This window comes from Rhabdaerophilum calidifontis (assembly GCF_008641065.1).
Lineage (GTDB): Bacteria > Pseudomonadota > Alphaproteobacteria > Rhizobiales > Beijerinckiaceae > Rhabdaerophilum > Rhabdaerophilum calidifontis.
This window is the reverse complement of the sequence record NZ_VTRS01000007.1, coordinates 1-111,324: the sequence shown is the minus strand read 5'-3', so window position 1 is coordinate 111,324 and position 111,324 is coordinate 1. Positions and strand designations below refer to the sequence as shown.

The 111,324-nt window shown below is 69.3% G+C and carries 105 protein-coding genes (1 of these 105 only partly in view); 27 read left to right on the top strand and 78 right to left on the bottom strand.

The window, feature by feature from the left end:
• The 3 genes from FWJ24_RS12050 to FWJ24_RS12040 form a co-directional block, all read right to left on the bottom strand.
• On the bottom strand, positions 1-1,285 hold the 5' portion of the coding sequence (locus FWJ24_RS12050) for a DNA-packaging protein (RefSeq protein ID WP_150288090.1). The gene continues 95 nt to the left of window position 1, outside the view; only the first 1,285 of its 1,380 coding nucleotides appear in the window; it begins with the start codon at positions 1,283-1,285; the stop codon falls past the left edge of the window.
• Positions 1,185-1,616, bottom strand: coding sequence for a hypothetical protein (locus FWJ24_RS12045; protein ID WP_150288089.1), 432 nt, complete (start codon positions 1,614-1,616; stop codon positions 1,185-1,187). Before FWJ24_RS12045 ends, FWJ24_RS12050 begins: the two co-directional genes overlap by 101 nt.
• 261 nt (positions 1,617-1,877) lie before the next feature.
• A complete protein-coding gene (locus FWJ24_RS12040) occupies positions 1,878-2,363 on the bottom strand; it encodes a YcgN family cysteine cluster protein (RefSeq protein WP_150288088.1) in 486 nt (161 codons plus the stop codon).
• 115 nt (positions 2,364-2,478) lie between these two features.
• On the opposite strand from FWJ24_RS12040, the gene FWJ24_RS12035 reads away from it, so the two are divergent.
• The 3 genes from FWJ24_RS12035 to FWJ24_RS12025 are packed head-to-tail and all read left to right on the top strand — an operon-like array spanning position 2,479 to position 5,830.
• The gene (locus tag FWJ24_RS12035; RefSeq protein WP_150288087.1) at positions 2,479-4,692 is read left to right on the top strand and encodes a transglycosylase domain-containing protein; all 2,214 of its coding nucleotides are present in this window, start codon (positions 2,479-2,481) and stop codon (positions 4,690-4,692) included.
• Positions 4,693-4,703: 11 nt separating this feature from the next.
• Positions 4,704-5,285 carry a DUF1214 domain-containing protein gene (locus FWJ24_RS12030; protein WP_150288086.1) on the top strand — a complete coding sequence of 194 codons (582 nt, stop codon included), beginning with the start codon at positions 4,704-4,706 and terminating at the stop codon, positions 5,283-5,285.
• Positions 5,282-5,830, top strand: coding sequence for a DUF1254 domain-containing protein (locus tag FWJ24_RS12025; RefSeq protein ID WP_150288085.1), 549 nt, complete (start codon positions 5,282-5,284; stop codon positions 5,828-5,830). Before FWJ24_RS12030 ends, FWJ24_RS12025 begins: the two co-directional genes overlap by 4 nt.
• A gap of 27 nt (positions 5,831-5,857) precedes the next feature.
• On the opposite strand, the gene FWJ24_RS12020 is transcribed toward FWJ24_RS12025, so the two are convergent.
• The 5 genes from FWJ24_RS12020 to FWJ24_RS12000 form a co-directional block, all read right to left on the bottom strand.
• Positions 5,858-6,727 carry a hypothetical protein gene (locus FWJ24_RS12020; RefSeq protein ID WP_150288084.1) on the bottom strand — a complete coding sequence of 290 codons (870 nt, stop codon included), beginning with the start codon at positions 6,725-6,727 and terminating at the stop codon, positions 5,858-5,860.
• 71 nt (positions 6,728-6,798) lie between these two features.
• Entirely contained in the window at positions 6,799-7,047 is a 249-nt protein-coding gene (locus tag FWJ24_RS12015; RefSeq protein ID WP_206110838.1) for a hypothetical protein, read from the bottom strand.
• Between the two features lie 62 nt (positions 7,048-7,109).
• Positions 7,110-7,457 (bottom strand): DUF1491 family protein, encoded by a 348-nt coding sequence (locus FWJ24_RS12010; RefSeq protein ID WP_150288082.1) that lies wholly within the window; start codon positions 7,455-7,457, stop codon positions 7,110-7,112.
• Positions 7,457-8,257 carry a peptidoglycan-binding domain-containing protein gene (locus tag FWJ24_RS14830; RefSeq protein WP_150288081.1) on the bottom strand — a complete coding sequence of 267 codons (801 nt, stop codon included), beginning with the start codon at positions 8,255-8,257 and terminating at the stop codon, positions 7,457-7,459. Before FWJ24_RS14830 ends, FWJ24_RS12010 begins: the two co-directional genes overlap by 1 nt.
• Before the next feature lie 16 nt (positions 8,258-8,273).
• A complete protein-coding gene (locus FWJ24_RS12000) occupies positions 8,274-9,875 on the bottom strand; it encodes a hypothetical protein (protein ID WP_150288080.1) in 1,602 nt (533 codons plus the stop codon).
• Between the two features lie 307 nt (positions 9,876-10,182).
• On the opposite strand from FWJ24_RS12000, the gene FWJ24_RS11995 reads away from it, so the two are divergent.
• Together FWJ24_RS11995 and FWJ24_RS11990 are read left to right on the top strand one after the other, a co-directional pair.
• On the top strand, positions 10,183-10,473 hold the full coding sequence (locus FWJ24_RS11995) for a hypothetical protein (RefSeq protein ID WP_150288079.1): 291 nt from the start codon (positions 10,183-10,185) through the stop codon (positions 10,471-10,473).
• A 99-nt stretch (positions 10,474-10,572) separates the two neighbouring features.
• Positions 10,573-10,995: a SufE family protein gene (locus FWJ24_RS11990; protein ID WP_150288078.1), complete on the top strand. Its 423-nt coding sequence runs from the start codon at positions 10,573-10,575 to the stop codon at positions 10,993-10,995.
• Positions 10,996-11,024: 29 nt separating this feature from the next.
• Here FWJ24_RS11990 and FWJ24_RS11985 read toward each other — a convergent pair whose 3' ends face one another.
• From FWJ24_RS11985 to FWJ24_RS11975, 3 genes are all read right to left on the bottom strand, one after another.
• Positions 11,025-11,885, bottom strand: a complete 861-nt coding sequence (locus FWJ24_RS11985; RefSeq protein ID WP_150288077.1) for a DUF6456 domain-containing protein — start codon at positions 11,883-11,885, stop codon at positions 11,025-11,027.
• Complete coding sequence (locus FWJ24_RS11980; RefSeq protein ID WP_166443689.1) at positions 11,882-12,238, bottom strand: helix-turn-helix domain-containing protein; 357 nt, start codon at positions 12,236-12,238, stop codon at positions 11,882-11,884. The genes FWJ24_RS11985 and FWJ24_RS11980 overlap by 4 nt, the downstream gene beginning before the upstream one ends.
• 380 nt (positions 12,239-12,618) lie before the next feature.
• Positions 12,619-13,035, bottom strand: a complete 417-nt coding sequence (locus FWJ24_RS11975) for a Ros/MucR family transcriptional regulator (RefSeq protein WP_150288075.1) — start codon at positions 13,033-13,035, stop codon at positions 12,619-12,621.
• 348 nt (positions 13,036-13,383) lie between these two features.
• Between FWJ24_RS11975 and msrB the strand changes: the two genes are divergently transcribed.
• Together msrB and FWJ24_RS11965 are read left to right on the top strand one after the other, a co-directional pair.
• Complete coding sequence (gene msrB / locus FWJ24_RS11970; RefSeq protein WP_150288074.1) at positions 13,384-13,788, top strand: peptide-methionine (R)-S-oxide reductase MsrB; 405 nt, start codon at positions 13,384-13,386, stop codon at positions 13,786-13,788.
• Positions 13,789-13,819: 31 nt separating this feature from the next.
• Positions 13,820-15,952: a S9 family peptidase gene (locus FWJ24_RS11965; RefSeq protein ID WP_150288073.1), complete on the top strand. Its 2,133-nt coding sequence runs from the start codon at positions 13,820-13,822 to the stop codon at positions 15,950-15,952.
• A 3-nt stretch (positions 15,953-15,955) separates the two neighbouring features.
• Here the strand turns inward: FWJ24_RS11965 and FWJ24_RS11960 are convergent, their stop codons facing one another.
• Positions 15,956-17,011 (bottom strand): hypothetical protein, encoded by a 1,056-nt coding sequence (locus FWJ24_RS11960; protein WP_150288072.1) that lies wholly within the window; start codon positions 17,009-17,011, stop codon positions 15,956-15,958.
• A 231-nt stretch (positions 17,012-17,242) separates the two neighbouring features.
• Between FWJ24_RS11960 and FWJ24_RS11955 the strand changes: the two genes are divergently transcribed.
• Complete coding sequence (locus FWJ24_RS11955) at positions 17,243-17,842, top strand: superoxide dismutase (RefSeq protein WP_150288071.1); 600 nt, start codon at positions 17,243-17,245, stop codon at positions 17,840-17,842.
• A gap of 120 nt (positions 17,843-17,962) precedes the next feature.
• Positions 17,963-18,409: a hypothetical protein gene (locus tag FWJ24_RS11950; protein ID WP_150288070.1), complete on the top strand. Its 447-nt coding sequence runs from the start codon at positions 17,963-17,965 to the stop codon at positions 18,407-18,409.
• 5 nt (positions 18,410-18,414) lie between these two features.
• On the opposite strand, the gene FWJ24_RS11945 is transcribed toward FWJ24_RS11950, so the two are convergent.
• The 3 genes from FWJ24_RS11945 to FWJ24_RS11935 form a co-directional block, all read right to left on the bottom strand.
• Positions 18,415-18,636, bottom strand: a complete 222-nt coding sequence (locus FWJ24_RS11945) for a hypothetical protein (protein ID WP_150288069.1) — start codon at positions 18,634-18,636, stop codon at positions 18,415-18,417.
• Positions 18,637-18,737: 101 nt separating this feature from the next.
• Entirely contained in the window at positions 18,738-19,094 is a 357-nt protein-coding gene (locus FWJ24_RS11940; protein WP_150288068.1) for a DMT family protein, read from the bottom strand.
• A gap of 37 nt (positions 19,095-19,131) precedes the next feature.
• Positions 19,132-20,001 carry a ChbG/HpnK family deacetylase gene (locus FWJ24_RS11935; RefSeq protein WP_150288067.1) on the bottom strand — a complete coding sequence of 290 codons (870 nt, stop codon included), beginning with the start codon at positions 19,999-20,001 and terminating at the stop codon, positions 19,132-19,134.
• A gap of 80 nt (positions 20,002-20,081) precedes the next feature.
• Here FWJ24_RS11935 and FWJ24_RS11930 point away from each other — a divergent pair, with 80 nt between their 5' ends.
• The gene (locus FWJ24_RS11930) at positions 20,082-21,110 is read left to right on the top strand and encodes a glycosyltransferase family 2 protein (protein ID WP_150288066.1); all 1,029 of its coding nucleotides are present in this window, start codon (positions 20,082-20,084) and stop codon (positions 21,108-21,110) included.
• 21 nt (positions 21,111-21,131) lie between these two features.
• A complete protein-coding gene (murJ, locus tag FWJ24_RS11925; RefSeq protein ID WP_150288065.1) occupies positions 21,132-22,652 on the top strand; it encodes a murein biosynthesis integral membrane protein MurJ in 1,521 nt (506 codons plus the stop codon).
• A 9-nt stretch (positions 22,653-22,661) separates the two neighbouring features.
• Here the strand turns inward: murJ and FWJ24_RS11920 are convergent, their stop codons facing one another.
• Complete coding sequence (locus tag FWJ24_RS11920) at positions 22,662-22,991, bottom strand: hypothetical protein (RefSeq protein ID WP_206110837.1); 330 nt, start codon at positions 22,989-22,991, stop codon at positions 22,662-22,664.
• A gap of 129 nt (positions 22,992-23,120) precedes the next feature.
• Between FWJ24_RS11920 and copM the strand changes: the two genes are divergently transcribed.
• Positions 23,121-23,480, top strand: coding sequence for a CopM family metallochaperone (gene copM, locus FWJ24_RS11915; protein WP_150288063.1), 360 nt, complete (start codon positions 23,121-23,123; stop codon positions 23,478-23,480).
• Between the two features lie 204 nt (positions 23,481-23,684).
• Here the strand turns inward: copM and FWJ24_RS11910 are convergent, their stop codons facing one another.
• Entirely contained in the window at positions 23,685-24,539 is an 855-nt protein-coding gene (locus FWJ24_RS11910; protein WP_150288062.1) for a branched-chain amino acid aminotransferase, read from the bottom strand.
• A gap of 134 nt (positions 24,540-24,673) precedes the next feature.
• Between FWJ24_RS11910 and FWJ24_RS11905 the strand changes: the two genes are divergently transcribed.
• Together FWJ24_RS11905 and FWJ24_RS14825 are read left to right on the top strand one after the other, a co-directional pair.
• A complete protein-coding gene (locus FWJ24_RS11905; protein WP_150288061.1) occupies positions 24,674-25,342 on the top strand; it encodes a haloacid dehalogenase type II in 669 nt (222 codons plus the stop codon).
• On the top strand, positions 25,339-25,566 hold the full coding sequence (locus FWJ24_RS14825; protein ID WP_150288060.1) for a GDCCVxC domain-containing (seleno)protein: 228 nt from the start codon (positions 25,339-25,341) through the stop codon (positions 25,564-25,566). Before FWJ24_RS11905 ends, FWJ24_RS14825 begins: the two co-directional genes overlap by 4 nt.
• Positions 25,567-25,583: 17 nt before the next feature.
• Here FWJ24_RS14825 and FWJ24_RS11895 read toward each other — a convergent pair whose 3' ends face one another.
• From FWJ24_RS11895 to FWJ24_RS11885, 3 genes are read right to left on the bottom strand one after another with little or no spacing between them, the layout of a single operon-like run.
• Positions 25,584-26,963: a M20/M25/M40 family metallo-hydrolase gene (locus FWJ24_RS11895; protein ID WP_425468934.1), complete on the bottom strand. Its 1,380-nt coding sequence runs from the start codon at positions 26,961-26,963 to the stop codon at positions 25,584-25,586.
• Between the two features lie 27 nt (positions 26,964-26,990).
• A complete protein-coding gene (locus FWJ24_RS11890; RefSeq protein WP_150288135.1) occupies positions 26,991-27,605 on the bottom strand; it encodes a LysE/ArgO family amino acid transporter in 615 nt (204 codons plus the stop codon).
• The gene (locus FWJ24_RS11885) at positions 27,605-29,134 is read right to left on the bottom strand and encodes a helicase HerA-like domain-containing protein (protein WP_150288058.1); all 1,530 of its coding nucleotides are present in this window, start codon (positions 29,132-29,134) and stop codon (positions 27,605-27,607) included. Before FWJ24_RS11885 ends, FWJ24_RS11890 begins: the two co-directional genes overlap by 1 nt.
• Positions 29,135-29,466: 332 nt before the next feature.
• Between FWJ24_RS11885 and FWJ24_RS11880 the strand changes: the two genes are divergently transcribed.
• Positions 29,467-29,853 (top strand): DUF2267 domain-containing protein, encoded by a 387-nt coding sequence (locus FWJ24_RS11880; RefSeq protein WP_150288057.1) that lies wholly within the window; start codon positions 29,467-29,469, stop codon positions 29,851-29,853.
• Positions 29,854-29,861: 8 nt separating this feature from the next.
• On the opposite strand, the gene FWJ24_RS11875 is transcribed toward FWJ24_RS11880, so the two are convergent.
• On the bottom strand, positions 29,862-30,896 hold the full coding sequence (locus tag FWJ24_RS11875) for an alpha/beta hydrolase (RefSeq protein ID WP_166443688.1): 1,035 nt from the start codon (positions 30,894-30,896) through the stop codon (positions 29,862-29,864).
• Between FWJ24_RS11875 and FWJ24_RS11870 the strand changes: the two genes are divergently transcribed.
• The gene (locus tag FWJ24_RS11870) at positions 30,888-31,706 is read left to right on the top strand and encodes a pyroglutamyl-peptidase I family protein (RefSeq protein ID WP_342788614.1); all 819 of its coding nucleotides are present in this window, start codon (positions 30,888-30,890) and stop codon (positions 31,704-31,706) included. The genes FWJ24_RS11875 and FWJ24_RS11870 overlap by 9 nt on opposite strands.
• Here the strand turns inward: FWJ24_RS11870 and FWJ24_RS11865 are convergent.
• Complete coding sequence (locus FWJ24_RS11865; RefSeq protein WP_150288054.1) at positions 31,645-32,652, bottom strand: asparaginase; 1,008 nt, start codon at positions 32,650-32,652, stop codon at positions 31,645-31,647. The two genes, FWJ24_RS11870 and FWJ24_RS11865, sit on opposite strands and share 62 nt — an antisense overlap.
• A gap of 85 nt (positions 32,653-32,737) precedes the next feature.
• Here FWJ24_RS11865 and FWJ24_RS11860 point away from each other — a divergent pair, with 85 nt between their 5' ends.
• Positions 32,738-33,685: a sugar kinase gene (locus FWJ24_RS11860; protein ID WP_150288053.1), complete on the top strand. Its 948-nt coding sequence runs from the start codon at positions 32,738-32,740 to the stop codon at positions 33,683-33,685.
• A gap of 10 nt (positions 33,686-33,695) precedes the next feature.
• On the opposite strand, the gene efp is transcribed toward FWJ24_RS11860, so the two are convergent.
• Positions 33,696-34,265 carry an elongation factor P gene (gene efp, locus FWJ24_RS11855; protein WP_150288052.1) on the bottom strand — a complete coding sequence of 190 codons (570 nt, stop codon included), beginning with the start codon at positions 34,263-34,265 and terminating at the stop codon, positions 33,696-33,698.
• A gap of 122 nt (positions 34,266-34,387) precedes the next feature.
• Here efp and epmA point away from each other — a divergent pair, with 122 nt between their 5' ends.
• On the top strand, positions 34,388-35,443 hold the full coding sequence (gene epmA, locus FWJ24_RS11850; protein WP_150288051.1) for an EF-P lysine aminoacylase EpmA: 1,056 nt from the start codon (positions 34,388-34,390) through the stop codon (positions 35,441-35,443).
• Positions 35,444-35,473: 30 nt separating this feature from the next.
• Positions 35,474-36,553 carry a lysine-2,3-aminomutase-like protein gene (locus FWJ24_RS11845; protein ID WP_150288050.1) on the top strand — a complete coding sequence of 360 codons (1,080 nt, stop codon included), beginning with the start codon at positions 35,474-35,476 and terminating at the stop codon, positions 36,551-36,553.
• A 14-nt stretch (positions 36,554-36,567) separates the two neighbouring features.
• Here FWJ24_RS11845 and FWJ24_RS11840 read toward each other — a convergent pair whose 3' ends face one another.
• Complete coding sequence (locus FWJ24_RS11840; RefSeq protein ID WP_281291973.1) at positions 36,568-37,530, bottom strand: GDP-L-fucose synthase family protein; 963 nt, start codon at positions 37,528-37,530, stop codon at positions 36,568-36,570.
• The gene (gene gmd / locus FWJ24_RS11835) at positions 37,523-38,590 is read right to left on the bottom strand and encodes a GDP-mannose 4,6-dehydratase (protein WP_150288049.1); all 1,068 of its coding nucleotides are present in this window, start codon (positions 38,588-38,590) and stop codon (positions 37,523-37,525) included. Before gmd ends, FWJ24_RS11840 begins: the two co-directional genes overlap by 8 nt.
• A 131-nt stretch (positions 38,591-38,721) precedes the next feature.
• Here gmd and FWJ24_RS11830 point away from each other — a divergent pair, with 131 nt between their 5' ends.
• Positions 38,722-39,744, top strand: coding sequence for an NAD-dependent epimerase/dehydratase family protein (locus tag FWJ24_RS11830; protein WP_150288048.1), 1,023 nt, complete (start codon positions 38,722-38,724; stop codon positions 39,742-39,744).
• Here FWJ24_RS11830 and FWJ24_RS11825 read toward each other — a convergent pair.
• The 3 genes from FWJ24_RS11825 to FWJ24_RS11815 are packed head-to-tail and all read right to left on the bottom strand — an operon-like array spanning position 39,729 to position 42,939.
• Positions 39,729-40,955: an O-antigen ligase family protein gene (locus FWJ24_RS11825; protein ID WP_206110836.1), complete on the bottom strand. Its 1,227-nt coding sequence runs from the start codon at positions 40,953-40,955 to the stop codon at positions 39,729-39,731. The genes FWJ24_RS11830 and FWJ24_RS11825 overlap by 16 nt on opposite strands.
• 2 nt (positions 40,956-40,957) lie before the next feature.
• Positions 40,958-41,911, bottom strand: coding sequence for an NAD-dependent epimerase/dehydratase family protein (locus FWJ24_RS11820; RefSeq protein ID WP_246155669.1), 954 nt, complete (start codon positions 41,909-41,911; stop codon positions 40,958-40,960).
• Entirely contained in the window at positions 41,908-42,939 is a 1,032-nt protein-coding gene (locus FWJ24_RS11815; protein ID WP_150288046.1) for an MraY family glycosyltransferase, read from the bottom strand. The genes FWJ24_RS11820 and FWJ24_RS11815 overlap by 4 nt, the downstream gene beginning before the upstream one ends.
• A 171-nt stretch (positions 42,940-43,110) precedes the next feature.
• Between FWJ24_RS11815 and FWJ24_RS11810 the strand changes: the two genes are divergently transcribed.
• Positions 43,111-45,063: a polysaccharide biosynthesis protein gene (locus FWJ24_RS11810; protein WP_166443686.1), complete on the top strand. Its 1,953-nt coding sequence runs from the start codon at positions 43,111-43,113 to the stop codon at positions 45,061-45,063.
• 18 nt (positions 45,064-45,081) lie between these two features.
• Here FWJ24_RS11810 and FWJ24_RS11805 read toward each other — a convergent pair whose 3' ends face one another.
• Genes FWJ24_RS11805 through wecB form a run of 40 tightly spaced genes read right to left on the bottom strand, consistent with a single transcriptional unit; the run spans position 45,082 to position 90,900 of the window.
• Positions 45,082-46,230 carry a glycosyltransferase family 4 protein gene (locus tag FWJ24_RS11805; protein WP_206110835.1) on the bottom strand — a complete coding sequence of 383 codons (1,149 nt, stop codon included), beginning with the start codon at positions 46,228-46,230 and terminating at the stop codon, positions 45,082-45,084.
• Positions 46,218-47,624: a glycosyltransferase family 4 protein gene (locus FWJ24_RS11800; RefSeq protein WP_150288044.1), complete on the bottom strand. Its 1,407-nt coding sequence runs from the start codon at positions 47,622-47,624 to the stop codon at positions 46,218-46,220. Before FWJ24_RS11800 ends, FWJ24_RS11805 begins: the two co-directional genes overlap by 13 nt.
• Positions 47,621-48,868, bottom strand: a complete 1,248-nt coding sequence (locus FWJ24_RS11795) for a glycosyltransferase (protein WP_150288043.1) — start codon at positions 48,866-48,868, stop codon at positions 47,621-47,623. Before FWJ24_RS11795 ends, FWJ24_RS11800 begins: the two co-directional genes overlap by 4 nt.
• Complete coding sequence (asnB, locus tag FWJ24_RS11790; RefSeq protein WP_166443685.1) at positions 48,865-50,655, bottom strand: asparagine synthase (glutamine-hydrolyzing); 1,791 nt, start codon at positions 50,653-50,655, stop codon at positions 48,865-48,867. Before asnB (FWJ24_RS11790) ends, FWJ24_RS11795 begins: the two co-directional genes overlap by 4 nt.
• 5 nt (positions 50,656-50,660) lie before the next feature.
• Positions 50,661-51,626: a class I SAM-dependent methyltransferase gene (locus FWJ24_RS11785; protein WP_166443684.1), complete on the bottom strand. Its 966-nt coding sequence runs from the start codon at positions 51,624-51,626 to the stop codon at positions 50,661-50,663.
• Entirely contained in the window at positions 51,623-52,354 is a 732-nt protein-coding gene (locus FWJ24_RS11780; RefSeq protein ID WP_150288040.1) for a class I SAM-dependent methyltransferase, read from the bottom strand. Before FWJ24_RS11780 ends, FWJ24_RS11785 begins: the two co-directional genes overlap by 4 nt.
• On the bottom strand, positions 52,351-54,033 hold the full coding sequence (locus tag FWJ24_RS11775) for a hypothetical protein (protein WP_150288039.1): 1,683 nt from the start codon (positions 54,031-54,033) through the stop codon (positions 52,351-52,353). Before FWJ24_RS11775 ends, FWJ24_RS11780 begins: the two co-directional genes overlap by 4 nt.
• Positions 54,033-54,728: an acylneuraminate cytidylyltransferase family protein gene (locus tag FWJ24_RS11770; RefSeq protein ID WP_166443683.1), complete on the bottom strand. Its 696-nt coding sequence runs from the start codon at positions 54,726-54,728 to the stop codon at positions 54,033-54,035. The genes FWJ24_RS11775 and FWJ24_RS11770 overlap by 1 nt, the downstream gene beginning before the upstream one ends.
• 4 nt (positions 54,729-54,732) lie before the next feature.
• On the bottom strand, positions 54,733-55,899 hold the full coding sequence (gene neuC, locus FWJ24_RS11765; protein WP_150288037.1) for a UDP-N-acetylglucosamine 2-epimerase: 1,167 nt from the start codon (positions 55,897-55,899) through the stop codon (positions 54,733-54,735).
• Positions 55,900-55,923: 24 nt separating this feature from the next.
• Positions 55,924-56,784, bottom strand: coding sequence for a methyltransferase domain-containing protein (locus FWJ24_RS11760; protein ID WP_150288036.1), 861 nt, complete (start codon positions 56,782-56,784; stop codon positions 55,924-55,926).
• 1 nt (position 56,785) lies between these two features.
• Positions 56,786-57,784, bottom strand: coding sequence for an N-acetylneuraminate synthase family protein (locus FWJ24_RS11755; protein WP_150288035.1), 999 nt, complete (start codon positions 57,782-57,784; stop codon positions 56,786-56,788).
• Position 57,785: 1 nt separating this feature from the next.
• On the bottom strand, positions 57,786-59,660 hold the full coding sequence (locus FWJ24_RS11750) for an asparagine synthetase B family protein (RefSeq protein ID WP_150288034.1): 1,875 nt from the start codon (positions 59,658-59,660) through the stop codon (positions 57,786-57,788).
• Positions 59,657-60,361, bottom strand: a complete 705-nt coding sequence (locus tag FWJ24_RS11745; RefSeq protein ID WP_150288033.1) for a class I SAM-dependent methyltransferase — start codon at positions 60,359-60,361, stop codon at positions 59,657-59,659. The genes FWJ24_RS11750 and FWJ24_RS11745 overlap by 4 nt, the downstream gene beginning before the upstream one ends.
• Positions 60,358-61,272, bottom strand: a complete 915-nt coding sequence (locus FWJ24_RS11740; RefSeq protein ID WP_150288032.1) for a class I SAM-dependent methyltransferase — start codon at positions 61,270-61,272, stop codon at positions 60,358-60,360. The genes FWJ24_RS11745 and FWJ24_RS11740 overlap by 4 nt, the downstream gene beginning before the upstream one ends.
• A complete protein-coding gene (locus FWJ24_RS11735) occupies positions 61,265-61,660 on the bottom strand; it encodes a hypothetical protein (RefSeq protein ID WP_150288031.1) in 396 nt (131 codons plus the stop codon). Before FWJ24_RS11735 ends, FWJ24_RS11740 begins: the two co-directional genes overlap by 8 nt.
• 11 nt (positions 61,661-61,671) lie before the next feature.
• The gene (locus FWJ24_RS11730) at positions 61,672-62,832 is read right to left on the bottom strand and encodes a DegT/DnrJ/EryC1/StrS family aminotransferase (RefSeq protein ID WP_150288030.1); all 1,161 of its coding nucleotides are present in this window, start codon (positions 62,830-62,832) and stop codon (positions 61,672-61,674) included.
• Between the two features lie 31 nt (positions 62,833-62,863).
• On the bottom strand, positions 62,864-63,874 hold the full coding sequence (locus FWJ24_RS11725) for a class I SAM-dependent methyltransferase (protein ID WP_150288029.1): 1,011 nt from the start codon (positions 63,872-63,874) through the stop codon (positions 62,864-62,866).
• Entirely contained in the window at positions 63,871-65,721 is a 1,851-nt protein-coding gene (locus FWJ24_RS11720) for an ABC transporter ATP-binding protein (RefSeq protein ID WP_150288028.1), read from the bottom strand. The genes FWJ24_RS11725 and FWJ24_RS11720 overlap by 4 nt, the downstream gene beginning before the upstream one ends.
• A 2-nt stretch (positions 65,722-65,723) precedes the next feature.
• Positions 65,724-67,805, bottom strand: a complete 2,082-nt coding sequence (locus tag FWJ24_RS11715; protein ID WP_150288027.1) for an N-acetyl sugar amidotransferase — start codon at positions 67,803-67,805, stop codon at positions 65,724-65,726.
• A gap of 7 nt (positions 67,806-67,812) precedes the next feature.
• Positions 67,813-68,616: a class I SAM-dependent methyltransferase gene (locus FWJ24_RS11710; protein ID WP_166443682.1), complete on the bottom strand. Its 804-nt coding sequence runs from the start codon at positions 68,614-68,616 to the stop codon at positions 67,813-67,815.
• 25 nt (positions 68,617-68,641) lie between these two features.
• Positions 68,642-69,265 carry an imidazole glycerol phosphate synthase subunit HisH gene (gene hisH / locus FWJ24_RS11705; protein WP_150288025.1) on the bottom strand — a complete coding sequence of 208 codons (624 nt, stop codon included), beginning with the start codon at positions 69,263-69,265 and terminating at the stop codon, positions 68,642-68,644.
• Entirely contained in the window at positions 69,262-70,605 is a 1,344-nt protein-coding gene (locus tag FWJ24_RS11700) for a DUF4910 domain-containing protein (RefSeq protein WP_150288024.1), read from the bottom strand. Before FWJ24_RS11700 ends, hisH begins: the two co-directional genes overlap by 4 nt.
• 3 nt (positions 70,606-70,608) lie before the next feature.
• Positions 70,609-72,039, bottom strand: a complete 1,431-nt coding sequence (locus FWJ24_RS11695) for a hypothetical protein (protein ID WP_150288023.1) — start codon at positions 72,037-72,039, stop codon at positions 70,609-70,611.
• A complete protein-coding gene (gene cysN / locus FWJ24_RS11690; RefSeq protein ID WP_150288022.1) occupies positions 72,036-73,904 on the bottom strand; it encodes a sulfate adenylyltransferase subunit CysN in 1,869 nt (622 codons plus the stop codon). The genes FWJ24_RS11695 and cysN overlap by 4 nt, the downstream gene beginning before the upstream one ends.
• Positions 73,904-74,836, bottom strand: coding sequence for a sulfate adenylyltransferase subunit CysD (gene cysD / locus FWJ24_RS11685; RefSeq protein ID WP_150288021.1), 933 nt, complete (start codon positions 74,834-74,836; stop codon positions 73,904-73,906). Before cysD ends, cysN begins: the two co-directional genes overlap by 1 nt.
• Before the next feature lie 7 nt (positions 74,837-74,843).
• Positions 74,844-75,584 (bottom strand): class I SAM-dependent methyltransferase, encoded by a 741-nt coding sequence (locus FWJ24_RS11680; RefSeq protein WP_166443681.1) that lies wholly within the window; start codon positions 75,582-75,584, stop codon positions 74,844-74,846.
• Positions 75,584-76,759, bottom strand: a complete 1,176-nt coding sequence (locus tag FWJ24_RS11675; RefSeq protein WP_166443680.1) for a sulfotransferase family protein — start codon at positions 76,757-76,759, stop codon at positions 75,584-75,586. Before FWJ24_RS11675 ends, FWJ24_RS11680 begins: the two co-directional genes overlap by 1 nt.
• 5 nt (positions 76,760-76,764) lie before the next feature.
• Positions 76,765-77,892 carry a class I SAM-dependent methyltransferase gene (locus FWJ24_RS11670; protein ID WP_150288018.1) on the bottom strand — a complete coding sequence of 376 codons (1,128 nt, stop codon included), beginning with the start codon at positions 77,890-77,892 and terminating at the stop codon, positions 76,765-76,767.
• Entirely contained in the window at positions 77,889-78,737 is an 849-nt protein-coding gene (locus tag FWJ24_RS11665; protein ID WP_150288017.1) for a class I SAM-dependent methyltransferase, read from the bottom strand. The genes FWJ24_RS11670 and FWJ24_RS11665 overlap by 4 nt, the downstream gene beginning before the upstream one ends.
• Positions 78,734-79,858, bottom strand: coding sequence for an N-acetyl sugar amidotransferase (locus FWJ24_RS11660; protein ID WP_150288016.1), 1,125 nt, complete (start codon positions 79,856-79,858; stop codon positions 78,734-78,736). The genes FWJ24_RS11665 and FWJ24_RS11660 overlap by 4 nt, the downstream gene beginning before the upstream one ends.
• The gene (asnB, locus tag FWJ24_RS11655; RefSeq protein ID WP_150288015.1) at positions 79,855-81,696 is read right to left on the bottom strand and encodes an asparagine synthase (glutamine-hydrolyzing); all 1,842 of its coding nucleotides are present in this window, start codon (positions 81,694-81,696) and stop codon (positions 79,855-79,857) included. Before asnB (FWJ24_RS11655) ends, FWJ24_RS11660 begins: the two co-directional genes overlap by 4 nt.
• Positions 81,697-81,699: 3 nt before the next feature.
• Complete coding sequence (locus tag FWJ24_RS11650; RefSeq protein ID WP_150288014.1) at positions 81,700-82,704, bottom strand: N-acetylneuraminate synthase family protein; 1,005 nt, start codon at positions 82,702-82,704, stop codon at positions 81,700-81,702.
• 19 nt (positions 82,705-82,723) lie between these two features.
• A complete protein-coding gene (locus FWJ24_RS11645; RefSeq protein ID WP_150288013.1) occupies positions 82,724-83,434 on the bottom strand; it encodes a GNAT family N-acetyltransferase in 711 nt (236 codons plus the stop codon).
• 20 nt (positions 83,435-83,454) lie between these two features.
• The gene (locus FWJ24_RS11640) at positions 83,455-84,489 is read right to left on the bottom strand and encodes an NAD-dependent epimerase/dehydratase family protein (protein WP_246155666.1); all 1,035 of its coding nucleotides are present in this window, start codon (positions 84,487-84,489) and stop codon (positions 83,455-83,457) included.
• 18 nt (positions 84,490-84,507) lie between these two features.
• The gene (locus FWJ24_RS11635) at positions 84,508-85,524 is read right to left on the bottom strand and encodes a Gfo/Idh/MocA family protein (protein ID WP_150288011.1); all 1,017 of its coding nucleotides are present in this window, start codon (positions 85,522-85,524) and stop codon (positions 84,508-84,510) included.
• Complete coding sequence (locus tag FWJ24_RS11630) at positions 85,521-86,225, bottom strand: cytidylyltransferase domain-containing protein (RefSeq protein WP_166443679.1); 705 nt, start codon at positions 86,223-86,225, stop codon at positions 85,521-85,523. Before FWJ24_RS11630 ends, FWJ24_RS11635 begins: the two co-directional genes overlap by 4 nt.
• A 7-nt stretch (positions 86,226-86,232) precedes the next feature.
• Positions 86,233-87,258 carry a Gfo/Idh/MocA family protein gene (locus FWJ24_RS11625; RefSeq protein ID WP_166443678.1) on the bottom strand — a complete coding sequence of 342 codons (1,026 nt, stop codon included), beginning with the start codon at positions 87,256-87,258 and terminating at the stop codon, positions 86,233-86,235.
• Positions 87,259-87,260: 2 nt separating this feature from the next.
• Positions 87,261-88,526: a class I SAM-dependent methyltransferase gene (locus tag FWJ24_RS11620; RefSeq protein WP_150288008.1), complete on the bottom strand. Its 1,266-nt coding sequence runs from the start codon at positions 88,524-88,526 to the stop codon at positions 87,261-87,263.
• Between the two features lie 40 nt (positions 88,527-88,566).
• Positions 88,567-89,787 carry a glycosyltransferase gene (locus tag FWJ24_RS11615; protein WP_150288007.1) on the bottom strand — a complete coding sequence of 407 codons (1,221 nt, stop codon included), beginning with the start codon at positions 89,785-89,787 and terminating at the stop codon, positions 88,567-88,569.
• A gap of 18 nt (positions 89,788-89,805) precedes the next feature.
• On the bottom strand, positions 89,806-90,900 hold the full coding sequence (wecB, locus tag FWJ24_RS11610) for a non-hydrolyzing UDP-N-acetylglucosamine 2-epimerase (protein WP_150288006.1): 1,095 nt from the start codon (positions 90,898-90,900) through the stop codon (positions 89,806-89,808).
• A gap of 290 nt (positions 90,901-91,190) precedes the next feature.
• Between wecB and FWJ24_RS11605 the strand changes: the two genes are divergently transcribed.
• The 5 genes from FWJ24_RS11605 to FWJ24_RS11585 are packed head-to-tail and all read left to right on the top strand — an operon-like array spanning position 91,191 to position 98,072.
• Positions 91,191-93,329, top strand: coding sequence for a bi-domain-containing oxidoreductase (locus FWJ24_RS11605; protein WP_150288005.1), 2,139 nt, complete (start codon positions 91,191-91,193; stop codon positions 93,327-93,329).
• Positions 93,330-93,331: 2 nt separating this feature from the next.
• The gene (locus tag FWJ24_RS11600; RefSeq protein ID WP_246155671.1) at positions 93,332-94,021 is read left to right on the top strand and encodes a class I SAM-dependent methyltransferase; all 690 of its coding nucleotides are present in this window, start codon (positions 93,332-93,334) and stop codon (positions 94,019-94,021) included.
• A gap of 11 nt (positions 94,022-94,032) precedes the next feature.
• Positions 94,033-94,878 carry a class I SAM-dependent methyltransferase gene (locus FWJ24_RS11595; protein ID WP_166443677.1) on the top strand — a complete coding sequence of 282 codons (846 nt, stop codon included), beginning with the start codon at positions 94,033-94,035 and terminating at the stop codon, positions 94,876-94,878.
• Positions 94,856-96,952 (top strand): heparinase II/III family protein, encoded by a 2,097-nt coding sequence (locus FWJ24_RS11590; RefSeq protein WP_166443676.1) that lies wholly within the window; start codon positions 94,856-94,858, stop codon positions 96,950-96,952. The genes FWJ24_RS11595 and FWJ24_RS11590 overlap by 23 nt, the downstream gene beginning before the upstream one ends.
• Positions 96,918-98,072: a glycosyltransferase family 4 protein gene (locus FWJ24_RS11585; RefSeq protein WP_166443675.1), complete on the top strand. Its 1,155-nt coding sequence runs from the start codon at positions 96,918-96,920 to the stop codon at positions 98,070-98,072. The genes FWJ24_RS11590 and FWJ24_RS11585 overlap by 35 nt, the downstream gene beginning before the upstream one ends.
• Here FWJ24_RS11585 and FWJ24_RS11580 read toward each other — a convergent pair.
• From FWJ24_RS11580 to FWJ24_RS11570, 3 genes are read right to left on the bottom strand one after another with little or no spacing between them, the layout of a single operon-like run.
• On the bottom strand, positions 98,060-99,238 hold the full coding sequence (locus tag FWJ24_RS11580; RefSeq protein WP_150288000.1) for a glycosyltransferase: 1,179 nt from the start codon (positions 99,236-99,238) through the stop codon (positions 98,060-98,062). The two genes, FWJ24_RS11585 and FWJ24_RS11580, sit on opposite strands and share 13 nt — an antisense overlap.
• The gene (asnB, locus tag FWJ24_RS11575) at positions 99,235-101,169 is read right to left on the bottom strand and encodes an asparagine synthase (glutamine-hydrolyzing) (RefSeq protein ID WP_150287999.1); all 1,935 of its coding nucleotides are present in this window, start codon (positions 101,167-101,169) and stop codon (positions 99,235-99,237) included. Before asnB (FWJ24_RS11575) ends, FWJ24_RS11580 begins: the two co-directional genes overlap by 4 nt.
• Before the next feature lie 50 nt (positions 101,170-101,219).
• Positions 101,220-102,512 (bottom strand): nucleotide sugar dehydrogenase, encoded by a 1,293-nt coding sequence (locus tag FWJ24_RS11570; RefSeq protein WP_150287998.1) that lies wholly within the window; start codon positions 102,510-102,512, stop codon positions 101,220-101,222.
• Between the two features lie 159 nt (positions 102,513-102,671).
• On the opposite strand from FWJ24_RS11570, the gene nusG reads away from it, so the two are divergent.
• Positions 102,672-103,211 (top strand): transcription termination/antitermination protein NusG, encoded by a 540-nt coding sequence (nusG, locus tag FWJ24_RS11565; protein WP_166443674.1) that lies wholly within the window; start codon positions 102,672-102,674, stop codon positions 103,209-103,211.
• Between the two features lie 2 nt (positions 103,212-103,213).
• Here nusG and modC read toward each other — a convergent pair whose 3' ends face one another.
• The 7 genes from modC to cydD all read right to left on the bottom strand — a co-directional run.
• Positions 103,214-104,317, bottom strand: coding sequence for a molybdenum ABC transporter ATP-binding protein (gene modC / locus FWJ24_RS11560; RefSeq protein WP_150287996.1), 1,104 nt, complete (start codon positions 104,315-104,317; stop codon positions 103,214-103,216).
• The gene (gene modB, locus FWJ24_RS11555) at positions 104,314-105,015 is read right to left on the bottom strand and encodes a molybdate ABC transporter permease subunit (RefSeq protein ID WP_150287995.1); all 702 of its coding nucleotides are present in this window, start codon (positions 105,013-105,015) and stop codon (positions 104,314-104,316) included. The genes modC and modB overlap by 4 nt, the downstream gene beginning before the upstream one ends.
• A gap of 10 nt (positions 105,016-105,025) precedes the next feature.
• On the bottom strand, positions 105,026-105,808 hold the full coding sequence (modA, locus tag FWJ24_RS11550) for a molybdate ABC transporter substrate-binding protein (protein WP_150287994.1): 783 nt from the start codon (positions 105,806-105,808) through the stop codon (positions 105,026-105,028).
• Between the two features lie 84 nt (positions 105,809-105,892).
• Entirely contained in the window at positions 105,893-107,191 is a 1,299-nt protein-coding gene (locus FWJ24_RS11545; protein ID WP_150287993.1) for a DEAD/DEAH box helicase, read from the bottom strand.
• A 267-nt stretch (positions 107,192-107,458) separates the two neighbouring features.
• Positions 107,459-108,163, bottom strand: a complete 705-nt coding sequence (locus tag FWJ24_RS11540; protein WP_246155665.1) for a Crp/Fnr family transcriptional regulator — start codon at positions 108,161-108,163, stop codon at positions 107,459-107,461.
• Positions 108,141-109,889, bottom strand: a complete 1,749-nt coding sequence (gene cydC, locus FWJ24_RS14815; RefSeq protein WP_150287991.1) for a thiol reductant ABC exporter subunit CydC — start codon at positions 109,887-109,889, stop codon at positions 108,141-108,143. Before cydC ends, FWJ24_RS11540 begins: the two co-directional genes overlap by 23 nt.
• On the bottom strand, positions 109,886-111,324 hold a 1,439-nt coding region (gene cydD / locus FWJ24_RS11530; RefSeq protein ID WP_150287990.1), incomplete at its 5' end, for a thiol reductant ABC exporter subunit CydD. The genes cydC and cydD, both read right to left, overlap by 4 nt.

Below are 111,324 nucleotides of genomic sequence, written 5' to 3'. Positions count from 1 at the left end.
ACCGTCCCTCCGCCAGCCCGTCGGGGCCGAAGGCGACCATCTCGTCCTCGAGCGCCGGGAAGCATCCGGCATGGCGCACCCGGCCCTGGGCGTAGAGCGCCGCCACCGGCTCGGCGCGGACATGCTTGCCGCGCCGCGCGCGCACCGGCGTCACCGGCACGGCGGCATCCACCGCGCCGAGCACGCTCGCGACCATCGCCCCGCCCTGGTTGATCTCGGCGACGAGCGCATCGGCCTCGTGGCGGCGATAGGCCTCGATGGCGCGCGCGGCCCAGCGTTCCGGCGGCGCCGATTCGAGCGAGGCGTCCTCGACGACATAGACGAGCCCCGCCGCGTCCCGTCCCGCGACGATGATGCCGCAGCGTCCGCCGCGCCGCCCGCCCGCCGGCGGATCGACCGCGACGACGATCCGCGCCAGCGCCGGCGGCGATGCGCAGCGGCCGGCCTCGATCGCCTCGCGCCGGAACAGCGCGTCCGGCCGCTCCTCGATGAACAGGCCGTCGAGTTCCTGGCGCCCGAGCGCCGTTCCGGCATAGCGGCCGACGATCTCAGCCAGGAAATTCGGCGCGAGATTGGCGGCATTGGCCCGGGTCGGCGCATGGCTCAGGGCCGTGCGGGGGTCGGCCGCGAGGCGCTTGAGCAAGGGTGTCGGCCGCGGCGTGGTGGTGATCACCTGCCGCGGTCGCGCGCCGAGCCGCAGCCCGAATTGCAGCATGTCGAAGGCCTCCGCAGCATGCGGCCATTTCGCGAGTTCGTCGCACCAGGCGGCCTCGAATTGCGGGCCGCGCAACGATTCCGGATCCTCCGCCGAAAACCCCTGCGCCACCGCGCCGTTGGGCCATTCGAGTCGCCGCCGCGAGGCATGCCAGACCGGCCGCTCGGCCGGCGGGTGGATGGCGCGGAGGCCGGAGACGCCCTCGACCATCACCTCGCGCAGATCCTGCATCGTCTCGCCGATGATCGCGATCCGGCCGACGGGGCGCGCCGCGAAGGGCGGGCGTCCGAGCGCCAGCCCCCGGACCCATTCGGCGCCGGTGCGGGTTTTTCCGGCGCCGCGGCCGCCGAGCACCAGCCAGGTGCTCCAGTCGCCGCCGCCCCGCGCCGTTTCCGGCGGCAATTGGTCAGGCCGCGCGAACAGCAGCCAGTCCGTCAGGAACCAGACGAGGTCGCCGCCGCGGAGCCCTTCAAGCAGGTGCCTCCCCTGGCCGCTCTCGACGCAGCTGATCAAGGCGTCGCGCAAGCTCGGCGCGGAAATCTTCGAGGTTTCGGGCCTCGCCTGCGTCATCCGTGCTGTCTCCGGCCTCGCCGCGGGCGGGCATTCGCGAATCGGCGATCAGGCGGCTGCGTCGCGGCGCCGGCGCAGCGGCCTCCGCCGCCTCGACCTCGAGCGCGACGAGGTCGCGGACCGTCCGCGCGAGGATCGCCAGCGTCTTGGCATCGCGCTCGAGATGGGCGGGATCGGTCTCCGCCGCCTGAAGCCGCGTCTCGATCTCGGCCACCTGCCGCTCGGCCGTCCGCCACAGCCGCGCCACGAGGCGGCGGCGGCCCGCCGGGCGCGCCCGGCGGATGGGGGGCGGTGCCGCGTGCCCGGCCTCTTCGGGTCTCATGCTGGTCATGGTCTCGTTGTCCCTGCCCGGCAGACGCCCCGGCTGCGGGGCGCCGCAAAGGAAAGGGCCCGCGTCGCCGCGAGCCCTGACGATATGGATGAGCCCGGTGCAAACCGGGACGGACGCCCCCTCGGACGTCGCGAGAATGATCATGAGGAAGGTTCCGGCGGCGGAGAGCGCCATCCGCCCGCAATTCGGGAGCGTGTCCGAACCCTAGCGTCAGGCCGTGACGCTGTCAACGATATAATTCCTATACTAGGAATATTTACCTTAATCGCGGGGATTTCTCCGCCGCCGCGGCCAGCGCCCGGGCCATTGCCGGATGCGCGCCACGAGTTCGGGCAGGGTAAAGGCATCCTCCAGCCCGGAAACGCGCCCCCGGACGCTCGCGCCGGCTTCCTCGACGCTCTCCGCCCGACCGCTGACAAGCGGATGCCAGGCCGGAAGATCCCGCCCCTCGGCCAGCAGCCGATAGGCGCAGCTCGGCGGCATCCAGCCGAGCGCGCCGGCATTCTCGGGCGTGAGGCGCACGCAATCGGGCACCAATGCGTCGCGGTTCTCGTAATCGCGGCAGCGGCAGGTGCCGGCATCGAACAACCGGCAGGCGACATCCGTGAAATAGAACTGCCCGCTGTCCTCGTCCTCCATCTTGATGAGGCAGCAGCGGCCGCAGCCATCGCACAGGCTCTCCCATTCCGCCGCATTCATGGCCGCGAGGGGCTTGGTTTTCCAGAAGGGCGGGGCATCGGCCGGCATCCATCTGCCATTCACCGGCCTATCACCGAGGTCAAGCCCCCGATGCCGCGCCAACACTGGCCAGAGCGGAGGCGGTGAAGTAGAAACATCCTTTGCGTCGCAGGCGGTTGATAGCATGGCCGAGTTCCGGAAGATCAGTCTTGCCGAGAAGATCGCCCGCCGGGCGCGCGATCTCGACGCCTGGCTCGAACATTCGCTGCACGCGCTCGGCGAGCGCATCAAGGAGGGGCTGTGGCGGATACGCCATGCCTCCGACGCGCTCGAACCCTCCCCCGCCGGCCGCGCGCTCGTGGCCTTCGCCTGCGAGGCGCTGACCTATGCCGCAATCGGCGGCGTGCTGATGACGGCTTTGGCCAAGCCCGCCTTCCGCGCCGTGGACGAGGACAATTGGCTGAAGCGGCAGGATCTCGCCGTCACCTTTCTCGATCAGAACGGCGAGTTGATCGGGCGGCGCGGCATCCTGCATTCGGAATCGGTACCGCTCGAACAATTGCCGGAGCATCTCGTCAAGGCGGCGCTCGCAACCGAGGATCGCCGCTTCCATGACCATTTCGGCATCGATATCGGCGGCCTCTCCCGGGCGCTGATGGCCAATGCTCGCGCCAACGGCGTGGTGCAGGGCGGCTCGACCATCACCCAGCAGCTCGCGAAGAACCTGTTCCTCTCCAACGAGCGCTCGCTCGAACGCAAGATCAAGGAGGCGTTCCTCGCCTTCTGGCTCGAAGCGCGGCTCACCAAGCCCGAAATCCTCAAGCTCTATCTCGACCGCGCCTATCTCGGGAACGGAGTGTTCGGGGTGCAATCGGCCGCGGAGCATTATTTCGGCAAGGATGTCCGCGACATCACGCTCGCGGAGGCGGCGATGATCGCCGGGCTGTTCAAGGCGCCGTCGAAATATTCCCCGACCATCAACCTCCCCGCCGCCCGCGCCCGCGCGGCCGACGTGCTCTCGAACATGGTCGAGGCCGGGTTCCTCACCCAGGGCCAGATCGCGACCGCCTTGCGCAACCCCGCGACGCCGGTCGAGCGCCAGAACGAGAACATCGCCGATTACGCGCTCGATTTCGCCTTCGAGGAGGTGCGCCAGCTCGCCCTGGCCGGGCGGCTCGGCCATGAGCGCATCCTCACGGTGCGCACACCGATTGATCGCGGCCTCCAGCGGCATGCCGAGCGCGCCGCCGAGGCGATCCTGCGCCAGCACGGCGCGACTTACGGCGTGCGCCAATACGCGATCGTCACGCTCGATCTCGATGGCGGCCTCAAGGCCATGGTCGGCGGGCGGGATTACGGCCAGAGCCAGTTCAACCGCGCGACCATCGCGATGCGCCCGCCGGGCTCCTCGTTCAAGCCCTATATCTACGCCGCGGCGCTGGCGCAGGGGCTGATCCGCCCCGATACCGTGGTGACGGACCGCCCGACCTGCGTCTATGCCGGTTTCACCTGGTGCCCGGCGAATTACGGCCGCTCCTTCGCGGGCTCGGTGCCGGCGACGGTGGCGCTTGCGAAATCGATCAACACCATTCCCGTGCAGCTGACCGGACTGCTCGGCCAGAACGGCCGCGATGCGACCAGCGACAAGGCCCATGCCCGCGGCCGCAAGAAGGTCATCGCCCTGACCCGCGCGCTCGGCTTCACGACCAATCTGCGCGACGTGGTGCCGCTGCCGATCGGCGCCTCGGAACTGACGGTGGTGGACATGGCCAACGGGTTCAACGCCTTCGCCAATGGCGGCAGGCGGGCGAAAGCCTATGCGGCGCGGGAGATCCTCAGCGCCGCCGGGGCCGTGCTCTACCGCGTGGAGGATGAGCCGGACCGCCATCCCCAGGTGATGCCGGAGCAGGCGGCGCGAGACCTCAACTTCATGCTCTCCAAGGTGCCGACCGAGGGAACCGGCCGCCGCGCGGCGCTGCCGGGCGTGCCGCATGCCGGCAAGACCGGCACGACGGACGAATACCGTAACGCCTGGTATGTCGGCTATTCGGGCAATTTCACCACCGCAATCTGGTTCGGAAACGACGATTATTCCCCCACCAACAACATGACCGGCGGCTCGCTGCCAGCGATGACCTTCCAGCAGGTGATGGCCTTCGCCCATCTCGATGTCGAACTGAAGCCGCTGATCGGCCTGCCGGAGACCGACAGGCCGGTGCGCGACCCCAAGCTCGCCGAGATCGCCGGCGCCGTCGAGGCGACGACGATCCAGGCCCGCCGCGCCTATCGCCTCACCAATCGCGGCCGGGCGATCCTCAAGGAGATCGAGCTTCTCGCGGAAGAGCCGGCGGAGGGCCCGCTTTCCGCCGCGCCGACAGAGCCCGCGCGACGCTCCTGAACGTTCCGGCCATGCGCGCGCTTCTCGTCCTGCTGACCATCATCGCCGGGTTCGCCGCCGGCATCGCGCTGACGATCAGCGCGATCGGCCCCGGCGCGGCGCTGATCACCCGCCATGTCGGGCCTTGGGAATTCTCTCCGCGGGTCGGCTCGGCCGAGATCGATCCCTATGCCCGCGCGCGTCTGTTCTCGGAAGGCGAGCTGCCGCTGGCCTCCGGCGAGGGCTATGCGCTGCGTGCCAGCCGCGATGCCGGCGGGCAGCCGCTCGATACCGCCTGCCATTACCGGCTCTCCTCGCCCGTTCCGCCCGCGCGATTCTGGACGGTGACGCTCACCGATTCCGCCGGTCGCCTCGTCGCCAATCTCGCCGAGCGGCACGGCTTCACCTCGGCCGAGATCATCCGCGACCAGGACGGGCGGTTCGCGATCGAGATCGGGCCGGATCCGCTGCCGGGCAACTGGCTGCCCTCCTCCCGCGCGCAGCGGCGCTTCACCATCGTTTTCCGCTTCTACGAGACCCCGCTCAGCGCCAGTGCGACCGAACTCGATCCGCGCATGCTGCCGCGCCTCGAACGGATCGGGTGCGCGCCATGACGATCCTCCTCCACGCCGCGCTGTTCATGATCGTCGCCGGAATCACGCATATCGCGGCGATCTTCGCCCTCCCGCATTTCGCGCGCTCGGACATCTTCTCGCGCCTCGACGAGGAGGCGCCGGTCAACGCGATGGCGCTGGTCGATCGCCGGGCGCTCATGTCCTGGCCCTATGCCGATCCGGCCATGGCGATCGCGGTCTGCCGCTACGATCTCGCCGAGGGGCCGGTGCGCATCCGCGTGCCGCTGTCCGAGACCTTCCTGTCGATCACCTTCGCGCTGCCGCGCCGCGGCATTTTCGCCAGCGTTTCGGACCGCGCGGCAACCGGCGGGGCGCTCGATGTCGTGCTCGCGACCGAGGCCCAGCTCGACCGCATCACCCGCCTCGACGAGGAGGATCAGGCGGTGGAGGAAATCCGCATCGTCGCGCCGCGCCCTGCCGGGCTCGCGATCCTCAAGGTGATCGTCGACCGTCCCAGCGCGCGGGAGCGCGCGGAGGCCGTGCTCCGCCGCGCGCAATGCGGCAGCGAGGCGCTGCCGGGCTGAACCGGCAGGCGATGGTTCAGGGCAGGGTCAATATTTCCGCACGAGCGGGCGCGGCGTGATCACCGGCGGCATCTCGGCCTCCGGCAGGCATTGCGGCGGAATCACCGCATCCTTGCGGAAGCCGGCGATGTCGCGCTCGAACGCCATCAGCGTCCGCTCGGCCGGAATCGCCTCGCGCTCCGGGCCCTCGACGATCAGATGCTCGAGCGAATAGCGGTATTGCTCGGCCTTGTCGAAGAAGGCCCAGTTGACCCGCGCGATGATGATCGCGTTCTCGCATACGCGCGCGATCGCCTCGGCGCGGTGCTCCTCGGTCAGATAGCGGACATGGCCGAGGCTCTGGAGACGGATATGGTCCGCCTGCCGCACCTGGCTCGCGACCAGCTTGAAATAGGGGATCAGCGCGTGATCCGCCGCGATCGAATCGCGCACCCGGTTGTAGCGCGAGGTCAGCGATCTGAAATTGCCGCCGGGGCTGGTGATCGCACGCAGATTGGGCGAATCGCCGAGGCCGCGCCCGCCGCCGAATTGCGGCCCGCCCATGATTGTGCGGTGATAGAGCGTCACGTCCTGGGAGCGCGGCGGCAGGATGCGGTGGAAGGCGAGGTTGTGCTCCATCCATGTGCCGCGCGGCGCGTCGTTCTCGGGCATCAGGAAGTTCCAGGCGCGGTTGCGCAGCACCTTCTCGTCCTCGGTCAGCGCGTAGCTGGAGGAGGGTTCGCCCCGCGCCTTGGCGGCGAGCATGCCGGTGAAGGGCAGCAGCACGTCGTTGGTGAAACCGGGCTGCGGGCGACCGAAATCACCGGTCGTCGAGATGCAGCCGCCGAGCAGCAGCGCCGTGGCGAGACCGCAGGCAGCGCGGAGGGACGGGTTCGACGGGAGAGGATGGCGCGCCATCGCGAGGGCCTCCGAGACGCCGGATGCGGAAACGGAACGGAATCGGGAACGCGGATACGCGGAACGCGAGGCTACGCACGCTTGCGCCGCCGGCCCCGCGGCGCATCGCGGGTCGTGGGCGCGAGAATCGGGTCGTCATGGCGCTCGTAGCGAACACCAAGGAAAAGGAGGATCGTCGCGGTGCGCCCGCCCACCGCGCCTTGGGGCGCGGCGTTTTTCTGTCTGGCCTCCAGATGAGGCCGCAAGCGGATGATTTCGCCCATGGCCAGTTCCTTCGATGCCGCGACGGCAACGCCTGCCGGGCGTTCCGAATCGGGCATCTAGCGTCAAACTCGGCGGAAATCGTTAACGGAGGCCTAACGGGCGTCCCGAAACGGAGCCGTCATTCCGGCGAAAGATCGAGGAAATGCCGCCCGCCCCGATCCTCGATCTCGATGATCCAGCAATCGGGGTCGAAATCGATCTCGCGCACGAGACGCGCTTCGATCTCGGCGCGCGGGAGCACCTCGTCCTTGTGAAGGCGGGAGAAGGCGCGCCCCGGCGCCTGCGCGCCGTAACTGCTTTGCGGCGCGGGGCCGTAGAGCGTCCCCGTGCCGTCGAGGCGGTCGACCACGACAAGAATCGCGCCGGCCTCCGCGCCGCCGCGGCGGCGCAGCGCGGCAAAAACCCCCTCGGCGGCGCAGCGCCGCAGATGGGCGGAGACGAAGAAATCGCTCGTCAGCCGCGCCATCAGCGCGCGATCGCGATGCCGGTCGCCGCCGCCAGCGCCTGAAGCACCGGTCCCTTCGGCTCGCCCTTCGGCGGCAGCTTGCGGTCGGTCTCGAATTTCGCGATCGCCGCCCGCGTCGAGGGGCCAAGCTGGCCGTCCTCGGTCAGCGGCCCGTAGCCGGCCTTGTTCAGCGCGCGCTGGACATCGAGAACGGTGCGGTTCGGCTTCTCGGGCTCCACCGATTTGCGCAGCAGGTCGAGCAGTTCGTCCTTCATCGTCGCCCGGCTGCCGCTCAGTTCGCGCAGCAATTCCTCGCTCGCCCGGCCGTCCACCGGCAGGCGCTGGCCGAACTGGAAATCGCGGATCGCCTGCACGGTCATCGGCCCGGTCCGGCCGTCGGCCTCGCCCTTGTAGAGCCCGCGCCGCGCGAGTTCGCGCTGGATCTCAGCCACCAGCGCGTCGCCGCCCTCGCCGGCGGATTTCGGCTTCTCGCCCTGCCCGCGATCGGCGGGCTTCTCGATCCGCTCGGCACGGCCGCTGCCCAGCGGCACCGGCGTGAAGGCCGCCTGCCGGATGGTGGAACCGCCATCCGGCCGCAGCGGCGGCAGCGGCGCGCCGTCGGCGCCGCGCGCCAGCGTGCGGAAGAGCGGCGCGGGATGCCGGTCGTTCTGGAGCACCACCGCATTGACCGCGACGATGCCGGCAAACAGCACGAGCCCGGCCAGGATGGCGCGCTGGCGCGTGAGCACGCGGCCAAGCCGCGGCCGGCGCGGATGCGGCGCACCGGCGGGGCGCGGCTTCATCGGGGCTTCGCGTTCCACCATGTTCTCCTCCCCCTCACGACGCGAGCCGGACCGCCGGCGCATCCGCCCGGCATTCCGCCGCATAGGCGCCGCGAAGGCGCAGCCGCCGCGCATCCGCTTCGCCGTCCTCGAAGACCAGCGCACCGCCGGCCGCCGCCGCCGCCTCGATCTCGGCCTGGAGCCCGTCCGGCGCGGCCGGGTCTGCGCCTTCGTCGCGGTAGCAGGTCAGGACCAGATCCTCTCCCTCGCGTGCGAAGACGATCTCGGCGCGTGCAGCCCCGGCAGCGTGGCGCATCAGCGCCTCGACCGCGAGCCGCGCGGTGGCGGGTTCGAGCGCGGCCGGCGGCAGCGCCTCGGCGGAGCCCAGGCGGATCTGACCGATCTCGACCGCCCGGCGCAGATGCAGCGCGCGGATCGCGTCGCCGACGAGCCGGCCGGGTGTGATCGTCTCCCGCGCCGCGCGCGGATGGCGTGCCAGATCGAGCAGACGGCCGAGCAGGACGGCGTTGCGATGCGCCTCCGCGATGGCGCGATGCGCTTCGGCCGCGAAATCGCGATAGGTCGCGATGTCCCGCGGCGCGAGCTGCGGATCGGCGATCATGTCGAGAAATCCGAGGCCGGCATTGAAGGGGGCGACGCAATCATGCAGTGCCCGCCGGAGCGGCACCGGGTCGAGCGTCGCCACCGGGCCCGGCGCGGCATCGGCCGCCGGCGCCTCCCCATCGCGCTCGATCACCACGATCGCGCGCCCGGCAAGACCGGGCAGCGGCTCGACGCCGAGCCGCCGGACAGAGAAGCGCGGCGGCGCGGGGTAACCAGCCCCGGCCGGCGCCTCCAGCATGCGCAGCGCCAGATCGCGGCTCGCGACGCCGCCGTGCACCGCGCGCGACAGCGCCTCGAGCAGCATCGGGCGATCGGCGATCAGGGTGGCGGCGACAAGCGATTCCGCCTCCGCGGCTCCGCGCGATGCCGCTTCCGCCGCGTCCCTCTCCGCCGCGGACAGGACGGGGTCGATCATGCCGACGATATCCGTCACCACCACGCGGCGGCCGCTCCCCCGCGCCTGCGCGGCGAGCAGGGCCCGCAGGCGCAGGATCTCGGCGCCGAGCGCCGTGGGGTCCGCACGGCCAAGGTGCCGGCGCAGGAGCGCCTCGACCGGCACCGGCAGCAGCGCCGCGAACAGGACCGGCAGGGCGGCGGGAACAAGGATCGCGGCCGTCAGCGCCACGGCCAACGCGGCAAGGCCGAGCAGCAGGGCGCGCGGGCCGGGGCGTGCCTCGGCCGAGATCGCCGCATCGCTCAGCGCGACAAGCCCGATCGCGGCGGTCACCGGCCAGGGCGCCGCGGCGGCGGCGATCAGCGGCGCGAAACCGGCGGCGGCAAGCATCGCCGGGGCGCCGCGCGGCCCGAAACGCACATGCAGCACCAGCCCGAGCAGATTCCAGACGAGAAGCCCGGCCGCCGGCGCGGCCAGAGCGGCGCTTTCGGCGGCATGCGTGAAGAAAGGCTGAAGGAGCGCCGCAGCGGCCGCGAGCACACCGGCGCCGCGCGCGACAAGGCGCGCGCGGCACACGGCCTCCTCCGCCTCGTCGGCGCCCGGATGCGCCCGCCGATCCTGCCTCGGATCAATCGCCATGGATACGCGGCTTCCCGTTCTGTCTCGCCCCAACCCCGCACGAGACCCTGCGGTGCGGGTCCTTAAACGGAGCCTAAGAGCCGCCGCCCGCCAGCCCGCCGGGCGGCGGTTCCGGCGCGATCAAGCGCGGTTTTAAAACCTATGGTGAACAACCCCTCTCCATACCCTTCGAGCGGATCGCGATCCCGCCGCGATTCCAGGGCGTCCCCCGCCTCTGCCGGGCGATTGAATAAAATGCGGTGCAATCGCTTCAGCCCGCCGCAAGCCCCGCCATGCTAGGCCGAGACCGGGACGGAAAGGGACGGACATGCTCTGGCGCATCTCGGCGGCGATCGTCGCCCTCACGCTCGTTCACGGCGCGGATCGCACGCGGCAGGACGGCGTCGAACTTGCCGGCACCCTGCGCGAGCGCGCGCCGGAGGCCGTGATCCGGCTCTGCGCGGACCAGGCAGCGCGCTGCATCGAGACCATCGGGCAGGCGGCCGGCCTCGCCCGCGTCGCGGCGACGCCGAAGACGGCCGAGCCGGAACCGCTCCTCGCCCTGCCGGCCGGCGCTTATCCGCTGCCGCCGCGGCGGCCGGCCCATCCCCGCGCCTGAACGCCGCGCCGATCTCGGGGCGAGCCCCTTGACGCCCGCCGCGCGCCGCCCCAAGCCCCCCGAATGCCGGCGCGATATGCCGGCCCGAGGAGCCTTCCCATGCCGGCCAACGCCGCCCTGCAAGCCATCCGCGACGATCTCGCCTTTCTCGACGATTGGGAGGATCGCTACGCCTATCTCATCGATCTCGGCCGCCGGCTTGCGCCGCTTCCGGCCGATGCCTATACCGAGGCGAACCGGGTCCAGGGCTGCGCGAGCCAGGTCTGGCTGCTGATGCGGCCGGGGCCGGACGGCAGCACGCTGCGGATCGCGGGCGACAGCGACGCGATGATCGTCAAGGGTCTCGTCGCCCTGGTGCTGGCGATGTTCGACGATCGGCCGTTCGACGAGATCATCGCCCTGGACGCGCAGGCGGTGTTCGCCGAAATCGGCCTCAAGGACCATCTCACCGCCCAACGCTCGAACGGCCTCGCCTCCATGGTCGCGCGGATCAAGGCCGAGGCGGCGGCGCGGGCCGGCTGAACGGGGACGCGCCGCAGCTCCCTCCGACCTCACCCTGCCCGGAGCCTGGGCCGGGAATCGGGGGTTCCCCAGGCGCAGATCGGCGCAGTTTGCGGGCCCTGGGCGGCATTTCTGAGCCCGTAATGCCGGGCGAGTTGCCGCAGGGCGAAGGCCAGCACCACCTTGCCCGAACGCGCCGGCACGTCATGCTCGCGCTCCAGGGTCTCGATCCCTTTCGCGAAGCCGCAGACATCGATCAGGATGCCGCGCAGATCGGCATCAACCGCCGCCAACGCCGCCGAGACCCGCTGGCGCGCCGCCATTGCCGCCTCGGAGAGCGAAAGCCCCCGCCCCGGCGCCACGCCGTCGACCACAAGCCGCGACCAATCGGAGGTGACCCGCGGCATCATCTGCGCCGCGGCGAGATCGCGGCGCAGGCGTTCACCGGCCTCGATTTCGGCCGCGCCGAGGAAGCGCGTCGCGAGCCGGCCATGCCGGATCAGGCTCAGCGCATCCTCCCGGACATTGATCCGGACGGTCTCTCCCGCGCCGTTCTCGGCGATGACCCGTGTCTCGATCCGCCGGTGCTGCGCGCCGAAACCGTCATCCTCCGCGGCAGCGCGCCGGAGCCGCGCCCGCCCCTCCTCGGTGATGAGGAAGCGCGCCCGCCCCTGCCGCGTCTCGCAGCGCACGGCGCCGCAATGCAGGAGATCGGCGAGCGCGCCGGCCGGGATCCCGGTCGCCGTAGCGACGGCGCCGGGCCCGCGCACCAGCACCACCCGATCCTCCCGGCGCTCGGCATGGAGTCCGGGTTCCGCGAGCCGGGCCAGAAGCCGGGCCGCGTGGCGCGCGTAATCGGCAGCGACGGCACCGGGACCGGCGCCCGGAATGGGGCCCTGCGCGCCGCTCATCGATCGCCCTCCGCGGCGAAGGCCGCGAACCAGTACCGGATCGCCGGTTCCAGCAGGTCGATCGACCGGTCGATCGCATGATCGTCGCGCTGATCCTCGATCCGCGAACAGGCATGGCGGGCGGTGGTCCGGTCGCGGCCGAAAATACCGCCGGCGCGGGTCAGCGTCGCGCCGAAGATCACATGCGCAAAATAGATCGCCGCCTGCCGCGCGAACGCGATCTCGGCGCGGCTGCGCGTGGGCCGGCGCAGATCGGCCGGCGGAACGGCCCGCCAGGCGGCCGCGGCGGCCTCGCTCAGCCTTTCGCCGAGCGCCCGCCGCGCCGCAATCCCCGCGCGGCAGGGCCGCGGCAAGGCCGGACGCCCGCGCCGCCGCGTCGTTCCGGCCGCCTCAGACAAGGATGGGACAAGACAAGGGAGATCCGCTCCCGGATCGCTGCAAGACGCCATGATCAGCTCCAGCCACCTCAACTCCCCGCCGCAACGCTAGGGTTGCATCGTGTTGAAGTTCAAGGAGAAAGATCAGGTCGTAAGTTTTTATTCCTATTTTATCCTCGTTCTAGGGTTCACAATGAATTTTGCGCCAATCGGGTACATCGCAATCCGCGCATAGCCGCAGACCCGCCGCGCCTATTCCGGCGAGCGACCGAAGCCGGCAGCACGCCGTGCCGCCCATGAAAAAGGGCGCCCGAGGCGCCCTTCCGACCGGCCGGAGCCGGCGATCCCGGCCGCTCTCAGCGCCCGCGGCGGCGCTGCTGGCCGAGGCCCATTTCCTTGGCGAGGCGCGAGCGCGCGGCCGCGTAATTCGGCGCGACCATCGGATAATCCGGCGGCAGCGCCCATTTCTCGCGATATTGCTCGGGCGACATGTTGTACTGTGTGCGCAGATGCCGCTTCAGCGACTTGAATTTCTTCCCGTCCTCCAGGCAGATGATGAAATCGTTGTGCACGGATTTCTTCACCGGAACGGCCGGCTTCAGCGGCTCGGCGACGATTTCGGCCGGAGCCGTGCCGACACGCGTCAGCGCCAGATAGACGTCGTTGATGAGACCAGACAATTCTCCGGTCGGAACCGAATTGTTGCTGACATAGGCCGAAACGATTTCGGCCGTCAGTTCAATCAATTCGCTGTTCTCGACTGCGCCTGACATTGTGCTCTTCCTTCTCTTTCAGCGCGCGTGGTTTCACCGCCCCCCGGCGATATGCGCGAAACGCACCCAAACAAAAACCTGGCGAAACCGCTTCAGGACTGGCGGCGACAGCACCCAGCACCCGAAAAACGAGAATCAGACCTTGCACTGTGTTTGGTTATCTCTGCGCACAGTTTCAAGGCCTTCAATGAAAAACTGCGATGATCCACATCAAATAACATCGCTCTGACGCAATCTTGATCCTGCAAGGACAAGAACGGCCGCAAAGTTGGCTCTCGTGCTCTTGTTCGCGGCGCCGGGACGCGCATTTCTTGCCGGCAAGCGCTTCTACAGGAGAGAGAGAAGACCATGAAACCCAAGATCATCCGCTCCGAGGCGGAATGGCGGGCGATGCTGAGCCCGGAGCAGTTCCGCATCCTGCGCGAACAGGGTACGGAGCGCGCCTTCACCGGCCCGCATCTCGACGAGAAGCGGCTCGGCACCTTCTCCTGCGCCGCCTGCCACGCGCCGCTCTTCCGCTCGGACACCAAGTTCGAATCCGGCTGCGGCTGGCCGAGCTTCTTCGCCACCGTGACGCCGGATGCGGTCATCGAGCTCGACGACCGATCGCACGGGATGCGACGGGTGGAGATCCGCTGCGCAACCTGCGACGGGCATCTCGGCCATGTCTTCCCGGACGGGCCGCCTCCCACCGGGCTGCGCTATTGCATGAACGGCCATGCCCTGACCTTCACCGCCGACGCCGAGGCTTGACGGCGTCCGCGCCTTGCCGCATCGCCGCCGCATGCGCCCGGAACATCCCGCCTTCCCCCATCTCGACCGCAAGCCGCCGCTGGCGATGCGGAAGCCGAAACGCCGCCGCGTCCACGGCGTCCTGATCGAGGATCCCTATGCCTGGCTGCGCGCGCGCAACTGGCAACGGGTGATCGAGGCGCCGGAGACGCTGCCGGCGGAGATCGGCCGCTATCTCTGCGCCGAGAATCGCTACGCCGCCGCGGCCTTCCGGCCGCTCGCCGCGCTGCGCAAGACGCTGGTCGCCGAGATGCGCGGGCGCATGCGCGAGGATGATGCCGAGCCGCCGATGAAGGACGGCGCCTTCCTCTATTACGAGCGGTTCCGCAAGCGGCAGCAATATCCGCTCTATTGCCGCCGCCCGGTGGCGGGGGGACGGGAGGAGATCCTGATCGACGGGCCGCGCGAGGCCAGAGGGCATGCGTATTTCGATCTCGGCGGCTGCGAAATCTCGCCCGACCATTGCCTTCTTGCCTGGGCGGCAGACACGACCGGGGCGGAGAGCTATGTCATCCGCGTGCGCGACCTCTCGACCGGCAAGGACCGGGACAGGCTGGTCCGCACCAGCGGCGAGGTGATCTGGGGCCGCTCAGGCCGGTTCTTCTATTATGTCGCGCTCGATGCCTCGCAGCGTCCGTTCCGGGTGCTGCGCCATGTGCTCGGCACCCGGCAGAAGGAGGATGTAGAGATCTATCGCGAGGCCGATACCGGCTGGTTCGTGAGCCTCGACATCACCCAGGACGAGCGTTTCGGCTTCATCTCGGTGCATGATCACGAGACGAGCGAGATCCTGCTCCTCGATCTCGACGACCCGGTCGAGCGCGCCGAGCCGGTCTTCCCGCGCGTGCAGGGGGTGGAATACGAACTCGATCACCATGAGGGCCGCTTCATCATCCGCACCAACCAGGGAGGCGCGGCCGATTATCGGATCGTGGCGCTGCCGGTCGGGGAGACGGATCTCGGCAGGTCCGAAATCCTCGTGCCGGAATGCCCCGGCCGCGCGATCCTCTCGCTCTTCGTCCTGAAGGATTGGCTGATCTGGTCCGATCTCGGCGAGGATGGCCCGCGCGTCCATGCCCGGAACTGGCGAAGCGGCGCCGAGCAGCATTTCGCGCCGCGCGCGGCCGTGGGCGAGATCGGGGCCAGCGTCGGGCTGGAATTCGCGTCCGACACGCTCCGCCTCGCCTTCACCGCGCCGAACGAGCCGGAAACCATCCTCGACCGCGATCTCAAGACCGGCGCCGAGATTCTGGTAAAGCGCCAGGAGGTGCCCTCGGGGCATGACCCGGCGGCCTATCTCGTCGAGCGCGTCTTCGCGCCGGCCGCCGATGGCGAGCGGGTGCCGGTAACGCTGCTGCGGCGCGCCGACACGCCGGTCGACGGCACGGCGCCCTGCCTGCTCTATGGCTACGGCGCCTATGGCCACGCGATGGATGCCGGATTCGAAACCGACCGGCTGAGCCTTGTCGACCGCGGCTTCATCCATGCCGTTGCGCATATCCGCGGCGGCATGGAGAAGGGGTTCCGCTGGTACCGCGAGGGCAAGCGCGAAAAGAAGATCAACAGCTTCACCGATTTCATCGCCGCGGCCGATTTCCTCGTGGCGCAAGGCTACGCGGCGCCGAGACGGATCGTGGCGCATGGCGTCTCGGCCGGCGGCATGCTGATGGGGGCGGTTGCGAACATGGCCGGCGAGAAATTCGCCGGGATCGTCGCGGAAGTGCCCTTCGTCGACAGCCTCAACACGATCCTCGACCCGACCCTGCCGCTCACGCCGCCGGAATGGGTGGAATGGGGCAACCCGATCGAAGATGCCGCGGCGTTCGCGGCGATGCGGGCCTATTCGCCCTATGACAACATCGCCGCGCGCCCCTATCCGCCCATGCTGCTCATCGGGGGATTGACCGATCCCCGCGTCACCTATTGGGAACCCGCGAAATTCGTCGCACGGCTGCGTGCGACCATGACCGGGGGCGGCCCGGTCTTCCTCGTGACCAATATGGGCGCCGGGCATGACGGCGCCTCCGGCCGGTTCGAACAGCTCGACGACGTGGCGCTGGTCTATGCCTTCGCGCTAGCCGTCACCGGCCTTGCGGGAACCGGGGGCGCGCCGCCGGCGGCGTGAGCCTCATCCGAGCTGCTGGTCGAGATGGCGGCGCAGCGCCTCGAGCGAGCGGAAGCGCCGCTCGCCGTCGGGACCGACCGCCGTTACCGAGCCGTCCGAGTACATCGTGAAGCGGGTTCCGGCGGAATCGTAGGAGCCGACGATATCGAGCGTTTCGATCGGCGCCAGCGGCGGCTCCTCCGCCTCGGCGATGGCGGCAAGATCGGCATCCGCGATCAACCCCGGAACCGGCGGCGTTTCGGGAGATGCGCCGGCCTCCGGCGCTTCCGGCGAGGCGTCGGCCGCAGAATCTGCAGGATTGGCGGCGTCCAGAGCCGCGACGGGTTCCGTCGCGGGCAGCTCCACGGCGGAAGGTGTGTCGGCGGGGGTTTCCGCGGCGCGCGGCGGCACCGGGATTTCCAGTGCCATGCCTATCCGGCCAGCATCCAAATCCGGGGCGGGCGGCGGCGCGAGATCGCCAAAAAGATCGCGCTGCGGCGCCGGCGGGGCGGGACGGAATTCCGGGCTCCGGGCATCGGGAATGCGGGCCTCGGGAATACGGGCTTCGGGGGGCGGGAATTCGGGGGTCGGGAATGCGGGGAGGCTCGGCTCCGGAATGCGCGGCTCGGCAAAGGCGGGTTCCGGCATCATGGGGTCCGGCATCATGGGGTCCGGCATGGCGGATACAGGCGGCATCGGCGTGGCACCCGCGACAGGCTCGCCCGCGGATTCCGCTACGGATCCACGCGTCTGGTCCGCCGCCAGCGCCGCTCCGGCGACCAGCGCTCCTCCTCCCGCCGCGGCGATCACCGCCTCCGCGCCGGCGAGCCCGGGCGCGCGGGCGGGCGATTCCGCTTCGACGCGGAGCGGCTGCGGCGCGGTGATCCGTTCGAGCGCGCGGCTCAGGGCGCGGGTCGCGAGCCCGATTGCGAGCGTGACGACCCCGGAAGCGAGGAAGATGGCGCCGACCTGGGCATAGCTGAAACCAAGGTCGGTCGGCACAAGGCTCGTGCCGATGAGGAGGGACGCAATGCCTGCGGCAATCATGCCGAAGGCGAGAAGATGGATCACCAAAACCATGCCTGTCTAACTCCGGCCCTGGACAACCAGACATTCCGCGCCGTTAAGGTAAAGATACGCTTAGCGGCGGCAAACATCACGCGCGATTCGCGGTTATGCCTAACGCTGCGGTTGCGGGCCCGCGCGGCCGTGCCGCCCGGCGATTGCCATGCCGCCTTGCAGGACCTAATTAAGCGCGGGCGGGCCTCTGGGCCCCGCCCCTCACCCCACCCGAGCCACGGATCGATCGCGATGTCCTTCACCCTGCCGGACCTGCCTTACGCCCATGACGCGCTCCAGCCCTACATGTCGAAGGAAACGCTGGAATATCATCACGATAAGCATCACCTCGCTTACGTGAACAACGGCAACAACCTGCTCAAGGGTTCGGAATTCGAGGGTAAGAGCCTCGAGGAGATCGTGACGGGTTCGTTCGGCAAGAATGCCGGGCTCTTCAACAATGCCGGCCAGCATTTCAACCACATCCATTTCTGGCGCTGGATGAAGCCCAATGGCGGCGGCGCGATCCCCGGCCGGCTTGAGAAGAAGATCATCGAGGATCTCGGCTCGGTCGAGAAGATGAAGGAAGATTTCATCCAGGCCGGCGTGACGCAGTTCGGCTCGGGCTGGAACTGGCTCGCCGTAAAGGACGGCCGCATCACCGTCATGAAGACCCCGAACGGCGAGAGCCCGCTTGTCCATGGCGCGGCGCCGATCCTCGGCTGCGACGTGTGGGAGCATTCCTATTACATCGATTACCGCAACCGCCGGCCCGATTACCTCAAGGCTTTCGTCGACCATCTCGTGAACTGGGATTACGTGGCGGAACTGGCCGAGAAGGCCGGTATCTGAGGCGAAACGTCGTCGCGCGCGCAGGGGAAGCAATCCGGATGTTTCCGCAAGGTTCCGGATTGCCGCGGCGGCAGCGCTGATGCCGCCGCGCGGATGACAGCACATGCAACCGGAGGGGCCATGCCGTCACGCCGAACGATCACCGCCCCGAAACCCGCGACACGCGCGCGCCGCATCATGCCCGCGACGGCCATCGTGCTGGGGCTGGCCGCCAGCCCCGCCCTCGCCCAGCAGGAGACGTTCGTCATGCCCTCCGGCAATGTCGAATGCACCTATACCGGGCCGGCCGGAGCGTCGGTCTACCGGCCGCAGGGCGGCATCGCCGAACTGGTCTGCGATCGGGCGGCGCCGAGCTACCTCCGGGTTGTGCTGCGCGCACGCGGCGCGGTGCAGGTGATGCGAAATGTCGGCGACCCGTCGTGCTGCGGAGCGGGGCCGGTGCTGCGGTATGGCACGGTGTGGCGCCAGCCGCCCTTCACCTGCGAGAGCACCGAGGCCGGAATCCTGTGCCGGCGCGATGACGGCGCCGGCTTCCAGCTCTCGCGGCGCGGCGTGGCGCTCAACTAGCCGGCTCAATCCTGGCCGTGCGCGTCCTCGTTGATGGTGAGCGTGCGCATCTGCGAGAAATCCACCGCCACCGGCGCCTTGGCCTTGGCGAGCTGGCCCTGATAGGTGCGGATCACGTGCTCGAGCCGGCGATAGACCTCCTCATAGGCGGGGTCGTCCTTCTGGAGGCCGAGCGGCTTCAGGCAGAATTCGATGATCTCTTTCGGCCGGTCCATCGTCTGGCTCATGCGGGTTCCCCTTTTCGGATGCACTCCGCTTTTCCTTAGCAGCGCGAGCACCGCCCCGCCAATGATCTTGGTCAGGCCCGGCGGGTTCGACCTTCGGCGGATCAGCCCCGCCCCTGGAAGACGAACCAGGCGCCGGCGCAGATCAGCGTGAAGCCGATCGCGTGGTTCGGCGTCAGCTTCTCGCCGAGATAGAAGACCGAGAACCCGGCGAAGACGAGGAGCGTGATCACCTCCTGGATGGTCTTCAGCTCCGCCGCCGAATAGACCTGATGTCCCATGCGGTTCGCCGGCACGGCGAGGCAATATTCGATGAAGGCGATGCCCCAGCTCGCCAGGATCACGACCGGCAGCGCCGTGCCCTTGAATTTCAGGTGCCCATACCAGGCGATGGTCATGAAGACGTTCGAGGCGGCGAGCAGCAGCACGGGATAGAGATGGGCGGGGGTGAGGCTGGTCATCGGGGGTCCGGGGTTGGGGCCGGGCGGCCGGGCGGCGTCAGAGTTCGGAAAACCGCGCCGGCTTCATGCCGGCCTCGGCGCAGATCCCGGCGAAGCGCTCCGAGAGAAAGAAGGCGATCTCGTTCGGGCGGCTGCCGGTCGCGGGGTCGAGGGCGCGGAGTTCGTCATCGACCTCGCCGGGATGGCACATCACCAGATGCCGCGCGCCGGGCGCGACCAGGTAGGTGCGGAACTGCTCGGCGTAATCCGCGGCGGGGTCGAAGGCGGAAAATCCGGCGAAGCCGGCATTGAGCCGGAAGCCGGCTTCGCGCATGGCGCGCGCGAAGGGACGCGTCAGCGCCGCGACCAGCGCCGCCTTGCGCGCCTCGACCCGGCGCGCGCGGATCGCGGCAAGCCGGTCTCCGGCATCGCGAAGCCAGGGCTTCGCGCCGGGATAGCGGCGCAGCAGCACCGATCGCAGCACCCGGCGGATGCCGGGCATGGCGTGGACATGCTGATGGCCGTCGATGAAATCGGGCGCCGCGCCCGTCGCCTGCTCGAAGGCGTCGAGCTGGGCCTCGATCTCGGCCGCGAGCGCCGGCAGCGGCAAGCGCCCGGCCAGCCCGCGCGCGATCAGCGGCGCAAGGCGCGGCAGTGCGCCGCCCGGCGCCAGCGCCGAGGCGCCCGTCAGCGCCTGCCCGGCGGTGAGGTTGAGATGCAGGCCGAGATCGAGCCGGCCTGCAAGGCCGCGCAGGGCCCGCGCCGCCTCCGGCCAGGCGGGCCGGTTCGTCATCGCGCCGGTGGCATTGATGCGCCCGGCTTCCGCAAGGCGCAGGATGCCGCGCGTCACCGCCGGCGTCATCGCGAAATCATCGGCCACCAGCGCGAAGCCGCGTGTTTGCGCTCCGATCTCCGGCTCCGCATTCATTTCGCTTGCATTCATCGGCATGGGTGCAAAGAACGGTTCCGCGGCGCCCGGAACGCGCGCCGCCGCCCGAGTGTCATACGATGCAGCATCCCGACCTGTCGATTGTCGTGCCGGCCTTCAATGAAGGCGAGAATATCGAGGCCCTGGTGGCGCGGCTGGTCCCCGTCCTGGAGGGGCTCGTCGAGCGGTTCGAGATCCTGTTCATCGATGACGGCTCGCAGGACGATACCTTCGCCCGCATCAGCCGCGCCGCGCGGGCGGATCCGCGCATCCGCGGCCTCGCCTTCAGCCGCAATTTCGGCAAGGAGATCGCCATCGCCGCCGGGCTCGACCATGCCCATGGCCGGGCCGTGATCCTGATCGACGCCGATCTCCAGCATCCGCCGGAAATGATCGCCGTCTTCGTCGAGAAATGGCGCGAGGGCTACGACATGGTCTTCGGCCAGCGCATCGACCGTTCGGCGGATGGTCCCGTACGGCGCTGGTTCACTGAACTCTTCTACCGGCTCTTCGCGCGGTTCGGGGAGACGCCGCTGCCGCCGGGCGCCGGCGATTTCCGGCTGATGGACCGCAAGGTCGTCGATGCGATGCGCCGGCTCGGCGAGCGCGCGCGCTTCTCGAAGGGGCTCTATGCCTGGGTCGGGTTCCGGTCGATCGGCGTGCCCTTCGAGGTCGGCGAGCGGCTGCACGGCCAATCGAAATGGAATTACCGCAAGCTGACCCGCTTCGCCTTCGACGGGCTTTCCTCCTTCTCGACGCTGCCGCTGAAGCTCGCGACCTATCTCGGCCTCGTCATCTCGCTGATCGCCTTCGCCTATGCGCTGCTGATCGTCGCACGCACGCTGCTGCTGGGGGTCGATGTTCCGGGCTTCCCCTCGCTCATCGTGTCGGTCATGCTGTTCTCGGGGATCCAGCTCGTCTTCCTCGGCGTGATCGGCGAATATGTCGGGAGGATCTTCGCCGAGGTGAAGCGGCGGCCGCTCTACATCGTCGCCGAGGAGGTGGGGTCGCGGCATGCGGGCGAGGCGGTTGTGCGGGAGGCGGAAGCGATCGAGCGGCGCGAGCGCGCCGGCGAGCAGCGCCGCGGCCGCAACATGCCGGCCGGCTGAGCCCGCCGGCGCCGCCTCGCGATGATCCGCGCCTTCCTCTCCGTCGGGTTCTGGACGCTGCTGTCGCGCATCACCGGCTTCCTGCGCGACATCCTGCTCGCCGGCAGCCTCGGCGCCGGGCAGATGATGGATGCCTTCACGGTCGCCTTCCGGTTGCCCAATCATTTCCGGGCCATTTTCGGCGAGGGCGCGTTCGAGAACGCCTTCGTGCCCGCCCTGACCCGAATCCGCGCGCAGATCGGCGCGGAGGCGGCGACGCTGTTCCAGGGGCGGATCCTGGCGCTGGTGCTCGGCTCGCAGGGGCTGCTGCTCGTGCTGGTACTCATCTTCACGCCCGTGGCGGTGCGGCTCCTGGCGCCGGGTTTCGCGGCGCGGCCGGATCTGTTCGGGCTTGCGACCGAACTCACGCGCATCACCTTCCCCTATCTCGCGCTGGTCACGCTGATGGTGCTGTGGAAGGGCGTGCTCAACGCCGAGAAGCGCTTCGTCGCCGGCGCGGCGGCGCCGATCCTGCTCAATGCGGCGATGATCGGCGCACTGCTCGCCGGGGGGCTGTTTCCCAGCCTCGCGCATGCGGCAGCCTGGGGCGTGCTGGCGGCCGGCATCCTGGAGGCGGGCCTGCTCGCCTTCGCCGCCGCGCGGGCCGGGCTCATCGCGCCGCCGCGCCTGCCGCGGCCGGACCCGGAACTCGCGCGGTTCTTCCGCGCCTTCGTCCCGGCGGTGATCGGGGCCGCCGGGGTGCAGATCGCGATGTTCATGGACACGATCATCGTGACCTTCCTGCCCCCGGGCGGCGCCTCGGCGCTCTATTACGCCGACCGGCTCTACCAGCTCCCGATCGGGGTGATCGGGATTGCCGCCGGCACGGTGATCGTGCCGGAGATGAGCCGGCTCTTGGCCGAGAACCGGCCGGAGGCAGCGTATGCGGCGCAGAACCGCGCGCTGGTGCTCGGCTGGCTCGCGGCGGCGCCGTTCCTCGTCGGCTTCCTCGTGCTGCCGCATCTCATCGTCCAGGCCTTTTTCGAGCGCGGCGCCTTCGATGCCGCCGCCACGCAGGCGACGGCGGGCGTGCTTGCCGCCTACGCGCTCGGCCTGCCGGCAGCGATCGCGATCCGCTCGGCAGTCGCGAGCTTCACCGCGCGGGGCGATACCGCGACGCCGCTCCTAGCCTCGCTGAGCGGGCTCGCGCTCAATCTGGCGCTGAAGCTGCTGCTCTGGCGCGAGCATGGCGCGGCCGGCCTGGCGCTCGCCACCTCGCTCGGCGCGCTCGTCAATCTCGCGATCCTCGCCGGGCTCGCGATCCGGCAGGGCAAGGCCGCGCCGGATGCACTGCTGGGCCGGGCGCTTGCCGTGATCCTCGTCGCCGGAAGCGCGCTGGCGGCGGCCTTCGCCGCGCTCGCCGCTCCGCTGGCCGGCCTGCCCCCGATCGCGCGACTCGCGGCGCTCGGACTGGGCGGCGGCCTGCTCTATGGGGGGATCGTCGTGCTGGGCTTCCGCCTCGCGCGCATTCCCCTCACGCTGCGCAGGCCCACCGCCGGGTGAGGCTCCCGGTCAGCGCAGCGTCACGCTGACACAGGTCGCGCGGGAAGGGGTGACGGGGAAGCGGCGCGCCTGGCCGGCAAGCCAGATCTCGCAGGCCTCGGCGGTGCGGAAGCAGCCCTGGAACGATTTCCAATCGACGATGCCGTCGCGGATATGCCGCCCGCCGAGATAATTGCCGGCGATGGCGGTGAGTTTCGGACCCGGCCCGCGCGCGCCCTTGCAGGCGGCTCCGACCTGCGGCGGTGTCCAGGCCGAAGCCCCGGATGCGGCGAGAAGGCCGAGCGAGAACGCGGCGCCGGCGAGCAGACGGTTGACCATGGCGATCCTTCCCCCAATCATCGCGGTGTCCGGAACACCGCGCCGCGCGAGGCATACAGGATTCCTGCGCCATCCCCAACCATGTCCTGATTGCAGCGGTCCGTTCCGGCATGATCAGGATGACCAGACGAGGCAGGAGACCCCAGACCGATGTTCCGCCGTTTCTTCCTTGCCGGGCTTGCGGCGCTCACCGCAGGCGCCGCCTTCGCCCAGCAGCACGGTTCCCACGGAGCGCATGCCGCCAGCCCCGCCGGATCGGCGGCAACGGCCGGGTTCCGCGCCGCAAACGAGAAGATGCATCGCGACATGGATATCGCCTTCTCGGGCGATGCCGATGTCGATTTCTTCCGCGGCATGATCCCGCATCACCAGGGCGCGATCGACATGGCGCGGGTCGTGCTCGCGCATGGGAAGGATCCCGAGGTGCGCAGGCTCGCCGAGGCGGTCATCGCCGCGCAGGAGAAGGAGATCGCCTTCATGCGCGAATGGCTCCGCAGGAAGGGCAAATAGGCGCACGAAAAGGGAAAGGCCGCGACGGGGGGAGCGCGGCCTTTCCGGCAAAGGGTCTCGAACCTTTGGCGGCACAGAGAATTCCTTGGGGGCAGGCCCCCGGGGGGCGAAGTCCCATCACCGCAGGGTGACGCTAATGCTCCCCGATTAAGGAGGGGTAAGGGCGAAAATTCGGCCTTTCCTCATTCTGGCACAACCGGCCGCTCAGCGGCTGTGCGCGAAATCCCAATAGGCGGCGCGGGCGCGGGCATAGAGCGGGCCGGGCTGGAGATCACGGTCGTCGATCCGGGTCACCGGCATCACCTTCGAGTAATTGCCGGAGGAGAAGATCTCGTCCGCGCCGGCGAAATCGGCATAGGTCAGGCTCGTCTCGACCACGCTTACCCCCGCCGCGCGCAGCAGCGCGATCACCCGCTGGCGGGTGATGCCGTTGAGGAAGGCGCCGTTCGGCGCCGGGGTGAAGACCACGCCGTCCTTCGCCATGAAGATGTTGGCGGTCGTCGTTTCGGCGATATTGCCGAGGAGATCGCGCAGCAGCGCGTTGTCGAAGCCGCGCGCGCGGGCCTCACGCAGGGCGCGGGCGTTGTTGGGATAGAGGCAGCCGGCCTTGGCATCGGTCGGCATGCATTCGATCGAGGGCCGGCGATAGGGCGAAAGCGTGATCGAGGACGGGCCCGGCGCCGGCATCGGCGCCGCGAACAGGCAGAGCAGGAAGCGGCTGTCATCCGGATCGGGGAGAATGGCCGAGCCCTTCTCGCCCTCACCCCAGACCATGGGCTTGACATAGAGTGCGGTGCCGGGCGCGAATTTCCGCGCGCCCTCCAGCGTCAGCTCGACAATGCGCGCCGCCTCGACCGGACAGCGCAGGCCGATCGTTTCCGCCGAACGCACGAGCCGCGCGGCATGCGCGTCGAGATCGGGGGCGACGCCCTCGAAGATGCGCGCGCCGTCGAACACGCTCGAGGCGAGCCAGAATCCGTGGCTGCGCGGCCCGAGAATCGGCGGGTTGCCCTCGTGCCAGGCGCCGTCGAAAAAGGTCCAGGTCTCGGACCACGCCATCTGCTTGCCTCCCGATCATGCGGATGACCGCATTCGACCGGGTGTCGCGGCGGCGGTCAACACGCCGTGAGGCCCCTCGCAGAAAATTTTTCTGTCCGGTAGTGTCGCCGGAAACGAAAATTCAGGGGGCGGGCATGCCGCGCATTTTCATGTTCGATGCCTATGGCACGCTGTTCGACGTGCATGCCGCCGTGGCCCGGGCCGGCGCATCGCTCGGCGCGCGCGCCGAGGCGCTCTCGGCGCTGTGGCGCGCGAAGCAGCTCGAATACAGCTGGACCATGACGCTGATGGGCCGCGCCGGCGAGGTCGATTTCTGGACGCTGACCGGGCGCGCGCTGGATTTCGCGCTGGCGCGTTTTGCGATCGACGATCCCGCCCTGCGCGGCGCCCTGCTCGACGCCTATCCGGATGTCGCGCCGGCCCTGGCCGCGCTCAAGGCCGCGGGGCACCGCACCGCGATCTTCACGAACGGGACACGGCGCATGGTCGAGGCGGCCATCGCCGCGAGCGGCATCGGCGCCATGCTCGACCACGTCATCACGGTCGAGCCGACGGGGCGGTTCAAGCCGGATCCCGCCGTCTACGCCCATGCGCGCGCCGAAGCGGGCGCCCCGCCGCCGCGAAAGATCGTCTTCGTCTCCTCGAACCGCTGGGACGTGGCGGCGGCGGCCCATGCCGGGTTCACGCCAATCTGGGTGAACCGGAGCGGCCAGCCGGGGGAATATCCGGAGCTCGAGCCGGCGGCCGTGATGCGCGATCTTTCATCCCTCGGCAAACTGCACGAACAAGGAGGCATTTCATGATCAGTATAGACAATCTCTCAGAGATCACCTGCCCTGCCTGCGGGCATGTCAAGACCGAGAGCATGCCCGATGATGCATGCCAATATTTCTATGAATGCGAGTCGTGCCATGCCCTGCTGCGTCCGAAGCCGGGCGATTGCTGTGTCTTCTGCTCCTATGGATCAGTCCCCTGCCCCCCTGTCCGGAAGGAGCGCGGAACCGGTTCCGGTTCGTGCTGCGGGTGAAGCAGACCCCTCCCAGCCTATGTCCCCAGCGCGTCGATGATCCGCGCCCAGCTCCGCTGGCCCTTGTGGAAATTGGCGAGGTCGTATTTCTCGTTCGGGGAATGGATGCGGTCGTCGTCGAGCCCCCAGCCGATCAGCAGGGCGTCGAGGTCGAGCACGCGCTTGAAATCGCCGACGATCGGGATCGAGCCGCCATGGCCGAGCACCACGGGCTCGACTCCCCATTCCTCCTTGAGCGCCGCCACCGCCTTGCGCAGTTCCGGGCTGTCCTCCCGCACCTGCACCGCGCGGCTGCCCTTGTAGCCGATGAACTCGACCGAGCAATCCGGCGGGATCTGCGCGGCAACGAAGGCGCGGAAATTCTGCTGGATCGCCTGCGGGTCCTGGTCATGGACGAGGCGGAAGGAAACCTTGGCCCGCGCCTCGCCCGGGATGACGGTCTTGGTGCCCTCGCCGGTATAGCCGCCCCAGATGCCGTTGCAATCGCAGGTCGGGCGGGCCTGGATCTTCTCGATCAGCGTCCGGTCCTTTTCGCCCGCGGCGAATTTGAGCCCCACGGTGCCGAGGAAATCCGCCTCGGTAAGGCCGAGCGCCTCCCATTGCGCGAGCCGGTTGGCGCCGGTCTCGTGCACGCCTTCGTAAAAATGCGGCACCGCGACCCGGCCGCCGGCATCATGCAGGCTCGCGATGATGCGCGCGAGGATATGGATCGGGTTCTGCGCCGTGCCGCCGAAATGGCCGGAATGGAGGTCGCGATCGGCGGCGCGGACGATGATCTCCTCGTAGAGCAGGCCGCGCAGGCTCGACGTGATCTGCGGCCGGCCACGATCCCACATGCCGGTGTCGCAGACAAGCGCCAGATCCGCCTGCAATTCGGCGCGGTTCGCCTCGACGAAAGCCGGCAGGTTGATCGAGCCGTTCTCCTCCTCGCCCTCGACGAGCACTGTCAGCGAGATCGGCAGGTCGCCGGTCTCGGCGATGGTGGCGCGGCAGGCTTCGAGGAAGGTCATGATCTGGCCCTTGTCGTCCGCCGCCCCGCGCGCGACGATCGCCTTGCGGCCGGGCTCGATCTCGACGATCCGCGGCTCGAAGGGCGGGTTGGTCCAGAGTTCGAGCGGATCGACCGGCTGCACGTCGTAATGGCCGTAGAACAGCACATGCGGCCGGCCGGGCCGACGCCGATGCCCGACCACGACCGGGTGCCCCGGCGTCGGCCGCGCCGCGGCCTCGAACCCCATGGAGCGCAGATCATCGACGAGATGCGCCGCCGCGCGGCGGACATCCCCGGCATAGGCGCGGTCGGTCGAGATCGAGGGAATGGCGAGCCAGTCGAACAGCCGGCGGGCGTTGGTGTCGAGATCGCGATCGAGACGGGCGAGAACGGCGGCGAGAGACATCGGGATTGTCCGGATCTGGAGGGAGGGTCAGCGCGAGACTAGCCAGAGCGCGAGCTTCCCCGCAATCGCGAACATGACCAGCGTGATCAGCGCATCGAGCACGCGCCAGGCGGCGGGCCTTGCGAAAAGCGGCGTCAGCGCCCGCGCGCCGTAGCCGAGGCCGAAGAACCACAGGAAGGAGGCCGCCATGGCCCCGGCGGCATAGGCCGCACGCGCCGGGCCGGAATAGGGCGCGGCGAGGCTGCCGACCAGGATCACCGTATCGAGCCAGACATGCGGGTTGAGGAAGGTCAGCGTCAGGCAGGTGGCGAGCGCCGCGCGGAGCCCGGCCGGGCCGCCCGCCTCCGCCGCCATCCCCGCCGGCGCGAGCGCCCGGCGCAGGGCGCAGAAGCCATACCAGACGAGAAAGCCGATCCCGAACAGCGTCACCGCCGTCAGCAGCGCCGGGAAGGCCTCGATCAGCGCGCCGAGCCCGGCGACACCGAGCAGGATCAGCAGCGCGTCAGAGAGCGCGCAGACGAGGCAGATCGCGAAGACATGCGCGCGCAGGATGCCCTGCCGGAGCACGAAGGCGTTCTGCGCGCCGATGGCGACGATCAGCCCGAAGCCGATGCCGAACCCGGAGAGAAAGGCGGAGAGGATCACCGCCTCCCGCCGAGCAGGCTCCCGAGCACGCCGCGCACGATCGCGGTGCCGATCTGCCGGCCGACCGAGGTTGCGACCGAGCGCGCGGCCGAGGTGACGATCTTCTCGGTCATGCTCTGCGGCTGGCGCCCCCCGGCGCGCCGGCCCGGCGCAGGTGCCGCGCCGCCGCCCAGGATGCCGCCGAGCACCGAGCCGAGCAGGCCACCGCCCCCGGAGGCGGCCTTGGCCGCCTCCTCCGCGCGTTGCGCCAGCAATTCGAAGGCGGATTCGCGGTCGATCGTTTCGGTATATTTGGTCCGGAACGGGCTCTCGCGCAGCAGCGCCTGACGCTCCGCCGCCGTCAGCGGCCCGACCCGCCCACCCGGCGGCGCGATCAGCGTGCGCTCGACCATCGAGGGGGCGCCCTTGCCCTCCAGCACCGAGACCAGCGCCTCGCCGACGCCAAGCTGGGTAATGACCTCCGCGGTCTTCAGATTCGGATTGGGGCGGAAGGTCTCGGCCGCGGCGCGCACCGCCTTCTGCTCGCGCGGGGTGAAGGCGCGCAGCGCGTGCTGGACGCGGTTGCCAAGCTGGGCGCCGACCTTGTCCGGAACGTCGAGCGGGTTCTGCGTCACGAAATAGACGCCGACGCCCTTCGAGCGGATGAGGCGCACCACCTGCTCGATGCTCTCCAGCAGCGCCGGCGGCGCGTTCTCGAACAGGAGATGCGCCTCATCGAAGAAGAAGACCAGCTTGGGCTTCTCGGGATCGCCCACTTCCGGCAATGTCTCGAACAGTTCCGAGAGCAGCCAGAGCAGGAAGGTCGCGTAGAGCCGCGGCGATTGCATCAGCTTCTCGGCCGCGAGCACGTTGACATGGCCGCGCCCATCCTCGTCCAGGCGCATGAAATCGTGGATGTCGAGCGCCGGCTCGCCGAAGAAGCGCGCCCCGCCCTGGTTCTCCAGCGTCAGCAATTGCCGCTGGATCGCCCCCACCGAAGCGGGCGAGACATTGCCGTAGGCGGCCTGCAATTCGGCCTGGAGATCCTTGTTGGTGCCGAGTTCCTGCAGCAGCGCCCGCAGGTCCTTGAGGTCGAGCAGCAGCAGCCCCTGCTCGTCGGCGTAGCGAAAGAGGATGTTGAGCACCCCCTCCTGCACCTCGTTGAGTTCGAGCAGGCGGGAGAGCAGCAGCGGGCCCATCTCCGCCACCGTGGCGCGGACCGGGTGCCCCTGCTCGCCGAACAGGTCCCAGAACACGACCGGATATTGCCCGGCGCGATATTCGACGCCGATCTCCTTCGCGCGGTTGACGAAGGGCGGCAGCGCATTGCCCATGGCGCCGATCCCCGCAAGATCGCCCTTGATGTCGGCGGTGAAGACCGGCACCCCGGCATCCGAGAACCCCTCCGCCAGCTTCTGGAGCGTCACGGTCTTGCCGGTGCCGGTGGCGCCGGTCACGAGCCCGTGGCGATTGGCGAGCCGGAGAATCAGCCGTTCGAATTTCGTCGCGCTCTTGCCGATCAGGATCGTGCCGTCTTCCGCCGCCATCATGCCCTCCAAGCCCTGGACAGGGCTTGCTATAGCTGGTTTTCGCGGGGCGCAAAACGGCTGCGGCCCGCCGATTTCATCTTCCGGAAAGGTTTCGGCAGGCGCCCGGTCAGGTGCGGCGGACGAGGATGGCCGCGTTCCGAAACCGACAGGAGACGCCGATGCCCCGCCTCGCGATCGCCCTCTTCACCGCGCTCGCCGTGTTCGCGATCGTCACGGCCGCGCGGGCTGCGGCCATGTGATCGTTGACATGTGAACCAAACCGTCTTGCCAGTGCCACGGGCATCGCGTAGCGGTTCGGGCGCGCATTCGGCGCCGAACCGGAGGGGAACATGCAGGATCTGATCAATCGCGTCGTGACCAATGTCGGGCTCGACGCCGCGCTCGCCGAGAAGGCCATCGGGATGATCCTGGCTTTCCTCAAGAAGGAAGGGCCGGAGGCCGAGATCGGCCAGCTCATGGCGGCGATGCCGGGCGCCGAGGCGCTCGCGGCAGCGCATGCGCCCGGCGAGGGCGGCGGCCTGATGGGCGGGCTGATGAGCATGATGGGCGGCGGCGGCGTGATGGCGCTCGGCCAGCAGCTCATGGGCGCCGGGATCGGCATGGGCCAGATCCAGGGGCTTTCGAAGGAAGTCTTCGCCTATGGTCAGGAAAAGGCCGGCGAGGACGTGATGGGCGCGATCGTGGGCGCCATCCCCGGCCTCGGCCAGTTCGTCTGACGGCCGCGTCAGGCGCGCTCGACCGCGCGGCGAATCGCCGCGCGGACATCGGCATTGGCGACGAAGGCATCGTGCCGGACGAGGCCGGAGGCGAAGTCGGTGGCGTCGATCACCCGGATGCCGAGCGATTCCAGTTCGGCGCGCGGCAGGGCGCCCGCGCGGGCGGCGCCCGCCAGCCGGCGCGAGAGATCGAGCGCGCGGTCATTGGTCGCGCTGATCACGGTCAGCCGGCCGCGCCACGGGCCGATCTGGTCGAGCCCGGCCCGGAAGACGTCAGCATCGATATCCGGCGCCGCGAAGACGAGCGCGCCCAGCCGGTCGAGGCCCTTCTCGCCGTGGCGGTCGCGGTAGACGCGCAGGGCCTCCAGCGTCAGATGCGTGCCCATGGAATGCGCGACGACATGCAGGCGCGCCCCGAACGGATCCTGGAGCAGTGCCGCGAGCAGGGCGACGAGCGGATCGCGCGCGAGCAGCGCCGATTCGCGGTCATACCCGTAATCGAGCAGCCCGCCCCGCGACGGCCAGGCGAAGAGCGCCGTGTTGCCGGCGAAGCCGATGCCGTTCGAGAGCTGCGCGGCATCGCGGCTCGCGGCCTCGAAGCTCTGGTTGTAGCCATGGACGAACAGCAGCGTGTCGCGCCCGCGCAGGGCTTCCGCCGCCGCCTGCGGCCCGGCCCCCTCGACCGGCTCGACGCGCGTCACCGCGAACTCGCCGCCGACAAGGGCGTTGATCTGGCCGAAGACCGAGCCGTCCGGCGCCTCGAGACGGGCGCGGAGATAGCGCGCCTCGCGGGCCCGCGTTGAATCGAGGAACGGCGCCGTCCGGCCGTTGCCGGCGAGACGGCGGGTGGTGATCACGTGCAGGGTCGGGTCCGCCGCCAGCGGCACGGCGCCGGCATGGGTATTGCCGGCATGGGCGTTGAAGCTCCGCGTCGAGCCGATGCAACCGCCGAGCGGCAGCAGGCCAAGCGTGGCGAAAAAGGCGCGGCGCGAGAGGCGGAAACGGCTTGCGGTGGCCGGAAAAGCGGCGTCAGAATGCGGCATGTTGCGGTCGTTTGGCCCCTGCTGGCTTGTTCCCTGCCGGATTGGACGAAATGCGGAACGGAAACAAGCCTGATGCCGCGCGCCCGGACCGGACCCCTTCCGCTCCCTGACCTCCAAACCGGGCGAAAAGATGAAGCCGGCGATTTCGCGCTCATCACCGGGTTCGGCCCCTTCCCGCGCGTGCCATGCAACCCAAGCGCCGAGATCGCGCGGATCGTCGCGCAGGATCGGCGCTGGCGCCGGCTCGGCTGGCGGATCGAGGCCGGGATCTTCCCAACACGATACGGCATTGTGGCCGAGACGATCGCCCGGCTCGCGGCGCAGACGCCGCCGCGTTTCGTGGTCATGCTCGGTGTCGCGGCGCGCGCGCGGCGGCTCCGGGTCGAGATGGTCGCGCAGAACCGCGTCTCGGCCATCCACCGCGATGCGGGCATGGCGCGCCCCGGCGCGGCTGTCATCGCGCCGGCGGCCGGAGCGATCCGGCGCGGGCGCCATGCCGGGCCGGTGCTGGTGCGGGCGCTGCGGAAGGCCGGGGTTCCGGCCGAACCGAGCTTCAGCGCCGGGCGCTATGTCTGCAATTTCGCCTATTGGCACATGCTCGGCGCGTTTCCGGCCCCCACCGAGATCGTGTTCGTGCATGTGCCGATGCCGCAGGCGCCGTGGCGGCGGCGCGATCCCCGCCCCGACCGGGCGCGGATGGCGCACGCGCTGACATGGCTCGTCGCGGCGATGATCGCCCGCGCGCGCCTCAGCCAGCGAGCGCCGGCGCCGGGCGGAGCCGGCCGAATTCCACCCCGTTCCAGTTGGTGAGCGGCTTGTCGGCGAGCGCGGCGATCGCGGCCGCCTCCTGCGCCGCGAGCGGCAGGAACCGCGCGATCAGCGCCGCCATGACGATTTCGGCGGCGCGGCTGGCGCCGTCCTCGATCTTGAGCGCGATGCCGAGCCCCGCTTCGGGCAGAGCCGCGCAATAGACGCCTTCCGCCCCGGTCTTGACGAAGGCGCGGGCGCCGAGCGCCGTCATCGCCAGCGTGTCGAACCGACCGCTGCCGGCGACATGGAAGGGCGACGCCGCCACCGCCGCCCGGATGCGTGCCGCGGCCCGCGCCCGATCCGGCGCGAGCCCCGCACCGGTTCCGAAGCGGGCGAAGGCATGCGCGAGGTTGCGCAGCGGCACCGCATAGGTCGGGATCGAGCAGCCATCGATGCCCCGCGCGGTCCGGGCGAGATCGAAGCCGGTCATCTCGCCGAGCGCGGCGGTGACGCGGCGCATCGCCGGGTGATCCGGGCCGATATAGCCCCGGGGATCGTGCCCCTCGTGCAGCGCCAGGCAGATGAAGCCGGCATGCTTGCCGGAGCAATTGTTGTGCAGCGCGCTCGGCTGCCGCCCGGAGGCCGCGAGGGCGCGTGCCGCCGCATCGCCCATGGGCCAATGCGCCCCGCATTCGAGGCACTGCGAATCGCGCCCGGCCGCGGCCAGCATCGCGGCGGCCGTTTCCGCGTGCTCCGGCTCGCCGGAATGGCTCGCGCAGGCGAGCGCGATCCCGGCATCGGTCAGCCCGAAGCGCTCGGCTGCGCCGCTCTCGATGAGCGGCAGCGCCTGGAGCGCCTTCACCGCCGAACGCGGGAAGACCGGGCGGTCGATATCGCCGAGCGCCAGAAGCGGCCGGCCGGCCGCGTCGAGCACCGCCACGGCGCCGCGATGCGCGGATTCGACGATGCCGCCGCGCGTGACCTCAACCAGAACCGGAGCGTCCATCCCGCTCGTATCCTCTTCCATACCACTTCCGCGCTGCGCGCTTTCGCCCTAGAAGGCTGAGCCCTTCCTATACGGAACCATTGCCATGACCAAGGCCGACGCCGCCGCGCCCGCATCCGCCGCCGAAATCCTCGCCATGGGCGAGGCGATGATCGAGTTCAACCAGGTGAAGGGCGGCGACGGGCGCGATTACCTTCAGGGTTTTGGCGGGGATACCTCGAATTTCATCATCGCGGCGGCGCGCCAGGGCGCACGCACGGGCTATGTCTCGGCGCTCGGGGCGGATGCCAACGGCCAGATGTTCCGCAGGCTGTGGGAGGCGGAGGGAGTCGATCATTCGCTGGTCATCGAGAACCGCACCGCGCCGACGGGCATGTATTTCGTGACCCACGGGCCGGACGGGCACGCCTTCAGCTTCGCCCGCGCCGGTTCCGCCGCGAGCCTCTACGGCCCGGCCGATGTGCCGGCTGATGCGATCCGGGCCGCGAAGGCCCTGCATCTTTCCGGCATCTCACTCGCGATCTCGAACAGCGCCTGCGACGCGGCCTATGCCGCGATCCATGCCGCGCGCGAAGGCGGCACGCTGGTTTCCTTCGACACCAACCTGCGCCTCAAGCTCTGGTCGAAGGACCGGGCGCGCGCGATCATGACCGACATCATCGGCCTTTCGGACATCCTCCTGCCGAGCTACGACGACATCGTCGCCATCACCGAGCTGACGGACCCCGACGCGCTCGTCGATTGGTGCCTCGCGAAGGGGGCGAAGGTCGTCGCGCTCAAGCTCGGTTCGGAGGGCGCGCTGGTGGCGGATGCGAAGGCCCGCCACCGCATTCCGCCCCATCCCTGCCGGCCGGTCGATGCCACCGGCGCGGGCGATTGCTTCGGCGGTTCCTTCGTCGCCCGGCTCGTTGCGGGCGATTCGATCGCGGCGGCGGGGTGCTATGCCGGCGTCGCCGCCGCGCTCTCGACTGAAGGCTATGGCGCCGTTGCGCCGATCCCGCGCGCGGAGGCGGTGCGGCAGGCGATGGGGTGAGCGGCCCGCCTCAATCCTTGGCGCGCTCCACGTAGCTGCCGTCTTCGGTGTTGATGACCACCCGGGTGCCGGCGGTGACATGCGGCGGGATGGCGGTGCGCACGCCGTTCGAGAGGATCGCCGGCTTGTAGGAAGACGACGCGGTCTGCCCCTTGGTGACCGGCTCGGTCTCGACGATCTCGAGGATCACGCGCTGCGGCAGGGTGATCGTCACCGGCACGCCGTTATAGACGCCGATCTGGCAGACCATGTTCTCCTGGAGATAGGGCACCCCGTCGCCGATCACCTCCTTGGGCACCATGATCTGCTCGAAATTCTCCTGGTCCATGAAGGTGAAGCCGTCATCGTCGCCGTAGAGATAGGTGTAGTCCTTCTCCTCGACATAGGCCTTCTCGACCTGTTCGGTCGTGCGGTAGCGGACGGTCGTCTTCACGCCGTCGGAGAGTCGGCGGGCGTCGATCTGGGTCGTCGGCGTGCCCTTGCCGGGAAAGAAGCTCTCCGCCGAGATCACGGAATAGAGCTTGTCGTCGAGTTCGATGACATTGCCCTTGCGGATGGAGGAGGCGATGACCTTGACCATATTGTCCCCGATGCCTAGCGCTTGATGCGCCCGATTGGTTGAATTCGAGGCGCACCCCTTAACCGCTCGGCGCGCAAACGCCAAGCGGGGACGTGGGCCCCGCCATTTTCGACGAGGACCGCTTGGCCGATTCGCCCTCCCCCGCGCCACCGTTCTGGGCCGGGCCGCACCATGCCGCGCGACGGCCGGGGCTGGTGATCCGCGCGCGGCTCAAGGCGGCGCTGCGCGGCTGGTTCGAGGCACGCGGCTTCCTCGAGGTCGAGACCGGCATCGTCCAGGTCTCGCCCGGCAACGAGACGCATCTGCATGCCTTCGCGACCGAATGGACCGATGCCGCCGGGGCGCGGGGCCGCGCCTTCCTCCATACCTCGCCGGAATTCGCGATGAAGAAGCTCCTCGCCGCGGGGGAAGCGCGCATCCACCAGTTTGCGCCCTGCTTCCGCGCGCGGGAGGCTTCGCGCCTGCACGCGCCGGAATTCACGATGCTCGAATGGTATCGCGCCGGCACGGATTACACCGCGCTGATGGCGGACAGCGCGGCGCTCCTCCGGGTCGCGGCCGAGATCGGCGGGCGGGCCCGCTTCAGCCATCGCGGGCGGGAATGCGACCCGCAGGCCGGGCCGGAGCGGCTCAGCCTCGTCGAGGCGTTCCGGCGCCATGCGGGGCTCGATCTCGAAGCCTGCCTCGACGACCGGGCGGCCTTCGCCGGCGCCGCCGGCGGGATCGGCATCCGCGTCGCGGCGGATGATACGTGGTCGGACATCTTCTCGCGCATCCTCGCCGAGCGGATCGAGCCGCATCTCGGCATCGGGCGACCGACGATCCTCGACCGCTATCCGCTCTGCGAGGCGGCGCTCGCGCGGCCCTGCGCCGATGATCCGCGCTTCGCCGAACGTTTCGAACTCTATGTCTGCGGCGTCGAACTCGCCAATGCCTTCGGCGAACTGACCGACCCCATCGAGCAGCGCCGCCGCTTCGAGGCGGACATGGCCGAGAAGGCGCGAATCTACGGCGAGCGCTACCCGATCGACGAGGATTTTCTGGCCGCGCTCGCGCATCTGCCCGCCTGTTCCGGCATCGCGCTCGGCTTCGACCGGCTCGCGATGCTCGCCGCCGGCGCCTCGAGCGTGCATGACGTGATCTTCACGCCCTGGCCGTTCGGAGAGGCGGCGGTTTGAAGCCGACGCCGTTTCGGGCTATGGCGCGGCATGGCCAAGACCGACCCCGAACACGCGCCGCTCGCCCTGCCGCTGCCGCCGCGCGCACTGACCCGCCTTGCCGATCTTGCGGCGGCGGGGCTCGTTGCGCCGGGCGAGGCGGCGGCGCTGGAGGCGGTCGCGGCGCGCTACGCGGTTTCGGTCACGCCGGCGATGGCGGCGCTGATCGAAGGGCGCGAGGATCCGATCGGCCGGCAATTCCTGCCCGCGCTGGCCGAACTCGATGCGCGCCCCGAGGAGCGCGCCGATCCGATCGGCGATCACGCCCATTCGCCGGTGAAGGGGCTCGTCCACCGCTATCCGGACCGGGCGCTCCTCAAGGTCACGCATACCTGCCCGGTCTATTGCCGCTTCTGCTTCCGCCGCGAGATGGTGGGGCCGGAGGGCGACGGCAACCTGACCGAAGCGGAGCTTGATCGCGCCTTCGCCCATATCGCGGCGCATCCGGAGATCGTCGAACTGGTGGTGACGGGGGGCGATCCGCTGGTGCTCTCGCCGCGCCGGATCGCCGCGCTCGGCGCGCGGGCGGCAGCACTTGCGCAGCTCAGGATGATCCGCTGGCATTCCCGCGTGCCCGTCGTCGCGCCGGAGCGGATCACGCCGGCGCTCGTCGCGGCGCTGAAGGTGCCGGGCCGGGCCATCTATGTCTCGGTTCACGCCAACCATGCCCGCGAATTCACCGCCGAGGCCCGTGCCGCCGTCGCCCGGCTCGCCGATGCCGGCATCGCGCTGCTCGGCCAGACGGTGTTGCTGCGCGGGGTGAACGCCGATGCGGAAACGCTGGCGGCGCTCTTCACCGAGATGGCGGCGAACCGCATCCGGCCCGTCTATCTCCACCATCCCGATCTTGCGCCGGGCACCGGCCATTTCCGGCCGAGCCTCGCCGAGGGCCGGGCGATTCACGCCGCCCTGCGCGGCCGGCTCTCCGGCCATGCGATCCCGGCCTATATGCTCGATCTGCCGGGCGGGTTCGGCAAGGTTCCGGTCTCGGAAGACCATGTCCGCGCGGATGCCGAGGGGCAGGTCGAAATCCGCGATCCGGCCGGGCGCTGGCACGCCTATCGCGGCTAAGCATGGCGGGCGGGTCAGCGGTTCCGCCCGCCGCCCTTCAGGAAATCGGCATAGGCCTTCGCAAGTCCTGCCTCCAGCGTGGTGGTGGCCTTCCAGCCGAGATCGCGCATGCGGCTCACGTCGAGCAGCTTGCGCGGGGTGCCGTCCGGCCGGGCATGATCGAATTCCAGCTCGCCCTCGTATTCGGTGATGGTGCGAATGAGCCGCGCCAGATCGGCGATCGTGACATCGGTGCCGGTGCCGAGATTGAGATGGCTCTCGCCGGTGTAATGCTCGAGCGCGTGCAGCACGCCCTCGGCGCAATCGTCGACATAGAGGAATTCGCGGCGCGGCGTGCCGGTGCCCCAGATGGTGACGCTCGGCGCGCCGCTGAGCTTCGCCTCGTGGAAGCGCCGGATCAGCCCCGCGACGACATGGCTGTGCTCGGGGTGGTAATTGTCGCCCGGCCCGTAGAGATTCGAGGGCATGAGCGCGATCATGTCGGCATCGTATTGCCGGCGATACGCCTGCACCAGCTTGATTCCGGTGATCTTGGCGATCGCATACCATTCGTTGGTGGGTTCGAGCGCGCCGGTCAGCAATTCATCTTCGGTGATCGGCTGCTTGGCGAATTTGGGATAGATGCAGGACGAGCCGAGAAAGGCGAGCTTGAGCACCCCGTTGCGCTGCGCCGCCTCGATGACATTCGCGGCGATCATCAGGTTCTTGTAGAGGAAATCGCGGGGGAAATCGTTGTTGGCCTTGATGCCGCCGACATGGGCGGCCGCCAGGATGACGACCTGCGGCCGCCGACGCCGGAAGAAGGCCTCGGTGGCGTCCTGCCGTTCGAGATCGACTTCCGCGCGCGTCGCCACCAGCGGGCGGATGCCGCGATCGGCCAGCGCCCGGCAGATCGCCGCGCCGACCATGCCGCGATGGCCGGCGACATAGACCGAGCGGTTCGTCAGGTCGAAGAGCTTGCGCAGCGGTTCAGCCATGGCGCTCCGTCCGGTCCCGTTCCTGCCGCACGGCGACGAGATCGGCGGCGACCATTTCCTCGACAAGGGTGGCGAAGGGCGTCCGGTGGGTCCAGCCGAGCTTCTCGCGCGCCTTGCTCGGATCGCCGATCAGCAGGTCGACCTCGGTCGGGCGGAAGTAGCGCGGATCGACGGCGACGAGTTCGCGCCCCGTCGCGGCGTCGATTCCCCGCTCCTCGACGCCGGTGCCGCGCCATTCGACCGTGATGCCGATGGCGGCGAAGGCCCGCTCGACGAATTCGCGCACGGAATGGGTCTCGCCGGTTGCGAGCACGTAATCGTCGCCCTCCGGCTGCTGGACCATGCGCCACATGCCCTCGACATAATCCCGCGCATGGCCCCAGTCGCGCTTGGCGTCGAGATTGCCGAGATAGAGCATGTCCTGCAACCCGAGCCGGATCGCGGCCGCCGCACGGGTGATCTTGCGGGTGACGAAGGTCTCGCCGCGGATCGGGCTCTCATGGTTGAAGAGGATGCCGTTCGAGGCGTGGATGCCGTAGGCCTCGCGGTAATTGACCGTGATCCAATAGGCATAGAGCTTCGCGGCGGCATAGGGCGAGCGCGGGTAGAAGGGGGTGGTTTCGCGCTGCGGCACCTCCTGCACCTTGCCGTAGAGTTCCGATGTCGAGGCCTGGTAGAAGCGCGTCTTGCGCTCGAGCCCGAGGATGCGGATCGCCTCCAGCAGCCGCAGCGTGCCGAGCGCATCGGCATTGCCGGTATATTCCGCGGTCTCGAAGCTCACCTGGACATGCGATTGCGCCGCGAGATTGTAGATCTCGTCCGGCTGCGTCTCCTGGACGATGCGGATGAGATTGGTCGCGTCGGTCATGTCGCCGTAATGGAGCCGGAAGCGCACGTCCTTCTCGTGCGGATCCTGGTAGAGATGGTCGATCCGGCCGGTATTGAACGAGGAGGAACGGCGCTTGACGCCGTGGACGCGGTAGCCCTTGGCCAGCAGCAATTCGGCGAGATAGGCGCCGTCCTGGCCGGTGACGCCGGTGATGAGAGCGGTCTTGGTCATGCGGATCCTTCCGCCGGCAGCGCGGCCGGCGGCACCGCCTTAAAGAGTGCCGCCGAAAAAGGCCAGCCCGCCGCGGCCCGGCGGCGGAAAGCAGTAGCCGCGCGGCGACAAATCGGCTAGCCGCTAGCGCCATGAGCCTGCCCGTTCCGACCCGCGTCCTTGTCACCGGCACCGCCGGCTTCATCGGATTCCATCTCGCGCGACGCCTCATCGATGCCGGCCATGTCGTCTGCGGCATCGACGGCATGACCGCCTATTACGATGTCGGGCTGAAGCGCCGCCGCCACGGGCTGCTGCGGGCCTCGAACCGGTTCTCGGCGCACGAGATCATGCTTGAGGACGAGGCCGCGACCCAGGCGGTGTTCCGGGATTTCCGGCCCGAGATCGTGGTCCATCTGGCGGCGCAGGCCGGCGTGCGCTATTCGCTCGAAAATCCGCGCGCCTATCTCGACGCCAATCTCGTCGGCACGTTCAACCTGATGGAGGCTGTGCGCGAGGCCGCGCCGCGCCATTTCCTGATGGCCTCGACCAGTTCCGTCTATGGCGGCAATCTCGACCAGCCCTTCCGCGAGACCGCGCGGACCGCGCATCCCCTGACGCTCTATGCCGCAACCAAGGGCGCGGCGGAGCTGATGACGCATGCCTACGCGCATCTTCACGGCCTGCCGACGACGATGTTCCGCTTCTTCACCGTCTACGGCCCCTGGGGACGGCCGGACATGGCGCTGTTCAAGTTCGTGCGCGCGATGCTCGCCGGCGAGCCGATCGAGGTCTATGCCGGCGGCGCGATGCAGCGCGATTTCACCTATATCGACGATCTGGTCGATGGCATTGTCGGGCTGATGGCGCAGGCGCCGCGGCTCGGGGAGCCGGTGGCGCCGGAGATCGATTCGCTGTCTCCCGTCGCCCCGCACCGCATCGTCAATATCGGCGGCGGAAGCCCGGTCGGGCTCGACGATTTCATCGCGACGATCGAAGAGGCGCTCGGCATTCCGGCAAAGAAGCTCATGCTGCCGCTCCAGCCCGGCGACGTGCCCTCGACCGTCGCCGATACCCGGCTGCTCGTCGCGCTCACCGGTGCCCGGCCCGCGACCCCCGTCTCGGAAGGTGTCGGCGCCTTCGTCCGCTGGTATCGCGATTACGCCGGGCGCTGAGCGGCGCCCGCGCGGAACAGCAGGACGACGATGCCGAGCAGGCACCACCACCATTCCTGCCAGGCCCCGTGGCTGACGGCGCTGACGACATAGGCGCCGGCGAAGATCGCGGTCGCGGCCGGCAGCACCGCGTCCGGCAGCCGCCCGATCCGGCGCAGCACCGCGCCGAGCAGCAGCGCCAGCGCCAGCCCGCCGAAAAGCCCGAATTCGAACCAGACCTGGAGCACGATATTATGCGGATGCCCCCAGGCGAGAAGCGCGCGGCGGGCGGGATCGAGCATCGCCGCGGCCGGCGTCCCGGCAACCCAGGAACTCGCGTCGAAGCCCTGCCCCACCAAGGGGTGCTGCCAGAACAGCACGCCGAATTCCCGCCAGATCTCGCCGCGGATGGTGAGCGAACCATAGCCGACCGCCTCCTGCACGGCATGCGGGATCACGGCGAGGATGTTCGGCGCGATCAGCGGCATGAGGAGCGTGCCGGCGAGCGCCGCCCCCGCGACGAGCCGGAAGACCGGCCGTGGAAACCGCAGCCCGAGCCCGAGTACCGCCAGCACGACAAGCAGCGCGAGCTTCGCGGATTCGCTCTGCGAGTGGAAAATGCCGATGGCGGCGGCCAGGATCGCGAGCATGCGCAAGGCCAAGCGCGGCCGGAGGGCTGGAAGGGCCGGAAGCGCCAGAACCGGCAGGAGCAGCGCGAGCATGACCGCCGTCCGGTTCATCCGGAACAGGTCCGGCGAGATCCCCGCCGCGCGCTTCAGCGCCCCGGCGCTGCGGATCTCGACCGTGATCAGCAGCGTCGCAAGGAGGATCGTCCCGGCAAGGGCCGCGCCGAACCAGCGGCTGCCGTTCCGGATTTCGATCGGAACGCGGGCGGCGAGGAGCAGCAGCACGAGGCTGCCGGAAAAGGTGAGCAGCATCGCCAGCCGATCCGGGCCGCCGCCCATCCGATCCGTCAGCAGCCGCACGCAGATGAGGCCGAGGAACGCCACGGCTGCCGCGTCGAGCCCGCGCGTCGATGGCGGAGCAAGGCCGCCGGCGAGGCGTGCCGGGCCCGGCCGGGTGACCAGGCCCGCCACGAGCAGGGCCGTAATGAGCGTCAGCGCCAGCGGCGCGATGCCGCGCGAAACCAGCATCGCGAGCGGCGTCGCAAGGCAGAGCAGCATTGCCGCCGTGCCTGCGCCCTCCGCCCCGCGGATTGAAACACTACGCACCCTCACCGCCCCTCGCCCGCCTGCCCAGCGGCAAGACGGGCAAGCCCCGTCCGCGCATCGAAGACCGGTTTCCAGCCCAGCGCCCGCAGCGCCGCGGCATCCACCCGCTGCGCCCCCAGCAGCCGGTCGATCCTTTGCTTTTGCCCCATCATATACGCCGCGATCCGCAGAAGCGGAACCGGGAGGGGGACAAGCCCCGGCGAGCGGCCGAGCCCGGCGCGGAGCGCCGCGATCATCTCGCCGATCGTGAGCGGCTCCTCCTCGGCGACCACGAAGGGGCGTCCGACCGCGTCCGGCGCCTCGAGCGCGAGGGTGATGGCGGCGATGAGCGATTCCACGGAAACCAGCGAGCGCCGCGCCGTCACCGCCCCCAGCGGCAGCGGCACCGGCAGCCGGGCGAGGCGCAGGAGATCCGCGAGATTGCCGCGCGCGCCGGCGCCGTAGACCAGAACCGGGCGCAGCGCGACCCAATCGAGCCCGCTCGCCGCCAGCGCGGCTTCCGCCGCCAGTTTCGAGCGGCCATAGGCATCGCTCGGTCGCGCCGGGTCCGCCTCGGTCAGGATTCCCTCGGCGGCGATCCCCGCCTGCGCGCGGATCGAGGACAGAAACACGAACCGGGTGATGCCCGCCTGCCGCGCCGCCTCGGCATAGGCGGCAGTCAGTTCGGCATTGTCGCGCAGATAGGGCGTCTCGTCGGTCTCGCCGGTATGGGCGCGGCCGGCGAGATGGACGATGGCGCGACAGCCCGCGAGCGCCTCGGCGAGCCGGGCGGGGTCGCGCGTGTCGCCGATGAGGCGCGCCTCCGGGAACCGATCGCGCCACGCGGGATCGCGCAGGAGCGGCCGCACCGCCCGCCCCTCCGCCCGCCACAGGCGCAGCAGATGGCCGCCGACGAACCCGGTCGCGCCGGTGACCGCGACCGGACCGCCCTTGTCCGCATCCATGCTCCGGCTCATGCGCTGCTTCTGACCGGCAAGCCCCGCTCGCGGGGCCGTATGAAATGCCGGAGCAGCAGGGCGACGAGCAGCGCCGCCGCCAGCAGCGCCGCCATGTCGATAGCGGGCGAATCCGTCAGGATCGTCAGCGTCGCGAGCCCGGCGAGGCCGATATTGAGCACAAGGAGCCGCAGCGACACGCCGCGCGCGGTGAAGCCGTTATCCGTCGCCCGCTGGTAGAAATGGCTGCGATGCGCCTGCCAAACCGCCTCGCGGTTCAGCAGACGGCGCAGCAGGGTCAGTGTCGCATCCGCGACCGAATAGGCTGGAAGGATGAGCGCCGCGGCCGGGTGCCCGGCTTCCGCGACGCGGTAGAGCAGGTAGAAGACCAGCAGCCCGACCGGGAGCGAGCCGACATCGCCGAGGAAGACCCGTGCCACCGGGCGGTTGAACGGCGCGAAACCGAGCAGGGCGCCGGCCAGCGCGGCAGCGAGCACCGCATCGGCCGGAGCGAGCCCGGCAACGGGCGCAAGCAGCGCCAGGGCGGCGGCCAGCGGCACCACGGCGGCGACGGTGAGCCAGTCGAGCCCGTCCATGAAATTGGTCAGGTTGACCATCCAGGCGCCGGCCAGGATCGCGAACAGCCAGAGGCCGGGCGCCAGCGCCGGCGCTTGAACGGCGAAGACTTGCGCGGCCCCCGCACCCCACAGCACCAGGACGACCGCCCCAGCATGAACCCCGAGCCGCAGCAGCGCCGGCAGCGGCCGGATATCGTCCGCGGCGCCGATTCCGGCGAGGAGCAGAAGCGCGAGCCAGAAGCTCGGCGGCTGCGCCACGAAGCCGGGCCCGAACAGCCCGGCCGCGGCGGCAAGGCACACGGCGAGGATCGCCGCGACGACCGCGATCCCGCCCCCCTGCGGCGTCGGCTCGCGATGGCTCGAACGGGCATTGGGGCGCGCCAGCGCATAACGGCGAAGCAGCGGCATCAGCAGCGGCAGCAACGCGCAACACAAAAGCAGCGCCGCCGCGCCGCTCAGAAATACAACCATGGGCCTGCCTCCCCGGCACCGCCTCGCCCGAGCGGTGCGCCCTTACTAGGACGCGAAGGGGGCGCTGACAATTCCCGGCGCCGCGTCAGCTTGTTTCAAGGGCATTGCGGTGTTAGGACTTTCCCAAGTCGCGCAATGCTCTGAGACGTGACAATATTCGAGGATATCATGATGTTGCGGGCGATTTCGTGGAAGCGGCTGCTCGCGGGCATCCACGATATCCTGATCGCCGGTCTCTCGTTGCTGATCGCCCTCGTTGCGCGCTACGGCCTCGAGGATGTGCCGTGGGATGAACGCCTGGTCCTTTGGCTCGGCGTGTTCATGGTCATCGCCGGCATCACCTTCCGCATCTACGGGCTCGGGCGCGGAATCTGGCGCTTCTCGTCGGTGACCGATCTTCGGGCGATCGTGCTCGCCTCGACGACGACGATCCTCGCCTTCCTGGTCACGATGTTCATCCTGCAGCGGCTCGAAAGCATGCCGCGCACGACGCTCGTCATCACCTGGTTCGTGATGATCGTGATGATCGGTGCGCCGCGCCTCGCCTACCGGTTCCTGAAGGATGGCGGCTTGGCCAATTTCCGGCCGCGCGATTTCACCCCCGACGGGGTCGAGTATCTCGTCATCGTCGGCAATGCGACCGAGGCCGACCGCCTGATCCGCACCTACAATCTCGAGGCGTCGCGGCGCTACCGGGTCTGCGGCATCATCGATTACGCCGACGGGCGGCAGGGCCGGCAGATCCGGGGCATTCCGTTCATCGGCCAGATCCGCGACCTCGAGGAGATCGTCGCGGGCCTGGGGCGGCGCGGCACGACGATCTCCTCGCTGCTGATCGCGGCCTCGGGCTCCGGGCGCAGCGAACTGAGCCAGATCGCGACCATCGCCGCGCGGCTGCGGCTGCGGCTGTTGCGGGTGGGGGCGCCGAAGCTCGACGGCATGGAACCGAGTCTCGAGGATGTGACGCTCGAGGATCTGCTTGGCCGGCCTGCCGTCTCGCTCGATATCGAGAATATCCGCGAATTGATCGAGGGCTCGGTCGTGCTCGTCACCGGCGCCGGCGGCAGCATCGGCTCGGAATTGTGCCGGCAGGTGGCGGCCTATGGGCCGGCGCGGCTCGTGCTGCTCGATCATTCGGAATACGCGCTCTACGAGGTCGACCAGATGCTCCGGCGCGAGGCGCCGGCGGTGTTCCACCGGCCTGTCATCTGCAATGTCCGGGACAGGGCACCTCTCGCCGCCGTGTTCGCCGAGGAGAAGCCGCGCCTCGTCTTCCACGCCGCGGCGCTGAAACATGTCCCGCTGGTCGAGCAGAATGTGTGCGAGGGCGTGCTGACCAACCTGTTCGGCAGCCGCAACGTCGCCGATTGCGCGGTCGAGCATGGCAGCGAGGCGCTGGTGATGATCTCGACCGACAAGGCGATCCGCCCGTCGAGCGTGATGGGCGCAACCAAGCGCGCAGCCGAGATCTATTGCCAGGCGCTGGATGTCAGCGGGGTCGCGACACGGTTCGTCACCGTGCGCTTCGGCAACGTGCTCGGCTCGACCGGCTCGGTGGTGCCGCTGTTCAAGCGGCAGATCCTCGCCGGCGGCCCGGTCACGGTGACGCATCCGGAAATGAAGCGCTATTTCATGACGATCCGCGAGGCGAGCGAGCTGGTGCTCCAGGCCGCGGCCTTCGGCACGCGCCCCAGCGCGCCGCGCGGCAAGATCATGGTGCTCGACATGGGGGAGCCGGTGCGGATCGTCGATCTCGCGCGGACGATGATCGCACTGGCCGGCCTCCGCCCTGGCGACGATATCGCCATCGAATTCACCGGCCCGCGGCCGGGCGAGAAGCTGTTCGAGGAATTGTTCGACAGTGAGGAAGGCGCGGTGAAGAGCGAGGCGGACGGCGTGTTCATCGCCAATGCGCGGCTCAATTCCCTCGCCGAACTCCGCCCGAAGCTCCAGCTGCTCGAACAGGCGCTGCAGAGCCGTAATGCACCGGAAGCGCGGCGGCTGCTGATGGCGCTCGTCTCGGGCGCCGAGATCGGGGGAGGAACCCGGTTCGCCCCCGACGATTCCAAGCACGCCAGCGGCAACGTGGTGAAGTTCAACCCGCCGGGCGGCGCATCGGCCTAAGCCGGCGCGGCCCGGCGGTCACGTCCCGTCGGGCGCGCCGAGGCTGCGGCGATAGAGCGCCAGGGTTTGGGCGGCGATCAGGCCCTGATCGAACCGTGTCTCCGCCAGATGCCGGGCCTTGCGGCCGAATGTGTGGCGCAGCGCCTGGTCCGCCGCGAGCGTGGCGATCGCCGCCGCGAGCGCGGCGGGATCGCGCGGCGGCACGAGGAGACCGGTTTCGGATGCGATGCAGATCTCGCGGCAGCCGGGAACATCGGTGGCGATGATCGGCCGCCCGCAGGCCGCGGCCTCCAGCAGCGATTTCGGCAATCCCTCGCGGTAGGAGGGCAGGACAGCGATATGCGCCCTGGCATATTCGGCGGCGATATCCGTCCGGTGCCCCGCGATCTCGACGATCCCCTCCCGCTGCCAGGCATCGAGCTGCGCCGGCTCGATCCGCGCCGGGTTGCTGTCGGTGCCGCCGACGAGCCGCACCAGGACCGGCGCGCCGCGCTGCCGCAGCAGCCGCGCCGCCTCCACCAGTTCGCCGATCCCCTTGTCCCAGAGCATGCGCGAGACGCATACCGCGACAACCGGCCCCTCGCCGGGCTCGGGTTGCGGCGTGAACGCCGCCGTGTCGATCCCCGAGCCGGGGATCAGCACGATCCTGCCCGGATCGAGACCCGCCGCAACGAGCGCGGCGCGATCATCCGGGTTCTGGACGATGGTGCGGGCGGATGTCGCCCGGTCGAGCAGCCGCAGCGCCAGGGCAAAGGGCGCGCGCAGGAGCCGGGCCCGCGCGCCGCCTCCGGTGAAGAGGAAGCCGAGGCCGGCCATCGCATTGATCACGGCGTGCCGGCCGGTCAGCCATGCGGCGAGCGTTCCGTAGAGGACCGGCTTGACCGCGACCTGATGGACGATGTCCGGCCGGATGCGCCGATAGGCCGAGACGATGGCCGCGAGGGTGCCCGCGTCGCGGAACGGGTTGAGCCCGGAGCGGTCGAACGGCACCGGCACGGTCTCGAACCCCTCGCCGAGGATGCGGTCGCGATGCCGGTCGAAATTCGACGCCACGACGACGCGCGCGCCGGCATCGCGCGCTGCCCGCGCGACCGGCAGCCGATGGGACCAGAAATACCAGTCCTCGGTGACGAGATAGAGGATCGTCCTGCCTTTCAGGGGGAGCACGGGCCGCCTCCTCCAGCGATCGCGGTCAGACGGGCACGGAACCGCGCGCGCACCATGCCGGCATCGTGATGGGCGCGTGCCACAACCCGGGCGCGCGCCATCACCCGTTCGCGCCCCTCCCGGTCGGTCAGGGCCAGGCGGATCGCCGCGGCGAGCGGTTCGTCGCCCGGTCGGGTCTCGGTGAAGGCCCAGCCCTCCGCCATGGCATAGGCGATCTGCGCGACCTCGGCCGGGCCGACGGCCAGGATGGGGGCGCCGGTCGTGAGATAGGCCGGCACCTTCGTCGGCATCGAATAGCGGATGAAGGCGATGCTTCCGGCATCGAAATTCACCGGCAGCAGCAGCAGGTCGGCTGCGGCGATGCGCGCGAAGAACGCATCGTCGTCGCGGATCGTGTCGATGAGCCGGATGGCGGGGTGGATCGCCAGCCGCGCGCGATGGCGCTCGGCATGGCCGGACGGGGTGCTGATCGTCAGGGTGGCGGGAAAGCCGGATTCGTCGAGCATCGCGACGGCCCGCGCCGCCGAGGCCAGCGTTTCGAGCTGCGCCTCGGGGAAGATGGAGCCGACATAGAGGATATCCGCCGGGGATCCGGCCGCCGCCGCGCGCCGCGCACGGGGGAGCCAGCGCGCCGTGTCGATCGTGTTCTGGAAGGCCTCGAACGGGCGGCCGTAGCGTTCCGAGAACGCCACCGTCATCGCGGGGGAAATGCTGAAATGCCCCGATGCGACCTGCATGGCGTGCCGGACCCGGCGTTCCATGGCATGGCGCAGGAAGGGGGCGAGCAGACCATGGCGATGCCGCGAGGACATCCAGTCATCCATCACATGCACGATCATCGGCAGCGCGAAGCGGCGCCGGATGGCTTCGGTCAGCGCCATCATGCCGTTCGATCCGAGGATGGTGTAGAGCACGTCCGGCTTGAACGCCTCGATCCAGGCCGCGAGCCGGGGGGTCAGCACCGCGCGCTCGGGAAACCCGTCCCCGAGCGCAGCGATCGCGGCGTTGCGGAGCCAGCGGCCGGCGCGGCCGCCTCCCTCCGCGCCTCCCTCCGCGCCTCCTCCTGCGCCGCCGCCGGCAGCGGCGTTCACGCCGACGGTCGGCCCCGAGGGGCCGCCATCGCCCCCCGCGCCGCGTCCGAGCAGCCGGCGGATCGCCGGCAGCGGCGGCGCATAATCCAGTTCGTCGCGGCCGAGAACGAAATAGCGGCGACAGACATCGCCGGTCGTCGGTTCGGGATCGTTGTGCACGGTCGCGATCCGGTCCTCCGGCCAGCCGCGGAACAGCGCCGAGAACGTGATCCCCCCGCCGGTGACGGCATTGAATGCGTGCGGCGTCACGAAGAGCACGCGCGGCAGCGCGCCGGGGACGGTGTCCGGGGAACCTGCAATCATGGCGCGCTCCGGCTCCCCAATTCGGCATAAAGCCGCGCGAAACGGTCGATCTCGATCGCATGGGCGAATTCCCGCTCGGCGAGCGCCCGCGCGCCATGGGCGAGCCGCGACCGGAGCGCGGCATCCCTGACGAGGCCTGTGAGTGCCGCGCCGAAGGCGTCCCGATCCCCCGCCGGCACGCAGAAGCCGCTCTCGCCGTCGCGAACCGCGTCGCGCATCCCGCCGATATCGAACGCGATCATCGGCCGGCCGCTGGCCAGCGCCTCCAGGGCGGTGTTCGGCAGATTCTCGACGCCGGAGGGCAGCGCGACGAGATCACAGGCCGCGTAGAGATCGGCAAGGCGCGCCTCCCCGGTGACATAGCCCAGCGGATAGGTGGCGAGCGGCGTCTGCCCGCGCCATTTCTCGCTGTCGCGCCCCGCCACGATCAGGCAGAAGCGTTCGGGCTCCGGCAGGGCGCGCAGGATCGCCAGCAGCATATCCGTGCCCTTCCGCGGATTGTCGAAGGCGATATGGGCGTTGAACAGGATCGCGGGCCGGTCATCCGCGATCCCCAGCCGCGCGCGCGCCGCAATGCGATCCTGCGGCCGGAAGCGCAGCGTGTCGATCCCGTTCGGGATGCGGAGAACCGGAAACCCGGCAAGGGCCGGCGCCGCACGGGCCTGGCTTTCGGTCCAGCTCGACGGCGCGACGATCGTCATCCGCGCGATCCGCCGGTAGAGCCGGCGCTTCCGGGATGCGAGAAAGCGGGTGAAATCGAGCCCGATGGCCGGATAGGTCGCAAGATCCGGGCATTGGCCGCAGCCGATGCGCCAGCGCTCGCAGGAGCCGGGATAGGCGCAATGCCCGGTGACCGGCCAGAGATCGGAAAGCCGCCAGACGATGGGCGCGCGGCGCGCCAGCGCGGGCAGCGCCGCGAGATCGAAATACCCGCCATGAAGATTGTAGAGCTGGATGACATCGATATCGGCAAGCCAGGGATGCCCCGGCAGCCCGAACGAGGAGGGAATCGCGCAATATTGCAGCCCGATGCGCCCGGTGATCCGGCTCGCGAGATTGTCGAGGCGGCGGAGCCAGCGCGCCTCCGCGATCTCCGCCACCTCCGCGCTCGCCGAGGATTTCCAGCCGACCAGCATGCGCGAGCGCAGGCCCCGCGCCAGGAGCCCGGAATGGATGCGCCAGGCGGAGCGTGCGGAGCCGCCCTCGATATCGCTCGTGGAGATATGGACGACGGAGAGGGTCACCGGCTGTCGATCCAGAGCTGATACATCAGGAGCGGCCAGAGCTGGGCGGTGCGGTTCTCGCCGGCGAAATGGGCGGCGGTGATGGCGGCGACCGCCTCCGGGCGGAAGATCCGCTGCCGGCGCAGCGCCGGCTCGGCCAGCCTCTCCTCGACAAGGCCGCGGAGCTGGCCGCGGAGCCAGTTCGCGAGCGGGAGGACGAAACCGCGCTTGGGAGCATTCAGCAAGGCCGCGGGCAGCAGGGGCGCCACGGCCTCCCGGAGCAGACCCTTGAGATCGCCGGGGGCGGTGCGCACCGTTTCCGGGATGGTGCGGACCAGGTCCACGAATTCGTTGTCGAGGAACGGCGTGCGGGCCTCGAGGCCATGCGCCATCGAGAACCGGTCCGTCATCATCAGGAACTCGTCGGCGAGCTGGGTCTCGATATCGGTGATCGCCCAGGCATCCCGGAGCCCCTGCCCCGCCCGCACCGCGGCCTCGAACCGTTCGAAGAGCAGCGTCTCCGTCGCGGCCGCGACCGGGGGCGGATCGACCAGCAGCGCCGCCTTCGCCGCCGCGTCGGCGTAATAATAGCGCCCGACCAGCCGCTCGGCGAACAGCTCCCGGCTCACCGCGCCAGCGGGGCGGCGGCCGAACCGGCCGAACCAGCGGCGCTCCAGCCCCAGCCATTTGCCGTAATTGCCGAACATCTCGTCGCCGCCAACCCCGGTCAGGCCGACCTTCACGCGCCGCGCCATCGCCTCGAACACGAACCAGGAGGGCAGACCGCCGGCATAGGGCTCGTCGAGCGCCGCGACCATGGCCGGCAGGCGCTCGATCAGCGCCTCGGGCCTGAGCACGATTTCCTCATGGGGAATGTTCCAGCGCGCCGCGACCTCGCGCGCCAGCGGCAATTCGTTCCAGGGCGCCTCGTCCGGGCCGTCGAAGCCCAGCGACACGGCACTGACGGGGATGCCCTCGAGCGCGGCGAAGGCGGCCACAGCCGAACTGTCGAGCCCGCCGGAGAGGCTCACCGCGACCGGGACATCCGCCCATGCCCAGCGCCGCACGGCGCCCCGGAGCGTCTCGCGGATCGCCTCGCGCCATTCGGCCCGCGATCGCCGGTGATCCGGCGCGTAGGAGAGCCGCCAGAACCGCGTTAGCCGCGTCGCGCCCGAGCGCAGATCGCGCTCCAGCACGGTGCCCGGCGGCACGCGGCGAATGCTGCGGAACGCCGTGGTTTCGCCCGGCACGTAATGCAGGGTAAGGAAATGCGCCGCAGCCGCCGGGTCCGGCGCGGCATCGAGCGCGTTCAGCGCCAGGAGGGACTTGATCTCGGATGCGAACGCGAAGCCGCCGGCGCATTCGGCGTAATGCAGCGGCTTGATGCCGAAGCGGTCGCGCCCGAGCGCCAGCGTGCCGGCCTCCCGGTCGAGGAAGGCGAAGGCGAACATGCCGTTGAGGCGGGAGACGGCCTGCGGCCCGTCGGCGACCAGCAGGCGGAACAGGGTCTCGGTGTCGGAATGATCGGAAGCGAACCGGATGCCGCGCGCCTCGAGTTCCCGGCGCAGCTCCGGCGCATTGAAGATCTCGCCGTTGAAGACGAGCGCGTAGCGCCCGTCCGCGCTGACCAGCGGCTGCCGACCGCCGGCGATGTCGATGATGGCGAGACGGCGCATCGCCATCGCGAAGCCGAGTTCCGGCACCGCGTGGCTTCCCGCCCCGTCCGGCCCGCGATGCGCCTGGGCGGCGTTCATGCGCGCGACCTGCTCGTCCGCTTCGTCTCCCTGAAAGCCGACGATGCCGCACATGATCGCTAAAGGGGTTTGATCGCGTTGATCACAACGCCGTTGCCACCCGGACGGATCTCGGCATCCACGAGCCCTGCTTCGCGCGCCCATCGGCGCACATCGTCGATATGCGCCGGCAGATCATAGGCGGGGGCAAGGGCGTCGAACGTATCCATGATCGCCCATTCGCGCTTCTGCTCGGGCGATAGCGCGCGATTGCTGTAGTTCCAGCACGGGATGACCGAACCGAGATAATTGCCGGCATAGGGAATGGACTTGATCGCCGTATCGATCGGCAACCATTTGGGAATGAACCAGCGCAGGAAGGCGAGCAGCCTGTCGGGCGCGATGCGGGTGGTCCACCACCGCCAGAGATATTTCGATTTCCACGGCCGGATGAGGCCATCCTTGCGGTAGATATCGGCCGAGAGGCGCCCGCCAGGCCGAACCATGCGCAAGAGGGCGTGGAAGGCGCGCTCCGGGTCCGGCGTATGCTGGAGAACGCCGTGGCAGAAGACGAAATCGAAACTGCCGGGCTGGAACGGCATCGCCAGGATATCCGCCTGCACGAAGGCGATCTCGCCCTTCTCCTCATTGTTCTGGCGGCTCACATCGACCGCGCTCGAATAATCGAGCGCCACGAGCCGGGCGCCGAGGCGCGCCAGGATGGCGGTGAACCGGCCGGCGCCGCATCCCGCCTCCAGCACGCGCTGCCCGTTCAGCATCTCTGCGGTCCAGCCGGTTTCGGCGAAACGGAGCATCGAGAGGTTGGAGCCGTTGACCTCGTCAAGCTGGTTGGTTCGGAATGCGCCCCATTGGAGCGCGAAGGAGCGATTGTAACTGTCTTCCTCGCGGAAACGGGTGACCCCGTCCTGCACGGGCACGCGCGTGCCATCGGCCGCGATCAGTTCCTCTGCCGAGACGCGCCAGGCCGGTCCCAGCACCTCCGCGAGAAGCGCCTGCGCCTGGGGGTTCAGGGAGCCCCCGCTCACGACGCTGCGCTCCGCTGCGCGACGGCCACGAGATGCGGCTTGCCGGCCGGACCATGCAGCATGCGCCTCGTGAAAGCCCGCAATGCCATGCCCGGCGAAGAGACCCTGGGACGCGACATGTCGGTCTCGATCATCGCTTCGGGCACGAAGCCGGCCTGCTGGAGGCTGCGCTCCAGGCTCTCGGCGGACCAGGAGCGCACATGCTGCCAGCGGTGGAACAGCTTGCCGCTCTCCGGGCACAGGATCATGTTGCGTCTGCGATCCTCGTTGTTCGGCGTCGAGAAGATCGCGATGCCGCCCGGCGCGAGGCGCGCCCGCACATCGGCGAACAGGGCCGCGAGCGCATCGTCATAGAGATGCTCGATCACCTCGATCACCAGCACGACATCGAAGGTCTCGCCACGCTCGGCAAGGGCGCGGATCGTCGAGGCGCCCCGAAAGCGCTCGAGATGGCCGAGCCGGCGGTTGACCTCGGCAACGCTGACCTCGGAGGTATCGGCGGCATGCACTTCCGCCGCATGCCGGCACAGATGCGGAATGAGATAGCCCACGCCGCAGCCGTAATCGAGGATGCGCCGCCGCCCTGCGAACCAGGGCGCCAGGGTGCGGGCGATCTCCGCGCCGAACTGATAGGTGAAATAGACTTCCGGCGTGCCGGCCTGCCAATCCCAGAACCGCGCGATCATCTCGGGCGTCCAGACCAGTTCGGGATATTGCTCGGCCTTCATCCGGTGGGCTCCTCGGCGCGTGGGAACACCCCGAGGTCTTGATCGGCAATCGCGAGAAGATCAAGCGGCGTCCGGGATTCGATCCAATCCGCAAGGCGTTCGAGGTCCGGGCCGGGGCGCCAGGCCTCGCCCTGGGATGCGGCCTGCAGACGGGTATTCTGCCGCAATTCCGGAAGCCCGAAGGTTCCGGCGTCGAAATCGAGCAGGAACGAGGTCATGGGCTGCGGGCGCAGGTTGAGCGCCGCGTTGTAATGCTGCCGGGCGAGGCGGATCGTTGCCGGATCGAGCCGCGGCACGTCGTGCAGGCGGCCGAGCAGGTCGGCGAACTCGGCCCGTGTCGGCGGATCGAGCGTGAAGCCGAGGCCGGAATAGCGCCCGGTTCCGGCCGTGACGACGGGAACGCCGAAGCATGGGAGCTCCATGCCCACCGTTCCGCGCACCGTCAGCCCGTAATCGGTGATCGCGTAGAGCGAGGCGGTGTTGACGGGCGTATCCGCCGGCATCAGCCGGACATGGTCCGGCAAGGCGCCGAAGGCACGGGCGAGCGCGGCCGCCTCGAGCTGCTCCATCGCGGCGCCGTCCATTTTCGAGCGCCACACATTGACCGGATGCACCTTGACGATCCAGGTCAGTGCCGGATTGGCGATCGCGTGCCGGACCGTCTCGACGAGCCATTCCTGATAATCGGCGAAGAGGCTCTCGCCATAGAAGAAGGTGGCGTCGTAGAGGATATGGGCGAAGATCACCGCCACCGGCTTTCCCGGCGGCAGGTCCAGGGCGGCGCGGGTCTCCGCCGGCGAGAGCGCGACCTTGCCCTCCTGCAGCTTCTGGCGGTTATACCAGCCGCCGCCAGTATAGTTGCGCCGGATCCGCGCCAGCACCGCCGCGTCATCGGCCTCCGACCAGGGCCGGGCCTTGATCGCCGCCCAGGTCGCCGGCGCGAGCGCCATGGGATGCATGCCGCGATTGTCGAGCCGGTAGCGCGTATACATCAGGCTCTCGGAACTCGGCGCCCCGAACCATTGCACCGCCTCGCAGCCGGCCAGAAGGCAGGCATCGAACACCTCCCCCGCCGGCGTATAGCCACGCTCGTTGAACAGCGCCCGGTCCGGCCGCAGCGCGCCGACCAGCCGGCGCATGGTGGCGGCCGCGCGAAGCGAGGCGGCGATCTCGCCCAGCACCTCCTCACGCAGCGCCGGATCGGCGAGGTCGATCTGCCCGGCCCGCCGGCGGCGAAACACCGCTGAAAGCGCGTTGCGGCCGGTCCGGAACCCTTCGAGCTCCAGTGCCGCGACCTCGGCGATGCTGCCCAGCGGCGCCAGCAGCCGCGCCGCCTCGGCGCGATGGGGAGCGGGATCCTCCGCCGCCAGGAGAGCGTCGAAATAGCGGAATTCCACGTCGCGGCAGGCCGCGCGATAGATGCGCTCGATCACCGGCTCCCGTTGCCGCAGCAGCACCACGCTGCGGAAGCCGTGTCGCGCCTCGAGCGTGCCGGCAATCAGGGCCTCGACCTTGGCCGTCGCCGTCATCATGAACAGATCGGAGATCAGCAGCGTCCGGCGCGCCCCGGCCGGGGGCCTCGCGGCGCGCCAGGCGCCGAGCGCGCGGCGGAAGCGCAGCGCGTCCATTTCGAGCAAGGCCCGTGTCCGCAGCCGGCGGGGCAGAGACCCCAGCGCCATCACGGGTGACGCTCCCTCAGGCACCGCTCGGCCGCCTCCAGATCCTGCTCCTCGTCGATGTCGAGGCTGTCCTCGACAGGCATCGGGAAGGGGAGCAGATTGCCGCCGAACACGTAATCGGCGAGCCGCGCCGTGCGGGTGATGTAGATTGCGGCGCCGTTGCGGGCCAGCGCCGGCGGCTTCTCCTGCCGCCGCGTCGGCGTCGCCGGCTGATCGAGATAGGGCCGCAGATATCCGTCCGGGCCGAGGCGCATGACCGAAAGCGGGTGGAAGATATGCGGCACATCGATGCAGCTCACGAGGCTGTCGGCGCGGGGATCGGCCGCAAAGGCCGCGCAGGCCGCGCGCAACTGCTCGGGGCGGCGCAGCGGCGATGTCGGCTGCAGCGTCACCACCGCATCGGGATGATAGCCTGCGGCGGCGCAATCCGCGACATGATGCCAGAGGACATCGCGCGTCGGCGTCGCATCCTCCGCCAGGGCGGCGGGGCGCTCGAAAATCTCGGCGCCCCAGGCGCGCGCGATCGCCGCGATCTCGGCATCCTCCGTCGAGACGGCGATCCGGTCGAGCGCGCCGGAAAGCCGCGCGGCCTCGATCGTCCAGGCGATGAGCGGGCGGCCGGCGACCATCCGGATGTTCTTGCGCGGAACCCCCTTGGAGCCGCCCCGGGCCGGGATGATGGCGAGGAACCGCATCGCGTCAATAGGTGATGGTCTTCTGGACCCGGACCGGCCCGATCGTCGCGAGGATCTCGGCGATGCGCGCGCCGGCATGGCCATCGCCGTAGATATCCTCCATCGGGTAGCGGCCATGGGCCATCTGCGCGGCGATCGCATCACCGATGGCCCCGGCATTGTGATCGACATCCAGGACGTTGCGCCCGCGTTCGCGGCTGTCCTGACGGCTGCCGACATTGACGACCGGCGTGCCGATATAGGCGCCCTCGCGGATGCCGCTCGACGAATTGCCGACGAGACAGGCCGTCCGCGCCATCAGCCGCACATAGGTGGCGATCGGCAGGTTCTTGAAGAAGTGCAGCCCCTCGGCGAGCCCCTTCTCGCGCCATTTGCGCATGCCGCGGGCGATGTCCTCGGAGCCGGCATCCGCGTTGGGCCACAGCACGATCGCCTGCAATCCGTTGCGCCGCACCGCTTCGAGCGTCGCGGTGATCTGCGCCTCGCCCTCGCCGTATTCCGTCGTGACGGGGTGCTGGCTCACGATCGCGAAGGGGCGGGAGAGGTCGAGCCTGGCGCCGACGCCCGTCGCGAAGAGCTGATCGGCGGCGTCGAGCGTCGCGGTGCCGTCATCCGCGCCGAGGATTTCGGCCACCAGATCGATGCGCGGGCAGCCGACGCGGAAGATCATCTCCGGCCGCTCGCCGAGCCGCTCGATCCGCTGTGCGGCATCCCGGCTCGCCGGGAAATGGATATGGGCGAATTTCGTCACCGCGTGGCGGATGCTCTCGTCGATCGTCCCGGTGACCTCCCCGCCCATGGTATGCGCGACGGGAATGTTCATGTAGGCGGCCGCGAGCGTGGTCGCCATGGTCTCGAAGCGGTCCCCGACCGTGATGACGATATCGGGCTTCAGCCGCTCGAAGGCGGAGGGAAGCTCGATCAGCCCGACACCGGTCGATTTCGCCATCGTGGCCGGAGTCTCGCCTTCCAGCAGGATGTGCAGCCGCTCGTCGATCTCGAACCCGTCGCGTTCGATGAGGTTCACGACGCTGCCGTAGCGGTCGAGCAGCGCCGACGCCATGCAGACGAGCTGTAGGCGCAGGCCCGGATGCGCCCGGATCGCGCCGAGCGCGGATTTGATCGAGCTGTAATTGGCCCGCGAGCCGATGACGCAACAGATCTTTTTCATGCCCGTTCCATTCCCCCGCCGCGTTCAGCGCATGGCGTGACGATCGACCAGGGGGCGCAGCGCCGCGAAGGCGAAGACGGTGATTTTCCCCGATGGCTCGACCACCCGGCCGATCTCCAGCGGCTCAAGCCCCGCGCGGGTCAGCGCCAGCGCAAGGCCGGTAGGGCTATAGAGATGAACATGCAGCGCGCCAAGGATGTTGTCATCCGGCGGCCGGTTGCCGATCGTCGCGACATCCGGAACCTCGACATAGGCGAGCCCGCGCGCCGGATCGAGCACCCGCGCGACGGCCCGGAGCAGCTCCACAGGCTGCGCGACATGTTCGAGCACCTTGTTGAGCGTCACGAGATTCGCATCCCGGTGGCGATCCTCGCCCGAGAACAGCCCCTGCTCGACCGCAAAGCCGCCGAGCCCGCGCAGATGCGCCGCGGCGGTCGGATCCGGCTCGATCGCAACGGCCGACAGCGCGAAATCGGCCCGCGCCGAAAGCCGCGCCAGGAAGACCCAGAGCCCGGCGCCGATATCGACGGCCTTGACCGGCTCGACGGGCAGAACCCAGCGGCGCAGCGCCGCCAGAACACGCTCGACCCGCCCGGCATTGTCCGAGCGCTCCGGCGGGAGCGCCATCACCTTCGCGTATTTGCCTGCGAGATCGCCGCCCGCGAAGTCGATGTCGTAATAGGCGGCGCCGACGGCCTTGATGGCCTTGGCATGGGCGGGGTCGTGGATATTCGTCGCCGTGCCGCAATGCGGACAGCCCCGCCAGACCCGCCGGTAGCCGGCTTCCGCGATCCCCACGGCCCGCTCGAACCGATCGGGAATCGCGTGGACCAGCAGCGCATCGCCCAGCGCATGCCCGCAGAGCATGCAGGTTTGCGGGGCCATGTCAGTTCCATCCCTCGATCTCGGCGGCCGCGAGCTTGTGATCGGCCGGCAGGTCGCGCAGCACGCGCCGGCCGAGAAGATCGCGATACCGGGCCGCCGGGATCCCGTCGCCCGGCTTCTTGAAGGCGAGATCCTCGCGCCGGATCGTCGTTCCCGCGGCCAGGGCCCGCGCGGTGACGACGGATTTCTCGAAAATCCGCTTCATGTCGCGATACGGGGCCAGATCGTCCTTCTCGACCGGGTTGTCGAGCATGGTCCAGACGGCGCGGAGATCGCGGCAGAGCGCCGCGAATTCCGCCGGCTCCATGGAATTGGCGGCGTCGGAGCCATACATTTTCCGTGAGAAGGTCAGGTGCTTCTCGATCACGCCGGCGCCGAGCGCGGCGGCGGCGAGCGCGGCCGCCGGCCCCAGCGTGTGATCCGAGAAGCCAACCGGCACGCCGTAGCGCGCGCGCATCTCCGCCAGCACGTTGAGCCCGACCCGCTCCGGCGGGCAGGGATAGGCGGAGGTGCATTGCATGACGCAGAGCGGCCCGCCACCCCGGAGGATCGCCACGGCCGCGTCGATCTCCGCCCAGTTCGACATGCCGGTCGAGAGAAGGACCGGCTTGCCGGTCTCGGCGAGTCGCTCCAGCAGCGGCAGGTTGCTCGTCTCGCCGGACGGCACCTTGTAGAGATCGACGCCGATCTCCTCGAGGAGATCGACCGCCTCGAGCGAGAACGGCGAGGACAGGAAGCCGATGCCGGCCGCCGCGCAGGCCCGCTGCAGATCGCGCCATTGCGGCCGCGAGAACCCGGTGCGCTCGAAATATTCGAAGCGCGGCTCGCCCTTGAAATAGGGCGGCATCGGCGCGTCGCGCAACGTCTCGGCGGCCGGGATATGCGTCTGGAACTTGACGATATCGGCCCCGCATTCGGCGGCGAGCTCGATCAGCTTGCAGGCATTCCCGAACGAGCCGTCATGAACGGAGCCGATCTCGGCGATGATCATCGTCCGCATGTCAGGACGTCCCCAAGGGTTCGCGCCAGCCTTCCGCCTTCAGCCAGGCCTGCCAGCGCATCATGTTGAAATAGGGCCAGAGGAACATCATGTGGTTCTCCTCCGCCGCGCCCGATGTCACGATCCGCTCATGCGCATCGATGATCGCGAGCACCCCGCCCCGGTCGTAAAGTCCCAGGTCGTCGAACAGCGCCGAATGCGTCAGGTCGCGGAGCATCGCGGCGCCGGGGCCGGTGAACCAGAGATGAGCCGGGGCGTTCCAGCCCGTCTTCTTGACGCGGGTGCGCGTCGCCTCCGGCAGCAGGCCGCGCGTCGCCTCGCGCAAGAGCCGCTTCGTCACGCCGTCGCGGATCTTCATCGTGCCGGGTACGCGGTACATGAAGCGCACGAGGCGCGGATCGAGGAAGGGCAGGACCGGCGGCAGGCCGAACGCGGCGCCGTGGCGATCCTCGGCGCGAATGCAGCACGGCAGGGTCTCGCGGGTGAGGTCCTGCCATGTCCGCGTCTTGAGATAGGAGCGGTACGGCGCCTCCATGGGCGGCGCATAATCCCGGAATTCCGCGAAATCGGGTGAGAGCACATGCTTGTAACGGTCGAGCCGGGCCCTGTCCGCGAGGCAATGGCCGGGGCGCGCGGGATCCGTCAGACGATTCATGAGTTCGCGCGCGATCGCCGGCGATTTCCGGAAGATCGGATGGTCGTGGTGATGCGCCCAGGCGGAGATCTCGCGTTCGAGCGCGGCCTCTTCGCCGGCGGCGCGCAGATCGGCGAAATGCATCGGGAAATATTCGTATTCGCCGGCATTGAGCTCGTCGCCGCCAAGGCCCCCGAACAGCGCCGCGAACCCTTCGCCCGCAGCCTGCCGCGCCAGGCGGAGATGCGACAGCCAGGTCGCGGTGGCGACGGGCTCGTCATGGAGGCCGATCATCCGGTCGACATCGGCCGTCAGGTCGATCGCGTTCGGCAGCACGACCTGCCGCCATTCGCCGACATGGCGCGCCAGCATGTCGGCGATCTCCCGGCGCTCGTCATAGGTTTCGTCGACATAGAGCGTGCTGAACGCGATCTGCGGCCGGCCCTCGATCTCGACTGCCGAGGCGAGAACGGAGGAACTGTCCATGCCGCCCGAGAGCGTGAAGGCCCGGTTCGGAAAGCGCGCGAGACGGATGCCGACCGCATCGAGCAGCAGGGCGCGCAATTCCTCCGCGAGCCGCGGCTCGTCGCCGACCAGTTCGGGCGCATCCTCGGCATCGAACCAGCGCGTCATCCGCGCGGCACCGTCGCGGCCCAGCCGGACGACCATCCCGGCGGGAACCTGCGCGATGGCGGCGTAGGGCGAGCGCGCAGGCTCGGCATCGATGAGCCGGTAATGCATCGCACCGAAACGCGCGAGAAAGGCGCGGTCGGGCGTCGCGGGGATACCGGGCAGCCGCAGGAGCCCGCGCGGCTGCGAGGAGGCCGCCCAGCCCCCGCCGGGCAGCGCCGCGTAGAAGAGCGGGCGCATGCCGAACGGATCGCGCGCAAGCGTGATCCCGGTGCCGTCCGACGGGATCCAGGCGAAGGCGAAATCGCCGTTGACCCGTGCGAGCGCGGCCTCGACGCCGAGCCTGGCGATCAAAGCCGCGAGGATGGCCGCGTCGTCGCCCGTCGGCGGCTCCGGCAGGGATGCGAGATGGCCGGAACCGTAGAGCAGCCCGTCGAGCACCAGCAACCCCGCCGGATGCGCGGCGATCCCGCCTGGCCCCGAATGCGCAAGCCCGGCAGCCGCGCCGGTCGCAAGGAGGGTCTCCGGCGCGCCGCGATAGGCCGCGAGCATGTCCCCGATTGCGGCGGGAAGCGGAAGGCCTGGGGCGGCGAGAACGGCGATGCGGCTCATGATGCGGTATTTCCGGTCGCGGGAGTCTCGCGCCTGGCGACGAGGAATTCCCAGTGATGATCATAGCCGATGACCGGTTCCGCCGCACCGCCGGTGCGGATATCGGTCACGAAGCGGGAGATGAACCCGCGCTCGGCCAGAAAGGCGGCGATCTCGGTGCGGGCATAGCGGTTCACATGCACCTTCAGCTCCACCCCCGGATCGAGGAACCGGTCGGTCACCAGCGCATAGGCCGCGTCATCCCCGAAGGATTCGCGCAGGATGATCCCGCGCCGCGCGATGGCGGCGATGCGGTCGAGCGCGCGGTGCCAGTTGTCGATGTTCGAGAGCACGTTCATGCACAGGACGAGATCGGCCGCGCCGGTCGCGCTCTCGATCTCGCCGAGCAGCAGCCGCTCCGGCGGCAGGCCATAGCGGGGCAGTTCCTCGCGGCCGATCGCGATGAACGGCGCCGTCCTGTCGATGCCCCAATAGTCCAGAGCAAGGCCGCGCCGGCGCAAGGAATGGAAGAACCAGCCCGAGCCGCAGCCGACATCGAGCAGGCTCGCCCCGTTTCCCGCCATGCCGGCGACAAGATCGGCCGCCTGCGCGGCGCAGGTCATCTCCTCGGCCTCGTCCCGCGCACGGGCGCGATAGAGCGCCCGCATATGCTGTGAATGCGACCAGATGTTGAAGTGATCCGGATCGCCCGCGCGGATCATCCCTGCCGGCGCCCGACCAGATGGAAGGAGGAGGCCATCACCATGCCGCGCCAGTCGCGCGGGTTCTCCATGGCAAGGCTGGCCCGGCGGAAGAGATCCGGCACGACCCGCTCGAACATCGGCGGCAGGGCATGGAAATGCGTGTAGAGGATCTCGACATCGGTCCAGCCGGCGCGGCGCGCCGCCTCGGCCAGTTCGAAGGGCACATGCGCCCGGCTCAGCACCTGATCGTAACCCGGCTCTCCGGCCTTGCCGGTCCGCACGGGCGGGAGATCCATCCGGAACCGCGCCGCGAGCGCCTCCCGGAGCCCGTCGAGCGCGGCCCGCTCCGCATCGGACGCGGCGGCGGCCAGGGCCGGCCAATCGACAAGCCGTTCGGCAAAGAGTTCGAAGCTCGGGCGGTTGAGCGTGAAGAGCCCGAACAGCGCGTTGCGCGCCTCCGCGATCAGCAACCCGCCCGGCGTCACCGCCCCGGCAAGGCGGTGCAGGACCTGCTCGTCCTCCTCGGCAGGAATATGGGGAAGCACGCCGATCAGGATGGCCGAATCGAAGGCGATGTCCCGGCCCGGCGGCCGGAAGGCCCCGTCATCCAGCACCGAACCGACCCAGATCTCGGCATCCCCGCGCCCGATCTCGGTCGCCAGCGCCCGCGCGCGCGCCACCATTTCCGGCGTGAGGTCGAAGCCGTGCCAGGCGATCGGCGCATGCGCCATATGGCGGAGAAAACTCGCCGGGCCGCAGCCGGCATCGAGCAGGCAGCGCGCGCCGCCCTCAAGCAGCGTCCGCAGCACGAGATCGGCATGCACGGGCGGGTAGGCCGCGGCGGGCCCGTAATAATTGTCGTAATAATCGTCCGCCCAGGTCGCGTAGCAGGCGGCGATTGCACGCTCGACATGCGCCTTGTCAGCCATCGCGCGCCTCCTCCCGGCCCGGAACCGCCGGCATCGCGGCGAGGGTATCGAAATCGTCGAGCCAGAGCACGACCTCCTGCCGCTCGGCGGCGTTGTAGGCGTGCCATTCCGCCTCGCGCCCCGCTTCAACGAGCACCACGAAGCATTGCCGGGTATCGATGTTGCGCGTCAAAGCCGCGCGCAGGCCATGCCGGCGCAGACGGCCGCCCAGCGAGGGCGTCGCGTAATATCCCCAGCTCTTGCGCGTCACGTCGTATTCGCCGGCCTGTCCGTGCCGGAACGTCACCATCTCATCCGGTTCGAGCGCGATATCGGCGACATGCGACAGCATCAGGCCGGCAATGCCGACCCCGAAGCGGCGCGGGGGCGATTTCTCGTCGATCCGCATCGAGCCTCCTCCTAGGTGCCGGCGATCGCCGAACGCACCGCCGCAATTGCGGCATCGCCGATCCGCTCGGCATCGGCGGCGCTGACATGCGCGGCGACCGGCAGCGAGATCGTCTGCGCGGCGAGCCATTCCGCGACCGGGAACTGCCCGGGGCGATAGCCGTATTTCTCGCGGTAATACGTGAAGAGCGGCACCGCGCCGGGATAATGGATCGAGGTGCCGATGCCCATGGACTTCAGGGCATCCTGCACCGCGTCGCGGCTGATCGCACCGCTTCGCGGCAGCACGAGATTGATGCAATAATGCGAGGACACCGCCTTGCCATGCCGATCCGGGAAGATGGTCGCACCGGGGATCGTCGCGAGCCGCTCCGCGATCAGCGCATGGTTGCGGGCGCGCGCCGCAAGGCTGGCATCGAGCTTGGCGAGCTGGGCGAGCCCCACCGCGGCCTCGACCTCGCTCATGCGATAATTGAAGCCGAGGGCATCGACATCATAGAGCCCCGGCCGGGCGCGCTCGCCAAGCTGGCGGTTGTAGCCGAAGGCCCGGCGCTTGCGCAGCGTGGCCGCGAGATCGGGATCGTCGGTCGTCACCATGCCGCCCTCGATCGAGGTCATGTGCTTGACCGGATAGAACGAGAAACTGCCGCAGGTGCCGAGCCCGCCCGCCTTGCGCCCGCCGAAGGTCGCATCGAGCGCCAGCGCGCAATCCTCGATCACGAGGGCACCGGCCTTCTCCGCGATCGGCAGGATGCGGTCCATGTCGCAGGGCAGGCCGAGATAATGCACCGGCAGGATCGCCGCCAGCGGCCCCTCGGCCGCCGCTTGGGCCAAGGCATCCGGATCCATGTTGCCGGTTTCCGGGTCGACATCGACGAAAACCGGCGTCGCGCCCTGCAATTCCACGACATGGGCGGTCGCCACATGGGTCATCGCCGGCACCGCGACGCGGCGGCCGGGGCCGACCCCGTGGACGAACAGGGCAAGGTGCAGGCCCGCGGTGCAGCTCGACACCGCCACGGCCTCCGCGACCCCCAGCCGCGCCGCGAAGGCCCGCTCGAAATCGTGCGTCACCGGCCCGTGAACCAGGATACCGGAGCGAAGAACCGCAACCGCGGCCTCGATCTCGGCCTCGTCGATCTGCGGGCGACCGAAGGGAATGGGCGTATCCATGCTGGAACTTCCGTCTTGTCGCCGCCGCCGCTCAGAGACGGCGCGCGACCGTCCACATATGAGAGGAAAGGCCGTGGGCCGCGAGGAACTGCTGGAAGGGCCAGCCGAGGCGCTCCCATTCGGTGATCAGAACCCGCTCGAGGAACGGATCCAGCCGGACCCTGCCGGCCAGCGCGGCCTCGCGCACGAATTCCGCGTCCAGCCGGCCCGGCGTCGTGCTCTCGACCACCTCGTAGCCCTCATCGGCCAGGAGCCGGGCCAGCGCGGACGGGTTGAAAAGGTTCACATGCTCCGCATCGACCGCCAGCGATTCCGCGCCAAGCGTCGCGATGTCGAACCCCTCGCCATTGGGACAGGAGAGCACCAGCAGCCCGCCCTTGCGCAAGCGCGGGCCGATGCCGCGGATGAACCGCCGCGGCTCGAAAAGATGCTCGATCACCTCGAAGGCGACGACGACATCGGCCTCGGGCAGCGCTTCGGTCGAGACATCCTCGACGCGCGCCTCCACAACCTCGACGCCGCGCTGGCGGCAGGCCTCGGCCAGTTCCGGCGTCGGCTCGATGGCGACCACCCGCCGGAACGCGCCGGATTCCGTGGCCACCGCCGCGAAGGTGCCGAAGCCGGGGCCGATCTCGACCAGGGTGCCGCGCGGCACGCCGAACCGATCGCAATACCCGACAATCCGCCCCAGCCAGGGCCGGTGGATCTTCTCGCGGCGCGCGGCCTCGGAGGCGGGGAATACATGCTTCGCCCAGACGGCGTAATTCTCCGAATTGCGGTAATAATCCGCCAGGACGGCCTCGGAGGGGCGCGGCGACATGTAGAGCGTGCGGCATGTGCCGCACCGGAGATAGGAGAACCCGAATTTCTCGAAGGCCGGCGTGCCGGCGCGATCGCCACAGGCGGGGCAGGACACGGCCACGAATTCCGCCGCGCGGGCATGCATCCGCGCGATGTCCCGCGCGAAGGCCGCCTCCTGCATGGCCAGAAGATCGGTCGGGCAAAGCTCGGTCTCGCTGAGCCGTTCGCCGATATCGGTCATCGTCCTTCCTTCGTTCCGGCGGCGTCATCCGGCCTGCCGCCGCGGCCCTCCCCGCGGTCGTAGCCATCCAGCGCCATGATGTCCACCATGCGTGCGAATTCGGGGCTCGTCCGGTAGACCTGCGCGAAGCTGCCCTCGGCCATCACGCGGCCGGCCGCCATGAAGACGATCCGGTCGAAATGCTGGATGCTGCTCAGCCGATGCGCGATCATGATGACCGCCCTGCTCCCGCGCAGGCTGCGGATGGTCTCGATCACGGTCTCCTCGGTCAGGGCGTCGAGCGCGGAGGTCGGCTCGTCGAGGACGATCACCGGCGCGTCGCGCAGCAAGGCCCGCGCGATCCCTATCCGCTGGCGCTCGCCGCCCGAAAGCCCGCTGCCCTCCTCGTCGATCCGGCTGTCGAGCCCCTCGGGCAATCGGTCGAGGAGCGCGGAGAGCCCCGCCGCACGGGCCGCGTGCAGGATCGCCGCGTCGGAGACGGAGGGCAGGCCGAGCGCGATGTTGTCGCGCAGCGTGCCATGGACGACGAAGCTCTCCTGCGGCACATAGGCGAACAGCCCGGCGGGCATGGCGTGCATCGGCACGCCGTCGAGCAGGATACGCCCGCCGGTCGGCGCGAGCAGGCCGAGCAGCAGGTCGACGAGCGTCGTCTTCCCCGCCCCCGACCCCCCCGCGATCGCCACGAGTTCGCCGGGGCGGATGGAGAGATCGATCCCGGCGAGCACGCCGGGCCGGCCCTCCGCCCGGGCATAGCTGAAGAAGACGCGGTCGAGGTCGAGCCGCTCGAACGCCAGGCGCTGCGCCGCCGGCGCCGCCTTGGGGCCGGTATCGACGAGACCGGCGACATCCTCGCACAGGGCCGCGAGCGGCGCCTCCGTCATCCGCATATACTGGAGATGATTGAGGATCGTCGTGGCATGCGGGATGAGCCGGATCGCCGCGGCGGCGAAGAGCGCCATGCTCGGGATCAGTTCGCCGGGCCCCATCCCGGCATTGAGTGCGATCACGATCCCGCCCAGCACCGCCGTGACGACCAGCGCTTCTAGGGTCAGCCGCGGCACCTGCTGGGCCAGGCTGCGGCGGACCTGCAGCGCCATCGCCGCCTCGGTCGCACGGTCGACCGCACGCGCGAAGACATCACCGATGCCGAGAACCTTGAGCGTCTTGATGCCGCGCAGCGGATCGCGCACCGCGCGGTAGAGCGCCGCCTGGATCTCGACATTGTCGGCCCCCCAGCGCAGCAGCACCGGCCGCATGACCTTGAGGAACAGCCATGCGCTCGCCAGAACCAGCATAATGGCGGCAAGGGTTCCGAGCGGCTGGACATAGAGCAGAGTGCCCAGGACGACGGCCATCAGCACGAGGCTCGCGAAGATATCCAGCGCTGCGACGATCAGATGCTGCGAAACCTGGCCGATATTGTTGGCGATGTTGGTGACGAGGCGCGCCTGCCCCTTCGCCATGTGCCATTCCAGCGGCTGCGCGAGATAGGCGCGGAAGAGCCGGTTCGTCATCTGGATCTGCAACCGCCGGCGGAAGGCGAGGCCGAGCCAGCTGATGGCGAGCAGCATCGCCGCGCGGATCAGGAACGCCGTCGCTGTGGCGATCGCAAGCCCGGAGAGAAAAGCGTTCCGCTCCGGTGCCCCGAACGCCGCATGGAGCGCGCGGACGATTCCCGGCGCCGTGTCGTCGAGTGGCGACATCGCGACATGGAAGAAGGCGAACAGCCCCGCGAGCCCGCCCGCCTCGAGCACGGAGGCCGCGATCGCAGCAACGATATAGGCCGCGATCCAAGGCCGGGAATCGCGGTTGACGAGACCGAAGGCGCGGCGAACACTCGCAAGCACGTTCAGCCTTCCAGCCTGTCGCGCTTCCAGCGACCGTTCTCGAAGGACCACACGCGGGGATCGCGGAACGTGTCGGCGATGCGGTCGAATTCCGCCTCGCTCATGCCGACATAATCCAGCCAGCGCGCGAGGTCGGAGGGCTTGATCGGATCGTAATGGTTCACCAGTTCGATCGCGCGGGCACGGGTCATCAGGCCGGCGCGGATATCCTTCGAGGCGTGGTCGGTGGCGCGCCCATAGCCGAACTTGATGTATTTGAGATAATCATGCACGCCGTTCTCGTGCATGTCGTCGAGGTTCGACATGGTCCGGTAGGTCCTGTCGAACGGCGTGGTGCTGACCTCGAAGCCGTATTTCTCGACGACCATCCGGCCATGGTCATTCGCTTCCCAATAAATGTAATTGCCCAGGAAGATGCCGCGCAGGTCGAGGTCGAACAACGCCTGATCCGAGGGATATTTCCACGGGATCATATCGCCGCTCGTGAGCCCCTCGCGGCCGACGAAATACGTCCATTCATACCCGCGCGCGAAATGCTCGAGCCGGTCGCGGAACGTCACTTCCGGGAAATCGTCCATCGAGAACTGGCCGCAAAGGTCGAGATAGCCGTGCTCGCCGTAGAAGACCAGCGGAATGCCCCGCTCGGCCGCAACCCGCATCGGCACCGTCATGATGCCGACATGCGCGTGCCAGTTCATGTCGCCCATGATCACGAAGGCGAGGCGGTTGAGCTTTCGCAGTGTCGCCACCGAGGGCCGGACCACGACGTGATCGACGTCGAAGGCCTCGCGCATGCGCACCATGTTGCGCCAGCCGACATCGGTCCAGTTGTTGCCGTCATATGTGACGAGCAGCGGGTTGAGCCCGAATTCGTGCTTGAGGACGTGCGTCTGGAAATAGCTGTCCTTGCCGCCGGAAACCGCGATCACGCAATCATGGCGCGCGCCGTCCCGGCTGCGGTGGCGCTCGACCAGTTCGCGCAGGATCTCGCGGCGGCGGTCCCATTCAGAACGCGGGATCGCCGCCTTGACCTTCGCCATCTGGCAGCCGGTGCAGACGCCCGCATCGTCGAATTCCATCGGCGCGGCCGAGATCGTCGGGTAGACGCAGGCCGAGCACCAGCGCACCGCCGCATGGCCGCGACCGCCCGGCGGCCGCGCGGCCGCGAAATCCCCGGTTTCCGCCCGGCGGAGCCTTTCGGCGATGCGGGCATCCTCGCGGGCGGTGTCGTAGCGGGGCTCCCGGCACAGGAAGCGCGAGCCGAGCCCGACCGGGCGCATCGGCAGGCCGGCATCGAGGCAGGCCTGCTTGCCGTGGGAATAGCTCAGCTCGAAGAAATGGAAGATGTTCGCCGCCGCCGCCGCCGAGGCGCCGGCCTCGATCGCGGCCGGGAAATGCGCGTAGCGCCCGACCCCGCCGCAGGCGACGACGGGGATGGCGACCGCCTGCGTCACATGCCGGATCAGCGCGGTATCGTAACCCATGCCGGAGCCGTCGCGGTCGATGGAATTGAGGAAGATCTCGCCGGCGCCGCGCTCCTGCATCTGCCGCGCCCAATCGGCCGGATCGAGCCGGGTGGGCCGGCGGGCGCCGTCGACGAACACCTCCCATCGCCCCGCCTCGCGGGCGCGCGCGTCGATCGAGACCACGATGCATTGCTCGCCGAAACGCCGCGCCGCCTCCTCCACAAGCCCGGGCGTTTCGAAGGCGGCGGTGTTCAGGGTCACCTTGTCCGCGCCCGCGGCGAGCCGCGCCTCGATGTCGCGGAGCGACCGGATCCGCCCGCCGAAGGTCAGCGGCATGAAACAGACCTCGGCAATCGCCCGCAGCACATCAAGCGCGGAATTGCCGGCATAGCTCTGCTGGAGATCGTCGCGGCGCAGATCGTGCCCCTCCTCGCCGCGGCTGATATCCAGCACGACGAGTTCATCGACATTCCAGTCCGAGAAGCGCTGCACGCTGCTCATCGGGTTGCCGATGACCTGGTGCACCTTGAACAGCTGGCTGCGGACGATGACGCCGTGCTTCAGCAGAAGCACGGGCACCAGCCGGGGGCGAGTGGTCGGCGGAGCAGCGATCGTCATCGGGCGATCACCCCTTCACGAAGCGTGCGCCGAAAACGCTGCACATGAACATCAGTTTCCAGCGGACATCCTCGGCCCAGCCGATCGTATCCTCCATCTCCCTCGCCGCAAGATCATCCGGGTTGAACCCCGGCATCAGCAGCGGCGGCCGGGGATGCAGGATGGCGAATTCCTGCCGCTCCTCGAACAGCGAGAAGCGCTTCAGCCTGGCGCCATAGGCCAGAGGATTCTCTCGCGTCGGGAAGGAGGCCCGGTCCGGCTTGTCCGGATGGGTCAGCAATGCGGAAACCTCGCCGTTGTCCACGAAATCGGAGAAATTATTCCGATAGAATTCAACGGTTTTCTTGTTCAACGTAAACATGTCGAACAATTCGTTCGAATGGGTAACAACAAGATGGCCGCCGGGCTTGAGAATTCTGCTCGTCTCCGCATAGAATCTCTCGCCTTCCTCCGCCCCCATATAGGCGAGGACATTTAGCGCCAGAACCAGATCCTGGCTCGCCGTGGCGATCGGCGCCAGAGCGGTTTCGGTTCCCTGGAGAACCTGCCAACCGCCTCCGAAGCGCGACAGACGCTCCTGCGTGGCGTGCACCATGCTTCGATCGATATCGATTGCAATCACGCTGCCGCCGAGATCGAGGATGCGTTCCGACATGATTCCGTCGCCGCAGCCGAAATCGACCGCAGCCCCGTCAAGCCGCGCCCCGGCGAGCAGCGCCTCCACCATGCGCAGCCGGTTCCGGTGATAGGGGGTCGCCATCGTGTCGCGATAGGCGCCGGCCCGCTGCTCCCAATATTCCTTGCTGCGCATGTCAGGCTCCCCGCATCCTTCGACCTCAGAGGTTCCGGCAGTAATCCGCGAAGGCCGCCAGCATCGCGAGACCCGCATCCTGGCTCTTCTCGGGATGGAACTGCGCGCCGAACACCCTGCCGCGCTCGATCGCGACCGTGATCCGCCCATTGCCATAGGCCATCTCGGCGGCGACGTCCTCGTCCCGGTGGCAGACGACGTGGTAGCTATGCGCGAAATAGACGCTGGCGCCGGGCGGAATGCCCTTGAACAATCGCGCCTCGGGCCTGGGCCGGATATCGCACCAGCCGATATTCGGCACCCTTTCCCCCGGCCGCTGCGGTTGCAGGCGGATCGCCCGCCCGGAAACCAGACCGAGCCCGGCATGGGCGCCGAATTCGTCGCTCCCCTCGGCCAGGAGCTGCATGCCGAGGCAGATGCCGAGAACGGGGACGCCGCGCGCCGCCGCCCGGCGGATCGGATCGACGAGGCCGTTCTGCTCCAGGCTCGCCATGCCGTCGCCGAAGGCCCCGACACCCGGCAGCAGAAGCGCCCGCGCGCGCGCCACCATCTCGGGCTGCCGCGTCGTCTCGGCGGGCGCCTCGATGCGCCTCAAGGCCGAGAGCACCGAGCCGATATTGGCGATGCCGCTGTCGATGATCGTGATCATGGCGCCATCCGCTCCGGTTTGCGACGGGGGATCTCGGCCCTTTCGAGCGCAACCAGTCCCTTCTCCTGAAACCGGCCGAGATAGCGCCGCAGCCGGTCGAAGGGCAGGCCGTGCCGCTCGGCGATGTCGAGCACGCTCATGCTGCCGTCGAAATAGCGCAGCAGGCAATCCAGCAGATGGCCCCAGAGTTCGGCATCCGCTGCGAGATCCTTGGTCACGGTCGGGTCCGGCCGCTCCATGTAGAGATCGTAGGCGGGGTTCGACAGGCAGATCAGGCCGTCGAACCGGCGGCGGATCGTCACGTTGTCCTCGAGCGATTCAACGATCTTCACCAGCACGTTCAGCATTTCTTCCAGCTGTTGCGGCTGCATCAGGTCCGGGCCGTCGAGGCTCGAATGATATTCGCGAAACGGCGCGAACTGGTCCTCGCACCGCGTGATCTCGACGAAGGGAACCTCGTATCCGGGCGCCTCCCAGACCGTCTCGTCGTTGCCCGCGCCCTTGCGCCAGGGCACGAGATGATGCGCGCGCGCATGGTGGCGCAGCGCATTGGAGACGGCCTGATCCAGCATCTGCCCGCCGAGGAAGGTGGCGGTCGCCTTGATCGGTGCGCCGGTGCCCGGCATCTCCTCGAACAATCCGGCCACGAGCGTCTCGATCTCGTCCGGCGGCAGATCCGCGAGATAGAACACCGTGCCGAGATGTTCGGGCGCGATGACGAGACGGTAGCTGTAGAACGTCTCGCGTTGCATGAGCCGCTGCATGAGCCGGATCAAGACCGCGACGCCGGCGAAGCCGTCATTGGCCATGTGCGGATGGCAATTGTGCGCGTTGAAGACGATCGTCTTCCGGCTGGCGCCCCGCTTGTGGGCGATGCCCACCAGCATCTCGCCATCCTCGTATTCCGTTTCGAGCTCGACGCGGTAGCGCCCCGGTCCGAGCGTGCCATAAAGGGAATAGGGCAGGACGAGGCGCCAATCCGCATCCCAGGGGCGGTATTGCCACATGCAATGGAACATGAAGGCATCCGGCAGGTCCGGGTTCGTCACCAGCCGGGGCCGCAGCTCCTCCCAATCGAGTTCACCGCTGAAGGAACGGGAATAATAGCCGACCGCCAGCGCGTTTCCGGTTCCGTCGAAGATCTCCACGCCGTCCCGATAGAGCTTGGCCCTGCGCACGCGCCAATTCTTCGGAACAGTCCAGCCATTATGCGTGAGCCCCGACGGGTAGCGCCGGATCTCGAGCGGCAATTCCGCGGCGATGCGCCGGAACAGCCCCTCATTGTCGTCTGCGACGACGGCCGTGCGGAAACTGCAGAGATCGCGGATGAGCGTGCGCATGGTTCAGGCTGTTTGGGATAGCGGCGGGCGCGAGGCAAGCGCGATGATGTCGTCGACGATGCGGGGCGCAGCCGGCGAGACCGGAAGCGTCTCCGGGATGCCGGAGTCCACCGGGCGCAGCAACTCCGCCGCGACGCAGCGCTCGAGATCCTCGAAACTCGTCACGGCGGTGAGGCGCGGCTGATCGTAGAGCGACCAGCGCCATGGATCGGCGCGGATGCCGAACCAGTCATACATCACCAGCGGCTTGTTCCAGAGCACCGCATAGGCATTGGTGGAGCAGCCGAAGGACAGTACCAGGCGGCAGCCGGGATAGAGCCGCTCGATCCCCATCCCGCGGCTGATCGTGATCTGCGGCGCGCGCTCCAGCAGCGGCGCGTAATCCTCCGCCGCGCAGAGGGGATGGAGGGACACGAGCGTGCGCAGCGGCTGCCGGACGAGGAAGGCCGCGATGCGCTCGATGCGCGCGAAATGGGTTTCCCGGTCGCAGTAATGATGCTCCCAGGACGGCTCGACATTGTAGAGGATATAGGGCTCGTCCGGCCGCAGGCCGAAGCGGGCCGCCATTTCGGCGCGGAGCGAACTATCGGCCGCCTCGGCGATCACGGGGTCGAGCCGCGGCGGGCCGAAGACCCGGATCAGCCCGGCCTCGGTGCCGCTCGCCACGAGAAGCTGCCGGGATTTGTCCGACGGCGCGTAGATCCGGTCGAAATCGCCGGAAGGATTTTCCCAGACATCGCGCCGGGCGAGGCCGGCGATGAAGCCGCCCGCGATCTTCTCCCCCGGCCAGCACAGGATGCGCTCGGCGCCCTCCCCCACGGTCCAATCCGGCCGCAGGCGGGCGAGGATACGGGAGAGCAGATGCGCATCGGCCCGGTGGCTGCCATCGACCATCCCGAGATGGTAATTGGACAGACGGGCCCGGCGGCCGATGATCCCGGCGACCAGCGGCGATGTCAGCACGCAGGCGCGCGGCACGCCCTGCCGCCGCGCCTCGACATTCATCGCGTTGTCGAACTCGCAGCAGCTGTGGAAATTGTTCGCGACCACCACGTCCGGCCGGATATCCCCGAGAAGCCGGCGGGCATGCGCGCGCTGGCGGAAGCCGCCGCACGCATAGAGCAGCGCGTTGACGAAGGGGCGAAGCGGTGCGGGCACGCGCGGCCTGCGCCCGGGCCTACGGACCGTGCCGGCCGCCGCGCCGGCATCCTGCGCCGGGTTCGCCGGCGCTGCGCCATAGGCCCAGGGATCGGGGACGCGGTGGACCGTGGTCCCCTCGGCCTGCGCCGCCGCCGCCAGCGCATCGGCGGCCGGCCCGCGAAAGCCGATCAGCAGGTGCACATCCCAGCCCCGATCCCGGAATTCCGGCATCAGGCGCGCCATTTCGGCGCGGGCATGAAGAACCGAGAAGGTGAACAGCACCCGCCGCTTCACGGCAGGATTCCCCCGCCGCGCAGCAGGCCGAGGAGGCGCTCGGCCCCGGCCTCCGGGCTCAGCTCGCCGGTCATGATCCGCAATTCGGGGGTTTCGGGCGGCTCGTAGGGCTGGTCGATCCCCGTGAAGTTCGGAAGCTTGCCGGCGCGCGCCTTGGCATAGAGGCCCTTGGGGTCGCGGCGCTCGCATTCCTCGAGCGGCGTATCGACGAAGACCTCGAAGAACCGGCCCGGCTCGAACAGCGACCTGGCCATGGCGCGATCGGCCCGGAAGGGCGAGATGAACGAGACGATCACGATCAGCCCCGCATCCACGAACAGCCGCGCCACCTCGGCGACCCGACGGATATTCTCAACCCGATCGGCCTCGGTGAAGCCGAGATCGCGGTTGAGGCCGTGCCGGATATTGTCGCCGTCCAGCACGTAGGTATGGCAGCCCTCGCGCACCAGCGCCCGGTCGAGCCTGTCCGCGAGCGTCGATTTCCCCGAGCCTGAAAGGCCGGTGAACCAGATCGCGGCGCCCTGATGCCCCTTGAGCCGCGCGCGGGCGGCGCGGTCCACCGAGAAGCCCTGCCAGGCGATGTTGGAGGCCCGGCGCAGGGCGTGCCGGATCATGCCAGCCGCCAGGACATCCCCGCTTTCCCGGTCGATGAGGATGAAGCCGCCGGTCTCGCGGCAGGACTCGTAGGGATCGAACGGGATCGCGCGGTCGAGCCCCAGGGTCACGCGCCCGATCGCGTTCATGGCCAGCGCCCGCGCGGCGCGCGGCTCGCCCGTCGCGATATCGATCTCGTGCTTGAGGGCGGTGATCGCGACCCCGGTTTCCGATGTCCCGACCCGCAGCAGGTAGCGCCGGCCCGGCAGCAGCGGCGTCTCCGCCATCCAGACCAGATCCGCCGCCAGCTGATCGGCGAATTCGGGGGGGCTTTCGGCGGAGGCGAGGAGATCGCCCCGCGCGATATCGACATCGTCCGCAAGCGTCAGCGTCACCGCCTGCCCCGCCCCGGCGCGCGGCAGGTCGCCCGCCATGGTGACGATGCGCCCGACACGCGATGCGCGCCCCGAGGGAAGCACGACGACGGAATCGCCGGGCGCGACGGTGCCTCCCGCGATCGTCCCGGCATAGCCCCGGAAATCCGGCGCGACGCGGATGACATGCTGCACCGGCATCCGGAACGGCCCCGGCGCGGCCGGGGTGATGTCCACCGTCTCGAGATAGGGAAGCAGCGTCACCCCCTGATACCACGGCATGGTCGACGCCGGCGCGCCGGCGATGTTGCAGCCGTTGAGGGCCGAGACCGGAATGGATTCGACGGAGCGGAACCCGAGGCCTTGCGCCAGCGGCGCGTAGGCGGCGCGGATTGCCTCGAAGACCGCCTGATCATAGCCGACGAGATCCATCTTGTTGACCGCCAGCACGACATGGCGGATCCCCAGCAGGGCGGCGATCCGGCTGTGTCGGAAGGTCTGCGGCAGCAGGCGCTTGCGGGCATCGACCAGGATGATGGCGAGATCCGCCGTCGAGGCGCCGGTCGCCATGTTGCGGGTATATTGCTCATGGCCCGGCGTGTCGGCCACGATGAATTTCCGCCTGGGCGTGCCGAAGAACCGGTAGGCGACATCGATCGTGATGCCCTGTTCCCGCTCGGCCTGCAGCCCGTCCACGAGCAGGGCGAGGTCCGGCGCCGCGCCGGTCGTGCCATGCTTGCGGCTGTCCCGGTCGAGCTTCGCCATCTGGTCGTCCATGATGGCGCGGGCCTCGAACAGCAGCCGCCCGATCAGGCTGCTCTTGCCGTCATCGACGCTGCCGCAGGTCAGGAACCGCAACAGACCGCGCGCGGATGGCCCGGAATCCGGCAGCGCCATCAGAAATACCCCTCGCGCTTCTTCTTCTCCATCGAGCCGGATTGATCGTGGTCGATCGCGCGGCCCTGCCGCTCGGAGGAACGCGATTCCGCCATTTCGGCGATGATCGCCTCAAGGGTCGCGGCTTCGGAGACGATGGCCCCGGTCAGCGGATAGCAGCCCAGAGTCCGGAAGCGGACCATCCGCTCGCGCACGATCTCCTCCGGCCCGATCCTCAGCCGGTCGTCATCGACCATCAGCAGCAGGCCGTTGCGCTCGACAACCGGGCGCGGCCGGGCGAAATAGAGCGGAACGACCGGAATCCCCTCGCGGGCGATGTAGCGCCAGACATCCAGCTCGGTCCAGTTCGAGAGCGGGAAGACCCGCATCGTCTCGCCCTGCGCCATGCGGCCGTTGTAGAGCCGCCAGAGTTCGGGGCGCTGACGGCGCGGCTCCCAGCCATGGCCGGGGGCGCGCAGCGAGAACACCCGTTCCTTCGCCCGCACGGCCTCCTCGTCGCGCCGGGCGCCGCCGATGGCTGCGTCGAAGCGATGGGCATCGAGCGCCTGCCGCAGCCCCTGCGTCTTCATGATGTCGGTATGGAGCGCGGAACCATGATCGAGCGGGTTGATGCCACGCGCGAGACCCTCCGGGTTGATATGCACCAGCAGGCGCAGGCCGAGTTCCCGCGCGCGGCGATCCCGGAACGCGATCATCTCCCTGAATTTCCAGCCGGTATCGACATGCAGCAGCGGGAAGGGCGGCGGCGCGGGGTAAAAGGCCTTCATCGCCAGATGCAGAAGGACGGAGCTGTCCTTGCCGATCGAATACAGCAGCACCGGATTGGCGAACTGCGCCGCCACCTCGCGGAGGATGTGGATGGATTCCGCCTCCAGCAGATCGAGATCGGAGACCGGCGCGGAATCCTCCGCCATGGCGCGGCGCGTCGACATCGCCCCGTCAGGCCTTCCGCGCGATCATGTGGCACCAGGGCTGGAACAGCGTGCCCCGGAACATCATCCGCGCGCCGTGCTCGTCCTTGCGGGTATAGGTGATGAGGTCGTTGGGATAGGGCTGCCTGGGCAGGTCGATCGGCAGTTCGAAAGGCTGGAATTCCCAGCTCGCGAAGCCTGCCGCGGCAAAGGCCGCCGCGATCCGCTTTTCCGAACGGAAGCAGAGGCGCAGCCCCTGCGGATGGCTGTCCGAGGTCTCGATGATCTCAAGCTCCTGCTGGAACGGATGCGCGAAATCATAAATGACCACCCGCCCGCCCGGCCGGAGGGCGCGGTGAAGGGATGCCAGGGCCATGTCGTATTGGGCCTCGGTCATCATGTAGAGCACCGCGTTGACGACGATCACGTCATAGGCCGCCGCCCGAAGCTCCATGATATCCATGGCTTCGAACGCAACTCCCGCGAGATCGGGATTGGCGCGGGCCAGTTCCAGCGACGATTCGGCCAGATCACCCCCGACAAGGGTGATTCCGGCCGGCAGGGCACCGCGCAGATGCTTCAGGAGATTCCCGGTCGAGCAGCCGATATCGAGCACGACTTCCGAGCCGCGAATTCCTCTGATGATGATATCAATTATCTTCTTGTCGCTCTGGCGAATGTCTTTTGCATATTTCTCCTGATACGCATTGTATTCCTTGAGGAATTTCTGATCCCCGACATATTCCTCATAACTGAATTTGCTGCTCATCATTCTGCTCGCTGCTGGAGAACGTCAGGGTTCAAGAAACACCGCGCCATGAGGGTCCCTGTTTCGGGGAGAGAGGGGGGGGCGCGCCAAAGCCGGTGCCTGAGCGCTTCCCAGGCGAGATCGGCGAAGGGGTCGCCGCTATCGCTGCGCCAGCTGCCCGGATCGTCATGGAAATCGAGCATGCGGCGGAGCACGGCATCGGTCGGTTCGGGCAGCACAGCGTCCGGCTCATAGCCGGCCGCCGCCATTTCCGGGGCGCAGAGGAATTCGGCGAGCGCATGATCCGCCGGAGCGATGCGCCGGCGCCAGCCCTCGGCGGCCGCAGGCGAAATGCCGGTGCCGATCGCGCCGAAGGAGCTGTTGCCCTGCCAGCCGTTCTCCCCGCCGGGATGCAGCATCGCCGCCTCGAAAGGCAGGCCGAGAAACGCGCCGAGCCGGCCGGCTTCGGTCTCGGCGGCATGGCACATGGTCTCGAAACGCGCCACCGTGAGGCGCGGCGCGAGATCCGGTCGCGCCTGGAACAGCGCGACCAGCGCGACCAGCTTGCGCCAGTGCCGGAGATAGCTCACGCCATGGGCGTGCTGGCTCGGATCGCCGGCCGCCATGGCGATGAGGCTTGCGAGCACCGCGCGCGGATCGCGCAGGACGATGACGAAGCGGGCATCGGGGAAGGCGCGGGCCAGCGCCGGCAGGAAATCGACGGTCCAGACCTCCTTGCAGCCGAGCCAGGCGAGCGGCCCCCGCCCCGCCTCGCGCGCCTCGGCCGCGACCGCGCCCAGCACGGCGCCGATCAGCGCCGCGACATCGCTGCCGTCCACGCGGACGAGATGCCGCGCGAGATCGGGGCTCTCGAGCGCCGCCCGAGCGGCGAGCGCCTCCCTGAGCGGCGCGAGACGATCGGGCGGGATCGCGATATCCGTCCGCGCCGCCAGCATCGCCGCCAGCATCGCCGGACCATCGGCGTCGAAATAGAAATCCTGGAACGGCTCGCCCGCGGGCCGCTCCCGGAGGAGCCCGGCCCGCGCCTCCGCCATGACGGCATCGCGCCAGAACCGGAACAGCGGCATGAGCGGATCCATCCCGATCGCCACGGCGGAATGCGCCGCGAGCACCCGCGCGATCAGGTTGGTGCCGCCGCGGGCGACGCCGAAGACGAAAAGCGGATGCGGGGCCATGAGGCTCATTCCACCGGCACGGCCGCGACGATGATGTCGTCGCAGAGCCGGCCGTGATCGAAGCCGGCCTGGAGCAGCGGAATCGCATGCGCGAGGCGCGCGACGAGCGCATCCTCGCCGGCCACGAGCGCGCATTGGACGAGCAGCTCGTAGGCATCCATGCCGAAATACCAGGCCGCGACAGGGCGGAAGCCCGTATCGACCAGCGCCGAGAACAGGCCGGAATCGGAAAAGCAATTGATATGCGAACTGGGGTCCATATGCCGGGCGACGCCCTCGGGATGGGCGATCTGGGCCAGGGTTCCGGCGGCCTCCAAGCGCGGAACCTCCACCACGAGCATGCCCCTCCCCGGCTGGAGCCGGGCGCGGGCGGCGCGCAGGAATTGCCGCGGCGCGGGGATGTATTCGAGCAGCCCCCAGAAGGTCACGAGATCGACCGGCTGCGCGGGCGCCGCGCGGAAATCCGCATTGTCGAGCGCGATTCCGAACGTTTCGCGCGCGAAGCGGCGCGAGCCCTCGGCCAGTTCGAACCCGTCGCAGCCGATCCCGGCACGCCGCGCCGCGGCGACGAAATGCCCGCCGCCCGCCCCGATATCGAGCGCGGTCGCGGGGGCACGGCCGAGATGGCGGCGGAAGAGATCGAGAACCCAATCGAGCTTCGGCGCAACGATGCGCGCGATCCGGCGCTCCGCCGCCTCGCTGTCGGTATAGATCGCGGCATGGTCGTCGGAGGCGGCGAAATGGCGCGCGAAGGCGGCGGCGGAGGGGCGCCGGCCGACGAATCCGTGCCCGCAGGCCGGGCATTGGTGATAGGCCACGCCGAAGACGCGGAACGCCTCCTCGAGAACGGGCTGTGCCGCGTCGCAGGCGGGGCAGGATGCGAGCGTCTCGAGTTCGGCCTCCTCGCCATAGAGCGCTTGTGCCGAGCGCTTGAGGAAGGCGGCGTAATCCCGGACCTCGCCGAGATCGGTGCCCTTGAAGGCAAGGACGTCGAGGGGCTTTCCGGTCCGCACCTCGATCTCGAACGGCCCGCCGCGCCCCGCGGGCGGTGTCCAGCGTTCCATCGCTACCGCCACGCGTTCCACCGGCGCCTCGCGCCGCCAGACGCCTGCGCCGCGCATGCCCCCGCTCATGGTGCCTCCCTCGTCTCCGCCACGGCCCAGACGGTGTATTTGCCGCTCGGTTCGCGCAACGCCTCGAGGCGCCGCAGCACGAAACCCGCGCGGGCCACCAGAATCGCCAGCGATGCCGGGGAAAAGACATGGTGGTGCTCGATGAAGAATTCCTCGCGGGCGGGGCCGTCCGGATCCCCGGACGCCGCCTCGCCATCGGGAACCTCGACATAGACCAGCCCGCCGGGCAGGAGCAGGCGCCCGGCATGGCGCAGCATGGCGGCCGGTTCCTCCACATGTTCGAGGACCTTGTTGAAGCTCACCAGCGCAAAGCCGCCGATCTCCTCGCGCGAAAGCGCCTCGATCGGCTGTTCCAGCGCCTCGACGCCGACGACCTCGCGGAGATGGACAACCGTGCGCGGATCCGGCTCCACGGCGAGAACCGCCCATCCCTTCGCGGCCATGCCCGCGGGGAACACCCCGAGCCCGGCGCCGATATCGAGCAGCCGGCGCGGCATGGCGGGCGGCAGCAGGGCGTCGGCCAGGGCCGAAAGCCGCGCGACGCGGCCGGCATTGTCGGAGCGCTCCGGCGGCAGGGCGAGGATCCTGGCGAAACGCGCCGCCATGCCGGCCGACCCGCCATAGGTCTTGTCCACATAATCCGCAGCATAGAGGGCGGAGAGATCGAGATCATGCGCGCCGAACCAGTGCCCGCAGAGGCCGCATCGGGCATAGCTGCGCCGATAGGCCGTGGCACCGAGATCGAAGCGGGTCTCGCCCATGGGCGGCCGATCATACGCATAGGCCTCGGTCCGATGCGCGCCGGCGCAGGGACATTCGATCGAGGGCGCCAGCGCGCGCGTCATGTCCAGGTCCAGTCCGGCAGAAGGAAGTCCGGAATATGCCAGCGGCCATCCGCGCGCCGCTGCCAGATCGCGGGGTTGCGGAAGGTCTCCGCGATGGCGAGGAAGCGGGCGCGGTCGATGCCCGCGAACGCGCAGAACCGGTCGATATCCGCATGCGGGGTCTGGTCGCCGGTGGCGCGGATCACCGCGATCGCCGCCTCGCGCGTCATCCTGCCGTTGCGGATCTCCAGCGACAGATTGTCGAAAAGCCGCGTGAAGCCGAACTTGTACCATTTCATCCAATGATGCAGCGAGATGAAATCGTCGTCGATATCGGCGAAATCGTAATAGCCCGTGCGCGGCCCGGCGGCATCGGAGGAGAAGCCGTGGGCCATGGCGACGCGCCGGGTCTCTTCCGGGTCCCATTCGAGATAATAGCCGAGGAAGACCGCCCGCACCCCGGCCGCGTCGAGTTCGGCCTCGCTCGGCGCGGAATAGGGGATCAGGTCCTTGGCGGACAATTGATCCGACAGCCAGTCCCGCGCCACCGTGCCCTGGGTGACGCCGTAGGTGCGCAGCCAGGCGGCATCCAGCCGGAACCCGGTATCCGCCTCGTCGCGGCTGCCATATTCGAAGGCCGAGTTCTCGCCCCAGACAACCAGCGGGATGCGGAAGCGGACCGCGATGGTCAGCGGAATGCTGAACAGCGCAAGATGCATCGGAATCGCGGTCGATCCGTGGCGCTCGAACGCGGCGAGCATGAAGCGCGCCTCGACATCCGGCGCGATCGACCAATCGACATGGTCGACGCCGAGGCGGATCAGGTTGTCGAGATTGCGCTGGCCGATCGCCGTGCGCCCTGGAGGGCGCCACGTCACCGCCAGCGGCTTCAGGCCCAGTTCCAGGCATTTGACGACCTGCCAGGTGCTGTCCTTCCCGCCCGAGACCGGGATCACGCAATCATAACCGCCCGCCGAGGCCTGCCGCGCGGAGGCCGCGACGGCCTCGAGCTGGCGCCGGCGCGCCGCCCAATCGATCCGGCGCTTGGTGCCATGCGCGCGGCAGGCATTGCATACGCCATCCTCCGCGATGCGTAGATTGGGCCGCGTATCCGGCAGCACGCAGGAACGGCACCAGATCATGCCGCCACCTCTTCCAGGAAGATCTTCGCATTGACGAAGTTGAACAGGAACTTGCTCCGGCTGTTGGGCAATTCGGCGGCATCGAGCAGCGCCGAGATCCTGTCGCGCCGAAGAAGCGCGAAGACGGGCGAATCCGCCAGCAGTTCCGCGCGCACGGCCGGATCGCGGGTATCGAGATAATCGAGGATCGGCGCGTTGAAGCCGACCTTGCGCGGATTGTCGAGGATGACATCCGGCGCAAGCCCCCGCACCGCATCCCGCAGCAGCGCCTTGGCGCGGCCGTCGCGGACGAGATGCCGCGTCGGCACCCGCTGCATGAAGTCGAACAGGGCCATATCGAGAAAGGGCGAGCGGTTCTCGATGGAGAAATACATTGCGTTGAGGTCGTCCTCGTGCAGGATCACGGGCACGCTTTCGGCAAACAGCTCGTTGGCCATCCGGTTGCGCAGCAGCGGTTCCGTATAGGCGCTCTCGATGAAGGGCTCGGCGAACGGATCGATCAGGAAATCCGAGAACACATCCGCGTCGAGATAGATGTGATCGCGCGCGCCGGGCCGCGCGATGAAATAATCGGGATCCGACAGGAAAGGGTTGCGGACGATGGGGGCGACATGGCGGCGCCAATGCGCCAGCGCCTCGGCATGGCGCTGCGGCGCTTCGGCCGCCATCGCGGCGAGATAGGCGTTGTGGTGGTCGTAATAGCCGGAGAACAGCTCGTCCGCGCCGGTGCCGCTGACCGAAACCTTGTAGCCCGCGGCGCCGATCGCCTCCATCAGCAGCCATTGCGCGTAATAAGTGATCGTATAGACGGGCGCATCGTGCTGGCGCACCAGCCGCCGCAGGTTCGGCAGGAAATCCGCGGTATCGACCGGCAGGGGCGTGTGCCGCAGCGCAAGTTCGCGGACGGCGGCTTCCACCATGTCGCGCTCCTCGTAGCGTGCATCGGTGTTCATGACGGTGAAGCCGTGGACATCCTGCCCGAGTTCCCGCCGGGCGATGGCGATCAGGGCGTTGCTGTCGATGCCGCCGGAGAGGCAGAAGGCCAGCGGCACATCGGCCCGCAGGCGCAAGGCGACCGAGCGGATCAGCCGGCTGCGGACGCCCGCGACCGCCTCCTCATAGGGCATCGCATCGTCCCGATCCCCGAAGCGGGGGCGCCACCACGGCGTCTCGACATAGGCCGCGCCGGGGCGGCAGATCCCGAGATGGCCGGCGGGCAATTCCTCCAGCCCCTCGAAGAAGGTGTCCCGCGTCTTGTAGAGCGCCTTGTAGCCGTTGACGAGAAACCGGCGCAGATGCCGGAGGTTCGGGGCGGGAACCCGGCCGGCCAGCGCGAAGACGAATTTCGCCTCCGAGCCGAAGAACAGCGTGCCATCGGCCTCGCGCAGCACATAGAGCGGCTTCTCGCCGAACCGGTCCCGCGCCAGCGTCAGAACCCCGGTTCCGGTATCATACCAGGCGAGGGCGAACATCGCCTCGCAGGCGCCGAGGCCGGCGAAGCCGCGCTCCGCGAGGATGCGCGCGAGGATGCCGGTATCGCCCCGCGTCGCGACCGGCCCGCCCGTCCGTTCCAGCTCCTCGCGCAATTCGAGGTAATTGTAGACCTCACCATTATAGCTCAGCACGCCCGCGCCCTGCCGGAACGGCTGGTTGGAGGCCGGATCAAGATCGATGATGGCGAGGCGGCTGTGGAGCAGAGTGAGGTGCCGGCCGTCCGGCGTCCGGGTCGAGAAGGTGCCCTCGGCATCCGGCCCGCGCCGGCGCATCGCGGCGCGGCAGGCCGCGAGGCGGGCATCCGCCAGCGGCCGGGAACCGAGATAGCCGGCGATGCCGCACATCGCTCAATCCTCGATATCGGCAGGCGATAGCCGCGCGCCGGCCGCAACCGCCCGCTTCAGCCTGCGGCCGAGCACGGCGGCCTCGGCGCCCGGCGGCAGGCCGCCGCCGGGGCGCAGCCATGCCAGATCGGCGAAGGCCAGGACATGCCCGGCGGGCAGATCGCGCGACGCGGCGATCGACCGGCGCGCCGCGCTCCCGCTCTCGGCGGGCATGGCGCGCTTCACCCCGTCGCCCAGCAGCGCGTTCGCCTCGCGGATCCGGGCCACCATCTCGCGCAGCTCCGCCGGCTCCGCGGAAAGCTGGTGATCCCGGAACGCGGACTGGGTCTTGGACCGCGTGAAATGCTTCTCGATGACCCGCGCGCCGAGCCCGACCGCGAGAATCGCGGCGGCGATGCCGAGCGTGTGATCCGAATAGCCGACGGGGCGCCCGAGCGCGGCAAGCGTGCGGATGGCGGCGAGATTCGCCTCGCCGACGGGCGTCGGATAGGCGGAGACGCAATGCAGCAGCACGAGACCGGGATCGACACCCGAGCGCGCCCAGACGGCCTCGATCGCGGCCTTGGACCGCGCGACCATCGCCAGATCCGCCATGCCGGTCGAGAGGATCAGCGGCAGCCCGGTGCCTGCGGCGCGTTCCAGCAGCGGCAGGAAATCGTTGTCGCCGGAGGCGATCTTCAGCGCCGGCGCGATCGGAGCGAGAAAATCGACCATGCCGAGGCTGAACGGCGTCGAAAGGAACATCACACCCGCCCGCCGCGCCGCCTCGGCGAGGCGGTGATGCGCCGCCTCCGGGAGCGCGAAGCGCCCGAGCTGGGCGAGGCGCTCCGGCTGATCCGGCGCGACCAGCGCCCGCGGTTCGATCGACTGGAACTTGACCGCCTGGGCGCCCGCCTCGGCTGCGAGATGGACAAGCTCTTCCGCGAGCCCGACATCCCCCTCGTGATTGTTGCCGATCTCGGCGATCACCAGGACGTCCTGCGTCAGGTCAACGGGGCCGATGCGCATGGCGATCACCTTCGACAGATTAGGCCGGCAGGCCGTGATGATGCAGGACATAGGCCGCGCGGGCCAGGCGGAAGCCGCACGCCTCGTAGAGGCGGCAGGAGGGGGTATTGGCGGCCTGGGTTCCGACCAGCAGCCCGGATGGCGGCGCCCCGCCGGTGCGATCGGCGAAGGCCGCCGCGACGAGCGCCCGCCCCAGGCCGCGGCCGGCCATATCCGGCGCCACGGCGATGAGATCGATGGTCAGGCGCGCCTCGGCATCGCGCAGGAAGAGGAGAAATCCGGCGGCCCCGCCGGCCGGTCCCTCGGCCAGGAGCATGCCGTCTCCGCGCCGGCCCGCGAAATAATTGCCGGCCCAATCGGCCTTGATCCGGGCCGCGACGTGGTCGTCGATCTCCGGATCGAGATGGAAGCGCGTGAAGCGGAACGCCTTCCGGGCGATGTCCGTCACCGCCTCCCGGTCCTGGGGCCGCGCGGCCCGGATGCCGGACGGCGGCGTTTCGGCCCGGCCCGGCGCCTCGAAGGTCAATGCGGTATCGACGACGCGGAACCCGCGCGCCTGCAGCGCGCAGAGCCGGGGCGTGTCGGCGGCAGGCACCTTCGCCGTGACGAAGGCCGGGGCGGCCGGAAGCGCCATCTCCGCGATCGCGCCCGGCTCCGGGGCGTGCAGCGTGAAGGCGGGGCGCCCCATCCGCTCCGAGAGAAAGGCGTCCGGCGTCAATGCGGCGCTCATGCCCCGATCCCCGCGCCCGCTCAGTGGCCGAAGAGCTTCGGGTCTTCCTTCGCAAGCCCCAGATACCAGTCGATATACTGCAGGTAGCCCCGTTCCAGCGGGAAGGCGGGTTCATAGCCCAGCAGGGTCCGGGCCTTGGAGATATCGAGCGTGCCGCGTTCCGGCATCAGCGCATCGCGCGGGTGATGGGTCACCGTGACCGTCGGGAAGCGCTGGCGGAGCAGGTCCGCCATCTGGTTCAGCGAGCGCGCCGATCCATAGGTGAGGTTGAAGGTCTCGTTCCGCGCGGCCTCCCGCGTGATGCAGAGCGTGACGCCCTGCACGAGATCGCCGATATAGGTGAAATCGAGCTGGTCGCTGCCGTCGCCGTTGACGGTGATCGCGTTGCCGCGCAGCGCGTTCTCGATGAAGGCCTGCCCAACCCGCCGGCTCACGCAGCGCTCGCCATAGAGCGCGGAGGGGCGGATGATCGTGTAGGGAACCCCGAAGACCTGCTGATAGGCCTTCACGAGATGCTCGCCGGCGAGCTTCAGCGCGCCGTAGATGCCCATCGGCTCGCAGATATTGGTTTCCTTCGCGGCGGCATTGCCGAAATTGCCGTAGACCATCGAGGACGAGAAGAAGATGAAATGGGTCTTGCGTTCGCGCACGCTGTCGAGCGCGTTCTCGAGGGTCCGCATCGAATGGTCGAAGGTGCTGTAGGGATCCTTGTTCGCCCGGTTCGCATGCGCCACCGCCGCCAGCTGCACGACGACATCGGCCTGGATCTCCGAGAGATGCCGGGACAGGAGCTGATAATCGCGCGCATCGACGATATGCAGCGGAATGCCGGCCCGGCGCAGCAGATCGAGCCGCTGGTTCGCGAATTCGATGTAGAGGCGGGCATTGGGGTTCTGGTCGAGCCCGTGCGTGAAGGCGCCGAGATTGTTCACCTGTAGGCTGTCGACCACATGCACCTCGGCGCCGAGCCCGTGCAGGTGCAGCGCGAGGTTATGGCCGATGAATCCGGCGCCGCCCACCAGGGCGACGCGCCTGCCAGAAAGTTCAGTCGTCACGATGGCTATCTTTCAGGTTCATGCGGAAAAGGAGATGGAGGGCAGGACGGGTTCCGGCCTGCCGCTGCGGGCGGAGCGATCGATGGCGTGGCACAAATTCATCGCGGCGAACACCTCCTCCGCGCGGATCGCGGCATCCCCCTGCCCGAGCAGGGATGACACGAAGCATGCGAGCAGCGCGTGCTTCGGCACGCCCGGATAGGCCGTTTCCACACGCTCCGGCGCGACCGCGGGATCCCGCGACCGCCAGATCCGCGCGTGATCGCGGCCGTTCTCGAAGGTTGCCTCGGTACCATAAACCAGCAAGCGATGGAAATGCGGCTCGACACAGCCGAAATTCGCGCCGATCTTGCCGATCACGCCGTTCTCGAACCGGACCAGCGCCATCGCGAGATCCTGCCCCGCAAAGGCGGTGCCCTGGCTGGCAATGGCGTTGGAGAGCGCGAAGACCTCGCGCGCCGGAGACGCCACGAGCCACAGCAGAAGGTCGGCGAGATGGATCCCGCCGCCGAGGATGACGGAATATCCGGGATCGCGGCCGCGCCAGCCCTCGGTCAGCTTGTGCAGGCGGCCGTAATTGTAATCGCCCTCGATGGCGGTCAGCCGGCCGAACGCGCCGCGCCCGATCTCGGCCTTGAGCGCCAGGAAGCGCGGGGAGCGCCGCAGGATCGTGTTGCTCGACAGCCGGATGCCGGGCCGGGCGGCCAAGGCGGCCGCGATGGCGGCCGTGTCTTCCTCCCGCGTCGCCAGCGGCTTCTCGGCGAAGACATGGCAACCCCGCGCGATGGCGTCGAGGATCTGGGCGGCATGATCGGCGTCGTAGCTCGCGACCACGACCAGATCCAGCGCCGCGCCGTCGAGCATCGCGCGCGCATCCGCATAGCGCGCGGCCGCCGGAAAACGCGCGCCTGTTGCGGCGAGCCGCGCCTCGTCCCGATCGCAAACGGCGACCAGCGCACAGCCGGGCGCGGAATCGAGGAAGGCGGCGTGCTGCTCGCCGATGCCGAGGCCGATGACGCCGGCGCGGATCGTCATGCGCGCAGCACTCCTTCCGCAATCAAACGCTGCCGGGTCGCCAGCAGGGTCTCGAGCCCGGCCGCATCCGCCTCCGGGCCAAGCGCATGGATGAGGCGCTCGACGGCCTTGAAATCCTCTTCCGTATCGATCGAGAGCTGAACCTCGCCTGCCGGCGGTTCGCGCTCGAAGCCGACGATCCGGCACAGGTCGGGGTTGCGATAGAGGAACGGCGTCACATGCTCGCGGTCCTCGCCCGCACCGAAGCGCGGCAGCAGCCGCGCGAACGTCTCGACCCTCACGATCTCTACCGATTGCCCCTTGGGAAAGGTTCTGCGCACGACATTGCTGACCAGATCCGGCCGCGCATCCCCGAATAGCCGCAGCGCCTGCGCGACGATATCCGGATCGAGGAGCGGGCTGTCGCCGCTGATCCGGACGAAGGCATCCGCACCGCTCGCGCGGGCCGCTCCCAGCATCCGCGTCGCGACATCCTCCAGCGGCCCGCGATGGCAGGGGATTCCCTCGCGCGCCGCGAAAGCGGCCACGGGATCGTCGCTCGGCGCGTCCGAGGTCGCGATGGCGATGCCATCGAGGCCGTTCACCCGGCGCAGCCTTCCGACCAGATGGCCGAGCAGCGGCCGGCCGGCGAGCACGCGCACGACCTTGCCCGGCAATCTTGCCGAGGACCAGCGGGCCTGGACGATCGCGACCACCCGCATGACGCCCTCAGCGAAGCGGATGGGCGCGGGCGCGCTGCATGGCGCGGCGCACCGCGAGCCCGGCCTCGAAACCGGGCAGATCCGGCGGTGCGGCGCCGTGATGCGCCGCCAGCCAATCGGCGAGCAGGGCGGCACTGGCGGCAACCCGCATGTCCGGATGCGCCGGGGCGCCCGCCAGCGGCAAGACCCGCTCGCCGGCGCCATCCTCGATCCAGACCCGATGATCCGCCAGCCCGAAGGGCGGCCGATGGCACCAGACGAGCCGTCCGCCCTCGCCATGCACGGTGACGCGATGGCCGAGCGGGACGGATTCCGTGTTGGAAATCGCGATCAGCGCCGGAACCTCGCCGAAATGCGCGAGCATCGACAGGCTGTCCGCCGTCTCCGTCTGCAGACGTCCCTCGCCCGCGGGACGGTCCTGAATGCGCTTGCGCTCGCTCAGGACCACGGCTTCGACCGGCGCCGCACAGAGCCAGGCGAGGTAATCGAGGACATGGGAGCCGAACTCGGTCAGGATCCCGCCGGACCGGGCGGCGTCGTCCCGCCAGCTCCATTGCCGGTCGGGCCGGGCGCCGCCGGAGGTCAGCCAGGCCACGTCCACATGGTGGATGCGCCCGATCTCCCCGGCCCGCACGGCCCGCGCCAGCGTCGCAAGCCCGGCATCGTAGCGGAACTGGAACCCCAGGGCGAAGCCGCCGCGCGCCGTGCGGGCCCTGGCGGCCATGGCTTCGGCTTCGTCGAGATCGAAGCCGAACGGCTTCTCGCACAGGACGGAGAGGCCGCGATCCAGCGCGGCATGGACGAGCCGCGCCTGGGCGCGCGGCGGCACCGCGACGATCACCATGTCGAGCGCCGCTTCCGCGATCATCCGGCCGGCATCCGAATAGGGCGTGGTTCCGGCTTCGGCGATCTGCGCCGCACGGCCCGAACCGCCATCGGCGAGCGCCACAAGGCGGATGCCGGGCGTGGCGGCCAAAGCCGGGATATAGACCTGCGCGCCGAAGCCGACGCCGGCAAGACCCACCCGCAGCATGCTCATCCCTGCGCGATGTCGATCGTCACCTCGGGAAGGGGGAGGATGATCTTCGACCGGAGCCCCCGCTGCCGCAGCTTCGCGATGATCGGCCGGGCGTAATGCCAGGAGAGCATAAGCGCATAATCCGGCTGCTCGCGGAACATCCGCTCCTCGTCCACGATGGGGATATGCATGCCGGGCAGGAAGAGGCCGAGCTTGAGCGACGAGGATTGCTCGGCGATATAGGGCATGAGGTCGGGGTCGATGCCGACATAGTTCAGGAGCGTGCTCGACCTGCCCGGGCAGCCGATGCCGCAGAGCGTGTGGCCGGCGGCGCGGATTTCCAGCACCTTCGCGAGCAGGTCGCGGCGGCTGCGCCGCACGCGCTCGGCGAAGGCCTGATAGACCGCGCCCTCGTAGAGCCCCGCCTCCCGCTCGGTCGCCAGCAGGTCGCGGACCGCATCGCTGACCGGCCGCCCCCTGCCCTTGACGGCGAAGACGCGGATCGAGCCGCCGTAATTGTCGATCCGCTCCACATCGGCGACCGTGAAATCATATTGTTCGAACAGCCGGATAATCGACTTCAGAGAGTAATAGCGGAGATGCTCATGGTATATGCTGTCGTATTGCAGGGTCTCGATAAGATCGAGGATGTAATGCGATTCCGTCACGAAGACGCCGCCATCCTCGAGAAGGGCGGAGACGCCGCGCATGATCGTGCCGAGCCCGGCGACATGCGCGAAAACGTTCGTCGCGGTCATGACCGAGGCATGCCCGTAATCGCGGACGATCCGCGCCGCGACCGTCTCGTCGAAGAAGGCTTGCAGGGTCTCGATCCCCGATTGGTTGGCGATCTGCGCGATATTGGTCGCCTCGACGCCGAGAACCCGCATGCCGCGCTGCTTGAACGCCGAGAGCACCGTGCCGTCATTCGAGCCGATATCGATGACGAGCGATCCGGGTTCGACCTGAAACCGGCCCAGCGTGGATTGCGCCGTGCGGCTCAGCTTCTCGACGAGCGTCGCGGTGATGCCCGATCGATACGGATAATCGGGGAAGAACAGCACCTCCGGCGCCACGACATGGTCGATCTGCACCAGCGAGCAATCCTCGCAGAAGAACAGCCGCAGCGGGTAGCTCGTCTCGGGCTCGTTGCGCTGGTGCGGCCAGAGCAGGCTGTCGCAGGGCGGCTGGTGGCCCAGGTCGATCACGGGCTGGAGCCGCGTGGAATTGCAGACCTGGCAACAGGTCAGCGTTCCAACGCTCAGATCATGGTGCGCGGCCATCTGTCACGACTTTCTCTCAACGCTCGACTGCCGGGCAGCTTTACAGGGTTTCATCGGTCCGCGCTGCCGGCGCCTGCCCGGCCAGCAGCGAGACAAACAGCCCGGAGGCAGCCGCCGGGCTGAACTGCTCCTCATACACGCGATGCGCGGCGCGAATAACCGGCATCTGCCGCGCGGGGTCGCGGAACGCGTCGCGCATCTGCGCGACCATCTCGTCGGCGGTGCCAAACAGGCGCGCCGTCTGCCCGTCGACAAGCGCCGGGTTGCCGAGGCTCGTGTTGCGATGGGCGATGACGAGCCCGCCCGCGGCCATGGCCGTGAGGATCCGGCTCCGGTTACCGACGGGGACATCCATCGGCGCCAGAACGGCATGGCATTGCCGGATGAGGCCGACGAGATCCTCGACGAAGCCCAGAAATTCAAGCTCCGGGGTTTCGGCGATGGCGCGCACCGCGAAATCCCGCAGATCCGCGTGCCCGGCGATCAGCAGCCGGAACCCGCCGCGTCCCCAGAGGCGGCGCAGCCGCGGCACCACCTTGCGGAACATGAAATGCAGCGCCGATCGCGAACCCAACCCGGTCAGGTTGCCGAAGAACAGGAAGGTCGGCATCGCCGGTTTCGGCGGCAGCGCGGCGGGTAGATCGGCCGCGGCCGGCCAGGGATAGGGCGCATAGCGGCTTGCGATCCCCAGTTCCGCCAGGGCCGCGACCGAGGACCCCGAGGAGACGATGACGGTCTCGAAATGCCGCAGTACATCGGCATAGACTCGCGCCCAGGCCCGCCGCTGCGCCCAGGCATAGGGAAGCCAGCGCAGGCTGAGCGGGTTCTCGCGAAAACCGTAGAGGTAATTGTACCAGCTGGACTGGAATTGCAGATCGCCGAGCCACACGATCTTGCGGGCCGCGCTCGCGCCGGCGGCGAGCGCCGCCGCATGGATATCGAAGGCCAGGATCGCATCCGGCCGCGCCGCGGCGATCCGCGCGTCGAGCGGGGCGGGATCGCCGTTCTCCAGCCGGACCGAGAACCGGCTGGCCCGGAACCCGCCCGCGGCGCAGGCGAACAGCGTCCTGCCCGGGACGAGGCCGGTGCGCGCGCCGTGATCGGCGATCGCCGCCGGGTCGGGTTCGCGCCCCTCATGGAGGCAGAGATGCGTGAGATCGTGCCCCGAACGCGCCAGCGCGGCGATGTAATGGTGGAACAGCACGACGCTGGCGCCGCGCTCGGGATGCGGCACGCCGGGCGAGAGCACGAGAACCCGCATCGCCCTGGCCCTGCCACCTCACGCTGCGAGGCGAGCGCGAAGGCTCGCGACCACGCGGCCGGCCGTCTGTCCGTCCCAGAGAGCAGGCCGGCGCCCGCCCGGATGGCGGCCGGCGAGCACCTCGGCAAGCGCCAGGTCGAGCGTCTCCGGGGCGACCAGACGGTTCGAGCCCTGCGTCACCGTGATCGGCCGCTCGGTCGTCGGGCGCAGCGTCAGGCAGGGGATGTCGAGATAGGTCGTCTCCTCCTGGATGCCGCCGCTATCGGTGATCACGACGGCGGCAGCGCGGACGAGCGCCAGGAACTCGACATAGCCGAGCGGCGGCAGCAGCCGGATGCCCCCCTGTTCGAGGACGGTTTCGAAACCCTGCCGTTGCAATGCGGAGCGCGTGCGCGGATGCACAGGGAAGACCAGCGGAAGGCGCCGCGCGGCGAGGAGCAGCGCGTCGACGAGGCGCCGCAGCGGCTCCGGCCGGTCGACATTCGCCGGACGATGGAGCGTCACGACGCCGAAACCCTTCGAAGACAGGCCGAGCGCCGCGGGGCCGGGCGCCGCGAGGATCGCCGGCCACATCCGCAGCAGCGTGTCGATCATGATGTTGCCGACCCGGACGATCCGGTCCGCAGCGATGCCTTCGGCGGCGAGGTTGTCGTCGGCGTCGGGCGACGGGGTCCAGAGCAGGTCGGCCAGGGTGTCGGTGACGACACGGTTGATCTCTTCGGGCATCGTCCGATCGAAACTGCGCAACCCGGCTTCGAGATGGGCGACGAAGCAATCGAGCTTCTTCGCGGCCAGAGTGCAGGCGAGCGTGCTGTCGACATCGCCGACCACGATGGTGCAATCCGGCCGTTCACGGCGGATCAGGGTCTCGTAGGCGACCATGACGCGCCCGGTCTGCTCGGCATGCGAGCCGCCGCCGACCCCCAGATGATGGTGCGGCGGCGGCAAACCGAGATCCCGGAACAGCACGCCGGACATGGCATCGTCGTGATGCTGGCCCGTATGGACCAGCGCGACCCTGCACCAGGGCTCCGCCGACAGCGCATCGAAGAGCGGAGCCACCTTCATGAAATTGGGCCGCGCGCCAGCAACGAGATGAACGAGGGCCGGCAAGAGCTTTTTCCGAGAAATGGCGCGGCGACAACCGGGCGCGCAGCGCGCGATGAGGCCAGGCAGCCTTGCGGCAGGAGGATTGCGGAAGACACGGTTCAGCCCGGCTGCGGAGGTCCGGACACGCTACCGCAGCCCGGGTGAACAGGTTTCACCGGGCTGCCGGAGCCGAAAGCGGCGCCGTTCTGCCTCTGGCCCGGAGGCTTGTCAAGGATCGCGGGCCGGCGGCCGATCCCCGCGGAAACGGCCGCTTCGGCTTGACCGGAGGCCGCAAACCGCTCAGATCGAACGCCATGAAACAGGTCGTCATCCAGCCGCGTGCCGGGGTTTCGCTGGCGGAGGTTCCGGCGCCGGGCATCGAGCCGGGGCGGGTGCTCGTCCGCGTCGGGCATAGCTGCGTGTCGGTGGGAACGGAGATGAGCGGCATCCGCGCGCTCAACCGGCCGCTCTGGAAGCGGGCGATCGACAAGTCCGGCGATCTTCAGCGCCTGATCGCGCATGCGCGGGAGAACGGCATCGCGCAGACCCGCGCGCTCGTGGATCGCAAGCTGAAGGCCCTGCAGCCGCTCGGCTATTCGGCCGCCGGAACCGTGATCGGGATCGGCGCGGGCATCACCGGGATCCGGGAGGGCGACAGGGTCGCCTGCGGCGGCAGCGACTGGGCGCATCACGCGGGCTTCGTCAACGTGCCCGAGAATCTCTGCGTGCTGGTCCCGGACGGCCTCGCCGAGGCGGAGGCCAGCACGGTGACGCTGGGCGCCATCGCGCTCCAGGGTGTGCGGCGGGCCGCGCCGACGATCGGAGAGACGTTTCTCGTCAGCGGGCTCGGCATTCTCGGGCAGCTCGCCTGCCGGCTGCTCCACGCCAATGGCGTGCGGGTCATCGGCGTCGATCCGCTTGCCGCCCGGCGCGATCTGGCGCTGCGGGCGGGCGCCGCCCATGTCCTCGATCCGGCGGCGGAGGATGTGGCCGCCCTCGCGGCCCGCCTGACCGGCGGGCACGGCGTCGATGGCGTGCTCGTCGCCGCCGCAACGCGCGATCCGGGGGTGCTGGCGGCGGCCTGCGGCGCCTGCCGCCGCAAGGGGCGCGTCGTGGTGATCGGCGATGTCGCGCTCGCGGTCGATCGCGGCGATGTCTATGCCAAGGAACTCGACCTGCTGATCTCCACCTCTTACGGGCCGGGCCGCTATGACCGGCGCTACGAGGAGGAGGGCCTCGATTATCCGCTCGGCTTTGTCCGCTGGACAGAGAACCGCAACATGGCCGCCTATCTGGATCTGCTCGCGGCCGGCCGGGTGAACATCGCGGATCTGATCGCCACGCCCGTGCCGGTGGAGGAGGCGGCGGCCGCGTATCGCCGGCTTCAGGAGGGCGGCGACGCCCCGCTGATGGTCCTGTTCCGGTATCCGGAAGCCGCAGCGCCCGCGCGCATCATTCCGGTCGCCGCCCCGGTGGTCCGGCGCGCGCGCACCGGGCAGATCGGGCTCGGGCTGATCGGCGCGGGCGGCTTCGCGACCGGAACGCTGCTGCCGCTGATCGCCGCGGAGCGCGACCGGTTCCGGCTGACGACCATCGTCACCCGCCAGGGCCTGAGTGCCGTCAGCACGGCGCGCCAGTTCGGCGGCCTCGCGGCCGCGACCGATCCCGCGGCGCTGCTCGACGATCCGGAGACCGAGGCGGTGCTGATCGCGACACGCCATCATCTCCATGCCGGCCAGGTTCTGGCGGCGATCGAGGCCGGGCGGCATGTCTTCGTCGAGAAGCCGCTCTGCCTGACGGAAGAGGAACTGGCGCGGATCGAAGCCGCGCTCGCCCCGCGCGACACGCCCGGCCCGGTGCTGATGACCGGGTTCAACCGGCGGTTCTCGCCGCCGATCCGCCAGCTTTCCACCGCGCTGCGGCACCGGAAGGGGCCGATGATGATCGATCTGCGCGTGAATGCGGGCTACCTTGCACCGGAAACCTGGGTCCATGGCCCCGAAGGCGGCGGGCGCAACATCGGCGAGGCCTGCCATTTCTACGATCTCTTCACGGCGCTGACCGGCGCCCCCGTGCAGGAGATCCGTGCCATGGCGATCGGGGATCGGTCCGGCGCCCTTCGTCCGGACGACAATTTCTCGGCACAGATCCGCTTCGAGGACGGCTCGCTGGCCGTGCTCACCTATACGGCGCTGGGCGATGCCCGTTTCCCGAAGGAAAGGATGGAAATCTTCTGCGACGGCCGGGTCTACAGCCTCGACAATTACACGGCCCTGTCCTCCAGCGACGGGCGCCTCAGCTGGCGCGCGCCGCGGCCGGAGAAGGGGCACCGGGAAGAGCTGCGCGCCTTCCACACCGCCATCACGGCCGGCGGGGATTGGCCGATCCCGCTCTGGGAGCAGGCCCAGGCCATGCGGATCGCCTTCGCGATCCAGCGACAGATCACGGCGTGAGCATGCAGGCCGACCACAGCCCGCCGCAGCCCGCGGCATCGTTCTTCGACAGGCTGGCCCCGGAATGGGGCGCGCGCTATGCGCGCGATCAGGCCTATGCCGCGCGCCTCGCCCGGTTCGACACGGCGCTCGCCGGCCTGGAACCCGGCGCCCATATCCTCGATTTCGGCTGCGGCGCGGGGGATCTCGCCCGCCATCTCCGGGATCGGGGCTTCGTCGTGATCGGGCTCGATGCCTCGCCGTGCATGATCGAGGCCTGCCGCCGCCACGGCGCACGCGGCGATATCCGTTTCGAGGAATATCCGGGCACCGGCCCCCTGCCGCTCGCCGACGGCAGCTTCGACGCCGTCGTGAGTTCGAGCGTCCTCGAATATGTGCCGGAGCTTGACCGGCTGCTCGCGGAGCTGCGCCGGGTGCTGAAACCGGCCGGCCGGCTCGCGGCCACCGTTCCCGACCCGCGCGACCCTCTCCGCCGTCGGGAGCAGCTGATGCGCGCCGCCATCGCCGTTCCCGGCATGCGGCCCCTGCTCCGCAGGACGCGCTGGCGTGAGGGCGCCGAATATCTGGCCCTGTCGATCAACCGGTTTCCGCTCGCGGGCTGGGCAACCCGGCTGGAGAAGGCGGGCTTCGATGCCGCCCCTCCCCGCCGGGAAGGACCGCTGATGATGCTGCTCGCGACGGCCGGGCGATGATGGAGACGGGCATGCCAGCAACCGGCCTTGCGCCTTCGTCCGGGCAGCAGCCACCGGCACCGCAGCCGGCCTGGGGGCCATTGCCCGCCGAGGATTGCTACGCGACGGCCAAGAAGATGGCGTGGTTCCGCACACGCCTCGACGCCCAGCGCCGCCGCCTCGGCCGGCCGCTCGCGATCCTCGATTTCGGCTGCGGCAGCGCCGCCCATGCCGGCCGCTACCTGATGAACGACATCGACCATTACACGGGAATCGATATCCACGAACCGTCGCTCGGCTACGCGCGGGCGCATTTCGCGGGGCCGCGGGCCCGGTTCGAGGCCGAGATCCCCGAAGGCGAGCGCTTCGACATCATCATCGCCTGCGAGGTGCTCGAGCATCTCGATCATCCCGATGCCGTGCTGGGCGGGCTCGTGGCGCGGCATCTGCGACCCGAGGGCCGAGTCATCGGTTCCGTTCCCAATGGCTACGGCCTGACGGAGATCGAGAAGAAGATCGACCAGACCCTCGGCCTCTATCGCGGGCTGCGCTGGCTGGTCCGGCTTGCGCGCCGCATCCGGGGCGCGGGCGATCCGGCCCGCGCGGCGGCGATCCCGTACAATTACGAAAGCGGGCATGTGCAATTCTATACCAGCGGCCAGTTGCGCCGGGTTGCGCAGGCGGCCGGCCTCGATCTCGCCGGGCTGGTCAACGGCACGCTGATGGGCGCAGACCTTTCGGGCTCGACGATCCTGCGGCCCGGCGCGATGATCCGCGCCAATGTCCGGATCGCCGATTGGCTGCCGAACTGGGCCGCCGCGACATGGTTCTTCGAGATGCGCAGGCCCGGGGATGATGCGGATCCTCTCCGGCGCTAGGCGCGTTCACGGCGCGCTGGGCCGGCGGCTTCGCGCGGCCCGGCTCGCGCTGGCGGACCGCTTCCGCCCGAGCTTCGGAGCGACGCCGGAACACCCCGCCTTTCCGGTCTTCCCGCCCGCGGCGTTTGATCGCCTGCTCGATCGCGGCGCGGCGCTGGAGGCCGAGGTCGAGCCCCTGCTCCGGCATCGCTTCACCGTCTTCGGGCGCCGGGGGCTCGATCTCGGCTTCGGCGCAACGGCACCGGGGCGCGACGGCCATCATTGGCCGGCCACGGCACCGGTCGAGGCGGATGCCGGAGGATTGTGGCTCGGCGCCCATGTCTGCCGCGCCAACCGGGCGCGATCGGCGGCCATCTGGGCGCTGATCGCGACAGGCCCCCAGGCCCTGCCGGATTACCGGCCGATCGACTGGCAGCGCGATCCGGTCAGCGGTTTCCGCTGGAACGGCCGGCACCGATCCCGCCGGCTCGCGATCGCACCGGCGCGCGGGGTCGACATCAAGGCCGCCTGGCAGACGGCGCGGCTCCAGCATCTCCCGCGCCTCGCCATCGCCGCCGCGCGCGCGGGGCGGCGCGGCGAGCATCCGCGCGCCAACCGCATCGCGGCCGAAATCCGCGCGCAGGCGCTCGATTTCCTCGCCGCCAATCCGCCGCGCCACGGCGTTCAATGGCGATCGGTGATGGAAGTCGCGATCCGGGGCGCCAATCTCGCGCTGGCGCTGAGCCTGCTCGCCCATGCCGGCCTCGCGCCGGAACGCGCCGCGCTTGGCGTTCTCGGGGCGGGGATTGCGGCGCATCGTCGCCACGTGCTCGACAATCTCGAATGGTCGGAGACGGCGCGGGGCAATCATTACCTGTCCGATCTGTTCGGCCTGGCCTTCATGGCGCTGGTGATGCCGCCCGGAACCGGGCGGGACGCGCTATGCGCGTTCATTGCCGCCGAGATCGACACCGAGACCCTCCGCCAGTTCCACGCGGATGGCGGCTCCTTCGAAGGCTCGACGGGTTATCATCGCCTGGCGGCGGAGGCAGTGCTCTGGGGGCTCGCCGCCCTCGCCGGGGCCTGGCGGGCCGATCCCTCCTGGGCGCGTCAGGTGCCGGCGGGCGGCATCCGCCCCCGCCCCGGCATGCCGCGCGGGCCGCTCGGCTCGGATCATGCGCCGGTTTCCGGGGCCGCGCTCCGGCGCTTGCGGGCCGCGACCGCCTTCGCCGCCCAGCTGCGCGGGGATGACGGCGCGGCGATCCTGATCGGGGATGACGATAGCGGCCGGCCGCTCGATCTCGACCCTGCCGATGGAACCGCCACGCCACCCGATCCCCGCCGCCGGGAGGGCCTGCTCGCGCTGGGAGAGGCTCTCCTCTCCCCATGCGACCCGACCGGGATGGAAGGGCCGCTCGCGCGGCTTATCGCCGCCGGCCCTCTCCCATCCGGCGAGGCGCCGGCGGCGGCGCGGACACAGTTCGGCGAGGCCGGTCTTGCTGAAGCGGAGGCGCCGCTCCGCGATCTTCCGCCGGAACGCCGGCGGCGGCGAAGCTTCGCCCTGCCGCATGACGACGCAACCTGGCGCGTCGCGGTGTTTCCGGATTTCGGGGTCGCCCTCGCCCGGCGCGGCGGTGCGCATGTCGCGTTCCGCTGCTTCGACCCAGGGCGCCTCGGCGAGAGCGGACACAGCCACGACGACAATCTCGCGGTGGATCTCGTGCTCGGCCCTGTCGCGATCCGGGATCCCGGCAGCCGCTGCTACACGCCCTTCCCCGATCTCAGGCGGCAATACCAGGCGGCGGACGCGCATGACGCCCCGCGCCCGGTCGGGCATGCCGCGACCCGGCCCGGAGCGACGCTGTTCCATCTCGATCATCTTGCGACGGGCCGGCTCCTCCATGCTTCCGAGGCCGGGTTTGCCGGCGATCTCGTCGGGCCGGGCTGGCATGTCCGGCGGATCATCCGGCTGCTGCCGACCGGCGTGACGATCGAGGATGCCTGCCTGACCGGACCGCTCGCGCCCGCGATGCCGGCCCCGCCCGCCTGCCGAGGATATGATGAGCCATTCCCGAATCCTGCTGATCCTCACTGAGAGCCTCGCCAATCCGGTGGTGCGCTCGCAGGCGCTCCGCCACGCGGCGGTGATGCACGGGCTCGGCATTGCGGAATTCGAGATCGCGGCGCTCGGCCTCGGCACGGACATGCACCGCGCCAATCTCCTTGCCCTGGAGGCGGCGGAGCAGGCCGCCGGCTGCCGCATCCGGCCGCTGGAGGGCCTGCGCCCCGCCATGCCCGGCGCCGCGCGGCACAATGCCGGCCGGCTCCTGGCGCGGCACGGCGGAGGAAGCGAAGCCTTCGGAGCGATCCATGCCCGCACGGATTACGCCGCTCTGGTGGCGCTGCCGCTCGCCCGCAGCCTCGGCGTGCCGCTGATCTGGGATTGCCGGGGCGATGCCGTCGCCGAAACGGAATATGGCGGCAAGGGTCCGGCGGCGGCCCTACGGCGGCTGGTCCTGCGCCGCCGCCAGGTCGAACTGGTGCGCCGGGCCGACCGCGCGATCTTCGTCAGCCGCCCGCTGCGCGCCATGCTCGCGCCGCCCTGGCCGGCGGAGAAACCCGCCATTATCGCGCCCTGCGCCGCGGAGGGGGAGTTGTTCCGGCCGGATGCGGCCTTGCGCGACGCGACGCGCGCCAGGCTGGGGCTCGCACCCGCAACGCCGCTCCTGCTCTATGCGGGCGGCCTCGCGCCCTACCAGCACCTGCCCGAGACCATCGCGCATTTCCGCGCGCTGCACGCCGCGCGGCCCGAGGCGCGGCTGCTCATGCTGACGCCGGACCGCGACGCGGCGCGCGCGATGGCGGGCGCGGACCCGGCGATCCTGGTCGACAGCGTCGCCAACAATGCGGTGAACGCGTATCTGAACGCCGCCGATGCCGCCTATCTGCTCCGCGCCGCCGACCGCACCAACCGGGTGGCGAGCCCGACCAAATTCGCGGAATACGGGCTCGCCGGATTGCCGATCATCATGTCGCGCGCGATCGAGGATTGCGCGGCCGCGGCGGACGAGGCCGGCAACCGCGTCGACCCCGCGGGCGGGTGGTCGGCGCTCGACCAACCGCGCCCGCCCCGCGAAAGCATCGCCGCCTGGTTCCGGAGCCGCTATACCCGCGAGGGGCAGGCTGGCCTTTATGCGCGCATCTACGCGCCGTGAGGCGCCGCCGCCGACGCGAGGATCGAAGCCAGCGGCACGGTTCCGAGTTCGCCGGCGCGGCGGTAGAGCATCTCGTAGCGCGCGAGCATCGCCGCCTCGCCGAACCGCTCTGAAACGCGCGCCCGCGCCGCCGCTCCGAGCCGCCGCGCATCGTCCGGGCTCGCGGCCAGAGCCAGGATTGCGCGGCCGAGCGCCGCCGGATCGGCCACCGGCACGAGCAGCCCGCTCACCCCGTCCTCGACCGCGTCGAGATTGCCGCCGACCGCCGTGGCGATGGTGGGGATCCCGGCGGCCATCCCCTCGACCAGCGCGTTCGAGAACCCTTCCTGATGCGTGGGCAGGACGGCGAGATCAGCGGCCGCGAGCAGTTCGGCCGCGTCGCTCCGCGCCCCGACCCTGCGGACGCGGCCGGCGAGACCGTGCCGGAGGCTGAGAGCGTCGAGGGCGGCACCGATGCCGTCATCCCGGCCGATCAGCGCCAGAACCCAATCCTGCGGGAGCCGCGCCGCGATCGGCCCGAGCGCCGCGATCAGGTCCGCATGGCCCTTGTAGGGGATCAGGTTGGCGACGACGGCGATGAGATAGGCTTCCTCCGCGACCGCGATCCGGGCGCGGCGGGCGCGGCGCTCCGCGGGAGAAAGCAATGCCGGCACCGCCACGCCGTTATGGATGAGCCCGAGCCGCGCGCGCTGCCCCGTTTCCGCCAGGAGTTCGGCCAGAACCGCCTCGGAATTGCCGATCACCCCCAGCGCGCGCCGGATGAAGACCCGCTCCATCGCCCATATCCCCGGATAGGCCGCGCGATAATGCGCCAGCGAACGCCGGCTGAGCAGATAGCGCCGGAACCCGACGCTCTCGGCTGCCAGAGCCCCGAGCAGGCTCGGCTCCGGAAGGAACAGGTGCAGGAGATCGGGGGCGGTTGCGCGAATGCGCCGCCGCAGGCCGGAAACCATGGCCGCCGCCCGCCATGCGCGCCCCATGCCCGGTTCGGGGCCTTCGACGGCGATGCCGGCGGCGCAGAGCGGCGCCTCGAGGACGCCGCCGCGCTCGAGAACGTGCAGGCCGATCTCGATTCCCCGCGCGGCGAGGGCCGGCAGGACCTGAGCCAGGTGGCGTTCGGTGCCGCCGACATGCATCGGCGGTCCGACAACGAGCACGCGCGTCATTCCGCACTCATTCCCGGAATAGGCCGGGGAGTCCAGCGGCGGCGCCAGACCTCGAACATCAGCAATGTCCAGAGCTGGTAGGCATGGTTGCGGCGGCCGGCCGCGTGCTCCTGCCAGAGCTGCCGCGCGGGCGCGGCCCGCAGCAGGCCGCCGCCGTAATCGGCGGCGTGCAGGAGATCGCCCGCCCAGCCGCGCAGGGGGCCGCGCAGCCAAGCGGCGAGCGGCACGGCGAAGCCCATCTTGGGCCGCTCGATCAGCCGGCGCGGCACGTAGCGGTCGAGAACCTGCCGGAGGATCCATTTCGAGCGTCCGTCCCGCAGCAGATGGCGGCGGGGGAGCCGCCAAGCGAATTCGACGACACGATGATCGAGCAGCGGCGGCCGCGCTTCCAGCGCCACGGCCATGGAGGCACGGTCGACCTTCTGCAGGATATCGTCCGGAAGATAGGTCAGCGTATCGCGGAAGCGCATCCGGTCGATCAGGTCCAGCCCCTCCGGCACCGCCAGCGGATCCGCCGGCTCTTGCGCATCGATATGCTTGGAAGGGTCCGGAATCTGGCTGACGAGCCGCCGATAGAGCCCGTCGGCATCCAGCGCGACGACGCTCCCCGCCTTGATCAGCTTGTCGCCGAGCTGCCGGGGCATGCCGGGCAGCCGGCCGATCGTCGCGTCGACGGCGTCGGGCGGCAGGCCGGCGAGAACCCCCGCCGCCAGCCGGCGGAGAGGCCGCGGGATCCGCTCGACCAGCGGCCAGCGGGCGCCGGCCAGGATATAGCGGTTGTATCCGGCGAAGAGTTCGTCGCCGCCGTCTCCGGACAGCGCCACCGTGACATTGGCCCGTGTCAGCCGCGAGACGAGATAGGTCGGGATCTGCGAGGAATCGGCGAAGGGCTCGTCATAGATCGCCCCCAGGCCGGGAGCGGCTGCCAGCGCGTCCGCCTCGGTGGCCACGAGTTCCGTGTGCTCCGTGCCGAGATGCCGCGCCACCGCGGCGGCATGCGCCGATTCATCGAAACCGAGATCGGGGAAGCCGATCGAATAGGTCCTGACCCGCCCCTGCCCCGCCGCCGCCATCATGGCGACGATCATCGAGGAATCGACCCCTCCGGACAGGAAGGCCCCGAGCGGGACATCCGCGATCATCTGGCGCGACACCGCGTCCCGGAGGAGTTGATCGAGGGCCTCGACCGCCGCCTCGTCGGGCAGATCGAGCGGGTCGGCCCGGCCCCGCTCGACGGCCCCGGCCAAGCTCCAATAGCGCGTGCGCCGCTCGGCTCCGTCGGGTCCCAGGATGCACCATTCGGCCGGGGCGAGCTTTTCCACGCCGGCGAAGATCGCGCCGGGGGTGGGGACATAGCCGAACCGCAGATAGGCGGCCAGCGCCGCGGGGTCGATCGCGCCGCCGATTCCGGCAGCCAGCAGCCCCCGCATCTCGGAGGCGAAATAGATCCCCCCGCCCCGCCGCGCGAAGAACAGCGGCTTGATGCCCAGCCGGTCCCGGACAAGATGCATCTCGCGGGTACTCCGGTCGAACAGCGCCAGCGCATACATGCCGTTGAGATCGGCCAGCGTCTGCGCGATGCCGCGCCGGGCGAAGCTCTCCAGCATGATCTCGGTGTCGGAATGGCCGCGCCAGGCGATGCCGCGCAGCGCCGGATGCGCGCACAATTCGCCGGCATTGTACAATTCCCCATTATAGACCAGCACGAAGCGTCCATCCGCCGACACCATCGGCTGGGCGCCCGCCGGCGAGAGATCGACGATCGCCAGCCGGCGATGGGCCAGCGCAAGGCCGGCCTCCGCCTCGACATAGAGCCCCGCGCCGTCCGGGCCTCGATGCGCGATCGCGAGCCCCATTGCCTCGCCGAGGCGGCGCAGTTCCTGCGACGCTCCGACGAGCGCGGGGTCGAGCAGGCCGGCGATGCCGCACATCTCACGCTCCCGGGGCTAGGGGTCCTGCCGGGCTGGCCGGCCGTGCATGCTCACAGGCTCCAGTATTCGGTGCCGGCCGGCAGCCGCGACGGGTCCAGGCAGGATTTCACGTCGATCAGGATGCCGCCCGGCCGCAGCAGCGCGGCAAGGCCGGCCTCACCCTCCTGAAGGAAGGTCCGGTGCGAGACGGCGACCACGAGCGCATCGAGTTCGCGCAGCGAGTCGCGGGGCGCGAGGCGGACGCCATATTCCGCTTCAGCCTCCTCGGCGTCGGCGATGGGATCGTGAACCAGCGGCGCGATCCCGAACGCATCGAGTTCCCGAATGATGTCGGGAACGCGGCTGTTGCGGAGATCGGGGACATTCTCCTTGAAGGTCAGGCCGAGGATGCCCACGCGCGCGCCTTGCGCCCGCCCCTTCCGGATCAGCATCTTGACGAGCTTCGCGGCGATGAATGCGCCCATGCCGTCATTGACGCGGCGCCCCGCGAGGATGACATCCGGATGATAGCCGAAGGTCTCGGCCTTGGCGGTGAGGTAATAGGGGTCGACGCCGATGCAATGCCCGCCGACAAGGCCGGGCGTGAAGCGCAGGAAGTTCCATTTCGTGCCGGCCGCCTCGAGGACATCCTTGGTGCGGATGCCCATCCGCTCGAAGATCAGCGACAATTCGTTCATCAGCGCGATGTTGAGGTCGCGCTGGGTATTCTCGATGACCTTGGCGGCCTCGGCGACCCTGATCGACGGCGCCTTGTGGATGCCGGCGCGGACGACCGAGCCATAGACCGCGGCGACGGTTTCGAGCGTGTCCGGATCGGAGCCGGAAACCACTTTCGTGATCGTCTCGAAGCGATGCTCCGGATCGCCGGGATTGATGCGCTCGGGAGAATAGCCCGCAAAGAAATCCACGCCGAACCGCAGCCCGCTCTCGGCCTCCAGCAGCGGCACGCAATCATCCTCGGTCGCGCCAGGATAGACGGTCGATTCGTAGACGACGATGTCGCCGGCCTTGAGGATCCGGCCAACCGTGCGGCTCGCCGCCAGCAGGGGCCGCAGATCGGGGCGCTTCGAATCGTCGATGGGCGTCGGAACGGCGACGATGTGGAAATCCGCCCGGGCCAGATCCGCGGGATCGGCGGTGAAATGCAGTTCCGCCGCCCCGAGCCGCTCCGGCTCGACCTCGCCGGTCCGGTCGATGCCGCGCTTCAGTTCGGCGATACGTTCCGCATTGATGTCGAAGGCGATGACCGGATGGCCGGCCGCCGCGAAAGCGACCGCGACCGGAAGGCCGACATACCCGAGCCCCGTGACAGAAATCCGCCTTGCGCGTGCCTGCTGCGACATTGATTTTCCCGGATCTGACCGCTATCCGGTCGTCGGTAGAGGCAAATTCCCGTCAGCACAACTCCCCGGATGCCGAGGGCGCCGATCGTCCGGCCTGGCGAATCGGCCCGATGCGGCGATGCTCCGGGGCAGATTTCGAATTGCGGGGCGCGATCCACGATGCTCACAGAGGAGCCGGGCGGTGAACGCTGGTATGTCGTGCATACCCAGCCCAATGGCGAGGCGCGGGCGCTCGACCATCTGCGTCGGCAGGGATTCGAGGCCTATCTGCCCCTGATCCGCAAGCGGCGGCGCCATGCCCGCAAGGAGGAGATCGTCGAGCGGCCGTTATTTCCGCGCTATCTCTTCGTGCGCATCGATATCGACCGCCAGGCTTGGCGGTCGATCCTCTCGACCATGGGGGTTTCGACGCTGATCCGCTTCGGCGAACATCCGGCGCCCCTGCCGCAGGGGGTCGTCCGGGCGCTGCGGGTGCGGCAGGAGGCCGGGCTGCTCGCCGAGCCGGCGCTGGTCGATCAGCTGCGCCCCGGCGATTGCGTGACGCTGCATGACGATCCTTACGGAGACATGATCGCGCAATTCGTGCGGCTCATCGACAGGGAGCGGATCATCGTCCTGCTCGACATGATGGGGCGGGCGGTGCCGACGACGATCAGCGCCAGTTCCGTGAGTTCGGTGGCGCCGGCCGCGCCCCGCTAGGCTCAATCCGCCGCCGGGCGGGCGCCGGCGAGGTCATGCGCGTCGATCGCCACCGCCTTGACGAGCGCCTGGACCTCATCCCCCACAGCCAGCCCGAGCGCGTCGGTCGCAAGCCGCGTGGCGTAGGCCCGGAGCCGGTCGCCGCCCTCGAGCCGGACCGTCACCAGCGCGAACGGCCCCGCATCGGTTTCCAGCGCGACGACCCGCCCCCGGAGCACCGTGCGGATGCTGACATGGCCCGGATGGCCCACCGACAGGGCGACATGCGTGGCGCGGATGATGACCCGAACCGCCCCCGGCGCCTCGATCCGGCCGGGAACGACGATCTGCCCCGCGGGATGGTCGAGCAGCGTGACGCCGTAATCCGGCATGAAGCGGGAAACCGGCGCGGCGAGAACCGAGACGGCGTCGAAACGGCTCGAAGCCTCGGCGAGCGAAGCCGGCGCCAGCACCTCGGCGGGGCTCCCGCTCGCCACGACCCTGCCCTGCTCCAGCCTGACGACGCGGGTGGCCAGCCGCGCGACTTCCTCGACCGCGTGGCTGACATAGATGATCGGAATGCCGAACGCGTCGCGCAGAAGCTCGATGAAAGGCAGGATCTCGTGCTTCCTCTCCGTGTCGAGCGCGGCGAGCGGCTCGTCCATCAGCAGCAGGCGCGGGCTCGTCAGCAGCGCGCGCCCGATCGCCATCCGCTGGCGCTCGCCGCCCGAGAGCGTGGCCGGCCGGCGCCCGAGCAAATGGCCGATGCCGAGAACCTCCACGACCGGATCGAAGGCGATACGGCGCTCGCGCGCCGGCGCGAAGAAGCGGCCATAGGTGAGGTTCGCCCGCACGGAGAGATGGGGGAACAGCAGCGCATCCTGGAACACCAGGCCGATCCGGCGGCGATGCGGCGCCATGCACAGGCCCGCCGCCGTGTCGAGCAGCGTGGCGTCGCCGATCCGGATGCGGCCCGCCTCGGGCCTCTCCAGCCCGGCGAACAGCCGGATCACCGTGGATTTTCCGGAACCGGAGGGGCCGAACAGGGCCGTCACGCCGCTCCCGGCCTCGAAGGCGGCGTCGAGGGTGAAACCATCGCGAGGGAGCCGGCAGGCGAAGGCGATCATCCCAAGCGCGCCTTGCTGCCGCTGCGGCGCGCCAGCCATTCCGACGCGACGAGCGCGCCGAGCGCGATCATCGCGGCGACGATCGACAGCCGGAACGCGCCGGCCTCGCCGCCGGGAACCTGTGTGGCATTGTAGATCGCGGCGGGGATCGTCTGCGTCTCGCCGGGAATGTTGGAGACGAAGGTGATGGTGGCACCGAATTCGCCAAGCGCCTTCGCGAAGCACAGGACCGCCCCGGCGATGATGCCCGGCAGCGCAAGCGGCAGGGTGACCGTGACCAGCGCCCAGATCGGCGCGGCGCCGAGCGTGCCGGCGGCCGCCTCCAGCCGCGCATCGATCGCCTCGATGGCGAGCCGGATGGCGCGCACCATCAGCGGAAAGCCCATCACCGCGCAGGCGAGCGCGGCGCCCGTCCAGCGGAAGGAGAAGACGATGCCCAGATTGGCCTCGAACCAGGCGCCCAGCACCCCTTTGCGCCCGAACAGGACCAGCAGCACATAGCCCGTCACCACCGGCGGCAGGACCAGCGGCAGATGCACCAGCGCGTCGAGAAACACCTTGCCCGGAAAGCGCCCGCGCGCGAGCAGCAGCGCGATCAGGATGCCGGGCGGCAGGCTGGCGAGCGTGGCGACGCCCGCGACGCGGAGACTGAGACCGATCGCCTGCCATTCCTCGGCCGATAATTCGAGACCCAGCACGCCGGCACCCTCATTCCAGGATCAGGAACCCTTCCGCCTCGAAGATACGCTTCGCCGCCGGCGCGGAAAGATAGGCGAGAAAGGACGCGGCGTCCGGATGCCGCGCGCCGGCGGTGACGGCGAAGGGATAGGCGATCGGCGGATGGCTCGCGGCAGGGAAGCTGCCCAGAACCCGCACGCGCGGCTCGGCCTTCGCGTCCGTCGCGTAGACGATGCCGAAGCGGGCTTCGCCACGCGCGACCAGGGCGAGCGCCGCCCGCGCGGTATCGGCCCCGGCGATGCGCGGGGCGACCTGATCCCAGATGCCGAGCGCGCTCAGCGCGGCGCGCGCGTATTTCCCCGCCGGCACGCTGGCGGGGTTGCCCATCGCGAGCCGGTATCCGCCGAGCGCCTGCGCCAGCGGGAAACCGGGGGCGATCGCCAGCGGCGTCGCGGGGCGATCGGCCGGCTCGATCAGCACCAATGTGTTGCCGAGCAGGGTCCGGCGCGTCTCGGCGCGGATCAGACCGCGCTGGCCGGCCCAATCCATCCAATCGGGATCGGCCGACGCGAAGAGGTCGGCCGGCGCACCCTGCTCCAGCTGGCGGGCGAGCGCCGGGGTGGCCGCATAGGCGAAGAGCACGCGCCGGCCGGTCTCCTTCCGCCATGCGGCGGCGATCGCGTCGAGTGCGGTTTGCAGGCTCGCGGCGGCAAGCACGAGCAGCGGCCGTGCCTCGCCGCCGGCGGGAAGGACCGCGAGGAGCCCGAGGCCGGCCGAAGCGATCACAAGCAGGCGGCGCGTTCGATCGGGCATCGGACAGGGTTCTGCATATGCCTCGCGGCCCGGAAGCGACCGGGACTCGAGCGATCCCGTGGTTACGACAAAAGCCTGCCGCCGTCAACCGGCGGCGGCTTCGGCCTGAGGCCGCATGCCCGGCTTCGACCGTCCGGCCCGGCGACGGCGGCGGGACGGCGCCTGCCGCGGCGCGTCGTGGCGATCGGGCGTTCCGCGGCTGTGCGGCCGCGCCGGCTCCGTCACCGCGCGGATCACCGCCGGATCGGGGGCGAAGCCTTCCGGCAGGGCGAGAACCGGCACCGATTGCCGCGTCAGCCTCTCGATGTCGCGCAGATACGGCCGCTCCTCGCCCGAGCAGAACGAGATCGCGATTCCCGCGGCCCCGGCCCGCGCCGTGCGCCCGATGCGATGGACATAGGATTCCGGCACATTGGGCAGATCGAAATTGATGACATGGGTGACGCCGTCGACATCGATGCCGCGCGCGGCGATATCCGTGGCCACCAGCACCCGGCAGGTGCCGGCGCGGAACGCGCCGAGCGCCCGCTCGCGCTGGGCCTGGCTCTTGTTGCCGTGAATGGCGGCGGAATCGATCCCGTCCTTCACGAGCTGCTTCACGACGCGGTCCGCACCGTGCTTGGTCCGCGTGAAGACCAGCGCGCGCCCGATCTCGCGGTCGCACAGCACATGGTAGAGCAGCGCCTGCTTCGCCGCCTGCGGCACCGGCATGACGCCCTGCGTCACGCGTTCGGCCGTGGTGGCGACCGGCGCAACCGCGACCCGGACCGGATCGGTCAGGAACTGGCTCGCCAGCCCCGCGATCGCCTCGGGCATGGTGGCGGAGAAGAACAGGCTCTGGCGCTTCTTCGGCAGCAGGGCATGGATCCGCCGGAGCGGCACGATGAAGCCGAGATCGAGCATCTGGTCGGCTTCGTCGAGCACGAGGATTTCGAGCTCATCGAGCCGCAGCGCCTTCTGGGCGACAAGATCGAGCAGGCGACCCGGCGTCGCGACGAGGATATCGGCGCCGGTCGCGAGCCGCTTCGCCTGGCGGACGACCGGGATGCCGCCGAACACGACATCGATCGACAGATGCATGAACTTGCCATAGGCGCGGAAGCTGTCGGCGATCTGGCTCGCCAGCTCGCGCGTGGGGGAGAGGATCAGCGCCCGGCAGCTGCGCGGCTTCCGCGTGGTGCCGGATTTCCCCAGCCGCTGGAGGATCGGCAGCGCGAAGGCGCAGGTCTTGCCGGTTCCGGTCTGGGCGATGCCGAGCAGGTCGCGGCCGGCGAGCGCGTGCGGGATCGCCTGGGTCTGGATCGGGGTGGGAATGGTGTAACCTTCGCCATCGAGCGCGCGCTTCAGCGGCGCGAGCAGGGCGAAATCGGAAAAACTGGCCAAGGATATGTCTTTCGGGTTCGGCGGCCGCGCGGCCGCCTTGACCGGAACGCGGATCCGCGCACCGGAGAAAAGGCGGCCCGCGTGATGGGGAAGCCGGACAGGGAACGATTGAAGGGGGAAGCCGGCACCCATCGCCTTTAGACGGGCGGGTGCAATCACGCTGCTTCGCTCAAGCGCAGGAGCTGCGCCGACGTTCAGACAGCCTTCTGCGCGTGCTGCGCTGCAATGTCAAGCGCCATGCGCGGGGGACGGGCGATCGTGGCCTGATCAGGCGTCGATCAACCGTCGCAGGTTCGGGATATCGCACAGGAAATGATTGGTGCGGGGCTCGGAAATGAAGCCCTGCCGCTTGAGTTCCGCCATGGTCCGGCTGGCCGTTTCCGTCGTCAGACCAAGAACGGCGCCGAGATCCTCCCGACTGAACAGGTCGCAGCGCTCGCCATCGTCGCGCTCGGTCAGCCACAGGAGCAGCCGAACCACACGATCTCGGGCCGAGCCGGTCGAGAATTCGGTAATCCAGCGATCGGCATTGCTCAGGGCACGATGCCATCGCGCCATCAATTCGTGAAAGAGTTGCGTATTGCTCTGCGAGAGCAAGCGGATGAAATCCACCGGGAGCCGGCAGATTTCGGTGTGGTGCAATGTGATCGCCGTGTGCGGGTACTCGCTCTCGATCAAGGCCTCGAGCCCGATCAGGTCGGTCTTGCCCATAAGACGCACGATCCGCTGTGTCCCATCGGGCAGATATTGCGTGAGCTTGACGAGCCCGTTCCGGATCGTGAACAGCGAAGTTGCCGGATCGCCGGTGGAGTAGATCACGCTGCCCGCGGGAAAGACGGATTGATCAATCGGGCGGTGAAACTTCTCGAAATCATCCTCTTTCAGGCCGGAAAACAGCACTGATCCCCGGATCACGCAGTTCCGGCAATCGGCTGTGCCACTCCATGCTTCATGTAGACCGACGCGTTTCACCTTGAACTCCACCGTCCATCTCAATCGTGCGCGGGATTGGGCCTGATGCAAGGCGCTGCGGGCGTTGCGCGACAAGTTGGCCGGATTCGAGGGAAAAGCATGCATGCATCTTGTCCAGGCCGACAAGCCGATGCGTGAGCAGGAGGATACCCGCCTCGGGATGATCGGCGATGATGGCCTCGATGACGGCCTGTTCCGTCGCCGGATCAAGGCCCTCCGTCGGCTCATCCAGGATCAGAAGTTCCGGACGCCGGAGCAGCGTTCGGGCGAGAAGCAGGCGCCGTCCCTCGCCGCCGGAAAGCGCCTTGCCATGCGCACCAACCCAGGTCTCGAACCCCTCCGGCAGGCCTTCAATGAAGGGCAGGATCCGCGCAGTCCGGCAGGCCTGTTCCAGCGCTCCCGGCGACGCTCCGGGATCGGCCATGAGGAGATTGTCGCGGATCGAGCCGCTGAACAGATGATCATGCTGACCCAGCATGGCAACGTGTCTGCGCAGCTTTTCGCCGGATATTGCGCGGTAATCGGTATTTCCGGCGCTGATCACCCCCTTGCTGGGCTGGTAGAACCGCATCGCCAGGGCGCCGAGCGTGGATTTTCCGGCGCCGCTCGGCCCGAGAATGGCAATCCGCCGGCCGGGGGAAAGGGTCAGGTCGATGTTCCGCAGCCCTCCGGTTCGCGCATCGGGATAACGAAAGCTGACCCCCGAGAATTGGATCGATAGCGGCAGGGGAATTGGTTCCGGCGCAACGGGGTCAGGGACATCCGAAGGGCGATCAGCCAGTTCGAAGACCCGTCGCGCAGAATGCATCAGGATGGGGATCGACTGGATCGCCAAGGGCCAGCCCGCTACGGTGTCGAACAGCGCGAGGCCGAGAAGGGCCAGCATCGGCAGATCTGCCGGCGCCAGCGAGCCTTCGCGAACGGCGGGAATACCCATGCAGAGAAGCAATGGCAGGCCAAGATGCGCAGCGAGTGGAACGGCCGTATTGCCAAGGGCTTGTGTCCGGGCAATCCGGTCCTCGTCAGCCAGAAGTCCGTTTGCGAGAGCAAGAGTCGCGGCGCGATGGTGCCCATCCGGATCATAGACCGCCAGCTCGGCCTGACCATCGACGGTCTCGACCAATGCCGCATTCAGTCGCGGCGTCTGGGCAACCAGGGATCGTTCTGCCCGGCGGCTGGCCGCAAGCAGCGCCGCCGGCAGCAAAACCCCTGACACAACGAGGAGAATCGTCAGAACCAAGGCAAAGTCCGGCCGCTTCAAGGCCAACCAGATCAGAACGGGCACGAGGACGATCAGGCCAGCCAGGACGGGGGAGAGAACCCGCAGGAAACCCAGTTCCATCCGATCGATGTCAGACCGAAGGCGGGTCAGGAGATCAGCCGACCGAAGATCACCGAGATTGGCCGGCGCGGCGCGCTCGATCCGGCTGAAAAGCCAGGGCCTCAGCCGGGCCACGAAGCGCAAGGTCGCCTCGTGGCCGATCAGCCGCTCGCCATAACGGCCGGCCGTCCTGATGATGGCAAAGCCACGGATCAGGGCGGCCGGCGTGAAGTAGTTCATCGTGATGCCCGCAAGGCCGGCAAGCGCCATGCTGGTAATGAACCAGCCGGATGTCGCCATCAGCGCGACATGTGCCCCGGTAGCCACAGCGGAAAGCAGGATCGCGAGCGCCATCCAGCCGGCTTGGGGACGCATCAAGCGGAAGAGGCGCGCCAGGTCCGTCATGCCGGAACCGGACCGACAGGTGGCTCGGGGGCCGGATCCTGTTCGGCGACCCGCCCGGCGGCAAGGGTAATCACCCGATCCGCCAATTGCCGGGTAGATTCGCGGTGTGCGATCAGAATCATCGTCCGACCGGGCTTGAGCGCTGAAATTGCCGTGTGGATGGCGTTCTCGGTTTCAGGATCGAGATGGCCGGTCGGCTCATCCAGCAAAACGAGAAAGGCCTCGCGATAGAAAGCCCGCGCGAGCCCGATGCGCTGCGCTTCCCCTCCGGAGAGAGCATGACCACCAGCACCGATCAGCGTTTCATACCCCGATGGTAAAGCAAGGATGCGCTCTTCGATCCGGGCGCGGCGCGCGGCTTCACGGATCCGGGCAGGATCGGGCTCCGGATCGCCCAGCGCAATATTGGCCGCCACGCTTCCTGAAAACAGGGTGGGCCGCTGTGGGACATAGGCTATGGACCGCCGCCATGCCTCGAGCGAGAAGCTCTCAAGCGGCACATCGTCGATCCGGATCTCTCCGGCCTGCGGAATGGCAAATCCCATCAGCAGCGCAATCAGGCTCGACTTGCCTGAGCCGGACGCACCGGTGAGCGCGACGGTCTCCCCCGCGGCGATCGCGATGCTCACGCCCCGCAGCGCGGGCCGATCCCCCGGATAGGTCAGGTGCAGATCCAGCATCGCGATTGCAGGGGCTTGTTTGAGAGCCCCCGCCTGCGCTGTCCTCCAACCTGTCCGGGCCAGCTCCGGCAGGGCCTCGATGGCGAGAAGCCGCTCGGCGGCGCCGAGCGCCTCCATGCGCGCATGGTAGGCCGCCCCCATCGTGCGCAACGGCAAGTAGAATTCCGGGGCGAGCAGCAGGATGAACAGGCCGTGAAGATAGGTCATCTCGCCCCAAAGCAGGCGGAAGCCAATCAGGACGGCAATCATGGCGATGGAAACCGTGGAGAAGAATTCGAGTGTCAGGGCCGAAAGAAATGCGATCCGAAGAACCCTCATGGTTTCTTGCCGATAGCTTTCCGCAGCGTCTGCGACATGATGTGTCATCCGCCTGCCGGCATTGAACGCCTTGATCGTGGCGAGTCCCTGCATGGCATCCAGAAAATGGCCGGACATGCGCTGAAGCCTGAGCCATTGCCGCTGGTTGAGCGTCTCGGCGCCTTTGCCGATCAGCACCATGAAAAAGGGAATCATCGGCGCGGTCACCAGCAAGGCCAGACCCGAGATCCAATCCAGCGGGGCGATGACGATGAACATGCCAAGGGGCAGGATCGCGGCCTGAAAGCGCGCCGGAAGATACCGCGAAAAGAGAGCTGGCTCGGTTTGTTTGAACAGTTTCGGGGCGTTTCCTAAGTGGATTCCTGCCTCGGTTAGGCCGCCATCGGGATTGCTGGCAGCGCATTGAAGTACGCCTCGTCCGGGGTCAACCGGCCGAG

What these genes read in the sequence shown, in the direction of transcription:
- FWJ24_RS12045 (WP_150288089.1), bottom strand. Translation starts at nt 1,616, where the DNA reads ATGACCAGCATGAGACCCGAAGAGGCCGGGCACGCGGCACCGCCCCCC.
- FWJ24_RS12040 (WP_150288088.1), bottom strand. Translation starts at nt 2,363, where the DNA reads ATGCCGGCCGATGCCCCGCCCTTCTGGAAAACCAAGCCCCTCGCGGCC.
- FWJ24_RS12035 (WP_150288087.1), top strand. Translation starts at nt 2,479, where the DNA reads ATGGCCGAGTTCCGGAAGATCAGTCTTGCCGAGAAGATCGCCCGCCGG.
- FWJ24_RS12030 (WP_150288086.1), top strand. Translation starts at nt 4,704, where the DNA reads ATGCGCGCGCTTCTCGTCCTGCTGACCATCATCGCCGGGTTCGCCGCC.
- FWJ24_RS12025 (WP_150288085.1), top strand. Translation starts at nt 5,282, where the DNA reads ATGACGATCCTCCTCCACGCCGCGCTGTTCATGATCGTCGCCGGAATC.
- FWJ24_RS12020 (WP_150288084.1), bottom strand. Translation starts at nt 6,727, where the DNA reads ATGGCGCGCCATCCTCTCCCGTCGAACCCGTCCCTCCGCGCTGCCTGC.
- FWJ24_RS12015 (WP_206110838.1), bottom strand. Translation starts at nt 7,047, where the DNA reads ATGCCCGATTCGGAACGCCCGGCAGGCGTTGCCGTCGCGGCATCGAAG.
- FWJ24_RS12010 (WP_150288082.1), bottom strand. Translation starts at nt 7,457, where the DNA reads ATGGCGCGGCTGACGAGCGATTTCTTCGTCTCCGCCCATCTGCGGCGC.
- FWJ24_RS12000 (WP_150288080.1), bottom strand. Translation starts at nt 9,875, where the DNA reads ATGGCGATTGATCCGAGGCAGGATCGGCGGGCGCATCCGGGCGCCGAC.
- FWJ24_RS11995 (WP_150288079.1), top strand. Translation starts at nt 10,183, where the DNA reads ATGCTCTGGCGCATCTCGGCGGCGATCGTCGCCCTCACGCTCGTTCAC.
- FWJ24_RS11990 (WP_150288078.1), top strand. Translation starts at nt 10,573, where the DNA reads ATGCCGGCCAACGCCGCCCTGCAAGCCATCCGCGACGATCTCGCCTTT.
- FWJ24_RS11985 (WP_150288077.1), bottom strand. Translation starts at nt 11,885, where the DNA reads ATGAGCGGCGCGCAGGGCCCCATTCCGGGCGCCGGTCCCGGTGCCGTC.
- FWJ24_RS11975 (WP_150288075.1), bottom strand. Translation starts at nt 13,035, where the DNA reads ATGTCAGGCGCAGTCGAGAACAGCGAATTGATTGAACTGACGGCCGAA.
- msrB (WP_150288074.1), top strand. Translation starts at nt 13,384, where the DNA reads ATGAAACCCAAGATCATCCGCTCCGAGGCGGAATGGCGGGCGATGCTG.
- FWJ24_RS11965 (WP_150288073.1), top strand. Translation starts at nt 13,820, where the DNA reads ATGCGCCCGGAACATCCCGCCTTCCCCCATCTCGACCGCAAGCCGCCG.
- FWJ24_RS11960 (WP_150288072.1), bottom strand. Translation starts at nt 17,011, where the DNA reads ATGGTTTTGGTGATCCATCTTCTCGCCTTCGGCATGATTGCCGCAGGC.
- FWJ24_RS11955 (WP_150288071.1), top strand. Translation starts at nt 17,243, where the DNA reads ATGTCCTTCACCCTGCCGGACCTGCCTTACGCCCATGACGCGCTCCAG.
- FWJ24_RS11950 (WP_150288070.1), top strand. Translation starts at nt 17,963, where the DNA reads ATGCCGTCACGCCGAACGATCACCGCCCCGAAACCCGCGACACGCGCG.
- FWJ24_RS11945 (WP_150288069.1), bottom strand. Translation starts at nt 18,636, where the DNA reads ATGAGCCAGACGATGGACCGGCCGAAAGAGATCATCGAATTCTGCCTG.
- FWJ24_RS11940 (WP_150288068.1), bottom strand. Translation starts at nt 19,094, where the DNA reads ATGACCAGCCTCACCCCCGCCCATCTCTATCCCGTGCTGCTGCTCGCC.
- FWJ24_RS11935 (WP_150288067.1), bottom strand. Translation starts at nt 20,001, where the DNA reads ATGAATGCGGAGCCGGAGATCGGAGCGCAAACACGCGGCTTCGCGCTG.
- FWJ24_RS11930 (WP_150288066.1), top strand. Translation starts at nt 20,082, where the DNA reads ATGCAGCATCCCGACCTGTCGATTGTCGTGCCGGCCTTCAATGAAGGC.
- murJ (WP_150288065.1), top strand. Translation starts at nt 21,132, where the DNA reads ATGATCCGCGCCTTCCTCTCCGTCGGGTTCTGGACGCTGCTGTCGCGC.
- FWJ24_RS11920 (WP_206110837.1), bottom strand. Translation starts at nt 22,991, where the DNA reads ATGATTGGGGGAAGGATCGCCATGGTCAACCGTCTGCTCGCCGGCGCC.
- copM (WP_150288063.1), top strand. Translation starts at nt 23,121, where the DNA reads ATGTTCCGCCGTTTCTTCCTTGCCGGGCTTGCGGCGCTCACCGCAGGC.
- FWJ24_RS11910 (WP_150288062.1), bottom strand. Translation starts at nt 24,539, where the DNA reads ATGGCGTGGTCCGAGACCTGGACCTTTTTCGACGGCGCCTGGCACGAG.
- FWJ24_RS11905 (WP_150288061.1), top strand. Translation starts at nt 24,674, where the DNA reads ATGCCGCGCATTTTCATGTTCGATGCCTATGGCACGCTGTTCGACGTG.
- FWJ24_RS14825 (WP_150288060.1), top strand. Translation starts at nt 25,339, where the DNA reads ATGATCAGTATAGACAATCTCTCAGAGATCACCTGCCCTGCCTGCGGG.
- FWJ24_RS11895 (WP_425468934.1), bottom strand. Translation starts at nt 26,963, where the DNA reads ATGTCTCTCGCCGCCGTTCTCGCCCGTCTCGATCGCGATCTCGACACC.
- FWJ24_RS11885 (WP_150288058.1), bottom strand. Translation starts at nt 29,134, where the DNA reads ATGGCGGCGGAAGACGGCACGATCCTGATCGGCAAGAGCGCGACGAAA.
- FWJ24_RS11880 (WP_150288057.1), top strand. Translation starts at nt 29,467, where the DNA reads ATGCAGGATCTGATCAATCGCGTCGTGACCAATGTCGGGCTCGACGCC.
- FWJ24_RS11870 (WP_342788614.1), top strand. Translation starts at nt 30,888, where the DNA reads ATGCGGCATGTTGCGGTCGTTTGGCCCCTGCTGGCTTGTTCCCTGCCG.
- FWJ24_RS11875 (WP_166443688.1), bottom strand. Translation starts at nt 30,896, where the DNA reads ATGCCGCATTCTGACGCCGCTTTTCCGGCCACCGCAAGCCGTTTCCGC.
- FWJ24_RS11865 (WP_150288054.1), bottom strand. Translation starts at nt 32,652, where the DNA reads ATGGACGCTCCGGTTCTGGTTGAGGTCACGCGCGGCGGCATCGTCGAA.
- FWJ24_RS11860 (WP_150288053.1), top strand. Translation starts at nt 32,738, where the DNA reads ATGACCAAGGCCGACGCCGCCGCGCCCGCATCCGCCGCCGAAATCCTC.
- efp (WP_150288052.1), bottom strand. Translation starts at nt 34,265, where the DNA reads ATGGTCAAGGTCATCGCCTCCTCCATCCGCAAGGGCAATGTCATCGAA.
- FWJ24_RS11845 (WP_150288050.1), top strand. Translation starts at nt 35,474, where the DNA reads ATGGCCAAGACCGACCCCGAACACGCGCCGCTCGCCCTGCCGCTGCCG.
- FWJ24_RS11840 (WP_281291973.1), bottom strand. Translation starts at nt 37,530, where the DNA reads ATGGCTGAACCGCTGCGCAAGCTCTTCGACCTGACGAACCGCTCGGTC.
- gmd (WP_150288049.1), bottom strand. Translation starts at nt 38,590, where the DNA reads ATGACCAAGACCGCTCTCATCACCGGCGTCACCGGCCAGGACGGCGCC.
- FWJ24_RS11830 (WP_150288048.1), top strand. Translation starts at nt 38,722, where the DNA reads ATGAGCCTGCCCGTTCCGACCCGCGTCCTTGTCACCGGCACCGCCGGC.
- FWJ24_RS11820 (WP_246155669.1), bottom strand. Translation starts at nt 41,911, where the DNA reads ATGAGCCGGAGCATGGATGCGGACAAGGGCGGTCCGGTCGCGGTCACC.
- FWJ24_RS11815 (WP_150288046.1), bottom strand. Translation starts at nt 42,939, where the DNA reads ATGGTTGTATTTCTGAGCGGCGCGGCGGCGCTGCTTTTGTGTTGCGCG.
- FWJ24_RS11810 (WP_166443686.1), top strand. Translation starts at nt 43,111, where the DNA reads ATGTTGCGGGCGATTTCGTGGAAGCGGCTGCTCGCGGGCATCCACGAT.
- FWJ24_RS11800 (WP_150288044.1), bottom strand. Translation starts at nt 47,624, where the DNA reads ATGATTGCAGGTTCCCCGGACACCGTCCCCGGCGCGCTGCCGCGCGTG.
- asnB (WP_166443685.1), bottom strand. Translation starts at nt 50,655, where the DNA reads ATGTGCGGCATCGTCGGCTTTCAGGGAGACGAAGCGGACGAGCAGGTC.
- FWJ24_RS11780 (WP_150288040.1), bottom strand. Translation starts at nt 52,354, where the DNA reads ATGAAGGCCGAGCAATATCCCGAACTGGTCTGGACGCCCGAGATGATC.
- FWJ24_RS11775 (WP_150288039.1), bottom strand. Translation starts at nt 54,033, where the DNA reads ATGGCGCTGGGGTCTCTGCCCCGCCGGCTGCGGACACGGGCCTTGCTC.
- FWJ24_RS11770 (WP_166443683.1), bottom strand. Translation starts at nt 54,728, where the DNA reads ATGCGGTTCCTCGCCATCATCCCGGCCCGGGGCGGCTCCAAGGGGGTT.
- neuC (WP_150288037.1), bottom strand. Translation starts at nt 55,899, where the DNA reads ATGAAAAAGATCTGTTGCGTCATCGGCTCGCGGGCCAATTACAGCTCG.
- FWJ24_RS11760 (WP_150288036.1), bottom strand. Translation starts at nt 56,784, where the DNA reads ATGGCCCCGCAAACCTGCATGCTCTGCGGGCATGCGCTGGGCGATGCG.
- FWJ24_RS11755 (WP_150288035.1), bottom strand. Translation starts at nt 57,784, where the DNA reads ATGCGGACGATGATCATCGCCGAGATCGGCTCCGTTCATGACGGCTCG.
- FWJ24_RS11750 (WP_150288034.1), bottom strand. Translation starts at nt 59,660, where the DNA reads ATGAGCCGCATCGCCGTTCTCGCCGCCCCAGGCCTTCCGCTTCCCGCC.
- FWJ24_RS11745 (WP_150288033.1), bottom strand. Translation starts at nt 60,361, where the DNA reads ATGATCCGCGCGGGCGATCCGGATCACTTCAACATCTGGTCGCATTCA.
- FWJ24_RS11740 (WP_150288032.1), bottom strand. Translation starts at nt 61,272, where the DNA reads ATGGCTGACAAGGCGCATGTCGAGCGTGCAATCGCCGCCTGCTACGCG.
- FWJ24_RS11735 (WP_150288031.1), bottom strand. Translation starts at nt 61,660, where the DNA reads ATGCGGATCGACGAGAAATCGCCCCCGCGCCGCTTCGGGGTCGGCATT.
- FWJ24_RS11730 (WP_150288030.1), bottom strand. Translation starts at nt 62,832, where the DNA reads ATGGATACGCCCATTCCCTTCGGTCGCCCGCAGATCGACGAGGCCGAG.
- FWJ24_RS11725 (WP_150288029.1), bottom strand. Translation starts at nt 63,874, where the DNA reads ATGACCGATATCGGCGAACGGCTCAGCGAGACCGAGCTTTGCCCGACC.
- FWJ24_RS11715 (WP_150288027.1), bottom strand. Translation starts at nt 67,805, where the DNA reads ATGACGATCGCTGCTCCGCCGACCACTCGCCCCCGGCTGGTGCCCGTG.
- FWJ24_RS11710 (WP_166443682.1), bottom strand. Translation starts at nt 68,616, where the DNA reads ATGCGCAGCAAGGAATATTGGGAGCAGCGGGCCGGCGCCTATCGCGAC.
- hisH (WP_150288025.1), bottom strand. Translation starts at nt 69,265, where the DNA reads ATGATCACGATCATCGACAGCGGCATCGCCAATATCGGCTCGGTGCTC.
- FWJ24_RS11700 (WP_150288024.1), bottom strand. Translation starts at nt 70,605, where the DNA reads ATGCGCACGCTCATCCGCGATCTCTGCAGTTTCCGCACGGCCGTCGTC.
- cysN (WP_150288022.1), bottom strand. Translation starts at nt 73,904, where the DNA reads ATGGCGCTGCCGGATTCCGGGCCATCCGCGCGCGGTCTGTTGCGGTTC.
- cysD (WP_150288021.1), bottom strand. Translation starts at nt 74,836, where the DNA reads ATGTCGACGCGCCGCGCCATGGCGGAGGATTCCGCGCCGGTCTCCGAT.
- FWJ24_RS11680 (WP_166443681.1), bottom strand. Translation starts at nt 75,584, where the DNA reads ATGAGCAGCAAATTCAGTTATGAGGAATATGTCGGGGATCAGAAATTC.
- FWJ24_RS11675 (WP_166443680.1), bottom strand. Translation starts at nt 76,759, where the DNA reads ATGGCCCCGCATCCGCTTTTCGTCTTCGGCGTCGCCCGCGGCGGCACC.
- FWJ24_RS11670 (WP_150288018.1), bottom strand. Translation starts at nt 77,892, where the DNA reads ATGAGCGGGGGCATGCGCGGCGCAGGCGTCTGGCGGCGCGAGGCGCCG.
- FWJ24_RS11665 (WP_150288017.1), bottom strand. Translation starts at nt 78,737, where the DNA reads ATGACGCGCGCGCTGGCGCCCTCGATCGAATGTCCCTGCGCCGGCGCG.
- FWJ24_RS11660 (WP_150288016.1), bottom strand. Translation starts at nt 79,858, where the DNA reads ATGATCTGGTGCCGTTCCTGCGTGCTGCCGGATACGCGGCCCAATCTA.
- asnB (WP_150288015.1), bottom strand. Translation starts at nt 81,696, where the DNA reads ATGTGCGGCATCGCCGGCTATCTCGGTTCCCGGCCGCTGGCGGATGCC.
- FWJ24_RS11650 (WP_150288014.1), bottom strand. Translation starts at nt 82,704, where the DNA reads ATGCGCATCGGCCCCGTTGACCTGACGCAGGACGTCCTGGTGATCGCC.
- FWJ24_RS11645 (WP_150288013.1), bottom strand. Translation starts at nt 83,434, where the DNA reads ATGAGCGCCGCATTGACGCCGGACGCCTTTCTCTCGGAGCGGATGGGG.
- FWJ24_RS11635 (WP_150288011.1), bottom strand. Translation starts at nt 85,524, where the DNA reads ATGACGATCCGCGCCGGCGTCATCGGCCTCGGCATCGGCGAGCAGCAC.
- FWJ24_RS11630 (WP_166443679.1), bottom strand. Translation starts at nt 86,225, where the DNA reads ATGCGGGTGGTCGCGATCGTCCAGGCCCGCTGGTCCTCGGCAAGATTG.
- FWJ24_RS11625 (WP_166443678.1), bottom strand. Translation starts at nt 87,258, where the DNA reads ATGCTGCGGGTGGGTCTTGCCGGCGTCGGCTTCGGCGCGCAGGTCTAT.
- FWJ24_RS11620 (WP_150288008.1), bottom strand. Translation starts at nt 88,526, where the DNA reads ATGGCCGCGCACCATGATCTGAGCGTTGGAACGCTGACCTGTTGCCAG.
- FWJ24_RS11615 (WP_150288007.1), bottom strand. Translation starts at nt 89,787, where the DNA reads ATGCGGGTTCTCGTGCTCTCGCCCGGCGTGCCGCATCCCGAGCGCGGC.
- FWJ24_RS11605 (WP_150288005.1), top strand. Translation starts at nt 91,191, where the DNA reads ATGAAACAGGTCGTCATCCAGCCGCGTGCCGGGGTTTCGCTGGCGGAG.
- FWJ24_RS11600 (WP_246155671.1), top strand. Translation starts at nt 93,332, where the DNA reads ATGCAGGCCGACCACAGCCCGCCGCAGCCCGCGGCATCGTTCTTCGAC.
- FWJ24_RS11595 (WP_166443677.1), top strand. Translation starts at nt 94,033, where the DNA reads ATGCCAGCAACCGGCCTTGCGCCTTCGTCCGGGCAGCAGCCACCGGCA.
- FWJ24_RS11590 (WP_166443676.1), top strand. Translation starts at nt 94,856, where the DNA reads ATGCGGATCCTCTCCGGCGCTAGGCGCGTTCACGGCGCGCTGGGCCGG.
- FWJ24_RS11585 (WP_166443675.1), top strand. Translation starts at nt 96,918, where the DNA reads ATGAGCCATTCCCGAATCCTGCTGATCCTCACTGAGAGCCTCGCCAAT.
- FWJ24_RS11580 (WP_150288000.1), bottom strand. Translation starts at nt 99,238, where the DNA reads ATGACGCGCGTGCTCGTTGTCGGACCGCCGATGCATGTCGGCGGCACC.
- asnB (WP_150287999.1), bottom strand. Translation starts at nt 101,169, where the DNA reads ATGTGCGGCATCGCCGGCCTGCTCGACCCCGCGCTCGTCGGAGCGTCG.
- FWJ24_RS11570 (WP_150287998.1), bottom strand. Translation starts at nt 102,512, where the DNA reads ATGTCGCAGCAGGCACGCGCAAGGCGGATTTCTGTCACGGGGCTCGGG.
- nusG (WP_166443674.1), top strand. Translation starts at nt 102,672, where the DNA reads ATGCTCACAGAGGAGCCGGGCGGTGAACGCTGGTATGTCGTGCATACC.
- modC (WP_150287996.1), bottom strand. Translation starts at nt 104,317, where the DNA reads ATGATCGCCTTCGCCTGCCGGCTCCCTCGCGATGGTTTCACCCTCGAC.
- modA (WP_150287994.1), bottom strand. Translation starts at nt 105,808, where the DNA reads ATGCCCGATCGAACGCGCCGCCTGCTTGTGATCGCTTCGGCCGGCCTC.
- cydC (WP_150287991.1), bottom strand. Translation starts at nt 109,889, where the DNA reads ATGACGGACCTGGCGCGCCTCTTCCGCTTGATGCGTCCCCAAGCCGGC.